The organism is Campylobacter concisus, from assembly GCF_002913765.1.
Classification (GTDB): Bacteria; Campylobacterota; Campylobacteria; order Campylobacterales; family Campylobacteraceae; genus Campylobacter_A; species Campylobacter_A concisus_BB.
The window spans coordinates 343,845-459,187 of the sequence record NZ_PPCH01000025.1 but is presented as its reverse complement, the minus strand read 5'-3'; the positions used below and the strand labels follow the sequence as shown (position 1 = coordinate 459,187).

The 115,343-nt window shown below is 39.8% G+C and carries 117 protein-coding genes and 2 pseudogenes (2 of these 119 cut by a window edge); 28 read left to right on the top strand and 91 right to left on the bottom strand.

The annotated features are described in order from the left end of the window. The 5 genes in view from CYO89_RS09130 to CYO89_RS09110 are tightly spaced (at most 49 nt apart) and all read left to right on the top strand, a layout consistent with a single transcriptional unit that may run on beyond the window. Positions 1–209, top strand: partial view of a serine hydroxymethyltransferase gene (locus CYO89_RS09130; RefSeq protein WP_103598037.1) — the 3' portion only. It extends 1,036 nt beyond the left edge of the window; only the last 209 of its 1,245 coding nucleotides appear in the window; the start codon falls outside the window, past its left edge; it ends in the stop codon at positions 207–209. After that, on the top strand, positions 209–751 hold the full coding sequence (locus tag CYO89_RS09125) for a DUF1882 domain-containing protein (RefSeq protein WP_002941307.1): 543 nt from the start codon (positions 209–211) through the stop codon (positions 749–751). The genes CYO89_RS09130 and CYO89_RS09125 overlap by 1 nt, the downstream gene beginning before the upstream one ends. A 9-nt stretch (positions 752–760) precedes the next feature. Beyond that, positions 761–1,654 carry an SPOR domain-containing protein gene (locus tag CYO89_RS09120; protein ID WP_103598036.1) on the top strand — a complete coding sequence of 298 codons (894 nt, stop codon included), beginning with the start codon at positions 761–763 and terminating at the stop codon, positions 1,652–1,654. After that, positions 1,651–2,439: a shikimate dehydrogenase gene (locus CYO89_RS09115; protein ID WP_103598035.1), complete on the top strand. Its 789-nt coding sequence runs from the start codon at positions 1,651–1,653 to the stop codon at positions 2,437–2,439. Before CYO89_RS09120 ends, CYO89_RS09115 begins: the two co-directional genes overlap by 4 nt. Positions 2,440–2,488: 49 nt before the next feature. After that, positions 2,489–3,067: a hypothetical protein gene (locus CYO89_RS09110; RefSeq protein WP_141090736.1), complete on the top strand. Its 579-nt coding sequence runs from the start codon at positions 2,489–2,491 to the stop codon at positions 3,065–3,067. A 58-nt stretch (positions 3,068–3,125) separates the two neighbouring features. Here CYO89_RS09110 and CYO89_RS09105 read toward each other — a convergent pair whose 3' ends face one another. The 7 genes from CYO89_RS09105 to gltX form a co-directional block, all read right to left on the bottom strand. Then, complete coding sequence (locus tag CYO89_RS09105; protein WP_103598033.1) at positions 3,126–4,961, bottom strand: aryl-sulfate sulfotransferase; 1,836 nt, start codon at positions 4,959–4,961, stop codon at positions 3,126–3,128. Between the two features lie 294 nt (positions 4,962–5,255). Then, a complete protein-coding gene (locus tag CYO89_RS09100) occupies positions 5,256–5,930 on the bottom strand; it encodes an MqnA/MqnD/SBP family protein (RefSeq protein WP_103598032.1) in 675 nt (224 codons plus the stop codon). Then, on the bottom strand, positions 5,927–6,199 hold the full coding sequence (locus CYO89_RS09095) for a barstar family protein (RefSeq protein WP_103598031.1): 273 nt from the start codon (positions 6,197–6,199) through the stop codon (positions 5,927–5,929). Before CYO89_RS09095 ends, CYO89_RS09100 begins: the two co-directional genes overlap by 4 nt. Beyond that, positions 6,196–6,702, bottom strand: a complete 507-nt coding sequence (locus CYO89_RS09090) for a ribonuclease domain-containing protein (protein WP_021084510.1) — start codon at positions 6,700–6,702, stop codon at positions 6,196–6,198. The genes CYO89_RS09095 and CYO89_RS09090 overlap by 4 nt, the downstream gene beginning before the upstream one ends. 9 nt (positions 6,703–6,711) lie before the next feature. Then, positions 6,712–7,338, bottom strand: coding sequence for a uracil phosphoribosyltransferase (gene upp / locus CYO89_RS09085; protein ID WP_103598030.1), 627 nt, complete (start codon positions 7,336–7,338; stop codon positions 6,712–6,714). Positions 7,339–7,428: 90 nt separating this feature from the next. Beyond that, a complete protein-coding gene (locus CYO89_RS09080) occupies positions 7,429–8,682 on the bottom strand; it encodes a malic enzyme-like NAD(P)-binding protein (RefSeq protein WP_004317644.1) in 1,254 nt (417 codons plus the stop codon). Beyond that, on the bottom strand, positions 8,679–10,058 hold the full coding sequence (gltX, locus tag CYO89_RS09075; RefSeq protein WP_103590408.1) for a glutamate--tRNA ligase: 1,380 nt from the start codon (positions 10,056–10,058) through the stop codon (positions 8,679–8,681). The genes CYO89_RS09080 and gltX overlap by 4 nt, the downstream gene beginning before the upstream one ends. Before the next feature lie 70 nt (positions 10,059–10,128). Between gltX and CYO89_RS09070 the strand changes: the two genes are divergently transcribed. Further along, positions 10,129–10,959, top strand: a complete 831-nt coding sequence (locus CYO89_RS09070) for a peptidylprolyl isomerase (protein WP_103598029.1) — start codon at positions 10,129–10,131, stop codon at positions 10,957–10,959. Between the two features lie 86 nt (positions 10,960–11,045). On the opposite strand, the gene CYO89_RS09065 is transcribed toward CYO89_RS09070, so the two are convergent. The 15 genes from CYO89_RS09065 to ileS form a co-directional block, all read right to left on the bottom strand. Further along, positions 11,046–11,507, bottom strand: coding sequence for a hypothetical protein (locus tag CYO89_RS09065; RefSeq protein ID WP_258032558.1), 462 nt, complete (start codon positions 11,505–11,507; stop codon positions 11,046–11,048). 117 nt (positions 11,508–11,624) lie between these two features. Next, on the bottom strand, positions 11,625–12,716 hold the full coding sequence (gene dapE, locus CYO89_RS09060; protein ID WP_103598028.1) for a succinyl-diaminopimelate desuccinylase: 1,092 nt from the start codon (positions 12,714–12,716) through the stop codon (positions 11,625–11,627). After that, entirely contained in the window at positions 12,716–14,626 is a 1,911-nt protein-coding gene (locus tag CYO89_RS09055) for an EAL domain-containing protein (protein WP_103598027.1), read from the bottom strand. Before CYO89_RS09055 ends, dapE begins: the two co-directional genes overlap by 1 nt. Before the next feature lie 96 nt (positions 14,627–14,722). Then, positions 14,723–16,927, bottom strand: a complete 2,205-nt coding sequence (locus CYO89_RS09050) for an endonuclease MutS2 (RefSeq protein ID WP_103598026.1) — start codon at positions 16,925–16,927, stop codon at positions 14,723–14,725. After that, entirely contained in the window at positions 16,924–17,268 is a 345-nt protein-coding gene (locus tag CYO89_RS09045) for a hypothetical protein (RefSeq protein WP_009294921.1), read from the bottom strand. The genes CYO89_RS09050 and CYO89_RS09045 overlap by 4 nt, the downstream gene beginning before the upstream one ends. Further along, positions 17,262–17,579 carry a hypothetical protein gene (locus CYO89_RS09040; protein ID WP_103598025.1) on the bottom strand — a complete coding sequence of 106 codons (318 nt, stop codon included), beginning with the start codon at positions 17,577–17,579 and terminating at the stop codon, positions 17,262–17,264. The genes CYO89_RS09045 and CYO89_RS09040 overlap by 7 nt, the downstream gene beginning before the upstream one ends. Further along, complete coding sequence (gene murC / locus CYO89_RS09035) at positions 17,579–18,886, bottom strand: UDP-N-acetylmuramate--L-alanine ligase (RefSeq protein WP_103598065.1); 1,308 nt, start codon at positions 18,884–18,886, stop codon at positions 17,579–17,581. The genes CYO89_RS09040 and murC overlap by 1 nt, the downstream gene beginning before the upstream one ends. An 86-nt stretch (positions 18,887–18,972) precedes the next feature. Beyond that, positions 18,973–19,326 (bottom strand): MmcQ/YjbR family DNA-binding protein, encoded by a 354-nt coding sequence (locus CYO89_RS09030; RefSeq protein ID WP_103598024.1) that lies wholly within the window; start codon positions 19,324–19,326, stop codon positions 18,973–18,975. Positions 19,327–19,329: 3 nt separating this feature from the next. Next, positions 19,330–19,890 (bottom strand): DNA-3-methyladenine glycosylase I, encoded by a 561-nt coding sequence (locus tag CYO89_RS09025; protein ID WP_103598023.1) that lies wholly within the window; start codon positions 19,888–19,890, stop codon positions 19,330–19,332. Next, entirely contained in the window at positions 19,887–20,681 is a 795-nt protein-coding gene (locus CYO89_RS09020) for a carbon-nitrogen hydrolase family protein (protein WP_103598064.1), read from the bottom strand. Before CYO89_RS09020 ends, CYO89_RS09025 begins: the two co-directional genes overlap by 4 nt. After that, complete coding sequence (gene xseB / locus CYO89_RS09015) at positions 20,674–20,865, bottom strand: exodeoxyribonuclease VII small subunit (RefSeq protein WP_004317712.1); 192 nt, start codon at positions 20,863–20,865, stop codon at positions 20,674–20,676. The genes CYO89_RS09020 and xseB overlap by 8 nt, the downstream gene beginning before the upstream one ends. 3 nt (positions 20,866–20,868) lie before the next feature. Then, positions 20,869–21,975: a homoserine O-acetyltransferase MetX gene (gene metX, locus CYO89_RS09010; RefSeq protein ID WP_103598022.1), complete on the bottom strand. Its 1,107-nt coding sequence runs from the start codon at positions 21,973–21,975 to the stop codon at positions 20,869–20,871. Beyond that, on the bottom strand, positions 21,975–23,423 hold the full coding sequence (guaB, locus tag CYO89_RS09005) for an IMP dehydrogenase (protein ID WP_087576644.1): 1,449 nt from the start codon (positions 23,421–23,423) through the stop codon (positions 21,975–21,977). Before guaB ends, metX begins: the two co-directional genes overlap by 1 nt. Before the next feature lie 4 nt (positions 23,424–23,427). Next, on the bottom strand, positions 23,428–24,786 hold the full coding sequence (gene gatA / locus CYO89_RS09000) for an Asp-tRNA(Asn)/Glu-tRNA(Gln) amidotransferase subunit GatA (protein WP_103598021.1): 1,359 nt from the start codon (positions 24,784–24,786) through the stop codon (positions 23,428–23,430). A gap of 99 nt (positions 24,787–24,885) precedes the next feature. Beyond that, positions 24,886–27,642: an isoleucine--tRNA ligase gene (ileS, locus tag CYO89_RS08995; RefSeq protein WP_103598020.1), complete on the bottom strand. Its 2,757-nt coding sequence runs from the start codon at positions 27,640–27,642 to the stop codon at positions 24,886–24,888. A gap of 95 nt (positions 27,643–27,737) precedes the next feature. Between ileS and CYO89_RS08990 the strand changes: the two genes are divergently transcribed. Continuing rightward, on the top strand, positions 27,738–28,835 hold the full coding sequence (locus tag CYO89_RS08990) for a CinA family protein (RefSeq protein ID WP_103598019.1): 1,098 nt from the start codon (positions 27,738–27,740) through the stop codon (positions 28,833–28,835). Between the two features lie 121 nt (positions 28,836–28,956). Further along, positions 28,957–30,207 (top strand): pectate lyase family protein, encoded by a 1,251-nt coding sequence (locus tag CYO89_RS08985; RefSeq protein WP_103598018.1) that lies wholly within the window; start codon positions 28,957–28,959, stop codon positions 30,205–30,207. 50 nt (positions 30,208–30,257) lie between these two features. Here CYO89_RS08985 and CYO89_RS08980 read toward each other — a convergent pair whose 3' ends face one another. The 23 genes from CYO89_RS08980 to CYO89_RS08870 all read right to left on the bottom strand — a co-directional run bounded on the left by CYO89_RS08980 (position 30,258) and on the right by CYO89_RS08870 (position 52,824). Then, positions 30,258–32,486 (bottom strand): hypothetical protein, encoded by a 2,229-nt coding sequence (locus CYO89_RS08980; RefSeq protein ID WP_103598017.1) that lies wholly within the window; start codon positions 32,484–32,486, stop codon positions 30,258–30,260. After that, positions 32,483–33,001, bottom strand: coding sequence for a LolA family protein (locus CYO89_RS08975; protein WP_103598016.1), 519 nt, complete (start codon positions 32,999–33,001; stop codon positions 32,483–32,485). The genes CYO89_RS08980 and CYO89_RS08975 overlap by 4 nt, the downstream gene beginning before the upstream one ends. Beyond that, positions 32,998–33,426 (bottom strand): acyl-CoA thioesterase, encoded by a 429-nt coding sequence (locus tag CYO89_RS08970; RefSeq protein ID WP_103598015.1) that lies wholly within the window; start codon positions 33,424–33,426, stop codon positions 32,998–33,000. The genes CYO89_RS08975 and CYO89_RS08970 overlap by 4 nt, the downstream gene beginning before the upstream one ends. Continuing rightward, entirely contained in the window at positions 33,423–35,033 is a 1,611-nt protein-coding gene (locus tag CYO89_RS08965) for a glycosyltransferase family 2 protein (protein ID WP_103598014.1), read from the bottom strand. Before CYO89_RS08965 ends, CYO89_RS08970 begins: the two co-directional genes overlap by 4 nt. Further along, positions 35,030–36,586, bottom strand: a complete 1,557-nt coding sequence (locus CYO89_RS08960) for an AMP-binding protein (protein ID WP_103598013.1) — start codon at positions 36,584–36,586, stop codon at positions 35,030–35,032. Before CYO89_RS08960 ends, CYO89_RS08965 begins: the two co-directional genes overlap by 4 nt. Continuing rightward, positions 36,576–37,121, bottom strand: coding sequence for a hypothetical protein (locus CYO89_RS08955; RefSeq protein ID WP_103598012.1), 546 nt, complete (start codon positions 37,119–37,121; stop codon positions 36,576–36,578). Before CYO89_RS08955 ends, CYO89_RS08960 begins: the two co-directional genes overlap by 11 nt. Continuing rightward, the gene (locus tag CYO89_RS08950; RefSeq protein WP_103573561.1) at positions 37,111–37,356 is read right to left on the bottom strand and encodes an acyl carrier protein; all 246 of its coding nucleotides are present in this window, start codon (positions 37,354–37,356) and stop codon (positions 37,111–37,113) included. Before CYO89_RS08950 ends, CYO89_RS08955 begins: the two co-directional genes overlap by 11 nt. A 2-nt stretch (positions 37,357–37,358) precedes the next feature. Beyond that, positions 37,359–37,616: a phosphopantetheine-binding protein gene (locus CYO89_RS08945; protein ID WP_012140381.1), complete on the bottom strand. Its 258-nt coding sequence runs from the start codon at positions 37,614–37,616 to the stop codon at positions 37,359–37,361. Next, entirely contained in the window at positions 37,600–38,400 is an 801-nt protein-coding gene (locus tag CYO89_RS08940) for a lysophospholipid acyltransferase family protein (protein WP_258032557.1), read from the bottom strand. The genes CYO89_RS08945 and CYO89_RS08940 overlap by 17 nt, the downstream gene beginning before the upstream one ends. Beyond that, complete coding sequence (locus tag CYO89_RS08935; RefSeq protein WP_103598010.1) at positions 38,336–39,004, bottom strand: beta-ketoacyl synthase chain length factor; 669 nt, start codon at positions 39,002–39,004, stop codon at positions 38,336–38,338. Before CYO89_RS08935 ends, CYO89_RS08940 begins: the two co-directional genes overlap by 65 nt. Beyond that, a complete protein-coding gene (locus tag CYO89_RS08930) occupies positions 39,004–39,420 on the bottom strand; it encodes a hypothetical protein (protein ID WP_012140384.1) in 417 nt (138 codons plus the stop codon). Before CYO89_RS08930 ends, CYO89_RS08935 begins: the two co-directional genes overlap by 1 nt. Positions 39,421–39,432: 12 nt before the next feature. After that, positions 39,433–40,686: a beta-ketoacyl-ACP synthase gene (locus CYO89_RS08925; protein ID WP_103598063.1), complete on the bottom strand. Its 1,254-nt coding sequence runs from the start codon at positions 40,684–40,686 to the stop codon at positions 39,433–39,435. Next, positions 40,686–41,405: a 3-oxoacyl-ACP reductase FabG gene (gene fabG, locus CYO89_RS08920; protein WP_103598009.1), complete on the bottom strand. Its 720-nt coding sequence runs from the start codon at positions 41,403–41,405 to the stop codon at positions 40,686–40,688. The genes CYO89_RS08925 and fabG overlap by 1 nt, the downstream gene beginning before the upstream one ends. After that, on the bottom strand, positions 41,398–41,841 hold the full coding sequence (locus CYO89_RS08915; protein WP_103598008.1) for a thioester dehydrase: 444 nt from the start codon (positions 41,839–41,841) through the stop codon (positions 41,398–41,400). The genes fabG and CYO89_RS08915 overlap by 8 nt, the downstream gene beginning before the upstream one ends. Further along, a complete protein-coding gene (locus CYO89_RS08910) occupies positions 41,838–43,004 on the bottom strand; it encodes a beta-ketoacyl synthase N-terminal-like domain-containing protein (RefSeq protein WP_103598007.1) in 1,167 nt (388 codons plus the stop codon). Before CYO89_RS08910 ends, CYO89_RS08915 begins: the two co-directional genes overlap by 4 nt. After that, positions 42,991–43,368, bottom strand: coding sequence for a hypothetical protein (locus CYO89_RS08905; protein WP_012140388.1), 378 nt, complete (start codon positions 43,366–43,368; stop codon positions 42,991–42,993). The genes CYO89_RS08910 and CYO89_RS08905 overlap by 14 nt, the downstream gene beginning before the upstream one ends. Before the next feature lie 25 nt (positions 43,369–43,393). Continuing rightward, positions 43,394–43,915, bottom strand: a complete 522-nt coding sequence (locus tag CYO89_RS08900; protein ID WP_012140389.1) for a 4'-phosphopantetheinyl transferase family protein — start codon at positions 43,913–43,915, stop codon at positions 43,394–43,396. After that, complete coding sequence (locus CYO89_RS08895; RefSeq protein WP_012140390.1) at positions 43,896–44,579, bottom strand: hypothetical protein; 684 nt, start codon at positions 44,577–44,579, stop codon at positions 43,896–43,898. The genes CYO89_RS08900 and CYO89_RS08895 overlap by 20 nt, the downstream gene beginning before the upstream one ends. Before the next feature lie 568 nt (positions 44,580–45,147). Then, the gene (locus CYO89_RS08890) at positions 45,148–46,002 is read right to left on the bottom strand and encodes a TPM domain-containing protein (protein ID WP_103598006.1); all 855 of its coding nucleotides are present in this window, start codon (positions 46,000–46,002) and stop codon (positions 45,148–45,150) included. Next, positions 46,002–46,595 carry a LemA family protein gene (locus CYO89_RS08885; RefSeq protein WP_012140394.1) on the bottom strand — a complete coding sequence of 198 codons (594 nt, stop codon included), beginning with the start codon at positions 46,593–46,595 and terminating at the stop codon, positions 46,002–46,004. The genes CYO89_RS08890 and CYO89_RS08885 overlap by 1 nt, the downstream gene beginning before the upstream one ends. A gap of 120 nt (positions 46,596–46,715) precedes the next feature. Then, positions 46,716–51,755: a retention module-containing protein gene (locus CYO89_RS08880; RefSeq protein WP_103598005.1), complete on the bottom strand. Its 5,040-nt coding sequence runs from the start codon at positions 51,753–51,755 to the stop codon at positions 46,716–46,718. Between the two features lie 292 nt (positions 51,756–52,047). After that, positions 52,048–52,455, bottom strand: a complete 408-nt coding sequence (locus tag CYO89_RS08875; protein ID WP_103598004.1) for a hypothetical protein — start codon at positions 52,453–52,455, stop codon at positions 52,048–52,050. Next, a complete protein-coding gene (locus CYO89_RS08870; RefSeq protein ID WP_258032556.1) occupies positions 52,456–52,824 on the bottom strand; it encodes an L-arabinose ABC transporter in 369 nt (122 codons plus the stop codon). 84 nt (positions 52,825–52,908) lie between these two features. Between CYO89_RS08870 and CYO89_RS08865 the strand changes: the two genes are divergently transcribed. After that, positions 52,909–53,430, top strand: a complete 522-nt coding sequence (locus CYO89_RS08865; RefSeq protein WP_103598003.1) for an ATP/GTP-binding protein — start codon at positions 52,909–52,911, stop codon at positions 53,428–53,430. A gap of 18 nt (positions 53,431–53,448) precedes the next feature. Here CYO89_RS08865 and CYO89_RS08860 read toward each other — a convergent pair whose 3' ends face one another. Further along, on the bottom strand, positions 53,449–54,189 hold the full coding sequence (locus tag CYO89_RS08860; RefSeq protein ID WP_002940838.1) for an EI24 domain-containing protein: 741 nt from the start codon (positions 54,187–54,189) through the stop codon (positions 53,449–53,451). Further along, a complete protein-coding gene (gene dut / locus CYO89_RS08855; RefSeq protein WP_103598002.1) occupies positions 54,186–54,881 on the bottom strand; it encodes a dUTPase in 696 nt (231 codons plus the stop codon). Before dut ends, CYO89_RS08860 begins: the two co-directional genes overlap by 4 nt. A 129-nt stretch (positions 54,882–55,010) precedes the next feature. Here dut and CYO89_RS08850 point away from each other — a divergent pair, with 129 nt between their 5' ends. Then, complete coding sequence (locus CYO89_RS08850; RefSeq protein ID WP_002940779.1) at positions 55,011–55,199, top strand: hypothetical protein; 189 nt, start codon at positions 55,011–55,013, stop codon at positions 55,197–55,199. Here CYO89_RS08850 and CYO89_RS08845 read toward each other — a convergent pair. Continuing rightward, the gene (locus CYO89_RS08845; protein WP_103598001.1) at positions 55,196–57,565 is read right to left on the bottom strand and encodes an EAL domain-containing protein; all 2,370 of its coding nucleotides are present in this window, start codon (positions 57,563–57,565) and stop codon (positions 55,196–55,198) included. The two genes, CYO89_RS08850 and CYO89_RS08845, sit on opposite strands and share 4 nt — an antisense overlap. Positions 57,566–57,629: 64 nt before the next feature. Between CYO89_RS08845 and CYO89_RS08840 the strand changes: the two genes are divergently transcribed. Beyond that, a complete protein-coding gene (locus CYO89_RS08840; RefSeq protein ID WP_103598000.1) occupies positions 57,630–58,169 on the top strand; it encodes a hypothetical protein in 540 nt (179 codons plus the stop codon). Between the two features lie 18 nt (positions 58,170–58,187). Here the strand turns inward: CYO89_RS08840 and CYO89_RS08835 are convergent, their stop codons facing one another. Beyond that, positions 58,188–60,548, bottom strand: a complete 2,361-nt coding sequence (locus CYO89_RS08835) for a putative bifunctional diguanylate cyclase/phosphodiesterase (RefSeq protein WP_103597999.1) — start codon at positions 60,546–60,548, stop codon at positions 58,188–58,190. Further along, positions 60,541–62,385, bottom strand: coding sequence for an invasion protein CiaB (gene ciaB / locus CYO89_RS08830; protein ID WP_103597998.1), 1,845 nt, complete (start codon positions 62,383–62,385; stop codon positions 60,541–60,543). Before ciaB ends, CYO89_RS08835 begins: the two co-directional genes overlap by 8 nt. 90 nt (positions 62,386–62,475) lie before the next feature. Here ciaB and CYO89_RS08825 point away from each other — a divergent pair, with 90 nt between their 5' ends. Continuing rightward, complete coding sequence (locus CYO89_RS08825; RefSeq protein ID WP_103597997.1) at positions 62,476–62,889, top strand: acyl-CoA thioesterase; 414 nt, start codon at positions 62,476–62,478, stop codon at positions 62,887–62,889. A gap of 149 nt (positions 62,890–63,038) precedes the next feature. After that, positions 63,039–63,677: a Crp/Fnr family transcriptional regulator gene (locus tag CYO89_RS08820; protein ID WP_103557879.1), complete on the top strand. Its 639-nt coding sequence runs from the start codon at positions 63,039–63,041 to the stop codon at positions 63,675–63,677. A gap of 7 nt (positions 63,678–63,684) precedes the next feature. On the opposite strand, the gene CYO89_RS08815 is transcribed toward CYO89_RS08820, so the two are convergent. The 3 genes from CYO89_RS08815 to CYO89_RS08805 are packed head-to-tail and all read right to left on the bottom strand — an operon-like array spanning position 63,685 to position 64,820. Further along, positions 63,685–64,152: a molybdate transport repressor gene (locus tag CYO89_RS08815; protein WP_103575827.1), complete on the bottom strand. Its 468-nt coding sequence runs from the start codon at positions 64,150–64,152 to the stop codon at positions 63,685–63,687. A gap of 10 nt (positions 64,153–64,162) precedes the next feature. Beyond that, a complete protein-coding gene (locus CYO89_RS08810; RefSeq protein WP_009295363.1) occupies positions 64,163–64,597 on the bottom strand; it encodes a molybdopterin synthase catalytic subunit in 435 nt (144 codons plus the stop codon). A gap of 1 nt (position 64,598) precedes the next feature. Then, positions 64,599–64,820, bottom strand: coding sequence for a MoaD/ThiS family protein (locus CYO89_RS08805; protein ID WP_103597996.1), 222 nt, complete (start codon positions 64,818–64,820; stop codon positions 64,599–64,601). Between the two features lie 84 nt (positions 64,821–64,904). Between CYO89_RS08805 and nspC the strand changes: the two genes are divergently transcribed. Then, complete coding sequence (gene nspC, locus CYO89_RS08800; protein ID WP_103597995.1) at positions 64,905–66,044, top strand: carboxynorspermidine decarboxylase; 1,140 nt, start codon at positions 64,905–64,907, stop codon at positions 66,042–66,044. A gap of 298 nt (positions 66,045–66,342) precedes the next feature. Here the strand turns inward: nspC and CYO89_RS08795 are convergent, their stop codons facing one another. Further along, a complete protein-coding gene (locus CYO89_RS08795) occupies positions 66,343–66,939 on the bottom strand; it encodes a DJ-1/PfpI family protein (RefSeq protein ID WP_103598061.1) in 597 nt (198 codons plus the stop codon). Between the two features lie 399 nt (positions 66,940–67,338). On the opposite strand from CYO89_RS08795, the gene CYO89_RS08790 reads away from it, so the two are divergent. From CYO89_RS08790 to CYO89_RS08745, 10 genes are all read left to right on the top strand, one after another. Continuing rightward, on the top strand, positions 67,339–68,286 hold the full coding sequence (locus CYO89_RS08790) for a formate dehydrogenase subunit gamma (RefSeq protein ID WP_021092159.1): 948 nt from the start codon (positions 67,339–67,341) through the stop codon (positions 68,284–68,286). A gap of 146 nt (positions 68,287–68,432) precedes the next feature. Then, positions 68,433–69,035, top strand: coding sequence for a sulfurtransferase-like selenium metabolism protein YedF (yedF, locus tag CYO89_RS08785; RefSeq protein WP_103597994.1), 603 nt, complete (start codon positions 68,433–68,435; stop codon positions 69,033–69,035). Continuing rightward, positions 69,032–70,054: a selenide, water dikinase SelD gene (gene selD, locus CYO89_RS08780; protein WP_181001912.1), complete on the top strand. Its 1,023-nt coding sequence runs from the start codon at positions 69,032–69,034 to the stop codon at positions 70,052–70,054. The genes yedF and selD overlap by 4 nt, the downstream gene beginning before the upstream one ends. Before the next feature lie 107 nt (positions 70,055–70,161). Then, a complete protein-coding gene (locus CYO89_RS08775; protein WP_103587337.1) occupies positions 70,162–70,791 on the top strand; it encodes an NAD(P)H-dependent oxidoreductase in 630 nt (209 codons plus the stop codon). A gap of 120 nt (positions 70,792–70,911) precedes the next feature. Continuing rightward, a complete protein-coding gene (locus tag CYO89_RS08770) occupies positions 70,912–74,964 on the top strand; it encodes a diguanylate cyclase domain-containing protein (RefSeq protein ID WP_258032555.1) in 4,053 nt (1,350 codons plus the stop codon). Then, on the top strand, positions 74,957–75,817 hold the full coding sequence (locus CYO89_RS08765) for an ATP phosphoribosyltransferase regulatory subunit (protein ID WP_103597992.1): 861 nt from the start codon (positions 74,957–74,959) through the stop codon (positions 75,815–75,817). Before CYO89_RS08770 ends, CYO89_RS08765 begins: the two co-directional genes overlap by 8 nt. A gap of 2 nt (positions 75,818–75,819) precedes the next feature. Continuing rightward, a complete protein-coding gene (locus CYO89_RS08760) occupies positions 75,820–77,070 on the top strand; it encodes an adenylosuccinate synthase (RefSeq protein ID WP_103597991.1) in 1,251 nt (416 codons plus the stop codon). Then, entirely contained in the window at positions 77,067–77,489 is a 423-nt protein-coding gene (locus tag CYO89_RS08755) for a flagellar export protein FliJ (RefSeq protein ID WP_021086090.1), read from the top strand. The genes CYO89_RS08760 and CYO89_RS08755 overlap by 4 nt, the downstream gene beginning before the upstream one ends. Next, on the top strand, positions 77,489–78,052 hold the full coding sequence (locus tag CYO89_RS08750) for a MotE family protein (protein WP_103597990.1): 564 nt from the start codon (positions 77,489–77,491) through the stop codon (positions 78,050–78,052). Before CYO89_RS08755 ends, CYO89_RS08750 begins: the two co-directional genes overlap by 1 nt. 5 nt (positions 78,053–78,057) lie before the next feature. Next, positions 78,058–78,735, top strand: a complete 678-nt coding sequence (locus CYO89_RS08745; RefSeq protein ID WP_343219173.1) for an NAD(P)/FAD-dependent oxidoreductase — start codon at positions 78,058–78,060, stop codon at positions 78,733–78,735. Between the two features lie 59 nt (positions 78,736–78,794). Here CYO89_RS08745 and CYO89_RS08740 read toward each other — a convergent pair whose 3' ends face one another. The 9 genes and pseudogenes from CYO89_RS08740 to proA all read right to left on the bottom strand — a co-directional run. Then, positions 78,795–78,992 (bottom strand): hypothetical protein, encoded by a 198-nt coding sequence (locus CYO89_RS08740; protein WP_181001911.1) that lies wholly within the window; start codon positions 78,990–78,992, stop codon positions 78,795–78,797. Beyond that, a pseudogene (locus CYO89_RS08735) lies at positions 78,989–79,276 on the bottom strand (hypothetical protein); the annotation flags it as partial. The gene CYO89_RS08740 and the pseudogene CYO89_RS08735, both read right to left, overlap by 4 nt. Before the next feature lie 306 nt (positions 79,277–79,582). Beyond that, positions 79,583–80,221 carry an HAD family hydrolase gene (locus tag CYO89_RS08730; protein ID WP_103597988.1) on the bottom strand — a complete coding sequence of 213 codons (639 nt, stop codon included), beginning with the start codon at positions 80,219–80,221 and terminating at the stop codon, positions 79,583–79,585. A 72-nt stretch (positions 80,222–80,293) separates the two neighbouring features. Further along, complete coding sequence (locus CYO89_RS08725) at positions 80,294–81,307, bottom strand: OmpA family protein (RefSeq protein WP_103597987.1); 1,014 nt, start codon at positions 81,305–81,307, stop codon at positions 80,294–80,296. A gap of 155 nt (positions 81,308–81,462) precedes the next feature. Further along, positions 81,463–81,852 carry a 30S ribosomal protein S9 gene (rpsI, locus tag CYO89_RS08720; protein WP_021084780.1) on the bottom strand — a complete coding sequence of 130 codons (390 nt, stop codon included), beginning with the start codon at positions 81,850–81,852 and terminating at the stop codon, positions 81,463–81,465. 2 nt (positions 81,853–81,854) lie between these two features. After that, complete coding sequence (gene rplM / locus CYO89_RS08715) at positions 81,855–82,283, bottom strand: 50S ribosomal protein L13 (protein WP_002939292.1); 429 nt, start codon at positions 82,281–82,283, stop codon at positions 81,855–81,857. 80 nt (positions 82,284–82,363) lie between these two features. Next, a complete protein-coding gene (locus tag CYO89_RS08710) occupies positions 82,364–85,183 on the bottom strand; it encodes a RecB-like helicase (RefSeq protein ID WP_103597986.1) in 2,820 nt (939 codons plus the stop codon). Then, positions 85,180–87,525 (bottom strand): PD-(D/E)XK nuclease family protein, encoded by a 2,346-nt coding sequence (locus tag CYO89_RS08705; RefSeq protein ID WP_103597985.1) that lies wholly within the window; start codon positions 87,523–87,525, stop codon positions 85,180–85,182. Before CYO89_RS08705 ends, CYO89_RS08710 begins: the two co-directional genes overlap by 4 nt. A 248-nt stretch (positions 87,526–87,773) precedes the next feature. Beyond that, positions 87,774–88,070 (bottom strand): annotated as a pseudogene (gene proA / locus CYO89_RS08695) (glutamate-5-semialdehyde dehydrogenase); the annotation flags it as partial. A 187-nt stretch (positions 88,071–88,257) separates the two neighbouring features. Between proA and nhaA the strand changes: the two are divergent. Next, on the top strand, positions 88,258–89,418 hold the full coding sequence (gene nhaA, locus CYO89_RS08690) for a Na+/H+ antiporter NhaA (RefSeq protein ID WP_103597984.1): 1,161 nt from the start codon (positions 88,258–88,260) through the stop codon (positions 89,416–89,418). Positions 89,419–89,421: 3 nt separating this feature from the next. Continuing rightward, entirely contained in the window at positions 89,422–89,652 is a 231-nt protein-coding gene (locus tag CYO89_RS08685; protein ID WP_181001910.1) for a hypothetical protein, read from the top strand. Between the two features lie 72 nt (positions 89,653–89,724). Here CYO89_RS08685 and CYO89_RS08680 read toward each other — a convergent pair whose 3' ends face one another. From CYO89_RS08680 to CYO89_RS08565, 24 genes are all read right to left on the bottom strand, one after another. After that, positions 89,725–90,195 carry a FixH family protein gene (locus CYO89_RS08680; protein WP_103597983.1) on the bottom strand — a complete coding sequence of 157 codons (471 nt, stop codon included), beginning with the start codon at positions 90,193–90,195 and terminating at the stop codon, positions 89,725–89,727. Then, positions 90,188–90,757, bottom strand: coding sequence for a hypothetical protein (locus CYO89_RS08675; RefSeq protein ID WP_103597982.1), 570 nt, complete (start codon positions 90,755–90,757; stop codon positions 90,188–90,190). Before CYO89_RS08675 ends, CYO89_RS08680 begins: the two co-directional genes overlap by 8 nt. Positions 90,758–90,863: 106 nt before the next feature. Beyond that, positions 90,864–91,076: a DUF4006 family protein gene (locus tag CYO89_RS08670; RefSeq protein ID WP_021084770.1), complete on the bottom strand. Its 213-nt coding sequence runs from the start codon at positions 91,074–91,076 to the stop codon at positions 90,864–90,866. Continuing rightward, positions 91,076–91,939 (bottom strand): cbb3-type cytochrome c oxidase N-terminal domain-containing protein, encoded by an 864-nt coding sequence (locus tag CYO89_RS08665; RefSeq protein WP_103597981.1) that lies wholly within the window; start codon positions 91,937–91,939, stop codon positions 91,076–91,078. Before CYO89_RS08665 ends, CYO89_RS08670 begins: the two co-directional genes overlap by 1 nt. Next, entirely contained in the window at positions 91,927–92,139 is a 213-nt protein-coding gene (locus CYO89_RS08660) for a cytochrome c oxidase, cbb3-type, CcoQ subunit (RefSeq protein WP_002939259.1), read from the bottom strand. The genes CYO89_RS08665 and CYO89_RS08660 overlap by 13 nt, the downstream gene beginning before the upstream one ends. A gap of 9 nt (positions 92,140–92,148) precedes the next feature. Then, complete coding sequence (gene ccoO, locus CYO89_RS08655; protein WP_103597980.1) at positions 92,149–92,814, bottom strand: cytochrome-c oxidase, cbb3-type subunit II; 666 nt, start codon at positions 92,812–92,814, stop codon at positions 92,149–92,151. Continuing rightward, complete coding sequence (ccoN, locus tag CYO89_RS08650) at positions 92,814–94,304, bottom strand: cytochrome-c oxidase, cbb3-type subunit I (protein WP_009294848.1); 1,491 nt, start codon at positions 94,302–94,304, stop codon at positions 92,814–92,816. The genes ccoO and ccoN overlap by 1 nt, the downstream gene beginning before the upstream one ends. Before the next feature lie 92 nt (positions 94,305–94,396). Continuing rightward, positions 94,397–95,080 (bottom strand): response regulator transcription factor, encoded by a 684-nt coding sequence (locus CYO89_RS08645; protein WP_012001191.1) that lies wholly within the window; start codon positions 95,078–95,080, stop codon positions 94,397–94,399. Next, a complete protein-coding gene (locus CYO89_RS08640) occupies positions 95,073–95,813 on the bottom strand; it encodes a sensor histidine kinase (RefSeq protein ID WP_103597979.1) in 741 nt (246 codons plus the stop codon). The genes CYO89_RS08645 and CYO89_RS08640 overlap by 8 nt, the downstream gene beginning before the upstream one ends. After that, a complete protein-coding gene (locus CYO89_RS08635; protein ID WP_103598059.1) occupies positions 95,806–96,450 on the bottom strand; it encodes a sulfite exporter TauE/SafE family protein in 645 nt (214 codons plus the stop codon). Before CYO89_RS08635 ends, CYO89_RS08640 begins: the two co-directional genes overlap by 8 nt. A gap of 22 nt (positions 96,451–96,472) precedes the next feature. Then, a complete protein-coding gene (gene carA / locus CYO89_RS08630) occupies positions 96,473–97,591 on the bottom strand; it encodes a glutamine-hydrolyzing carbamoyl-phosphate synthase small subunit (RefSeq protein ID WP_103570631.1) in 1,119 nt (372 codons plus the stop codon). Then, positions 97,591–98,142, bottom strand: coding sequence for a DUF507 family protein (locus CYO89_RS08625; RefSeq protein WP_012001188.1), 552 nt, complete (start codon positions 98,140–98,142; stop codon positions 97,591–97,593). Before CYO89_RS08625 ends, carA begins: the two co-directional genes overlap by 1 nt. 49 nt (positions 98,143–98,191) lie before the next feature. Continuing rightward, positions 98,192–98,632 carry an isoleucyl-tRNA synthetase gene (locus CYO89_RS08620; RefSeq protein ID WP_103597978.1) on the bottom strand — a complete coding sequence of 147 codons (441 nt, stop codon included), beginning with the start codon at positions 98,630–98,632 and terminating at the stop codon, positions 98,192–98,194. A 248-nt stretch (positions 98,633–98,880) separates the two neighbouring features. Beyond that, positions 98,881–99,741 carry a formate/nitrite transporter family protein gene (locus CYO89_RS08615; protein ID WP_103569455.1) on the bottom strand — a complete coding sequence of 287 codons (861 nt, stop codon included), beginning with the start codon at positions 99,739–99,741 and terminating at the stop codon, positions 98,881–98,883. Between the two features lie 184 nt (positions 99,742–99,925). After that, on the bottom strand, positions 99,926–100,372 hold the full coding sequence (locus CYO89_RS08610) for a hydrogenase 3 maturation endopeptidase HyCI (protein ID WP_021087517.1): 447 nt from the start codon (positions 100,370–100,372) through the stop codon (positions 99,926–99,928). Then, positions 100,372–100,716: a formate hydrogenlyase maturation HycH family protein gene (locus tag CYO89_RS08605; RefSeq protein ID WP_021084790.1), complete on the bottom strand. Its 345-nt coding sequence runs from the start codon at positions 100,714–100,716 to the stop codon at positions 100,372–100,374. Before CYO89_RS08605 ends, CYO89_RS08610 begins: the two co-directional genes overlap by 1 nt. Continuing rightward, positions 100,713–101,537 (bottom strand): NADH-quinone oxidoreductase subunit B family protein, encoded by an 825-nt coding sequence (locus CYO89_RS08600; RefSeq protein ID WP_103567767.1) that lies wholly within the window; start codon positions 101,535–101,537, stop codon positions 100,713–100,715. The genes CYO89_RS08605 and CYO89_RS08600 overlap by 4 nt, the downstream gene beginning before the upstream one ends. Continuing rightward, a complete protein-coding gene (locus CYO89_RS08595; RefSeq protein WP_002939210.1) occupies positions 101,534–102,073 on the bottom strand; it encodes a formate hydrogenlyase complex iron-sulfur subunit in 540 nt (179 codons plus the stop codon). Before CYO89_RS08595 ends, CYO89_RS08600 begins: the two co-directional genes overlap by 4 nt. After that, the gene (locus tag CYO89_RS08590; RefSeq protein ID WP_009294856.1) at positions 102,070–103,806 is read right to left on the bottom strand and encodes an NADH-quinone oxidoreductase subunit C; all 1,737 of its coding nucleotides are present in this window, start codon (positions 103,804–103,806) and stop codon (positions 102,070–102,072) included. The genes CYO89_RS08595 and CYO89_RS08590 overlap by 4 nt, the downstream gene beginning before the upstream one ends. Next, positions 103,803–105,284, bottom strand: a complete 1,482-nt coding sequence (locus CYO89_RS08585) for a hydrogenase 4 subunit F (protein WP_012001182.1) — start codon at positions 105,282–105,284, stop codon at positions 103,803–103,805. Before CYO89_RS08585 ends, CYO89_RS08590 begins: the two co-directional genes overlap by 4 nt. Positions 105,285–105,286: 2 nt before the next feature. Next, positions 105,287–105,931, bottom strand: a complete 645-nt coding sequence (gene hyfE / locus CYO89_RS08580) for a hydrogenase 4 membrane subunit (protein ID WP_012001181.1) — start codon at positions 105,929–105,931, stop codon at positions 105,287–105,289. Between the two features lies 1 nt (position 105,932). Further along, complete coding sequence (locus tag CYO89_RS08575; protein ID WP_002939300.1) at positions 105,933–106,853, bottom strand: respiratory chain complex I subunit 1 family protein; 921 nt, start codon at positions 106,851–106,853, stop codon at positions 105,933–105,935. A 9-nt stretch (positions 106,854–106,862) separates the two neighbouring features. Beyond that, positions 106,863–108,830 (bottom strand): proton-conducting transporter membrane subunit, encoded by a 1,968-nt coding sequence (locus CYO89_RS08570; protein ID WP_002939304.1) that lies wholly within the window; start codon positions 108,828–108,830, stop codon positions 106,863–106,865. Between the two features lies 1 nt (position 108,831). Then, the gene (locus tag CYO89_RS08565; protein WP_002939266.1) at positions 108,832–109,401 is read right to left on the bottom strand and encodes a 4Fe-4S dicluster domain-containing protein; all 570 of its coding nucleotides are present in this window, start codon (positions 109,399–109,401) and stop codon (positions 108,832–108,834) included. A gap of 417 nt (positions 109,402–109,818) precedes the next feature. Here CYO89_RS08565 and CYO89_RS08560 point away from each other — a divergent pair, with 417 nt between their 5' ends. Both CYO89_RS08560 and CYO89_RS08555 read left to right on the top strand, forming a co-directional pair. Continuing rightward, positions 109,819–110,904: an MBL fold metallo-hydrolase gene (locus CYO89_RS08560; RefSeq protein WP_103597977.1), complete on the top strand. Its 1,086-nt coding sequence runs from the start codon at positions 109,819–109,821 to the stop codon at positions 110,902–110,904. A gap of 44 nt (positions 110,905–110,948) precedes the next feature. Next, positions 110,949–111,236: a hypothetical protein gene (locus CYO89_RS08555; RefSeq protein ID WP_103597976.1), complete on the top strand. Its 288-nt coding sequence runs from the start codon at positions 110,949–110,951 to the stop codon at positions 111,234–111,236. Between the two features lie 773 nt (positions 111,237–112,009). On the opposite strand, the gene CYO89_RS08550 is transcribed toward CYO89_RS08555, so the two are convergent. The 4 genes from CYO89_RS08550 to CYO89_RS08535 form a co-directional block, all read right to left on the bottom strand. Further along, positions 112,010–113,050 (bottom strand): c-type cytochrome, encoded by a 1,041-nt coding sequence (locus CYO89_RS08550; RefSeq protein ID WP_103597975.1) that lies wholly within the window; start codon positions 113,048–113,050, stop codon positions 112,010–112,012. A 2-nt stretch (positions 113,051–113,052) separates the two neighbouring features. After that, positions 113,053–114,297, bottom strand: a complete 1,245-nt coding sequence (locus CYO89_RS08545) for a cytochrome b (RefSeq protein WP_103597974.1) — start codon at positions 114,295–114,297, stop codon at positions 113,053–113,055. 10 nt (positions 114,298–114,307) lie between these two features. Next, the gene (gene petA / locus CYO89_RS08540; RefSeq protein ID WP_103597973.1) at positions 114,308–114,811 is read right to left on the bottom strand and encodes a ubiquinol-cytochrome c reductase iron-sulfur subunit; all 504 of its coding nucleotides are present in this window, start codon (positions 114,809–114,811) and stop codon (positions 114,308–114,310) included. A 327-nt stretch (positions 114,812–115,138) separates the two neighbouring features. Beyond that, a protein-coding gene (locus tag CYO89_RS08535) for a hypothetical protein (protein WP_141090735.1) crosses the window boundary here: on the bottom strand, positions 115,139–115,343 show its final stretch. 398 nt of this gene lie beyond the right edge of the window; the window shows 205 of its 603 coding nt (coding positions 399–603); its start codon lies off the right edge, out of view; its stop codon occupies positions 115,139–115,141.

Genomic DNA, 115,343 nt, shown 5'->3' with positions numbered 1-115,343 from the left:
CAAGAAGTCCGTTTATCACAAGTGGCATACGTGTAGGTAGCCCAGCTCTAACAGCTCGTGGTATGAAAGAGGCTGAGTTTGAGCTAATAGCAAACAATATCGCTGACGTGCTAAGCGATATAAACAACGCATCTTTACAAGAGAAGATCAATGGCGAGCTAAAAGAGCTAGCTCATAAATTTATAATCTACGATAAAGCGACATTTTGATGCAAAGTATTGATACATCTCTTATAAAGATAATAACGACCCACTACTACATCAAACGTGACACGATCGTCAATAAGATAGAGTACAAGGGTAAAATTTTCTTTGATAAATTTGAAAAGATCAACGAACCACTAACTTATAGTGTCATGAAAGAGCATGAGGAGGGCAAAGCTATAATCGCCCACTCGCTAATCAATGCAAGTGACAAGGTTGAAAATATAGTTTTTGACTACAACGGCAGAACTCCAGATAGGTTTTGGCATAGAGCTCAACTTCTTTTAAGAGAAGAAGGCTTTATAAATTTCACAGCCTACGAGACCAAGACGCCAGGACATTTGCACCTTTATGTGCATAAAGGTCACACTACGCTAAATGAAGCTTGCACGCTTGCAAATATGCTAAGCGCAAAGCTCTCACAAAAGCTAGCCAAAGAGTGGAGAATGTTCCCAAATCAAGATATGCCAAAAGAATTTAACATCCTAACTTTGCCATATAACCTCTATCAAAAAGAGCGTGGGGCAAGTTGGTCAAAATATATGTAAGGAGAAATAATGGAAAACGAAGAGTTAAAAGATATACTTTTAGAAAAAGACGATGAGGCAAAGGGCGCAAAACTAAAGAAACTTCTTATGTTTATAGCAGCTCTTGTTATACTATTTTTAATCATCATCGTAGCCATGAAGCTTATAAACTCAAGCGACTCAACACAAGCACAAAATGAAGCCGACTCAAGACTAGTTCTGCCTCCAGTGCCAGCAGAGCAGCCAGTCGATACTCAGGTGCCTGCACAAGATACAAATTCAGATGTTAAAAAAGGCGATACACAACTTTTCGAGCAGGTGCCTATCGTGCCTGAAAACAAGCAACAAGATGATTTTGAAGATATGATCAAAAAGCTAAAAGATAAAGAAGGTGCAAAATCAGCTCCTAAAACTGAAGAGCCAAAAGAGGTAGTAAAAGCTGTAGAGTATCCAGCTGAAGCGCCTAAAAAAGCTGAGACAAAGGTAGAGGCTCCAGCTAAAAAAGCTGAAACAAAAAGCGAAGCTAAAGTAGAGAAAAAAACTGAAGCAAAGCCAGCCAAAACTGAGGCAAAAGCTGAGAAAAAAGCTGAAACTAAAGCTGAGAAAAAACCTGAAACAAAGGTAGAGAAAAAGACTGAAGCTCCTGCAAAAGCAGAAAAAGTAGAGAAAAAAGCCGAAACTCCAGCAAAAGCTGAGAGCGTCGCAAAAGGCTCTTATGTTCAAGTATTTGCAACTAGCAAATTTAACCCAAATGCCGACTATATGAAAAAAATAGCAGCCAAAGGCTATAGCTACAAAACTATAAAAGCTGGCGAGCTAACTAAAATTTTAGTTGGTCCATTTGATGAAAAAGGGCTACAAAAAGCTGTAAATGACATAAGAAAAGATGTCAATAAAGACGCTTTTGTCTTTAGAGCAAAATGAAAACCTTCGCAGTTTTTGGAGATCCGATAGCTCACTCGGTATCTCCAAGACTACACAACAAAGCCATTGCCGATCTAGCTCTTGATGCCCTATATACTAGGGTTTTGCTAAAAGATGGCAATGAGCTAATCAATAAATTTAGATCCCTAAAACTAAACGGCGCTAATGTCACACTCCCGCATAAAGAATTTGCTCTAAATTTAGCCGATGACGCCTCAGAGGCAGCACGTAAAATAGGATCTGCAAACACTTTAGTGCTAAAAAATGAGAAAATTTATGCCTACAACACTGACGCACCTGGCTTTTTAAAAGCGATATCAAATTTCAAAGAGGCAAAAAGCGCCATCATCCTTGGAGCCGGAGGCACTGCAAACGCCCTAGCCTACGCACTTAGATCGCAAAACATAGATGTTTGCATACTAAATAGAAGCAAGGCAAGACTTGATAAATTTAAAGATCACTATGAGTGCTTTAGCTGGGATGACTATAAAGAGCATAAATTTGATCTAGTGGCAAATTCAACCTCAGCAGGGCTAAAAGACGATCTTTTGCCAGCACCAAAAGAGATTTTAGATGGCATTTTAAAAAGTGCTAAATTTGCATTTGATGTTATTTACGGCAAGCAAACGCCATTTTTAAAAGAGGCTAAAAGCCAAAATTTAGCATGTAAAGACGGAGCTGATATGCTCTTGTATCAAGCGGTTTTAGCGTTAAATTTATTTTATAATGGCAGCCTTGATGAGAAAAAGATAGAAATTTCTATGCGAGAGGCTCTTAGTTTATAAGGCTTGCAAGACTACATCGTTTAAAATCAAAATGGATAAATCATCAAGCTTGATAAATAATACCCTAAAGCTTAGCGATATAAATTTTAACTCCTTTAGCCACTCTAAAAACTGGATCGGCTTTTTTGAGATAGAGGATGAAAACTGGGCTTCTGGCGTAGATACCGCACTAAAGCTATTTGATAAATATTTTAATAAATTTAAAAATGAAGCATTTGTCATAAGCGCCTTAAACTACGACGATACTAACTTGAGCGATGAAACACTTGAAATAAAAACTTTGCACGATAAATTTAAAAAGCTAGGCATCTTACAAGAGCCAAATGAGCACTTTGATCTTGATATAAATAGTGAAATTTTGCTGCCTGCCATCTGCCTTAGGATAGACACTTTAAAATTTGATGAGATCAAAGATCTAGCTAAATTACTTATGCTTTATACATACTCCTTAAACGAGTGGTGCTTTTTTATCTTTCCAAGCCTAAATTTAGCGCTTTATCCACATGATGAGAAGGGCTTTGGCTGCATCGGACTAAATGACGATATAAAAAATGGATTAAATTTTCTAGAGTTTTGCAAAAGAGAGAAAAATGCAAAGGTTGTTTTAAAAGAGCAAAATAGCAAATAAATTTTACGATCACACAAAACTAAAAGCCCTCCCTTGCCGAAGCAAAGGAGGATAAAATTTACTTTTCAAAAGCTTTTTGCAAGCTAAATGGAAACGCTTGATAGCCCATAGCATTTGTCATCTTTATCTCTATACTTGGCTCTTTTGCACCCCACTCAAACTCATCGATGTGCGGGCTAGGAAGTCCTACTGGGCGACCTTTTGCGATGTCAAACTGCATGCCAGCAACAGCTGAATAGACCATCACGCTATCAAGGTCATCTTGATACTGCGCAAGGCTTGTAACCGAGCTATACCACTCTTTACCGCGCTCTTTGCCATACTCCCAAATCTGCTCAACGGTCTTTTTGTTCTCATCGATCTTATAAACGACCGCACGAGAGTACTTCATACCAGCGATGGCTGGTTGCTCCATGCCCCTTGTGTCGCCATTGTCAAAGACACTTAGATAAATTTCACCTTTTTTAGACTTGCTATCTATCCTAAATGCCGTATGTTGCGTCCATTGCCAGTCAAAGCCACCTTTGTCGCTCTCGTATCCTGGGCATTTTGAGTACTCATCTTCGCAGACTATTTTGTTGCCTTTGCTATCGACTGGCTGAAGAAGCTTATCTTTAAATTTATCGCTCCAGCCCTTGTGAGCGCCCATGATCCATTTTACTTGTTTATCGCGGCCGATCTTTATAACTGCGTCTTGGTGGCGGCTTGAGATGATGATACTATCATCGCTTGGGTCGTAATCCACGCTATTTACGTGTGCCCAGTTGCGTCCTGGACCTGCTCCTACGATATCGCCCCATTTATCGTGTGTATCCATAGACTGAAGCTCATCAGAGCTTGCTGTATGGCCTGCTTTTTTAGCGTCTATGTTTAAGCAAACTGCGCCTTGATCAAGTGTTTTTAGCACGATATCGCGGTAAGGATCGAGAATTTCATATAGTCTAAAGTCATCAACTACGTTGCCGTCGCGGTCAAGCTCAACGATGACGTCACGCACTGTTCTTACGTTTTTGCCATCAGCCCTTTTGTAGTCGGCATTTGCCACACGCAAGAAGTAGTGTCCGTTTTGTGCTACGTCCATTGAGTGAGAGAAGTCGTTGTAGCTAGCTGGTAGCTCGCGGTTGAAAATTTCTCTACCCATGATGTCGTATTTTGCGTATCTTTGGCCATATCCCCAAGTCATCGCGCCGTCGTCATTTTGCTTAAAGCCCATCATAACGCCAGCGTGAAATGGCTGTTTTAGGTCGTAAATTTTACTTGGCTCAAGATACCATCTAACCTCGCCTTTTGTATCAAGGATGAAGTTATTTGGGCTGTAGTTCCACTCGATCGCACCGCCAGCTGGGTTGTTCCAAACGACTTTTGTGCCCTTGCCTGTTTTATTTACAAAGTTATTTACATAGTAGAGGCGGTTTGCAAATTTAGCACTCGCTGGCTTAGTAACCTCAATCTTATCAAATAACGCGCCCTTTTGATTTGGCGTGCCAGCGCTCTCTAGGTAGATAGCTGGAGCGTAAATTTTATAGCTCTCTTTTATATGCTCAGTCTTGCCCTTGTAGCTCTTGTCGTACTCGACTTCAACGGTGTTTTGATAGTCAGGATACATGCCAAAAACTGGGATGCCACCATGTGTGCGAAGATGCTTGTCAGCCACTTTGTAGCTTATCACCTGACCGCCTTGCTTTGGAACGATGGTTACTTTTGCATTGCTTAGTGTGTAGCCGCCATTTTTGATGACTGCTGTAAGTGGGGCAGTATCGTATGGATTTACCACTACTTCGCCGATCTGCCCAGTGATAGCGTAGTCAAGTTTAGCTCCGCTTGGACCGCCTATCGCAAAAGCGCTCGAGCAAAGCACAGAGGCTAGTGCAACACAACTCAAAGTCTTTTTCATAACATCTCCTTTAGATAAATTTTATAAACTCTACTCATAAAGCTTATAAAATTTAGTAAAAAGCCTTGGCAAAACCAAGGCTTCAATCAGTAAAAGGAATAACAAAAATGATTTGCTTTGTGTGTAATTGTAGTAAATCTTTATAACATAAATTTCACGCTAAGATTAATAATAGCTTAAAATTTAAAAATATATTTAAAATTTATTAAATAGTGTATCGAGCCTCGTTATCTTCGCCATTTATAAGGTCAAATATAATAAAAATAATGCTAGCAAATTTACCTAGTCTTATTACTACTTTACCTCTCTTAAAAACCTATGTTCTTTAAAAAATTTTCGGAGTGATTTTTGCTCTTTTGGACCTATTTTGTAGCTTATAAATTTAAGATACCACTTGATATCTTCCTCGCTTATGTCGCGGCTTTTAGCATACTGAGCCAAGATATAATTTGGAATTTTTACATTTTTTTGCAAAAATTTTGCGACCAGTTTTTTGTAAAACGAGCCATTTTTTACGTAAGAAAATCTACCAAAAACAAAGGGTAAATTTGTCTTTTCGTGCCAAATTTGACCAAGGTCGTAAAAGCACTCTTTGCCATCGCTTAAATATGCCTTTAGTGCCCTGTCGCCTATGATCACCTCGCCGTTTAGTCGAAGCACCTTGGCTAGGGCGTTTGAGCTAGCTGAGGCAGGATCTGGCTTTGGGGCTGAGTTTTTGCGCACAAGCACGCTTTTTACATCTTTTTTGGCGACTATTCCAAAATTTAGCTTCTTTAAATTTGCCTTTTTACTAGCTATGCTTGAGATCACCGCAGCGTCGATCTTTCTAGCGTTTAGGGCTCTATTTAGCTTGCTTGGCACGCCCTTTTTAAACTCTATCGCCTTTTTTATCTGAGTTTTGAGTGGAGCTGCCTTTAAAAATACGTGAAATGGGAGTAAATTTAGATAATCAATCTTTCCAAATATCATTTTTCATCTTTTACAAGCTCAAATTTAACCATCTCATTTTCGTTGCTAACGTCGCGAAATAGCTGAGCTAGGCTCTCTTTCGTGCCCTCATCTAAAGCATTTTCATTTTTTAGCTTTATAAGCGTTGGCTCATTTATCTCACAAAGGCAGTCAAAGAGCGCGTCTAAATTTTTGCCGTAGTACTCTGGCAGGTCAAATTTCTTAGCAAAATACTCATGCATCTTCTCTTTTTTAAGCATCTTTTTGGCATCTAAGATCACGCTTTTCATTGCATCCTCTTCTCATAAAGCAGGTAAAAATGCTCGTAGTGATCGGGCGTGTAGTAGATAAGCCCGTCGTTTGAGTATAAAATTCTCTCAGCGCCGCGCCTGCCACCATTATAATTCACATCGCACTCAAACCACTTTCTACCATCAGCTTCAGGCAGTCTCTTTTCTCGGTTTGAAAATCTATCCCCACCGATGCTTTTGCCGCCGCTTATCTGCCATAAATTTCCGCTTTTTGCATCCCAGCCAAGAGCCATTGCCTCTTTTTTAGTTATGAAATTCTTTGGCAGCTTGTTAAATTTATAGATATAAAGCGCGACCTCATCTTTTGAGGTATATGAGCCATTTTCTGCGAGGCTTTGGCTCTTTTGCCCCTCTTTATTGAGCTGCTCAAGTAAAATTTGAGCGTTTTTGTTTGCCTCGCCGCCCTCTTTTGAAAAAAAGAAAGTACCGATGATGATAGCAATGACAAAGGCAACTAGAGCTGGCAAAAGTCTTTTGTTCAAATTTAGCCCTTAAAGAGTGTTAAAAACTCTATCGCCAGCGTCACCAAGACCTGGTACGATGTAGTTTTTCTCATTTAGTTTCTCATCGATTGAAGCCGTATAGACCTCGACGTCTGGGTAAATTTCGCTAAATCTCTTTAGCCCCTCAGGTGCGGCGATGATAGAGATAAATTTGATCTCTTTAACGCCCTTTTCACGCAAAAACTTAACCGCGTCTATCGCCGTGCCACCAGTCGCAAACATAGGGTCGATGATGATAGCCATGCGCTCTTTTGCGTCTTTTGGAAGCTTTGCGTAGAAAAACTCAGCCTGCGCTGTCTCTTCGTTTCGCTGAAAGCCCAAAAAGCCAACGCTCGCATCTGGTATGATGGTAAAGATGCTATCAAGCATGCCAAGAGCAGCCCTTAAGATAGGGCATATCATCACCTTTGTAGTTAGCCTTTTTGCGTCTGCCACCGCAACTGGTGTTTGGACTTTGACATCTTTTACCTTTAAATTTCTAGTCGCCTCAAAGATCATAAGGTAGCTTATCTCATCAACTAGCATGCGAAACTGAAAAGGCTGGGTGTTTTTATCACGTAAAATGGTTAATTTATGCTCGATCAATGGGTGTGAGATGAGCTTCACGTTTTGCATTTTTTGTCCTTAAATTTACTGTTTTTACAAGGTTTGTCTTTTACAAAATGCCAAGAGGAGAATTTAGCCCAAAATTTGGGCTAAATTTGATTAAAAACCTTTTGCAAGTTTGGCTTTGTAAGCCTCAACATCAAAATCTTTTACTCTCGCTACGCCATCTTCAACTGCGGCTTTTGCAACTGCTGGAGCGACCGCTGTTAGTACGCGCTTGTCAAATGGTTTTGGGATGATGTACTCTTTGCCAAATTTTAGCTCACTAACGCCACTTGCTTTTAAAACTTCAGCTGGCACTGGCTCTTTTGCAAGCTGCGCAAGAGCTTTAGCTGCAGCCATTTTCATATTTTCAGTGATCTTTTTAGCCCTAACGTCAAGCGCGCCTCTAAAGATAAATGGAAAGCCCAAAACGTTATTTACTTGGTTAGGATAGTCGCTTCTGCCTGTGCCCATCATAACGTCATCTCTTACAGCTACGACGTCCTCTGGGAAGATTTCAGGCACTGGGTTTGCCAAAGCAAAGATGATAGGCTCTTTGTTCATTGAAGCAACCATCTCTTTTGTCACAACGCCAGGCTTAGAAAGACCTAAAAACATATCAGCGCCCTTCATCGCATCAGCCAAAGTCCTATCCTCAGTCTCAAGCGCAAATTCAACCTTTTCTGGAGTTAGGTCTGTTCTTTTTGAGTGGATGACGCCTTTACTATCTATCATCACGATGTGTTTTGCGCCAAGTGCTTTATACATCTTTGCGCAAGCGATGCCAGCTGCACCTGCGCCGCTAACTACGATCTTTATCTTAGATATATCTTTGCCAGAAATTTCCATCGCATTTATAATGCCAGCGCTTGTTATCATCGCTGTGCCGTGCTGATCGTCGTGCATTACAGGGATATCGACTGCTTCTTGAAGCTTTCTTTCTATCTCAAAGCACTTTGGAGCGCGGATATCTTCTAAATTTATACCGCCAAATGTAGGAGCAAGAGCCTTGCAAATCTCAACGATCTTATCAGGATCATGCTCGTCTAGCTCGATGTCAAAGGCATCAACGTTTGCAAATTTCTTAAATAGCACCGCCTTGCCCTCCATAACTGGCTTGCCAGCGATAGCGCCGATGTCACCAAGTCCAAGAACAGCCGTGCCATCAGTAATGACAGCCACCAAATTTGCTTTGTTTGTATATTTATAAGCTAGTTCAGTGTCTGCATTTATCTCACGGCATGGCTCAGCAACGCCTGGTGTATAGGCCATTGAAAGGTCTCTTGAAGTCTCGCAAGGTGTCTTTACCCTGATCTCGATCTTACCGCCGATGTGGTAGTTTAGTGCCTCTTCTTTAGTTACATGTGTCATTTCTCTTCCTTTAATAAATTTTGTATTCTGTTTTTGATCTCGTTGCTACCTACTACTTCAAGCACCTCAAATATGCTTGGGCTCACGCTTGAGCCAGTTAGCGCTATCCTTAGGGCCTGAGCTAGGTCTTTTAGTTTTAAGCCATTTTGCTCTAAAAATTTATTAGTTAGCTCCTCATAGCCCTTTGCGTCAAGGTCACGGTCTAAAATTTGAGCAAATTTCGCCAAAATTTCTTTGCTATTTTCATTTATAAATTTAGCCCAAGCTTTCTCGTCGTAGCTTTTTGGAGCGTTGATGATAGCATTTGCGCTATTTGCCATTTCAATTAGTGTCTTTGATCTCTCACGGAGTGAATTTAGCAGTAGCTCACCCTTTGCCAAAGCCCTAAAATCAACGCCAAACTCGAGCATATCGTGCGCTAGCCTCTCGTAAGGCAAAGTTTTTATGTAGTGAGAATTTAGCCAGTCAAGCTTTTGAGCGTTATAGGTGCTTGAGCTTTTGTTGATATCGTTTGGATTAAAGTATTTGAGCATATCCTCGATAGTAAAAATCTCATCATCGCCGTGGCTCCAGCCAAGACGAACGAGAAAATTTAAGAGCGCTTCAGGCAAGTAGCCCATCTTTTTGTACTCCATAACGTCAGTGGCACCATGCCTTTTGCTAAGCTTTTTGCCGTCCTCGCCGTTTATCATAGCGACGTGATAAAATTTTGGCACCTTAAAGCCAAGCGCCTCGTAAAGAACGATCTGTTTTGGGGTATTTGAGAGGTGATCATCGCCGCGAATAACGTCTGTGACGCCCATTAGCGCATCGTCTATCACAACTGTGAAGTTATATGTTGGCGTGCCGTCGCTTCTAGCGATGATGAAGTCGTCTAAGATATCTTCAACCTTAAATTTAACCTCGCCCTTTATGCCATCATGTATGACGATCTCGCCGCTAAGTGGGGCTTTTATACGGATGACTGGCTCGATACCAGCTGGAGGCGTGCCAGTAAAATCTCTATATCTATTATCATATTTTGGGCGCTCTTTTCTTGCCTCTTGACTAGCTCTAAGCTCCTCAAGCTCCTCTTTGCTCATGTAACATTTGTAGGCTTTGCCCTCATCAAGCAGCTTTTTAACGTACTCTTTGTAAAGATCAAATCTCTTTGACTGATAGGTCACTTCGCCGTCGTGATCTAGCTTGCACCAAGCAAATGCCTCTTTTATCGCTTGCGTGGCTTCTTCTGAGTTTCGTTTTAAGTCAGTATCTTCGATGCGGAGCAGAAATTTTCCATTGTTAGCTCTTGCGTATAAATAATTATAAAGAGCTGTCCTAAGTCCGCCTATATGTAGGTATCCAGTAGGCGACGGAGCAAATCTAGTAACTATCATTTTGTGCCTTATTTTTATGTTATAATTGCCCAAAATTATATTTACTAAATACTTAAATAAAGGTTTCATTATGAAAAAATTGCTCTTTTTGGCTGCTGGCGTGTTAAGTGCCTTAAATTTATATTCAGCTCAGATGATAAACGGCATCGCAGCTATCGTGGAGAACGAGCCTATCACGCTTTACGAGGTTTATAGCTTGAAGGAACAGCTAAAGACAACAGAGCAGGACGCTTTAAATTTGCTTATCAGAGATAGGCTTGAAGATGCGCAGATAAAAAACTTAAATTTAAGCGTGACACCTTTTGAGCTAAACGACAGGATCGAGGCGATCGCAAAGCAAAATGGCATGACAAATTCGCAGTTTAGAAACTCTATCCAAGCTCAAGGCATGGACTTTTTGGACTTTAAAAACAACTTAGAGCACAAGATGCTTCAAGAAAAACTTTATAAAAGCATAGCTGCTGAGGCTGGCAAAAACATAAACGAGCAAAAAGCAAAGGCATATTTTGACGCTAATCCTGATAAATTTAAGGTCTTTAGCACCGCTAGAGTCGTAGTTTATAGAGCAAAAGACCCTGATCTGCTTGAAGCTCAAAAGACAAGTCTAAAGCTACTAGACGGCGTGCAAACACAAGAGGTAAGCTTGGACTATCAAAGCATAGACCCAAGACTTGCTGCGATCATCTCAAGCACAAATAACGGCGACTACACACAGCCTTTGCAAGGACCTGACAGTTTTGATATGTTTTTAGTAAAAGAGAAGATCGGCTCATACACACCAAGCTTTGCTGATGTAAAAGATAACGTTATAAACGAGCTTTATCAAGGTGAGCAAGAAAAATTAATGAGTGATTACTTCGAAAAACTCCGCGCAAAAGCAAAAATTCAAATTCTAAGATAACTTCAAATTTAGCCACTTTGGTGGCTAAATTTCTCCAAAATTTAACTTCAAAATTTATAAGCAAAAACCTGCAAAAGCAGCCAAATTCAGTTAAACTTTTTAGTGAAAAATTCAACGTAAATAGCGTAGATATAAGGGTTACTACAGCATAAGGAGCAAAAGGTGTGATGCCAGCACCTGAGCTTGCAAGCACGAAGTTGTGACTTATAGCAGCTCCAGCTCCCATGCCTAAAACAAAAGAGCTGAGCCTCAAAGCCAAATTTGTATTGATCTAGCACTAAATTTGTGATGCTTGCAAAAAGAACGATAGAGACTATGCCATAAAACATCGAGAAGTCACGTTCAAAAATTTTACTGATAGCTCCCACTGAGCAAAATTTACTTCTTTGCATAAATGCGCCGATGATGATGGCACAAATAAGCGAGATAAATAAATTTGCATGCTGTGAGCCTGGGCCTTTTTCTGAGCTAAATAATGCGCCATTTTCGCCAAGTTTTAGACCAAAGATAAGTGCTATCAAAAATAAAATAGCAATGATAGTTGGCAAAAGTCCTATCGCCTTTGCAAGTGGTTTCACTCTCAGGTAAAATGTAGCTGTTTTTTAAATTTATCTTATAAAAGCTAGAAGTGTCGGTTAAATTTAACTATTTGACGACAAATGAGATTAGTGAAAATTTTCTATGAGGTCTTTAAAAACTTCATAAAGTTTATTTACTTCATCAACGCTAACTCTTTCGTTTTTGGCGTGTATGCGGTCGTTTATGACGCCAAATTCTATTGCATCTACGCCAAATTCAGCAAAGTGCCTTGCATCGCTCGTGCCACCCTTTGTATTTAAAAGTGGCGCAGCACCGGTGATCTTTGTGACAGATGCCATTAAATTTCTTACGATCTTGCTATCTTTGTTCGTTAAAAATCTCTTCGAGCTTTGCTTTATACTAAGCTCGTAGCTAAGCCCATCTAAAACGCTTCTAAGATAGCTCTCAACGTCATTTACATCGATTAAATTTGAGTTTCTAACGTTAAACATTATGCTAAGCTCGCTTGGCGTGACGTTGCAAACCTGCATGCCGCCACGAATGTCCGTCACCACGATCTTACTTGGGCTAAAAAACTCGCTCCCCCCGTCCATATCATGGTCAGCTATCTTACTTAAAAGTGGAGCTATCAAATTTACTGGATTTATGCATTTTTCTGGGTATGCCACGTGTCCTTGAACGCCCTTTATCACGATCTTGCCATTTATCGAGCCACGTCTGCCGACTTTTATGCTATCGCCAAATTTCTTATCACAAGTTGGCTCAGCCACGACGCAAAATTTGGGCAGATCACCTATCTCACGCAGATATTCGAGCGCTAAAGGCGTGCCGTAAGTGCCATCGCCCTCTTCGTCACTTGTTAAGATGAGGCTTAACTTGCCATCAAATTTAGCCTCTTTGCACGCACAAACAAAGGCAGCCACGCCACTTTTCATATCCTGCGCACCCCTTGCGTAGATGTAGCCATCTTTTTCTAGCGGGCTAAATGGCTCGCTCTCCCAGCCATCTCCTGGTGGCACGACATCGACGTGTCCTGCAAAGGCTAGATGCTCGCCGTCTCCATAAATTTTAGAAAGTATGAGATTTTTTGTGCCGTTTTTTTCTATAAATTTGGCCTCAAAATCAGGCAAAAATTTAGCGATAAACTCCAAGCTGCCTGCATCATCTGGCGTGATAGAGCGAAAGCTTAAAAGCTCTTTTAAAAAGCCAACTACCACTAAAACGCCTTTTTAGAAGGAAGTCCCAAGTAAAATCCCTGGAATTCGTCGATGCCTATCTCCTTACAGACGTTAAAGATTTCTTTAGAATGAACATACTCTGCGATCGTTTTTATGCCAAGATCCTTTGCAAATGCCACGATCGCGCTTGCGATGGCGTATGAGTCTTTATTGATATCGATATCTTTGATGATAGAGCCATCGATCTTCACGTAGTCTGGCTTGATCTTTATGATGTAAGAGAAATTTGAGTAACCAGAACCAAAGTCGTCGATCGCTATCATAGCGCCCATGCTCTTTGCACGCTCAACAAAGACTGAGACGCGCTCAGCGCTTTTTAGCTCCTCGTCTTCAACTATCTCAAAAACTATCCTGCCAGCTACATTGTGCTTGTTTAGTAAATTTAAAACCAGCGCAGAGACGTCGCCATCTATCATATCTCGGCTGCTTAAATTTATAGAAAGAACCAAATTTGGATCTTCAGTGAGGTGCTCAAAGCACTTTTTGATGAGCTGTTTTTCAAGGTCTGCGTAACGCTTGATACGCTTTGAGATATCCAAAAATACGCTTGGCGAGATGACGTCGTCGCGGTCTAAAATTCTTATTAAGCATTCATATTTTATAGGGATCTTTTTCTCGTCAAATATCGGCTGAAAATACGGCACAATGTTGTCGTTTATCGTAGCGTTTTGGATAAGCTTTGAGCGCTCGATCTGATTTGCGTATTCATCTTTTTGGCTTAGCCCTTTAAAGTAGCAAACATAGTCTTTATCAAGCGTCTTAGCTGATTTTAACGCGATGGTTGCCTTTCTTAAAGTCTGATCGCTATCAAGCGCAAAGCCTATGGTGTTGTGAATTTCTATATCATCGACCTCTACGCCATTTTCATCTTTTATGCTAAGCATCCTGCCTTTAAAGATATCTAGTAAATTTTCAGCTAGCTCCTCGTATCTGTCGATAAAGTCGTTATTATCTTCGACCAAAGCAAACCTATCCGCCTCGATACAATAAGCCTTCATATTCTCATTTTTGGCAAATTCTTTGATGAGATTTGCCATCTGTTTTAAGATCTGATCGCAAACGTATTTGCCGTAGTAGTCGTTCATCTTGCCAAAATCATCGATATCCATAAGTATCACTTTTGGATATTTATACTCGCTCACATCTTTTATGAGCGCTGCCTTGTTAAAAAGCCCAGTCATCGGATCGATATATAGCTTCTCTTGTAGCTGGGCGATCTTAGTAGTGCTCTCTTCTTTTACTTTTAGATAGTCAAATTTGATGTTTAGATACTTAAATACAAACCAAAGACAGACCGCAAGCCCTAAAAATAGACCAATCGAGCTTAAGATCAAAGTGACAGTCATATTTTTTATCAGCCACTGAAAATAAAATGGGTCGCTAGTGCCAGTTATCCTTTGATCGATATGCGCTTTAAAGCCTAAAATATAGTCATTTACGGCAACAAACATACATACTTTGGCGCTATTTTCTGGCAAAATTTCAGCCTTGAAATAATCCTTTTGAAAATCATGCGAATAGATGTCGCCACAGCTCTTGTCTTCGTAGTCTTTATTTACGAGGCTTTTGTTTGAAGAGGCCTCTATCTTAAAGCCGTTTTTGCCATTTTCTTTTAGCAAAAAGACTTCGCCAAAAGCGTTATCGGTTATATAATTTTGAAAATCTATAATATTAAATTTACTTATATTTTTAAGATAATTTACATATTGAGATGTTAGATACTCGGTCTTTTTTTTGAGGCCAAAGTTGTTTGTAGAGAGTGCGTTGTTGTATTTATACGAATAGACGATTAAATTTTCAGTTAAGAAAAATGCAAAAAGCAAAACCACGACCAAAGTGACGGTTTTAACCATACTAAAGTGCTTTTTTTGCGATTCGTCGCCTGGCATAAAGTTTAAACTTCCTTTCTTAAATTTAAATTTTTCTACTGGATTATATCCAAGCTAAATAAAAAATTTCTTTCATTTTTTAATTAAAAATTTAGCTCAAAGCTTAACGATCTTTGCACCGTATCCGCCTTGATTTGCCGGTGCATCGTGAAATTCTTTCACACTTGGATGCTCTTTTAAGAAATTTTTAACAGCAAAGGCAAGCTTACCAGTGCCGATACCGTGAAATACGCTAACCTCATCAAATCCCATAACAAGACTATCTGAGATAAATTTATCAAGCTTTGCTATCGCCTCGTCAGCTCTCATGCCGTGCAGATCAAGCGAGAGCGAGGCCGTTTTTGGCTTATCTACGCTTAAACTTACGCCGCCTTTTTTAGGCAAGACCACTTCGTTGCCATTTTTTCTTAAAAGCTCGAGTGGCACACGTAAATTTATGCCATTTGACTCGATCATCGCGTCATTTTTAGAGATGCTTAAAACCGTGCCTTTTATATTTTCATACTTCACTCTATCGCCTACTTTTAGGCTCTCGCGCTCAGTTTTTTTAGGCTTAACGATGGCAGCTTTTTTCTCATTTGCCACGTTTAGCGCTCTTTGCTTGTCTTTTATCTCTTTGAAATTTATAACAGCTTTTGCCGCATTTATCGCTTCATAATATTCTTTTTCTAGGCGCGAAATAGTCGCATTTAGCTTGATCTCATTTTTCTCTTTTAGCTCTTTTTGCTCCTCAAGCAAGCGCTCCAGCCGCTCCTCTTTTGCCGTGACCTCTTTTATCCCCTCATCAAGCTTGGTTTGTAAATTTAGTGTCTTTGTGATGATCTCGTTTAAATTCTCTTTATCTTCGCCGTAAATTTTCTTTGCCTGAGCCACTAAATTTTGAGATATGCCGTATCTTGCCGCAGTTTCAAAGGCGTAAGACTTGCCGATCGTGCCCTTTAAAAACTCAAATTTAGGCCTTTGAGCCGCCTCGTCGTAAAGTGCCGCCACTAGCTCAACCTCCGGATTTTTAGCTAGCAACATCGCAAGGCGCTTGTGGTGGGTCGTGATGATCATTTTGATATCTTGAGTGATGAGGCGCTCTATCATGACGCCATACAAGCTCGCAGCCTCCTCAAAGTCGGTGCCAAGCTCGATCTCGTCGATACCGATGATGATCGATTTTTTAGTAAAAAGCCTTGCAAAATGCACCATCCTACCAGCAAAGGTCGAGATGTCGTTTTTTACACTTTGCGGATCTTCTATGATCGCGTCAAATTCTTTAAAAGAGCCGATGCTTGAGTGGTTTGCGTCGATACGCATAGGTAGCAGGTACTTTGCAAGCAGCGTGGCTGAGATGATCGATTTTAAAAGCATCGACTTACCGCCAGCATTTACGCCGGTTATTAAAAGCACCTTTTTACTAAAATCCACACTCACACTTTTTGGATTTTTTAGCGCTGGATGGGCAAATTTCTCAAGCTTGATAACGTGCGAGCTATTTGGCAAAACAAACTCATAGTCACGTGATCTAGCCAAATTTACACGAGCCTGATATGCATCAAACTGATCAAAAGCGTTATTTATAAATTTCAAAAAGAGCAGGCTCTTGCTCATCTGCAGGCTAAATTTCTTGCAGTGCTCAAAAATGATCTCCTCTTTTCTATCAAGTAGCTCGCTTTGCTCCTTTTTTAGGCGCTCGGTGCTTGCAGGTGCGACGTAAAAGTAGCCGCCTGAGCTTCTAGCGATCACGGTGCCTTTTAGGGCGTGATTAAAGCCGCCACGCACCAAAAGTGCCTCTTGCGAGTTGATGTAGTGCGTCTGGGTATCGACTAGATAGGGCGTGATGTGCTTTGAGTAGATGAGCTTTTTAAGCTCGGCATCGATCTGGCGCTTTTTCTCGCTAAATGCCTGCTTTATCGCAGCAAATCTCTCATCCACGCTGTCGCTAAACTCGCCGTTTTCATCAAAGCTGTTTGCCATCTGGCTCATCGCTTCGGGGATTTCAACCTTTGCGATCCACTCGCCAAGCCTGCCTTCAAATTTTTGCTTTTTTAGATATGAAAAATACTTAATAATCTTTGCAAACTCGTAAATTTCGCTGATGTGAAGCACTGCTTGCTTGCTAAGCCTCATAAGCGCATCATCAAGCTCTTTTATCTCGTCAGGTGCCTTAAAATCATACTTTGAAAGCTCGCTAATGTTTTCAAAGTGGATCTTGCTGTCGCCTTGTAAAAATAGCGGTTTTTGCCTTGCTAAAAAGGAGTTAAATTTATCCAGATACTCGCCCAGATCGAGCTTTAAAAATATCTCTTCAGTCATTGCTCACAACTTTTTATAGGCACGATGACGCCTGAGAGATCGCTAAATTCTCGTTTTGGCAAAAATGACGCCGTGCCAAATTCGTAGTTAAATTTCTCAGCGCTAACGTTGTATTCGCCACATTTTAGTGTTTTGCCCTGCTTAAAATCGCTAACTAGCTTTGAGATAGCGTCCTCGTTTTTGGATAAATTCTCTTCGTAAAAATAGACACAAACAAGGATCGCCACAAGTACCGCGCTAACGAGCGCTTTAACGCCTTTGCTGATCTTTTCATCTTTTATCGCCCAGATCGCTCCAAAAAGCAGCATCACTCCGGCAATTATTATCAAATTTCTTACCATTTCACGCCTTTATACTTTGCGATGAGCTCTTTGTAAAGCTCGGCATGAGGCTTGATCTTTTCTAAAATTTCAGCCCTAACCTCGCTGATATCTTGCTTTTCAACCAGCAAGCAAACAGCTAGATATGGGGCATTTGGCAGCATATCTTTTATCTGGGCACTATTTAGTTTTTGCGACCTTGCAAGGGCTATCAAGATATCTTTTTTGCCTAAATTTATAAGGCTTGAAATTTCTTCTTCACTAAGCTCTTTTTCTTTTATCTCTTTTAAAATTTCATTTTCATCTTGAGGCTTAAAGTTGCTTAGATCCATTAGTAGCCGCCTCTTAATTGCACGCTGATATCGCCCGCTCCAAAGCCAACTACTATGCCGTCACTTAGGCGATTTTTCACGCCAAATTCATCTATAAATTCAATTCCTTCTTCAACCCTCTCGACCTTGTCGGTAAAGATCGGGTTATACTCGCTAAATTCGCTCTTCATATCAACTTCGATCGGATTTTCTCCAGCCGCATAAACTGGCAAGATGACAAGCTCATCAACGCCCTTAAAGCACTCTTTAAAGCCAGGTAAATTTGTGCTAAGTCTTGTGTAGCGGTGTGGCTGAAATATCGCTGTGACGCTCTTTATACCTAAAATTTTGGCGTATTCAAAGACTGATTTTAGTGTCGCTTTTATCTCAGTTGGGTGGTGCGCATAGTCGTCTATTAGGACGAAATTTTTGTTTGCACTAAGTATGTCAAAACGCTTTTTGATGCCTTTAAAATTTAATAAATTTTCTCTGATATCTTTAAGCGGCGTCTCGTGCATCGCAGCAAGGATAGCCAAAGATGCGTCTATGGCGATGTGCTCGCCCATGCCAAAGGCTTCAAATTTGCCTAAATTTTTAAGATTAAAGCTGGTGTATGGCTGATAGTCTCTTACAACCATCGTTAGCTCGGTGATATCGGTGCTTGGGTAAAGCCTGATCGCATCAAGCTTAAGCGTGCTTAAAAACTCGTCCTCAGCGTTTATCACCCTAACTTTCGCGCGCTCCAAAAAGCCCTTGTAGGCTGCGTAAAATTTAGCTAGATCGTAGTCGTAGTGCTCCATGTGTTCTGGCTCTGCGTTTGTGACGATGGCTAGATATGGGTTTGAGTTTAGAAAGCTAGAATCGCTCTCATCGGCCTCAAATACGACGTTGTCGCTTTTGGCGTAGCGCATATTTGAGCCAAACTGCTTTGAGATGGCGCCGATGATGACTGAGCCCTCGATTAGGCTTGCTAGCATCGCTGAAGTAGTACTCTTGCCGTGCGCGCCAGCTACTGCGAAAACGCATTTATCTTCAAGTACATAAGGCAAAATTTCTTTTCTTGAAAAGCACTTTATACCCTTTCGTCTAGCCTCGACTAGCTCGATGTTGTCCTCTTTTATCGCAGCTGAATAGACCACAAAGTCTTGGTCTTTTATCGCCTCTTTGCAGTGTGGCGTGATGACCTCGATGCCTTCATCTTTTAGCTCTAGCGTCGTCTTGCTCTCTTTGATGTCGCTGCCACTTATCTTGTGACCTTTTTCGTGTAAAAATCTAGCGATGGCTGAGATGCCGATACCGCCAATGCCTATGAAATGGACTTTTTTGATCTCGTTGTTTAGCTCTTGCAAATTTTATCCTTAAGTTTTTCGTGATTTTAACAAAAACTACTAAATTTAAGGCTGAAAAATGGCTTTTATTTGCTTAAGGCAAAGCTTTCATCTATCAGGTCAAAAACAGTTTTTTGTGAGATTTTGGAGTTTAAATTTACGCTTATCCAGTGCTTTTTATTCATGTGATATGCTTTAAAAATTTGCCTCTCATCAACTAGCACCATGGCTAGATCTGGGCTACATTTTAGGTTTAAAACCTCGATCATTTCGTCACTTTCAAGACCAAGTTTACTAGCACTTATCTGCATAAGTAGCGCAAACCACTTCTTGTTTTTCTTATGACGAAAGACACTAAATTCTGGATATTTTGGGAAAATTTGCTCGCCCAAAATGTCAAATTTCTCTTTTATATATTTTTCAACGTCACTTCGTTTCAAATTTCACTCCGAAATTCCTTTACAAAAGCACTCATTTTCGTGATCATCGATGACGCCAACGCCTTGTAAAAACGAGTAGATGATCACAGCACCTACAAATTTAAAGCCACGCTTTTTCATATCTTTTGAGATGCACTTTGAGAGCTCACTGCTTGCTGGCATGTCCTTAGCACTTTTTATGTTATTTATCACGCGCTTACCATTTGTAAATTTATAGATGTAGTTATAAAACGAGCCAAACTCGGCACAAAGCTCTAAAAAAGCCTTGGCATTTTTTGGCAGAGAGTAAATTTTAAGGCGGTTTTTGATCGCTCTATCATCGCTTAAAAGGCTTTGAAGCTTTGCCTCGTCATAGCTAGCGATCTTTTTTGCATCAAAGCTGTCTAAAATTTGAGCAAGCCCAGCTCTTTTTCGTAGCACATAGTCCCAGCTAAGGCCTGCTTGAAAGCCCTCTAAAATGAGCATTTCAAAAAAAATCTTATCATCTTTTACCGCTCTGCCCCACTCAAAGTCGTGATAGCTCTTGCTAAATTCGCTCTTTTCAGCCCAAGCGCAGCGCTTCATCTTTTAAATTTAGCCTCTATCTGCATAAAGCCCCAGGTGCTTCTAGCCTCGCTAAGTTCCTTTTTGCTAAGCTCATCGATCATCATCTCTTCATTTTTGCCAAGCCTGTTTTTCACCTCGCCAAATGGACTAATAAGCATCGAGTCGCCGTAAAAACTCCACTGCTCGTCCTCGCTCTTGTGGCTTCCCACGCGATTTACACGAAGCACATAGAGGTTGTTTGTAAAGGCTCTAACCTTTAAAAGCTCCTCCCAGCGCGCCTGAGAGAAAAATGTGCAAGCCGTTGGCACAAGCACGATATCGACCTTTTTAGCGCTCATATAGGCCCAGCACACGTCAAAATGCGCCTCGTAACCAAACATGACGCCAACCTTAAATTTATCGTAGGTAAAGATGGGTAAATTTAACTCCTCGCTTGCGTTACTAAAAAACTTCGCCTCGTTCCAGTGCGCATAGGGCATGAGAATTTGCTGGTCGTATAGCTTTACTTGAGTTTGGCTAAATTTAGCTAGGCTTTTAAAAATTTCTTTGCCTTTTAAATTTATGATAGGTGCGATGATGTTTAGATCATACTTTTTTGCCATCGCAAAGAGTGCCTCTTTTTTGCGCTCGCTCTGCTCTTTTATGAGGCTTTTTGGCATGCTGGCAAGCTCTTTAAAAAAGCTATTTAGCACGTATTCACCAAGGACAACCAGCCTTGCGTTTTCGTCGGCGCAAATTTTAAGGTAATAATCAAGCCTCGCCTCGCTTAAGGGCTGCGTTGGTAGCTGAAGGGCACAAATTTTACTCATCATCCACCTGCTTTATGCTAAGTTTTGCGTTTTCTAAAATTTCTCTTGCCTCGTTTAAGAGCTTTTTGCCCTGCTCGTGTAGCTTTATGCTGTTTTCTAAGCTCACATCATCTTTATTTAGATCGTTTAAAATTTTATCTGCAAGGGCTAATTTCTCTTCAAAACTTTGCTCTTTTTGCTCCATTTTCTATCCTTTTAATATATTTTTTATATATCCATCAAATTTTTCTATCTCGACCAAAAAGGCGTCGTGGCCGTAGTTGCTATCTATCTCTACAAAATTTGTCTTTGCCTCCCGCCCCATCTCGCAAAGTGCGTCATAAATTTCTCTCATGCAACTTGGCGGAAAGAGTAGATCGCCTTTAAAAGCGACTAGATGCAAATTTGCTTTTATCGGCGCAAGGGCGTCTTTTAGGCTATCGTAGTGCCTTGTGCAGTCAAAGATATTCATCATCTTTACAATGTATAGGTAGCTTAGTGGGTCAAACCTCTTTGGGAAGTTATAGCCGTTATACTCCATGTAGCGATCGACCTGAAAATGTCCAAAAAGATCGTAAAGGCCGTCGGTTTCGACGTAGCTCCGTCCAAATTTCTTATCCATGCTATCAGGGCTTAAAAAGCTGATATGCCCTGCCATCCTGCCGTAAGCCATACCTTTTAGCCCATTTTTTCTTATAAATTCCGCGTCGTATTCGCCGTTTTTGAAATTTTCATCGTTTAAAATGGCTTCGATGGCGATTTTATTAAACGCTATCGCCCAAGGCTTAGTCTGATAGGTGCTTGCAAGCATTATGATATCTTGCGCAAATTCTGGAAACTCGATAGCGTAGCAAAGGGCTTGCATACCGCCAAGACTGCCGCCTATCACGGCTCTTGCCCTTGTGATGCCAAGCTCGCTAAATAGCCTCATCTGCGCCTTTACCACGTCACTTATGGCAAGGACTGGGAAATTTAGCCTATACTCTTTGCCGCTACTTCTATCAACACTTAGCGGCGAGGTCGAGCCAAAACACGAGCCTAGGATATTTACGCAAATAACGTAAAATTTATCGGTATCGACCGCCTTTTTGCTGCCTATTAGCCCGTCCCACCAGCCAGCTTTCTCATCGCCTGCGTATGTGCCAGCTGCGTGGTGTGAGCCAGTTAGGGCGTGACAGATCACGATAACGTTGCTTTTATCAGCATTTAGCGTGCCGTAAGTCTCATAAATAAGCTTGAAATTTGATATCATACGGCCACTCTCAAGATAGAGTGGCTCGTTAAATTTAATAGTTCTAGTTTGCAGGTCTAACACTAATTAACTTTGTAGTTTGGTGCCTCGTGAGTGATAACTACGTCGTGGACGTGACTCTCTTTTAGTCCAGCGCTTGTTATCTCGACAAATTCAGCTCTTTCTTGAAGAGTTGGGATATCTTTTGCGCCGACATAGCCCATAGCGCTTCTTAGGCCGCCTATTAGCTGATGGATCACATCTTTTATGCTGCCAGCAAATGGCACACGGCCCTCGATGCCTTCAGGCACTAGCTTGTCTTGAGCGGTACCCTCTTGGAAGTAACGGTCAGAGCTGCCCTTTGTCATAGCGCCGATCGATCCCATTCCACGATAGACTTTGTACTGGCGACCTTGGAATGTTATAAGCTCGCCTGGGCTTTCCTCGCAACCTGCAAGCAAGCTTCCCGCCATAACGCAAGCTGCACCTGCCGCAAGAGCTTTTGCCACGTCGCCTGAGTATTTTAAACCGCCATCTGCGATAACTGGGATGCCATATTTCGCTGCTTCGCTTGCGCAGTCGTCAATCGCTGAAATTTGAGGCACGCCAACGCCAGCAACGATCCTTGTGGTACAAATAGAACCTGGTCCGATGCCCACTTTTATGCCGTCTGCGCCTGCTTCTGCTAGGTCTTTTACGGCTGCTGGGTTTGCGATATTGCCAGCTACAACATCGACATTAAAATTTGCTTTTACCTCTTTTAAAGTGTCGATGATGCCCTTTGAGTGGCCGTGAGCTGAGTCGATGACGATGACATCTACGCCAGCATCAACTAGCGCTTTGGCGCGCTCTATCTGACCAACGCCAATAGCCGCAGCCACGCGAAGTCTGCCGTAGCTATCTTTGTTTGCGTTTGGATACTCTTTGCGTTTTTTTAGATCTTTTATGGTGATAAGTCCGTCAAGTCTGCCGTCTTTATCGACGATAGGTAGCTTCTCAACCCTGTTTTGAGAGAAAATTTTCTCCGCATCATCAAGCGTGCAGCCCTTTGGTGCAGTGATAAGTGGCGCTTTTGTCATGCGGTCTTTTACCAAAGTGCTCATATTTGTCTCAAATCTCAAATCGCGGTTTGTTAAAATTCCTATTAGTTTGCGATCTTTGTCGATGACTGGAACGCCTGAAATATGAAGATCTGACATAAGGCTTAGAGCTTCAGCCACGGTTGCTTCTGGATTTATAAAGATAGGATCGATGATGACGCCACTTTCGCTTTTTTTAACGCGTTTGACCTCTTTTGCTTGGCTTTCGACGTCCATATTTTTGTGGATGACGCCGATACCGCCGAGCCTTGCCATCATGATAGCAGTTCTATGCTCAGTCACCGTATCCATCGCAGCGGAGACGATCGGGATATTTAGCGTGACGTTTTTGCTGATCCTGGTTTTTACATCAACTTGCTTTGGCAAAATTTCAGAGTATTGCGGCACAAGAAGCACATCCTCAAATGTTAAAGCTCTCTTTACTATCTTCATATTTTTATCCTTTTATTAAATTTTCTAGGCTCTTAGCACCATTTATCAAGGTCTGTTCGTCCCACGCTTTTGCGATGAGCTGGGCGCTCACGTTTAAATTTTGATCATCTTTGCCAACTGGCACAGAGATGGCTGGCAGGCCTGCTAAATTTACGCTGATCGTGTAAATGTCGCTTAGATAGGCTTGAAGCGGATCACTGTGTGCTCCAAATTTATAAGCTGTGCTTGGAGCAACTGGCATGAAGATGAGATCATTTTCTTCTAAAATTTTCTCGTACTGAGCTTTTATATGCGCTCTTGCTTTTTGCGCTTTGATGTAGTAAGCATCGTAGTATCCGCTACTTAGTACAAATGTACCAAGCAAAATTCTTCTTTTTACCTCTTCACCAAAGCCCTCAGATCGCGAATTTACATATAGCTCTTTTAAATTTTTAGCATCTGCGCGTCTGCCATATCTTACGCCATCGTAGCGGCTTAAATTTGCGCTTGCCTCTGCGGTTGCGATGATGTAGTAAGCTGCGACGTCATATTTTGAGTCTTCAAAATTTGTGTAAGTTACGTTGTGTCCGTGTGATTTTAGCTTTTCGATAGCTAAATTTAAAGCAGCTTTTGTCTGCTCGCTTGCGTTTTCTACGTAGTTTTTGATGACACAAATTTTTAGCTTTTTGTTGCCATCTATCTTGTCGCTCACGCTCACAAATGGCACATCTGCGCTCGTGCTATCTTTTGGGTCATGTCCAGCGATCGCGTCATATAAAATGGCTGCGTCTTCTACGTTTTGCGCGATCGGCCCTATCTGATCAAGGCTGCTTGAGTATGCACCAAGGCCATATCTACTCACTCTGCCATAAGTTGGCTTAAGTCCTACGCATCCGCAAAATGCCGCTGGTTGGCGGATCGAGCCACCAGTGTCGCTACCAAGTGCGGCTACTGCAAGGCCAGCTGCAACTGCTGCTGCCGAGCCACCACTACTACCACCTGGGACGTGAGCGTGATTTAGTGGGTTTAGTGTTTTGCCGTAAAATGAGCTCTCAGTCGTGCTTCCCATCGCAAATTCGTCCATATTTGTGCGGCCAAATGGAGCTAAATTTTTACTAAGTAGCTTCTCGATAACGGTTGCGTTATATGGTGCTACGTAGCCTTGTAAAATTTTAGAAGCGCACGTGACGCTCCAGCCTTTTACTTGGATGTTATCTTTTATAGCGATAGGCACGCCCTCGCCTAGTTTTGCGATCTCTAAATTTGCTAGCTGCTCGACATAAGCGCCAAGCTCTTTTTCTTTTATGATCTTTGCCTCAAGCTCGGCTCTTAAATTTTTTATCTCTTCAGCTGAAAATTTCAAAGCTTCTTTTAAAGTTACCACTATTTTTATCCTTTAAATTTATTAACCAAAAATATGCCAAACAAGCTAACAACGACCACCGCAGCGATCGTTGCAACTATGATAGTTGCGCTTACTGGCTCACTTAGCACTTATGACCTCTTCACATCTTGGGCATAGCGCATCTTCTTTACTAGCGTTAAATTTCCAGCATCTTGGGCATTTGTGAAGGTTGCTTGCTATGATCTTAAATTTATCGCCCTCCAGCTCAAACTCAGCTAATGGCTCGCTATCATCGTAAGCTCTAACTGAGCTTACCATGTAAAGATCAGCCACTTCGCGCTCGTCGTAGCCTGTGATGTTGTGGTTTGTGGTCTCTAGGCTTAGCTCTAGGGTTGATTTTATCTTTTTGTCCTTCTTAAGAACATCCACGATCTCGTTAAATTTCTCCCTGCTGGCAAAAAGCAGCTCATCTTCAAAACTAAGGTCAAATTTGATCGGCTCATAGACTAGATCAAACGCGTCTTTTGCCTCGCCCTTGATGATCTTTGGAGCGTAGTCCATCACCTCATCAACGGTGTAAGTAAGCGTTGGGGCGATGAGTGGCAAAAGTGCCTTTGTGATGATAGCCATCGCGCTTTGAGCTGATCTTCTTCTTGGTGCGTCTTTTGCATCGCAGTAAAGTCTATCTTTGCAAACGTCAAGATATACGCCGCTCAGATCGGCTGATAAGAAATTTAAAAGGATATTAAAGCCCTTTGAAAAGTCGTAGTTTCTAAAGCAAGCGCTCGCCTCGTCAAAGACCTTTTTAGCACGTGCTAAGATCCATTTATCAAGGATATTAAACTCTGTATTTAGGCTCTCAAGATCATTTACGTTTGCTAGTAAAAAGCGGATAGTGTTGCGTATTTTGCGGTATTGCTCGCTTATTTGCTTTAATATATCTTCGCTTATTTTTAGGTCACTTGAATAATCACTCATGCCAACCCAAAGGCGTAAAATTTCCACGCCGTGAGTCTTAGCCACGTCTTGTGGAGCGATGACGTTGCCCTTACTCTTGCTCATCTTCTCGCCCTTGGCATCGACTGTAAAGCCGTGAGTTAGGATGCTCTCGTAAGGTGCGTGAGAATTTATAGCTGTGCTTACTAAAAGCGAGCTTTGAAACCAGCCGCGGTGCTGATCTGAGCCCTCAAGATACATGCTTGCAGGGTATTTGCCAGCGTCGTAGTTGTCGCTTTGCAAGACCGCGTGCCACGTCGAGCCGCTATCAAACCAAACGTCAAGAATGTCCATCACTTTTTCTAAATTTTCAGCCTTGTATTTTGAGCCCTTTGGTAAAAGCTCGTCTATGCTTAGCGCCCACCACGCGTCAGCGCCTTTTTCTTTAAAGATAGCCACGATGTGGTCTAAAATTTCACTATCAAATATAACTTCTTTTGTCGCTTTATCTCTGAAAAACGCGATAGGCACGCCCCAGTCACGCTGACGAGAGATACACCAGTCTGGGCGATTTTCTATCATAGAGCCTATTCTTTTTATGCCTACACTTGGGTAGAATTTAACCTTTTCAAGCTCTTTTAGCGCTGTTTGTCTAAGCGTTTTTCCGCCTAGTTTAGCCTCGTCCATAGCTATAAACCACTGCTTTGTGGCTCTATAAATGACAGGCTTGTGCGTTCTCCAGCAAAATGGATAAGAGTGTCTAAATTTAGAGACGCTAAGTAAATTTTTGCCAAGTAGCTCTAAAATTTTCTCATTTGCTTTAAAGATGTGCATGCCGACAAACTCATCTACCACATCACTTCTAAATAGTCCGTGATGTTTTATGCTCTCATCGTAGCAGCCTCCATCATCAACTGGCATCAAAATTTCGCTAAAGCCATATTTCAAACATACGTAGTAGTCGTCCTCACCGTGTCCTGGAGCTGTATGAACAAGTCCAGTACCCCCGTCCATCATGACGTGATCGCCTAGTAAAAATTTAGACTTTCTGCCGTTTAGTGGATTTATCGCGTGGGCGTTTTCAAGTAGGCTTGATTTAAACTCTTTTTTGATCTCGCCCTTGCTTAGGCCACTTTGCACAACGCTTTCAAGTAGTGGCTTTGCAAATATCAAATTTTCAGCCGTTAGCACATAAATTTCATCTGGCTTTAAGCTTATGGCTTGATTTGCTGGAAGTGTCCAAGGCGTGGTCGTCCAGATGACAGCGCTTGCCTCTTTTACGCCAAGCTTTTCTAGCGCGTCGCCATCAAGCTCAAATGCTACGTAAATAGAGTAGTCCTCTTTCTCCTCGTACTCGACCTCAGCTTCAGCTAGCGCCGATCTAGCCGCCCAGCTCCAGTAAACTGGCTTGCTTCTTTCAACCAAAAGGCCTTTTTTAGCGATCTCGCAAAGCGCTTTGTAGATGTCAGCCTCAAACTCAAATTTCATCGTCATGTATGGATTTTCAAAGTCGCCGATGATGCCAAGGCTTTTAAATTCATTTCGCTGAATGTCTATAAATTCTCTCGCATGCTGCCTGCAAAGCTCTCTGATCTCGACCTTGCTAAGCTCTTTTTTCTTATCGCCAAGCTTTACTTCGACTTGCTGCTCGATAGGCAAGCCGTGGCAGTCCCAGCCTGGCACGTAGCGGACGTTTTCGCCGTAAAAATAGTGCGTTTTTGTGATGATATCTTTTAAAATTTTATTTAACGCGTGGCCGATGTGAAGGTGGCCATTTGCATACGGAGGGCCGTCGTGGATGTTGAAGTTTTTAGCCGCATTTTGGCGGTTTTTTTTCATTTTTTCGTAAACCTTGCGCTCTTCGTACCATGATTTTAGTCTTTGTGGTTCATTTTGTGGGAGATTTCCGCGCATCGGGAAATTTGTCTCTGGGAGTAAAAGTGTCTCTTTGTAGTCCATTTTTTACCTTGATTTTAAAATTTGCTAATTTTACACCTGTGCTGGTTAAATCACACTGAAAAATAGTATAATGAGGCAAAAAAAGGAGCTTAAAAATGAGACAAAGTATCTTGATAATAGGCGAAGATCTTGAGATAAATAGAGAATTTCTAAACTACATTTTTCAAAGTTACGAGGATCATTTTGGCGAGCTTGGAGTGGTCAGTTTTGCTCCAAAAAATAGCAAAGAGCTACCTTTTATCATCGAAAATTTATCAAAAGATTACGACTTTGTAAGCATTTTTGGCTCAGATGAAAATTTTGCCATCGCTGCAAAGATAGTAGCAACGCTAACTGGGGGCTCGCTTGAGCTAAAAGATAGCACGACGCTTGCGCTTAAAGATAGCTTAGACTACTCTAAAAATAGCTTTTTAGCCAGCCTAAATAACGCCCAGATAAATCTCATAAAAGCTAATCCAAATGAAGAGCTAGGCGAGTTTCTCACCGAATATGAGCCTGATTTTAGCTACTTTCATCTAATAGACATCGACGCAGATAGCGCGAAGATCCTTATGCTGCCACTTGCTAAAACTTATGAGGTCGATATCACTCTTGCGCAGATCCTGCCAAATTTGATACTAGTAAGGGCAAAAAGCAATAAATTTGGCCAGATCGAGAGCTTTTTACAAGGGGTAAAAACGCTATTTTCACAAAAATTTATCCCGCAAAAAGATGTGATCAAATTTATAGCAAAAAAGCTCATGCAAAAGGGGCTTAAAATTTCATTTGCCGAGTCTTGCACGGCTGGGCTTGCCGCGGCTAAATTTGCAAGATATGGCGGCATCTCAGCTAGCTTTGATGGCTCGTTAGTAACTTATGCAAACCACATAAAGCACGAGTGGCTGGGCGTTGAGGATGAAATTTTAGATACTTACGGAGCCGTGAGCGAGCCTTGCGTAAAAGCGATGGTAAAAGGCATGCTAAGCACGACAAATGCGGACTTTGCGCTTGCTATTAGCGGTATAGCTGGACCAGGTGGGGGCACAGCTAGCAAGCCAGTTGGCACGGTATATGTCGCAGCTGGTGATAGAAACGGCAACATCGAGGTTGAGAGACTGCTTTTAAAAGGGGATCGCAACTACGTTAGAGAGCAAAGCGTGCTAAGCGCCTATTTGTGCCTACTTCGCCTAAAAAGCGAGATATTTTTCGCATAAATTTGACTTTACTAAAAATTTATAAAAGACTTACGCTAAATTTAATAACCTAAAATAAAATCCAGCGGTGATCTTTATAGCAAAAGATCAAGAATAAAAAGCCAAATTTAGGAGGCTAAAAATGTTTAAAAAGATATTGTTGCTCGCCATTAGTGCGTTATTTGCATTTGGTGCCAAGACACAAGCGGGCGAGATAAAAGCAAGTGACTCGCCTTTTGGTTACGCTAGCATTGGCGCGGAGCAAAATTTTGGCGGATACGCCGGCAAAGAGAGTAAAGAAGTCACCGTAAAAGATAGACAAGAACTCGTAAAATACGCCCAAATGGGCGGCTACGTCATCTACGTGGATGGGCTAATAGACCTTAGCGAAGGCAAGATCCCGCAAAATGGCAATAGCGATGGGCTAGATAAATTTATAAGCGAGATTAGCGGTGGTGAGTTTAGCTCTTATACCAAATTTATGCAGGCTTACGGCGCCTCATGCCGCGCAAATTTAGATGGTTCGCAAGATCCAAAGCTAGCAGAGCTTCGCAAAAATTTAGCCAACGAATACAAAAAGCTCATCGTAGTGCCGGTAGCTAGCAACACCACGATAATCGGCCTAGGCGAAAACTCAGGCATAAAAGGTGGCTCACTTTTGCTAAAAAATGTCCAAAATATCGCGATCCGAAACATGAATATCCTAGATGCTTTTGATCCATTTCCAGATATACAAAAAAATGACGGCTTTAATGCGCAATATGACGGCGTTAGCATAGAGTCAAGTAAAAACATCTGGATAGATCACTGCCATTTTAAGGATACTGTTGAGCTTAGCCATGTGCATTTAGCAGGCGGAGAGCTTACTAAATGGCAAACTTATGATGGACTATGCGACATCAAGGGGGATAGTGCGGCTATCACGATCTCGCATAACATCTTTGAAAACCACGACAAAACGATACTAATAGGCTCAAGAGACTCAGACGGCAGCAGCGAAACAAGGACGATAACGGTCGCTCATAACATTTTTGACAACTGCGCGCAACGCCTACCTATGGCACGCAATGCAAAGGTGCACGTCTATAACAACTTTTATGACTCAAAAGATGGCTTTTATGACCAAAAATACGCCATTGGAGTGCGCTTTGGCTCGCTAATATACGCTCAAAACAACTACTTTACAAATGGCGTCAAGATAAGCTACAAATGTAACAAAGGCACCATTTTTGAAAGCGGCAACATAGACTTTTCTAAAAAAGGCAGCGTTTGCGAAAAGCTAGACAAACCACCATTTGAGCCTCCATATAAATTTGAGCTCCTCGAAGCTTCAAACGTCCAAAACGAGGTAAATCAAAACGCAGGCACAGGCAAACTAGCCGTCATAAAATAATATCACCAAAGCCCCGAGCTAGCCAAAACGCTTGGGGCGTGAAAACAAAGCTAAATTTTTATATTTTTACAAGCCAAAACGCTAGCGCATAGCCCATATATCAGCACGCAAAGGCTAACACTTAGCCCAAAGACGCTAAGAGCGGCGGTCTGGCTAAACGAGAGCGTAAAAAACGAGATAAAACTCGTGATAAATGCGCAAAATATCCCATAAATTCGCTCTTTTTCGCTAAGGCTCTCATTTAGCGCAAATATCATGTAGTCAATCCCCACAGCGCTTGCAAGGATGAGCCCAAATACGCCAAAAATGCTTAAATTTACGCCAAAAACGGCAAAGATAAAGAGTGTAAGAAGCACGCCAAAGATGATGACGCCCATCACAAGTGCCGAGATAAGCGCACTAAAATAAAACCAAAGCAGTAAAAACGCGACCACGAGCGCTGCTATTTTTAGCTTTAGCGCAAGCTCTTTTGCCTGAGTTAGGCTCTCATTTAGCGAGCTAGCAAAATTTAGGCTAAAAGCATTATAGCGCTCTAGCACCTCATCACTTTGCGCCCCTTTTACAAAGCCACTCGCGTAAGCCACACTTGCATTTTCATCAAGCATAAATTTCTTAAAATCCTTCATAGATTTTAGAGCCAAAATTTCACTCACGCTAAGCTCTTTTTCGTCCAAAATCTTTAAAATTTCACTTCGTACTTCATCTTTGCTAAAGCCAAATTTCTCATAAATCGCGTAAATTTGCTCATCATCAAGCGCCTTTTTAAAGGCCTCTTTTAGCTCAGCCTGCTCGCTTTTACTTAAAAATATATCACTTAGCGAGCTCTCATCTTTTATCAAATTTCTCTTTTTTAGCTCATCTAAAAGGCTCTTTTCACCTCCCAAAATGTCGCCTCTTGATCTTGTCACTATCATCGTGTTTTGGTTGTTGCCAGTTAGACTTAAGATATAAGAAGAGTCCGCTAGCAGGCTCTTTGGCATATTTGAGTAGTCTTTTACGTTTTCGCTTTTTGATAAATTTTTAAGATCAAAACCAAGAAAAATAGCTAACAAAATAAGTGAGATAGCTAGAAATTTAACCCCCAAATGCCTTGAAACTGCGCCTGAGAGATCACAAAATTTAGTTAAAAACGTGTCAAAAGCCTTTGATCTATAAAATTTCACCCCTTCAAAGACCAAAGGCATAAAAAAGTAGCTAGCTAAAAACGCACCAACTAGCGCAAATGCCGAAAACAGCGCCATTTCTTTAAGCAGCCTAAGATCAGAAAAAGTAAAAGCCAGATAGCCACTAAGCGTGATAAGTAGGCCTAGCAAGAAAATTTTTAGCATATTTTTTATGCTGCTGGCCCTGATCGCTTCGCCCTCGTTTTTGCTAAGCCAGTGCAAGACGTAGTCAAACATAAGGCCAATGAGGCTAGTGCTTATTAAAATAGTAAGGATGTTTAGCTCATTTAGGCAGAGCAAAGTACCTGCAAATGCCACGCTAAAGCCAAATACAGCGATAAATATCACATAAAAAATTCGCAAATTTCTAAAAGCAAGCATCAAAAATATAGCGGTCAAACTAAGCGAAACCACACTCATATAAAGGCTCTCGCTCTCGTTTTTTTGCTTTGAAAATGCCTGATAAAGCGCACTTGAATGCACAAAAAGCTCGTTTTGCCCAACTTTTAGCGCATTTAGCTCGTTATAAAATTTTATTAGCCCCTCGCTCGAAGCTCCCTTTTTTAGCTCGCCTTTTAGCAAGAAAAAGCTCTTCTTACCGTCCTTTACCTCAAGCATGAGATCTGTTAAATTTAAGCTTACGTTGCCATTTTTTGCGCTAAAACCGCTACTTAGCGAGAAAAAATCATCATTTACATTTAAAAGCCTAAAGCTAAAGCTGTTAAAAATTTCCTCTGCGCGTTTTTTGAAAAAGGCGTTTTTATCGCTTTTTAAAAGATCTAAATCACCCCTACTTAAAAGTGCGATCTTTGAGCGGTTGATGTCACTTTTTATATCATTTAAATTTACATCGATGTTCGCCTCAAAGCTCTTAAAAAGCAAGCTTTTAAGCGCCAAGCTTTGCACGTTTTTGGCTAGCTCTTTGGAATTTACAAGTACCAAAAAATTTGACGCCATCTCATCTTGCACCTCTTTTAGCACCTTTGCCTCTTTGGCGTCTTTGAAATTTATCAGTGAAAAGATATCGGTTTGGACGTTTTTTAGGCTCGCAAGCGAATATCCAAGCGAGGCTAAAAAAACAAAGATAAAAGCCAAGATCGTGGCTAATTTTTTCATTTTATACTAAACTCATTTAGCGTTTTATCGCCGCTTACCTCGTCAAGCTCGATCTTTTTTACCGCTTTATCGCCACTTATCTTTATGGATTTAAAAATTTGTTTAAAGAGTAAATTTTTAGGGATTAGCTCTATGCTCCACTCTTTTAGACTGCCGCCTGTTTTTATGTCAAATTCTTTCACAAGCTCGTTTTCATCGAGGCTAATAATGGCTAGAAAGAGCTTTTCATCAAAATTTGCACTCGTCTTTTCAAGCTTGCCATTTTCGTTTTTGAAAATGCCATCTTTGTTTATAAAAACCTTCGAGACGACTGGCTCTAGCGTGTCCCAGTAAAGGCCACCCTTTTCGAGCCTAAACTCGCCCGTGCTTTTTATGCTTTTGTTAAAGCCAGCCAGACTCTTTGTCTGCGTGAAATTTCCACTTACTTTATCTGTTTTTACTATATTTTTAAGCTCACCCAGCTCATAGCCAAAGCAAGATATAAAAATGGCTAAAAAAAGAGCTATTTTTCTCATCTTTTCTCCTTTTCATTATAGGCTTTAAGCGCCTTTTTTAGGCCTTCTGGCATCTCAAAGCAAGTTTGCAAGCTCTTCATCTCTATGACAGCTTGGGCTGTATTTGCCTCGCTTAGTTTTTCGCCCTTTTCATTTTCTATAAGGTAGTGAAATTTCAAAAACGTTTCGCACTCGCTAAGCGTCGTTGTGACCTTTATCACGTCGTTAAAAAAGGCTGGGCGCACGTACTTTACGTCAAGCTTTACGATAGGAAAGGCGTAACCATCTTTTTTCATAGCGATGTAGTTGTATCCTAGCTTGTCAAGCAGCTCGCAACGCGCCATTTCTAGGTACTTGACGTAGTTGCCATGCCACATCACCTCCATGCTATCAACGTCAAAAAACGCCACTTTAAATGTGCTAACGTGTGAAATTTTCACTCTCATCTCCAAAAATCAAAAAAGTTAAACCACTGCGACGGGTTCTTGCACGCTCTTGCTTCAAGCTGCCTTACATAGCTTTGCACGTATGGCAGGATGCTTGCCTTGCGGTCTCTGCTAAGCTTTATCTCATCAGCGATATCGCTTAGCTCGATATCAAATTTATCACCCTTTTTTATGCACCAAAGCGCGCTCATCTTTACTCCCAAAATGCCAGCTAGCAAGTATGGGCCGTAGTTAAATTTAGCCTCCTTGCCAAGAAAGCTAAGCCTTATAAATTTATCTCCATTAAGCGGCGTCCTATCGCCCATTATGCCGATATTTACGCCATCTTCAACCGCCTCTTTTAGCTGCATCATCGCAGCCGCATCAAGCTTTTCAACGCTTATTAGTTTGATCTGCCCCTTGCTGATCTGCTCTAAAATTTTATAAAAATTCTCGCTACCCTTGCTATAAACCAAGATGATCATGCGAAAATTTGGCGATCTAAGCGAGAGTGCCTTGCAAATTTCTACATTTCCAAGATGGCTTGTAAGCACGATCCTGCCAAGCTTTGAAGCTTCAAACTCATCTTTGATGCTATTAAATTTACTAAGCTCTAGCTCGCTTTCAAGCACGCCATTTTGCCAGATGCGAAATTTATCACATATTGCTATGCCAAAGTCATAAAAGTTGCTAAAAACGCCAGTTGCCGGCTTTTTACCGCTAAATTTTTCTACGTTTAAAAGAAATTCTCTTATATTTTCTCTCTCAACTTTTGAAAAGAGATAGTAAAAGCAAACGACGATGATAACGATAGGTTTTATTAGAAATATAGGCAAATTTCTAGTTAAAAATAGACTAACTCTAAGAAAAAATTCGTTTGATCTCTCACCCTTTTGCCACCATGCGTATTTTTGCCCTTTAAAGGCTTTGCCAAGCAAAAATGGCACTAAAGTAAAAAAATATCTTGCGTGCATTAGGCTTATTAGCGCGTTATCTTTTAGCATTTTAAAGTGCGAAACGCCGCCAACTTCGTAGCTCACTTTTAGCGCTACCCACTTGATCTCTACGCCAGATCTTATGGCATTTACCAAGATCTCCATGTCAAATTCCATCCTATTTGAGCTACTTTGGAGGGTCGCACTCTCAAGCTCTTTTAGCGGATAAATTCTAAAGCCACACATCGCGTCTTTGATGTCAAAATTTAAAGTGTTGATCTTGACCCAAAAATTTGTGATCTTTCTGCCATAAAACCTCGACTTTGGCGCGTCTTCGCCGTAAATTGGATCAGCCATTATTAGATCATTTGGATATCTTTTACTAAGCTCTAAAAACTCCGCTACCAAGCTTATGTCGTGCTGAAAGTCAGCGTCGATCTGAAATGCATGCGTGTAGCCGTTTTGCAAAGCGTATCTAAAGCCATCTTTTAGCGCAGCCCCCTTGCCGCCATTTTGCGCTCTAGTTAAAATTTCTACACCAAATTCGCTCAAATTTAGCAAAGCTTTTTTTGAAGCTTCATCTGAGCCATCATCGACTATCAAAATGGGCAGATCATATCTTGCAAGCGCCTCACAAAGGGCTTTGATCTTTTCTGGATGGTTGTAAAATGGTATGAGAAAGAGCGTCTTCATAAGCCCAGCTTTATCCTGCCACCAGCACTTTTGGTGCCATTACAAAATATCTCAAAATAGACCTTCTCATCTTTTTGCGAAATTTCTATGCAAAGCTCGTCATTTGGCCTTACAAATTTTAAAAATTTCAAATTCTCCACCACACATTGATCGCCTATTTCTGCGCCAATCTCTCTTGCAAATTTAAACACAAAATCAAGCTGCACAAAGCCAGGCAAAAGCGGTAAATTTGGAAAATGCTCCATAAAAATGCCAAGTGCTGGGCTAAGCTTTGTCTTAAATTTATAAACGCCATCTTCGCTACTTTTCTCCCAAGAAAGCTCCTCGTTTTTTTCTAAAAGAGCTTTAAAATTTGCCTTTAAAAACTTGCCCTGAGCATTTTTGCAAAGCGAACTAACGATCTTAAAATATCTAACACTATTTTTAAACTCAGGCCTTAAAAGCTCATTTAGCCTTGTGACAACGCCCTTTTTGCCGCTATCTCTAAAGAGCTTCACACCCTCTTGGCTAAGCTCCAAAAGCGCAGCTAGACGCTTAAATTTTGGATGCGTGTCGCAGTAGCAGTCTTTTAAAAGGCCGCTTTCAAACATCTTATTTTCGATACTTATTAGATTGACTCTTTTGTCATTTAGCTTAACGATCCTATCGATCCTGCCTTTTAGCGTGAGCCTGCTGCCATCTATCTGCGCCCAGTCGCTAGTTTGAAAAAACTCGCACCAAGGCGAGCTCACATTTAACGCCTCGTCCTCGCTAAGACCAGCCTTTACCTTGCTAAAAAGCAAGAGCTCATCGCCTAAATTTCTAGCAACTATGCCAGTTTCAGTGCTACCATAAATTTCAATTATCCTAGCGCTACTTAAGCTTTCTATCTTTGCTCTTAGCTCGCTCTTTAGTGCAGATCCCGCGCAGATGATGTTTTTTAGCCCTGAAATTTCAGCTGCTCTTGGGCTAGAAACTAGCGTTTGAAGCAGGACTGGGCTTGTTACGAAGGTTAAATTTGTAAGGTCTAGTTCAAAGATCGCCTCTGGGTAGTTTAGCTCCTTGCTAACGACCCTTGCGCCAGAGATGAGCGGCAAAAAGATCTTAAATGTAAGGCCAAACATGTGCTGGTGCGAAACGCTAGCAAAAAATTTATCCCCCTCATTAAATCCAAGCTCATCTTTTAAAAATAGTCCCTCATCTATCATAGCGCCAAGGCTTTTTTGGATATTTTTACTAGCTCCACTTGAGCCTGAGGTCTGGAGAAAAAATGTAGAATTTTGATCAAATTTTAGCTCCATGCTCTTGCTAAAGTCTAAAAAATCACCAAAATTTTCATCATTAATGACAAATTTATCCCCACTATATATCGGCTTTGCAAGCAAGATAGGTTTTACGCCAAGCGCAAGCGCTCCAAAAAAAGCTGCACAAAAGTCAAAGCTCTGGCTTAAATAAATTTCTATCTCGCTTAAATTTTTCTCTTTTAAATTTGCCCCAAAAGTAGCTGCATACTCGTAAAGGTCCTTGCTAATGTCCACAAATTTAAATGCCTTTAGGCTCTTTTTAAAATCCATTTTCCCTCTTTAAAATAAAAATTTTACGATATAAAATTTCGCCAAAAAACAAAACTCCCATCAAGATATAAGATACAAATGAGCAGTAAATGCTCCAGTAAATTTTATCCTCAAACTGCGCCAAAACAAAGGCAAAAGCTGCGTTAAAAACGAAAAACCAGCACCAAATTTTAGTTAGTCCTCTTGTGTAGCTAACGACCTTTTCATCTATGTTTTTCTCTTTTAGCCTAGCAAGCCTAGTTATCACCGCCTCGCCCTTTAAGCTGTAAAAAAATACCGCCAAAAAGCCAAGACTTACGATACTTGGATATAAAAGCGCTAAATTTACACTTCTAAAAATAGCGCAGATGGCAAAAAATAGCCCAGCTGCTAAGCAAACCTGCCTTGTTTTACCGCTTTCAAAATAAGCCCTAGCCAGCCAAAGAGCGCATAGCACGCAAAAGATAAGAGTTGCACCCTTTTGCCAAAAAAATAGCACCAAAGGATAGGCGATGCTTGCTAAAACTAGCGCTACTTTTACTATCTTATGCTTCAAATTTCTTTGCTACGGCTTTTACGATATCATCAAGCGTTTTTACGTTTTTAAAGTCCTCTGGCATCAGTCTATAACCAGTTTGGCGCTTGATGTAATCAATCATATCAATAGCATCTATACTATCTATCTGCAAGTCCTCATATATCCTAGTTTCAGGCTTTATCTTGCCCTCGTCTATCTCAAAAAGCTCTATCAAAGCCTTCTTTAAAATTTCAAAAATTTCTACTTCGCTCATCGTTATTTCCTATTTTCATAAATGTATTTTGCAAGAGAAGATACACTAAAGAATATCTCTTTTAAATTTGCTGTCTTTGAGTCAAGCACGAGGCCATATTTTTTCTGCACAGCAAGCCCAAGCTCTAGTGCATCGACGCTGTCAAGGCCTAGCCCCTCGCTAAAAAGTGGTGCGTTCTCGTCGATATCGCTTGGCTTCATATCCTCTAAATTTAAGCTTGTAATGATCAGCTCTTTTATCTCATTAACTAGTTCTTTCACTAAATTCCTCCTTATAAATTTTACTTATCTCTTCGTGTAGCGCCCTAGCCCTTACGGGACTTGGCCTATCTTTTAAAAACTCACTAACTTCAAATTTCTTTAGCTCCTTAAAGACGTACTTTATCTTTTCATCTGGCGTTTTGTACCATGGCTCATTTTTTCTAAGGCTTCTTGGAGCCATATTTATACCCACACAAACCACGTTAGACGCGCCTTTTATGCCCATGTATGCGGCTGCTTTATGAAAGATAATCTCCTCTTTCGTGCGCGTGCCCTCTGGGAAAATGAGCAAATTTTCGCCGCTTTTTAAAACATCTACGCTTTTTTGTAAAAATTCCTCGTTATTTGTGTTTGGTATGTAGTTGCACGCCCTAATAGCCGCAAATAAAAATATATTTTTGCCAAGCTCGCCCTTTACGACGCAGTTTATCCTTTTAAATTTTGAGACCAAAAAGACCACATCAAGCAGCGAAGGGTGGTTTGCGATGACTAAATTTGAACCGCCATTTAGCTTTGTAAGCTCAAATTTATAGTCCAGATACCAACAAATTTTAGTAACTTTTATAAAAAATCCCCAAGAAACTCTAACAAGATCGCGGCATAAATTTTGCACAAATTTAAATTTATTTAGCCCCAAAAGCACGACTGGCACTAGCAAAAGGTCGCCACTTATGCAAATGAGCGCAAAAAAGAAAAATAAAAATCCAGCTCTTAAAATTTTAAGGCTCATAGCTAAAATTCCAAGACGCGAAATGACTGCTACTTTGCCACGTTTTTGCCTCATTTGGGTCAAAATTTACGATGAAGCTTTGCAGTAAATTTTCTGAAATTTCTTCTTCTTTTTCCACTCTTTTTAGAGTTAAAACTCTCTTATCTTTTGCCTTTGAGACGACAAGCGCTAGCATAAATGATGGCTTTTTCTCATCAAAATAGCTCTGCGATATCGACTCATGATAGGCAAGGATGAGCACCTTTTCATATCCGTCATTTAGCCTTAAAAACGCAGCTTGCAGCGCGTCTTCTACTGGGCTAAAAGATGAGATGGCTAGAATTTCATTGTGATTTTTAGCTTCGATGCTAAGAAGCGACGAGATAGCGTTATGCACAGAGAGCGAAAACGACGTTGGCGATACTGGCTCAGCCTTTGCAAGCGCAGTTTCTAGCTCAAAACAGCGATTTATCTCGCCCTCATAAGAGCTAAAAATGACTGGCATATCAATGCTCTCAAAACTACTAAGCAGGCTAAAAGCGCACTTTGCGGCACTACTTAGCCTTCTTCTTTGCATGGGCGGGATCTTTGCTAGATCAAATTCTTTTTTATATCTAGCCAGATCCTCGCTGATCTCGCCATAAGCTATAGCGTCATAAAAATCAACTTGAAATTTCATTATTTCGCGATGTCGCCTCTTAGTGTGACGCCAGACATCAAAGAACCGCTGCCGCACTGAAACTGAGTTTTAGAGTTAAATGGCTGTTTTTTGTAATATCCAGTCAAATTTACAACCTTCGTGCCGCCCTCTTTCACCGCTCTTTCTTGAAATGACTTTAGAGCAGAGAGAAGTGCGATCTGGCAAGCCTCTTCGTCGCTTTTGTTAAAGCCATTTGTCTTTTTGTTTGACGTTAGATCTCTTACGATCACCTTGCCAGTGTATCCTGTGCCAAAGCTGATGCTAACGTTTGGTAGCAAAAATTCTTTAGCCTTTGGGCCATTTAAGAAGTCAAGTGAGTGGTACTTCACGTCATCTCTAGCGCTAAGGCTTGAGGCAAATGCCAAAACGGCAACTAATGAAACTAATCTTTTCATTTTCTATCCTTTTTAAAATTTGTTATCTACTCTTTTAAATATCAAAGATGTATTTACACCGCCAAATGCAAAGTTGTTACTCATCACAAAGTCCGTCTTTATTGGCGTTGGCTCCTTTAAGTAGTTTAGCTTTGCACACTCAGGATCAGTTACGTTTAAATTTATAGTTGGGAAAAATAGCTCTTCTCTCATCATCATTATGCTAGCTATCGCCTCTAGCCCGCCACAAGCGCCAAGCGTGTGACCTAGATAGCTTTTAAGCGAGCTAATGGCGATGTCCTCTCCAAAAAGCTCGTTTGTAGCGATACTTTCAGCTATATCGCCATGTTTTGTCGCGGTGGCGTGGGCATTTACGTAGCCTATGCTTTTTGGCTCTAGTTTTGCCGCGCGGAGTGCTAGGCTCATCGCCGCTTTCATCGTAGTACTTTGTGGTCTAGTGATGTGCGTGCCGTCACACGTAGAGCCAAAGCCAACGACCTCAGCGTAAATTTTAGCCCCCCTTTTTAAGGCGCTCTCTTCGCTTTCAAGCACTAAAAATCCAGCTCCCTCGCCAAGCACCAAGCCATCTCTATCTTTTTCAAATGGCGTTGGTGTCAAATTTGGCGCGTGGTTTTTGACACTAGTCGCGTAGAGCTTGTCAAAGACGTATGCCTCGCTCACGCAAAGCTCCTCAGCCCCGCCAGCTAGCATCATATCTATACTGCCATTTTTTATGCTCTCATAAGCGTAGCCAATGGCGTGTGAGCCGCTCGTACATGCCGAAGATGTAGGGATGATGCGCCCTTTTAGCGAGTAAAATAGCGCGATATTTGCCGCTGTGGTGTGAGGCATCATTTTTATGTAGGTATTTGCGTTAAAGCCGCTATCCATGTCCAAAACTAGCTTTGCCATGTCAAGGATAGAGTCGGTGCTACCAGTGCTTGAGCCACTTGCCACGCCCATTCTACCGTCTTGCACGCTTGGGTCTAAATTTGTAGCCTGCAAGCCTTCGCCATTTAGCAAGCCAGCGTCTTTTAAAGCAAGTCCAGCTGCGTGTACGCTATAACATGAGACCTTACCAAGGCTTCTTAGCTGTTTTCTGTCCCACTCCTGTGGGTGTTTGTAGTCTATGATGGGTGCTGCTAGGCGTGTGTTTAGCTCCTTATAGCCCTCCCACTCGCTCATATATCTCACGGCGTTTTTGCCCTCAAGAAATTTAGCCCTCATCTCCTCCCAGCTGTTGCCAAAAGCACTGACTGCACCGATACCTGTGACAAATACACGCATTAGCAAAGTCCTCCATTTACGCCGATAACCTGCCTTGTGATGTAGCTAGCCTCGCCACTTAGTAGAAATTTAACAAGTCCTGCCACCTCATCTGCCTCGCCAGCTCTTTTTGCAGGTATGGCCTTTAGCACTTCGTCTAAGAAGTCGCTATTTAAAATTTCTTCGCTCATATCTGTCTTTATAAGCCCAGGCGCTACGCAGTTTACTGTTATGCCCCTGCTGGCAAGCTCGACTGCAAGGGCTTTGCTAGCTCCTATGATGCCAGCTTTGCTAGCTGAGTAATTCACCTGACCTCTGTTACCAATAACCCCTGAAACAGAGCTTAGCGTAACTATCCTAGCTGGCTTTCTAGCCCTTATCATGGGCATTAGTGCTGGCCTTAGGACGTTGTAAAAGCCATTTAAATTTACATCTATCACGTCAAACCACTCTTCGTCGCTTAGCCCCACAAAGGTATTATCCCTTGTTATGCCAGCGTTTAAAATAACGCCGTAATAGACGCCATTTGCCTCCATGTCGGCCTCTATAGCTTCTTTAGCCGCAGCAGTGTCAGCCACGTCAAATGTCATAAATTTAGCCCCAAGCTCACTAGCCATCTTTAAAAGCTCATCGCTCTTACTTCTTGCATGAAGCACCACTTCGTATTCATTAGTAAGGCGCTTAGCAATGCTAGCTCCTATGCCTCTACTTGATCCAGTTATCAATACTCTCTTACTCACTAAGTGCCTTTTTTACAAATTCTTCATCAGGACTCATCACGTTTAAAACCGCCCTTGCGCCAAGCTCGCCATTTACAAAAAGCTCGCTGTCATAAACGCCAAATCCACTCTCATCTTGGATCGAGCACTTTGAAATGATCACTATCTCATCGCCCACTTTAAAATATGGTCTAAAAATTTCAAATTTTCTACTGCCAAGCAAAAAGCCAAATATCGCCTTTTCGCCCCTTAGCTCACGCATCTTTGAGTCGTAAATCCCAAGACTTTGAGCCATCATCTCTATCGCCTTTTGCGTGTGAAATCTCCCCTCTTCTAAAAAGGGGTTTTGCTCATTTATCACGCTTCTTACTTTTATGCTCTCACAAGGGATAAATTCTAAAATTTCATCGATCAGGGTTATGGCGCTGCTATGCGGCAAATAATCACTTATCATCATCTCACTCTTTTAAATATTATCGCGGCATTATCTCCGCCAAAGGCAAAAGATAGCGACATCGCTGTTTTTACGTCAAATTTCGTGCCACTTTTTACTAAATTTATAGCCTCCAAGCTCTCATCATACTCGCCGTCATAGACGTGTGGCGGCAAGGTGCTATTTTCCTCCATGCAAAGCATGGCGCAAATGGCGCTTTCTATTGCTCCAGCAGCGCCAAGCGTGTGACCGATCTGTGGCTTTATCGTGCTAGCAAAAGTGGCGCCAAGCGTTAAATTTACAGCTTTTGCCTCCATTTTGTCATTCGCCTGCGTGCCGGTGCCATGCAAATTTACATAGTCCACGCCGCACATGCCAGCTCTTTTTAGCGCGCCCTCTATGCAATTTACCGCCATTTTGGCACTAAAATCAGGCTGCGTCATGTGAAAAGCATCGCAGTTTGAGGCTGAGCTAGCGACTGCGACGTTTGAAATTTCATCGCGGCTTAGCAAAAATAGCCCAGCTCCCTCGCCGATATTTATCCCCTCTCTGTTTTTAGAAAATGCCTGACTTGGGGCGCTACTTAGGATGCTAAGCGAGTTAAAGCCATTTATCGTAAGCGTATTTAGGCTATCGACGCCGCCACAAATAACCGCGTCACAAAGCTCGCTTTCAATTAGCCTTTTTGCTTCTATGACCGCCTTGACGCCTGAAGTACACGCAGTCGATACGCAGTAGCTTGGGCCGCTAAGCTCGTAAAAGTCGCTAACAAACTCGGCCACATTTGCAAGGCAGTTTCTGTTTATGCCAAACCTGCTTTTATCAAAAAATCCAGTCGCGATATAGCCTTTAAATGGTTCGAAATTCTCCTCGACGCCGCTTGTTGTAGTGCCAAGAACTACTCCCACTCGGCTTTTGCCATATTTTTTGATCGCTCTTTTTATCTCCTCATCAATCTCAAGCATCGTGTTTAAAAGCAAGGCGTTGGTGCGAGTTTTGAAGTGCTCTTTAGTTTTGCTTGAAAAGCTAGGCAAAGTGCTGTTAAATTTACCCACCAAAAACTCATTTTGTGGGTGAAATTCGCAGCTTTTACTTAAAAATCTCTTGCCGCTTAAAAGCGAGCTTAAATTTTCATCACTACTGCTACCTGCGGCGCTGATAATGGCTGGTTTGCTAACGTATATCAACGCTTTTTACCTCATAAATTTGATCATCTATCATAAATTTTTGCTCATTTTTTTCATCTTTTATCATCTCAAGCACCTTGATAAAAAGCTCATTGTAGGCGCTATTTGGCGGTAGGAAGCCCAAATTTGCAAACGTGCCGTCCTTTAAAACTCGCCTAGCTTCTGGCGCTCCAAGTGCATTTACTAGGCTAAATTTATACTCATTTTCGATATTTTGCACATAGAGCATTAGCGGCCCTTTTGACGAACTGACCTTAAATGCCTTTAAGCTAAAATCCGCCAGCTTTGGCGTATCAAATTTCTTCGCACATCCAAGAGCTAGAAGCGTTACCGCAAGGATCATAGCTATCTTTTTTACAAGCACTTTTTACCTTTTTAGTGTTCTAAAATCATAAAAATTTAACAATTATATCTTTGCTATGCTTAAATGCAAGGCAAATGATAAATAGATTATTAATAATGATATACCTTCTTTGCATCTGGTCAAATCCAACGCCAGCAAGGTCACTAAAGGCTAAATTTTTGGCTTTTATCACAGCCTCTTTTGCGGTGTAAATTTCATAAAATTTTTGCATTTTGTCTTTGGCGTTTGCGTAAATTTCGCTCTCTTTTTTGTTAAAGCAAAATTTCGCGACACCGTCAAAATTTCTCTGCTTTAGCTCCTCCACATCAACGCCAATTTTTTCTTTTGAGATAGCCAAAACAGCGATATTTTCTTTGTGAGAGAGGCAAATTTTACCCCGTTTTTTTGCTTTAAATTTTAAATAGCGAGAAAGTTTAAATGAGTTTGAATTTACTAAATTTGGATATTTTTTTTGTTTTCTACGCTCTTTTCTAGAAAGCATTTTGGGGCTAAATTTCTCAGCATCAAAGCCGATAAAAAGATAAATTTCACCCCTTTTTATAGGCATTTTCAACTCTTTTTTTATACTCTTTTGCACTTTTAAGCGCCTTACTAAACTCGCCACTAACCACCCTTAAAGCGTCATTTTGAAGCTCTCTCTCATCTTTAAACGATCTAATCCTTGGCGTAAAAGCGACCTCATCCTCTCTAAAATCTGCCTCTTTTAGATCAAAGTTTAAATTTTGAACTTTTGCATTTAAAATGTGAAGGGCACATTTTCTTGGTCCAAAGATGAAATTTCGCTCTTTTAAAGGCTTTAAACTTCTTACCAAGATGCCACCATAAAGCGCTGGCTCACTCTTAAAAGAGATGTCAAAACCAAAGTTGTGAAAGTAAATTTCGCCCGCCTCGCACGATCTTTTGTAGGTGTTTGCATCAAAGCAAGTGTAAATTTCAAGCTCGCCAAATTTATACTCCACGCCGCTTACAACGAAGATCTTGCTTTGCATCAGCTCACGCAAAAAGTCCTGAAATTTCGCGTCAAGATACGCCTTAAAACCTGCTATTTTAAGAAGCTCATCTCTTTGGCTCTTGTCTAAACTTTTAAAGCTATCTCGCCTAAGTGCTTGAAATTTTTCTTTATCAAAAGAACATTGCTTTAAAAACTCGCTAAGCATCGCCACTAGATCAAATTTAGCAAAATGGCTTTTAAGTAGCTCGCCTGATAGCATTTTTGCTCCTAATTTTTTGGCATATTTTAAGAAATTTAGCTTTTATATGCAAATATTGGGTCTAAAATCCATAAAATGATCTCTTAACCTACAAAGAAAAATACCAAATTTTAAAATTTCATGAACGAGTAATTTCGGCTCTAAAATTTGAGCTAAGCAGCAAGCGAAGCCAAATTTTAGTAGTCAATTCTTGTGAGTGAGTGGAATTTTAAAATTTGCGAAATAGCAAATTTCTCTTTTAAAAATACAGACCTTAAATTTAAAAACTCTTTTATCCAAAAGGGAGACAAGGGGACTTGAATTACGAAGCCGTCCCCTTATCCCCCTTTTTAAATCCCCTAAACCCCTCGCACGTTAGAGGTGCATGTCTCAGTGCTGGCGCACTGCATGCGTTTTATTATCAGGCAAGTTTTCTCAAATTTTTAAAATTTCATGAGCGAGTAATTTCGGCTCTAAAATTTGAGCTAAGCGATAAGCGAAGCCAAATTTTAGTAGTCAATTCTTGCGAGTGAGTGAGGTTTTAAAATTTGCAAAGGGTAGTGAAATTTACTTCTAAAGCAGGTAAATTTTACCAGCTGCCGCTAGCTCCGCCTCCGCCAAAACCTCCACCGCCGCCACTAAAGCCACCTCCTCTGTTACTTGAGCGACCGCCACCATTTGAGTCTGAACCACCTCGTCTAAAGCCCATTGGCAAAGAGCCGCCTTGGCTATTTCTCTTAAAAACGTCTTTTAAAATAAAGAAAAATACCGCAAATATAAAGGCAAAAGCACCAAAGATGATAAGGTAGTTTTGCACGCCAAATCCTTGCTCAAGTGCGGTTGATACAAGTCCAGCAAAGCACGTGCTAAAGCCAGTTCGCATAAAAAATTTGCCAAAGATCACAGAGGCAAAACAAGAGAGCATGCCAGCAAAAAAGGCAAACACCCCAAAAGGCAAGTCGCTAAGGCTAGTTTTGCTACTAAATTCCTCGCCGCTAGCCACTTTTATGATCGCTAAAACGCCATCTTTCACGCCTTCGCTCATATTGCCATTTTTAAACTCAGGTATCATCACGCTATTTATGATCTGGCTTGCCACGGCGTCAGTTAGCACCCCTTCAAGTCCGTATCCAACCTCGATGCGGACCTTTTTCTCATTTGGAGCGACCACCAAAAGCACGCCGTTGTTATCTTCTTTTTGACCTAGTTTGTAGCCTCTAGCGATCTCAAGAGACAGCTCTTCAATGCTCCTGCTTTCAAGCGAATTTAAAGTCACTATGGCGATTTGCGTGGTGCTGTTTTGCTCGAAATTTTGTACTAAATTTAAAAGCTCATCTCTTTCGTTTTGTGAAAAGATATGAGCCTCATCGTTGATCTGCTCATTGAAATTTAGAGCAAAACAAAAGCAAAATGCAAAGAGCAAAAGAGCAAGAGCTTTTTTCATCACTTCTCAAACGAAACTTTTGGGTTTTTCATATCTTCGCTGCTAACCTCGATGCCTTGCTTTGGCTTCATCTCTGGGTAGAAAATGCCTACTATAAATTTACCTGGAAAGCTTCTAAGAGCTACGTTGTACTCTTTTACAGCCTCTATGTAGTCGCGTCTTGCTACGCTTATGCGGTTTTCTGTGCCTTCAAGCTGGCTTTGGAGTGAGAGGAAATTTTGATTTGCTTTTAGCTCTGGGTAGCTCTCGCTAACTGCCATTAGCCTGCCAAGTGCGGAGCCTAGCTGACCTTGAGCTGCCATAAATTCTTTAACCTTTGCCTCGTCGCTAAGGCTGCTTGCGTCGATGCTTATTTGCATGCTCTTGCTTCTTGCGTTTGCCACGTCTTCAAAGACCTTTTGCTCGTGAGCTGCGTAGCCTTTTACGGTTTCAACTAAATTTGGCACGAGATCGGCTCTTCTTTTGTATTGATTTAGCACCTGCGACCACTTCTCGTTGGTGTTTTCATCAAGCACGACAAATGAATTTGCGTATTTGAAAGCGCCAAAAACAAGTGCGGCGATGACCACAACTATGGCTATTAAATTTTTCATATTTTCTCCTTTAAAAGGGGTGATAGGGGTGATATTAGTAAAATAAGGCTTAAAAAATGATGTAAATTTGAAGTTAGGTAAGTGAAGTGAGTGCTTAAAAGAGCACTCACTTTTTGGGGATTATAGGTCAGTTTGGATCTTATCTTCAATGATAATATGTACTGTATGACCATTTCCAGTTTGATCATTTACAGTATCGTTGCTTGTATAGCCTTTTGAGCCAAAGTCAGCATGCACTGATGGGTCTTCATGCCACTTACCTTTTATATCTACCTTGCTAGTGCTATCGCCTCTTATCTTAAGGATAGTATTGATGTTATCAGTCATAGCAAAGATATCTTTTGCGTCAAATTTGATCTCAGAGTTGCCTTTTAGCTCGATCCTCTCGATGCTCTCAACTTTTGTGTTAAGGTCAGTAATGCCGCTAAGATCTACGTGAGAAGTATCTCTAAAGACGATCGTATCAGATGTGCCCTCTCCACCTTTCATCACTTTGCTTGGATCATAATCCATTCTAAAGTCTTCAAGCTCTATGCGAAGCGTATCGCTGTGAGTTTTATTTACAAGACCACCTGGAGTTTTAAGCGTAGCATCTACTTTTAGATCATAGGCTGATCTTGCATTGATGTCTAGTAGCTGATCAAATACACCTTTACTCATATCATCTGCTGTTAGTACATGATTTACTGTCTTTGTTTGAGCGTGATTGTCTGGATCAGTATATTTGATCTCAACTGTATCGCCCGCTCTTGCATCATCGCTAACATAAATTTTAACTGGCGTTGTATCTTGAGTTTTATTATTACCGCCAAAATTTTCGTTGCCATATAGATGTCCATCTCTATTGCCATCTTCGCTAAACTGCATACCTCTTATAGCATCCATCTCAACTTTTGCATGATCTTCTGCGCTTACAGTAGTTGTTCCGTCAGATAGAGTTACTTTTGCTTTTGTCTCTTGTCCTACTGCGATAGCTGCATCAAGCTCAAGTGGTTTGCCATTTTCAAGAGTGAAAGGGTGTGCGAGATCTTGTTGATCTTGCAATTTGATATTGCCAAGTGGATCTTTGCTAAGAACTTTAAATTCTTTAGTCACAGGCGTTGTGCTACCAGCATTTGTGATCTCAACTTTTATGCTATCGCCAGCTATTACGCTACCAGGGAGAGATACGCTTACTTTTGAAGTATTGCTACTTGTCTCATCTCTTGTGATAGTGCCATTGTCGTTTGCATCAGCAGCTATGCTTACACTTAGACCTTTGCTGCTTAGCTGTGCTAGTTTTGCCTCTGCGTCAGCATGTGCTGTTTGATCATCTTGAGTAGTTATAGTCGCATCTACCTTTGTCTTCTCACCTGGCTTCATAGGGACATTATCTACTTGTATGGTGTTAGTTTTTGTGATATCTTGTGGTGTTCCACCATTTATTATATCAGTAGCAGTGATTTTACCATCTGCTGTTTTAGTTATTTTAAATTCTCTACTTCCTGGGGTGCCAGTATTTGGATCAACATAATCAACTTTTACGTGATCGCCTGTTACAACATTGTAAGGTACTTTTACGCTTACTGTTGTAGTTTTTAGGTGGTTATCTGATATAGCCTCATCTCTGCTTAGCTCATTGTTTCTATTAGCATTATCTTCGTTGAAAATTACGCTTAGCTCGTTATTGTTTATAGGCTGTAGTATCGCCTCTGCTGATTTAGGTGTGATATTAGGTATCTCTACTTCAACCTTAGCAGGATTTGTAACGCTTACAGCGATATGAGGTATCTTTAGTAGGTTGCCTGGTGCTAAAGACACATTGTTTCCAGCTGCATCTTTTATCGTTAGTACGTGGCTATTGTTGCTAGTTACTTCATATGTAGTTGGCACACCATTTACTTTTACAGTAAATGTATCACCTGCATGTAGGTTACCACTTGGTAGAGATACGGTTGCAGATGTCTCTTTAACCTTACCATCTGAGTTTGCCTCATCTCTGCTTAGTTTGCCATTTCTATCTTTGTCCTCATCGATAAGTACATAGAAATTTGTACCACCATTACCATCAGCATCAAGTAAGATATCGCTACCAGCTTTTACCTTATCAACACCTGTTGCATCGCTAACTGTTGCACTTACCTTGCTTGTTTTATCTTCTTGTAACGGTACTGTATACTCAACAGCTTTATTGCCAACTACATTTAGACCATCTACTGTGATGTTACCCTGAGCGTCTTTGTGGATAGTGTGACTTGTAGTAGTTGGTGTGCCATTTTCTATGCTTGTAGTTATCTTTAACACGTCACCATCTACAACATTGCTTGGTAGTTTTATGGTAGCTGTGGTTTTATCTAAAACACCATCCGAATTTGCTTCTGCTCTATTTAAAATTCCGTTAAAGTCTGCATCCTCTTTAAATATAACAGTCATATCATCGTGAAGCTTTTCAAGGGTAGCGTGGTTTGTTACTATAGTTTTAGCATGATCTTTAGCATCTGTAAATGTTGCCTGAGCTTCAGTGTTTTTACCTTCACCTATTACTATGCCTGGTACTGTGATTTTATTATCGCTATCAGCTGTTAATGTTTGACCATCAGCTGCTTTTAGAGTGATAGTATTGTCGCTATTTCTTGTGATAGCAAATTCTTTTTGTAAAGTTGTGTTGCCATCAGCTTTAACCTCAAGTATCATCTTGTCGCCAGTTATCACATTATTTGGCACTTTTACTTTTAGATCAGTCTTATGAAGATCACTATCTTTCATGCTCTCATCTCTTGTGATAGATGTATTAGCATCAATATCTTCACCAAAGAAAATTCCAGAGTCATCAAGCTCTGTTACGCTTACACTATTTGTTCCAGTAGCACTTTGAACATCATCTTTATCGATGATAGTAGCTGAAATTTTAGTCTCAGCTCCTGTTAATGTACCAACATGAGAAATTTTAAAGCCGTTGTCGCTTACTACTACATCATTGCCATGCTCATCTGTTATCTTAACGCCTGAAGCATCTTTATGAACATTAAATTTAAGCGTTCTATCTTTAGTTGTGCCGTCAAGTTGTGGCTCAGTGATCTTAACTTCGATCCTATCGCCATCTACTGCATTTTTAGGGATCTTGATAGTTGCAGTTGTGTTAAATTCATCATGGTCGCTAGCTGAATCTTTTCTGCTCATAGTTTTTGAGTTATGCGCCTCATCAAAGATCACCTCAGGTGCTTTTACATGCTCTAAACTAGCTGAAACTTCTGGCTCATTTATATCTGTATGTCTGCCTGGTGTCATGTTTGTGATGCTAGCTTTGATAGTGGTATCTTTTCCATTTCTTAGATCAAAGCCTGGTACTTCAAATGAGTATTGATTAAAGCTCTCTTTTGTCAATGGGAAATTTTGTCCGCCATTGCCAATCTCTGTTATACCAGTTACCTCACCTTTATCATTCATATTTATAGTGAAATTTCTTGTATAAACGCCATTTGTAGGCTCGTTTATAGTAAGTGTAACTATGTCACCATTATCTATTTTATTTGGAAGTCTTATAAGAGCTGTTGTTTCATTTACTTCATGCTCGTCCATACTCTCTTGTCTTGAAATTTCATGAAGAGTGTCTTGCTCTATAAATTTTATCTCCATGTTTCTACCGATAGGTATTACATTATCTTTGTTAGACTCTGCACTCTTTGGTGTGCCATCTGCAGCTACGACATGAGCACTTGCATAGTTCCATTCGTCAGGGAAGACTGGTAAAGATGTATTTACCTTATGGTTATCAACGTCTGCTTGTGTAAGAGGCACTATTTTTGTTGTATCATGTTTTGTTAGTGGATCAGTGTAAGTTATGACAACTTTATCGCCTGCTACAACATCTTTTGGAAGTGTAACTTCGACAGTTGTGCTTCTAAAGTTTCCATCTTTGCTATTTTCCCAGTCATCTATGCCGCCATCATTGTCATGATCTTCAGTAAATGTTAAAGTTGGTCTTACATCTGGAGTAACATCATCAGTTGCTACATCGCTCTTCCAAGCGCTAGAGTTTGTGCTATCAGTAACATAAGCATCTACTTTTGAAACTTTACCCTCAGCAACTGGCATATTGTCTATCTTGTAGCCATTATTGATTATATTTTGATCGATAGTAACTTCTTTATCTTCAGTCGTGCCATCTGGTTTTGTTAGTATGATGTGAAGCTTATCTCCAGGGATAACATCACTTACTTTTATAAGTACTGGTGACTCATTTTGATTGCTGTCATTGTTGTTTTCTGTGTAAGTTAAAAATTTATCGTTATTTCTATCTTCTGTAAATTCAACGCTTACGCTTGATTTTGTAGGAGTTACGTGATCTTCACTGCTGCCGCCAGTGTTACCTTGGAAATTTGTAACGCTTGCTTCTACTTTTGAGTTTTTACCTGGCTCTACAGGTGCATCTATTGGATAGCCATTAGTTATGATAGATGGAGTGATGGTTATGTTTGTTGTTGTTTCATTACCATTTGGATCAGTTACAGTGACTTTTAGTATATCACCAGCTCTTACTGTGCCGTCATTTGGTACAGTGATAAGAACTTTAGATGTATTTATATCTGTATCATTTCCGTGCTCTACTCTGCTTAAAGTGTGGTTTCCATTTATATCATTTATAAATTTAACAGTTGGTGCACCTGGGATTATATTAGCGTTTGCGCCATTATCACCATTATCACCATCGTTGCCATCATTGTAGCCGCCTATTGGGCTATCGTATGAAGCAAAAGCTCTGTTTGTATCAGTTAAATTTCTATAAGTTTCATTGATGTTAGAGTAGTGACCGCCCTCAGCAAATCTAGCTTCGCCAAGGCTAACGCCATCTCCACCAGCAGCAGCATTACCACCAGCAGCAGTCTCTTCAAGTTTTGTTAGATCGCCACCATTTAAAATAGCATTTTGCAAAGCGCTTATATCAGCTAAGCCCTCAGCACCTATCGTATTTGGATTTAAAGAAAGCGTGTCACTACCTAGTACAGTTAGCTCTTTGCCGTTATTTGCAACAATAGTTACTTTGTCGGCTGCATCGCTAGTTTTGACACTCTCACCCATATAAACGATGTCGCCAACTTTTAGCTCTCTCTCGTTTCCGTTTTGATCAACTGCGACCGCCTTGCCACTTAGCGATTTTACTACACCCGCTTCTTTAGCCATAAAACTCTCCTTAATAATTTTTCGGCGATTATATAATAAGAGTGAGGCTGGGGATATTAAGTAAAATTTGGGTAAATTTAAGTTTATTTTTAGTTATTTAATACTCTTTTATCACACTTTAATATTTTTAAAATTCCCCCTAAAAAAGGCATTTTGTGTAACTTTTGTGTAAAAAATTTTAAAAAAAATTTTTATATGGTACATGTACCTTTCGTTTCATAAAAGCGTTATTCTGAACGCCTTAAGAAAGAGCATCTTTTAAGCTAACACGAAAATATTATGCGATTTTTAGCTACTTTTGCCAAAAAATTTTCTTGCCAAAACCTAGAGTGTTACTCGTAAATTTAACCTTTTCAAGGCTTATAGACCAAATTTTTGGATCCATCGCTTTTGCGTAAAAAAATCTTTTAAAGTAAATTTCTCGCTCACTTGTGCTAGCCTCTCTCATCACCCCTTGAAACTGCGCGCCCTCTATCTTGCCAACGATCTTTGTATCAAGAGCGACTGTGCCAGCAACGAGCTTTGAGTTTTTTAAAAATTTAACATGAGAGCTCTCATCACAGCTAGCTAGCAAAATACAAAAATTTACCTCATCAAAGGCGTAAAATGCGCTAAAAGCGTAAGGCTGCCCATCATCATCAACGACACAGACACTTGTAAGGTGCATCTTTTTTAGAAATTTAACTATCCTCTCATCCATCTAAATTCCCCTAAAAATGTCAAGAATAGCTTGAAATTTAAAGATAACAACAAGTAAGATAACGACCCAGATCAAAAAGATGATGAGCTCAGTGAGATTAAATTTATCCTTTGCCACTTTTTTAAAAACTATCATCGTTAAAAATGCTCCCAAAAAGCCGCCAATTAGCGAAAAATAGTGGATCGCGTTTACTTTTACAAAGCTTGGCAAAAGCCCTTTGAAAAATAGTGAAAACATTAAAATGGCAAGCAAATTTGCAAGTATAAAGTAGTAGCCAACGACTGGCAAAACAGGCCAAAGCTTAGCAAAAACAAAGCTTAAAACAGTGATAAGCATCAGCAAAAAAACCCTAGTCCCAAAACAACACATCGCCCGTCCTTTTTTGACGCATTTTACAAAATTTTGCTTTATGAAATTAAAATTTTGCCGATTTAGCCTCAAAAGGATTTAAAAATGCAAACAAATTTTTACTCTCAAGGAAGCTACAACAACATGAGCTTTTCGATGAAAACTAGCTCAGGCGATGAGATAAGCTTTTCTATGTATGACAACAAAAGTTTGGAGTTTTCTAGCCAGAAAAATGGAACTTCAAGCCAAAAAAGCCTAACTTTAACGCACGAATACGGCTATGAGTTTTTATATAAAGGAAACGGCATAGACGAGCAGGATATGAAAGAGATCGAAGAGGCGATGAAGCAAATTCGCCCACAAGTCGATGAGTTTATGAAAAATGTCAAAGAGGGCGACAAGATCGCAGGTAGCAGCCAAAGCATCAGTGAGCTTTCAAATAAGATCAAGCAGATGCTGCCTGACGCAAAAGATCTGGATCATAAAAATTTCATAAATGATAATATGCTAAAGATGTTTGACGAACTTTTAGCTAAAAATGATGCAAATAAAAATCTACTAAGTGCGACAAAAAGGCTATTTGATACCTTGCTTGATGAGAGCAACAAACTATCTTACTACGCGTAAATTTAGGGCCTTTTGGCTCTAAATTTTAACTAGTGCCTCCCTTTGATAAAAGAGGTGCGACAAGACTATCACGAAATAAAGCTGAAAAAATAATCCCACAAGCGGCACAAGCGAGATGAGATAAAACAAAAGTGTAAAAGCAATAAATTTAACCCCACCGCCTTCAAGCAACGCTAGCTCAAATTTATCGCTATCGAGTGTGTTTGAGCCAACGTCTATTAGTAAAAGTTTGTAGTAGATGTAAAAAAACGGCACGTTTATGATGAAAAAATTTACAAATGGCACAAACAAAAGTGGCAGGCAAACGAGCAAGATCCCAAGAAATTTCACGATCTCAACCATCATCACCTTTAGCACTCTAGCCGTGCTAGCCTCGCTTTTAAGCACGTAGTTGTAGTGCCTTTTGTTTATCTCTTTAGCCACGACTGGTGTTAAAAAGCCAGCTACGATTAGGGCGATCACGATGCTAATGATGATCGTTAAAAAGGTGCTTAGAACGTAAAAAAGTATGCTAACTATCCACTTTGTAGCGCTAAAGCTTAAAATTTTAATAGCTATAAAAGAGAGCGTCGAGTTTGACTCTAAAAAGGCGAAATTTTCGTTTTTAGCGCCATCGCTTAAAAAGTCAAATATCTCGCCACCTCCCCAGATGCTTAGCCAAGCTAGGCAAAGTATGCTAAGACAAAGCGGCAAGATCGATAGCGTTATAAATTTGGCTGTGAAAAAGTCTTTAAAGCCAAGGCGAAGAAGATTTATCATTTTACCTTTTTGTACTCACGCTCAAGTGCGGCGTAAATTTCGTCTATCTTACTAACGCCATTTGATAAAATTTCGCTCATCACTTCGTTATCTTCACGTCCGTTCCAAATTTTCTTATAGCTTCCCTCTTTGTAGCCATTATTTTGGCGGAAGCGGTTTAGCACGTTTTTAGCGATATAGCACTCATAAAGCGAGTATAAATTTACGCCACATTTTAAAGACATTGAGAAATAAATTTTAAAGATATCAAAGATGTCATAGTCAAAGCCGCTGCACTCATGTATAAGCATCTCAACATCGTTCATGATCTCGTAAATGCTCTCATCTTCGACCTTTAATGGCTCTTTGCAATAGTCACTAAAGCCGCTTGACTGGCAGATATCCTCAGCCAAAGTCTCAACATCGCCAAGCTGTTTTGCCTTGTAAATTTGTAGCGCTAGGCTCATTATAAAGTGCCAGATATCGACAACCTCGATGCGTAAATTTTGCTCATCAGTCTTGGCATCTATGCTCTTCCAGTGCTTCCAAGCAAAGCTGTCAATGAGCTCAGCGCACTCCATATATATGCAGCGCCTCCAGCTTATGAGTTTATTTTTATTTGTATAGCCATTTTCCCAACCAAGCCCGTTTGTCTCGTCATTTAGGCTTTGTTGCATCTTTAACATCTCTAAAACAATAGTTCTTTCATCCATTTTTAAACCTTTTAAATTTTAAATGATTATAACAAAAAACAATTAATGCTTAAGCGACAAGCTTGACCCAAATCATCTTAATACAAGCTTACAAGATGTAAAATCACCCAAAATTTCAAAGGAGAAAAGATGAGAGAGAAAGATCTAGTAGTTTGCAACGTTTGCGGACTAAAAAGCAGCGATGATAAAAATGCAGTTTTCATCCACGCTCACAAAAACGGCGAAGAGGTCGATATCTGCACAAGCTGTATCCCAAGCGTGATACATGGCTCAGGCATGGTCGTAAAATCAAACGAAGAGATAAAGGCTGAAATTTAAATATCAGCCACCATGTGAGAATTCTGCCTTAAAGAATTCTCAAACTCCTCCGCACTCATCGGACGAGATAAGAAATATCCTTGCATTTCATTACAATTAAGCTCTTTTAAAAGCTCTTTTATCTCGTGGCTTTCAACGCCTTTTGCTGTCACTTTTAGCTTCATTGATTTTGCTATATTTATGATAGCAGCGACTACTTGCATATCTTTTTTGTTGATCACTGACTGAGCAACAAAGTCATTTGCTATCTTTATGCGGTCGATCTTATACTTTCTGATATAGACAAATGACGTATATCCAGATCCAAAGTCATCTATACAAACATCTATGCTATTTTTCTCCAAAAGTGAGAAAATTTTATCAAGCGTCTCTTGGTCGTTTTTCCAGATATCTTCGCTAAATTCAAGCTCAAACTGCTTTGGATTTAGGTGGTGCGAGTTTAAAGTTAGCATAAATTCATTTACAAATTTTTCAGATGTGCTTTGAATTTGCGCTACGTTTATGCTTATTTTTGGTACTTTTAGCTTTTTGTTTTGCCATCTTACGGCTTGTTCTACTGTTTTTGAGACAGAAAGCGTGCAGATGTCGTTTAAGATGTCGCTATTTAAGCTAGCTATATCCATAAACTCGCCAGCTTCTTTTTGTCCATACTCTTTTGACTGCCATCTAAGTAGCGCTTCTACGCAGATGATCTTTAAATTTTTAATGTCATAAATCGGCTGAAAATATACCTCAAAATCCTCTTGTAAATTTGCTTTTTTAAGAGCTATCTCTATGTTTGAACTTTGTTGTATTTCGCTATCTATCTCATTATTATAAACCATTGGGTTTTTGGCTGGATTTTGCTTAGCATAGTACATCGCCATATCAGCTTTTTTGATGATATTTCTAGGATCGCTGATGTTATCTCTTGTGACAACGTGGATACCAACGACACTCTTGATCGCAAAGTGATACTTATCTATTTGCAAAGGTTTTTCTATCGTATCTCTTAGCTCCATACCAAGCTTCATGCGTTTAGTGTGGCTATTTTCTTCCATTTTTGAAAGCACAATGAACTCATCAGCGCCGATCCTTGCGGTGACCTCTTGTCTGTTGCACGCTTCACGTATGCGCTTTGCTATCGCTTTTAAAATTTTATCGCCAACCTCGTGTCCATAAGATGTATTTATATTTTTAAAGCGACTTATATTTATATAATAAACTGCGATCTCTTGCTTCTCGCCCAAAACGCTACACATACCTTTAAGTTCATTTAACAATGAGTCTCTGTTGCCAAGAGAGGTTAGATAGTCTTTTTCAGATACACCCTCTAAGCTTAAATTTATCATCTCAAGTTCGTTTGTCTTTAGGTGCTTCTCTTTGTTTTTAGCATCATGTAAATTTTGCTCTGCGTTATATATCTCTTCGCTTTGATCAAGCACCTTCATAAAATAGCTAATGACAGCTCCAGCTACAATAACAAAAATTATAAGTAGATCGACATAAGATGAGAGGTTGGCTTTTATAAGTATTAGTGCAGCTGAGATGATAGGCACGAGCTTAGATGTTGTTTTTATGCCAACATCTGCTGCGCTTATACGCTTGTTGTCGCCCCTTAGATAAAAAGCTCCAAGCATCAAGAGGAAAAATGGCACAAGATAGATAGAGTGCAGAGTAAAATCATGCCCTTTGTTTATAAGCTCATTATAAAAAACATATAAATTTAATAGCGTAAAAATCGCACTTGCTATTATCAAAAAAAAGCCGCTATGTCTAATGTAAAGATGGTTGCTATTAAAAATTTCACTAAGAGCGATGAATAAAATAGACAAATTTACAAAAATAGCAATGCTAGCAGCAAGCTCGCTAGGGCTTTTAGGATGGATCAATATATTAAAATCGCCCATATCGCCAACAATGCAATAAGCAAGCGTGAAAACTAGCAAAAGCACATTAAAGCTATCGGCTAGGACTAGGATCTTTTTATCACTGGCTATAAATTTGACCACAAAAAATATACCAACAGCGGCCAATAGTAAAAACATAGGGAGTAGATCAAAAAAATCAAGATAAGAAATTTGCTCTTTGCTTCTTAAAAGAAAGTCTTCATTAACGCTTCTAATGACATCAATAATCGTCCAAAGAAAGACCCCAAAGCATGCAGCAAGCCAGTGCATAGCTTTAAGCTTTGATCTATTCATAGAGATGTAGATACCAAGAACTACAAGACCAAAGCCCAAAAATATCAACAAATTTTCAAAAATTTTATAGTTTAAGATGCCGGCAAACTGAGAAAATATAAAAAGAGCTATAACGGCATAGAAAATTTGTTTTTGTCTTACGATAAGTGACGAATTTGACGTAAAAAAAATGTTTCTCTCCATTGTTTATTCTGTTTCAAACCCTATTTTTAGTTATAATTTTGCAAATTTTTCTTTAAGGTTTATTATGAAATGTAATATCGTCTTATCTGGAGAAAATTTAATAGACTACCAAGCATTTAATCTATTTTTCTCAAAAAAAGCTAGAAAACAGTATTTTATAAATGTTTTTATGATTTTTACGGAGGCTATTATAGCTGGATTTGTCGCTGATATGCTTTTAAAAACCAAAATTTTTACTATTATCGGCGTCATTTTTGCTATTTTTTGGATCATTTTTTATCCAATTTTTTTAAAAAATAGACGAAAATCGGTGCTAAAAAGCTTAGAAATTTCAGACTTTAAAAAAGAGATGATATTTGAAGTAGATGAGAAAAATTTGGCATTTTACGAAAATGAGCCAAAAGAAAATGAAATTTTTGACATAAAAGATGTAAGTGAAATTTACGAGCTTAAAAATATCTTTGTCATCTTTATAAATGAAAAAATCCACCTTGTCTTGCCAAAAAATAAAGAGACCTCAGAGCTAGTAAAAACACTTATAAAAGAGAGCAAAAAAGAGCTACTGCTTTTTGAAAATTTAGACTACAAAAGCGTTATTGGCTAAGCTTGTAAATTTACAAGCTTAGATGTGATCAAGCGTGATTCTTATGAGCTCTTCAAAGTCTTTAGCGCTCATCGGCTTACCCCAGAAATAACCTTGTATCTCATCGCAGCCTAGCTCTCTTAAAATTTCAAGCTGAGTTTCATCTTCAACACCCTCAGCGATCGTTTTTAGCCCGATATTTTTAGCAAATGTTATAACGCTCTTTACGACGTCTCTATCTATCTCGTTTGTAGCGATGTTATCAACTAACTCTTTTGCGATCTTTAGCCTATCTAGTGGATACTTTTTGACGTAGTTCATCGACGAAAAGCCAGTGCCAAAGTCATCGATAGAGATGCTCATGCCATTATCTGAAAATTTCTTTAAGACTGTTTGCATGATCTCTTCGGCATTGACGAGACTTGCCTCTGTAAGCTCGATATCAACGCACTTTGGATCCATGCCAAATTCTTCAACATAGCCAAAGATGTCCGATGCAAAATTTATATTATCAACCTGTTTTGGCGAGATATTGATGCCAACTTTTAGGCTGATGCCATACTTTTTATTCCAGTAGCTCATCTGCCTTATGGCCTCTTTTGCCACCCATATTCCTATTGTATTTATAATTGAGCTTTGCTCAGCTACTGGGATAAATTTAGCCGGACTTACAAAGCCTTTTACCGGAGAGTTCCATCTAATTAATGCCTCAGCGCCTATTATCTTTTTACCATTTAGCAGATACTGCGGCTGAAAATTTAGGCTAAATTCCTCATCAAAATTCATAGAATTTAGCAAAATTTCTATGTAGTTTTTCTCCTGAATAATCTCTTTTATATCATCATAAAAGACATATTTTGTATTAACATCTCTTTTGGCTGCATCAAGTGCAGCTCCAGCTTGCATGATGAGATCATCAGCTAAAATTTCACTTGTTTGAGTTGAGCTAACGCCAACCTTTGCTCCAAGAGCTATCTTATAGTCGCCAACTGAGATTTGCTCGGCTATGATGTTTAGCAGATAGTATAAAAATTCTCTATAATGCCCCTCATTTTTTTGTTTTAAAACTATCATAAAGTCATCACCGCCAAACCTTGAGATGATAGCACCTTCTGGCAAGATCGCTTTGATATTTTTAGAAAGTTTTAAAAGCACCTCATCGCCTACGTAGTGGCCGTATGAGTCATTTATAGCTTTAAAGTGGTTGATGTCGATACTATAAATGTCTATCTTCTCGCCAAGCGCTTTAGTCTTTATCATCTCTGAAAGTTTGCTTAAAAATGACTGCCTATTTAAAAGTCCAGTGAGTGAGTCAAATTCACTAAGCTGCCTTAAGCGCTCGTTTTTCTCTTCAAGCTCTCTTAGACTATCTTTGATCTCTTCATCTAGTTTAGCGATGATATGCCTTTCAGATCTAGCTAGATCCCTCATAGCAACTGTACTTGAGATACTATAAATTAGCGCTGCATAGGCTAGCAAAACCATAAGTAGAAAAACTATCCAAACTGAGTAAATTTTATCTGTATTAGCAGCTCCTAAAAAAAGTAGGGATACGATAAGCAGGGTGATAAATTTATATATAAGCGCCCTTGTATAGTCTTTTCTGTAGCTTCTTATCTTGATATTTGCCTCGTTTTCCTTTAGATGTAAGCAAGCTACAAATATAATAAAAAATGCAACTTTAAAGAAAAACTCGTAATGAACATTTGTACCGCCATGCGTCAAATAGGCCTTTGATGAGTAGTATGCGTCGCAAATGCAAATGATAAGCAAGGCTGATAGATATAAAAGTAGGCTAACTCTTTTATAGCTAAAAGCTGGTTTTTTTGATACAAAATTTAGTGAAAATGCGACAACAAAGACAAAGCAAAAGATAAAAATATCCATTATGATGTATGAAAGACTAGTCACGAATTCTTTATTAAGCGCTACTGCTAGACTTCTATCAAAAATTACAAACCAAAAAAAACTAACCGTTATAAGCATCAAAGCAAGCGCATCTACCACGACTTGCTGCCATATCACTCTTTTTAAAATTCTTGCAAAAAAAGCAATGGCAGATACAAGAAACATAAAAAATGGGATCAAATATAAAATTTGCATAAGATCCGTGCGGGAGATGTTTCCTGGCATAAGAAGCGATCTATCATAAAGCAATAAAAGGATATCAGCCAGCGCCCAGCTCGCGATAGCTAAAAATATATAGGTCCAGTATGAGTTTAAATTTCTACTACTTTTTAAGAAAAAGAACAAAAACAAGGCGATCACTACATCAGTGCCTACTGATATAGCTGTCAGATAAAACTGATCACCCAGATAAATAGCAAAAAAATAAGCAATAATCAGGGCAAATATAAATAAAAATGAGCCGTTGTGAAAATTTGTTATCCTATCAAGCACGGCTACTCTCCGCTTCTTGGGCTAGTTTTTGCCATCTTTGCCACTCGCCGCTATCATCGACGTCGTTGCCTATAGCCTCGTACCTAGCGTAAAAATGCTCGACAAATTTCTTGCACTCTTCATCTTTTGGCAGATAGCTTTGCTCATCTTTTTGGCAAAATTTCTCCAAAAACGTGCTCGCATCATCTTTTTTAGCGTATGTTTGCGCTAGGTCAAAGTAGTTTTGCAAGCAAATTTCTTTAAATTTAGCATAAGCTTGCTCGCTCATATCCACGCTTAGTTTGCCGTCAAATTTAAGCACTCCAGCCCTAAAAAGCAGGCTAAGATGTATGAGCCCCTCGCAGTAATAAGCCCTAACTTCATCGACCTTTCGCCACGCTATAAGCCCAACCGCACGGGCTATTAGCTCGTGAAAGACGGCCATTTTATACTCCGCCTCTTCGTGCAAGAAGAAATTTACTAGCCCGCCAGTTGTTGCCTTGTACTCTTCTATAAATTTAAAGACGCCACTTTTATTCATGCTCATCTCAGTATCAAGTCCGATAAATAAAATGTGCCCAAACTCATGGCCGATCGTTGAAATTTCATATACTTTTTTCCAAATTTTTGGCTTTAAAAATAAAATCTCTCTACCAAAATCCAAAAATTCCTTGCTAAAAATTTCAGCCCCAAGCTTCATAAAAGGCTTTGCCTTTGCGCCCTCATAGACGTGATTTACAAAGGCAAAAATTTTCTTGCCGCATTTTGCGCTCACACTCTCATCATTTGGCACGACTTGAGCGCTAAAAAGCCCATTTAGCTCTGCCCCATAGTAGATCATCGGCACGCTTATATAAAGCTGTGTTCTAGCAATATTTTCACTAACTGCCTTGTTTGTCACGGCGTTATCAAATTTGATTTTTTCGCAGACGCTTTTGTAAGTTTTTGTCACTTTTTCTTTAAATTTAAGCTCATCAATGCCCTCGCTATCCACCAGCCTGATGTCCCACTCAAGCGCGACTGCGTGCGTGTAGGCATCCTCGTAGTACTCTAGCGGATGACCTGGCTGAAGTGCTCCTTTTACATCCATCCACGCTATCTCAGCCTCTTGCCAAGCATTTATTACTTTTGCGTTGTCCTCTTCGCAAAAGGCGTTTTGTAGCTTTTCAAGGTATTTTACGTAGGATTTTTGCTCGTCATTTTGAGCAAAATTTCTTAAAATTTCAAGGTTTTTTATAAATACTTTTTTAAGCTCTCTAACCTCATCTTTAAAAGCAAGCGCGTAAGGCAAAAAGCTAAATTTCTCGCCCTCTTTGCAAACTGCACCATACGTTCTATCGGCTCTTACGCCATTACTATCACACTGAAATAAGCCGTTTTTAGTGATAAACTCATTTGCCTGGCTTAAATCTTTAAATTTAGCTTCAAACTCTTTATTTGTGGTGTCTATTATCTTATCTTGCCATGAAATTTGCCACGCATTTAGACTAAGCCCAAGCTCGTGCATAGCCTCTACAAAAGCTTGATAAAAAGGCTCTAAAATTTGCTCATCACGTGCCTTTTTTATAAGCTGGGCGTGCAGATTTTCATATAAATTTCTAACGTAGTCATAGATCAAATTTAACACGCGTTTTTGCTCGTCCTCGCCTAAATTTAGCTTTTTTAGCTCATTTTGAAGTGGGTCTACTTTTAGGTCTATGATCCTTCTTGCAAGGGCTAGTTTTTGGCTCGGCGTGCCATCAAGGGCACAAATCCTCAGAGCATCAGCTATGATCTTGTCATCTAAATTTTTATAAATAGCATTTAGCTTGGATTTTTGCGCTTTTGTAAGTTCGTTTAGTCTTTTAAAATCATTCATCTTTTCATCCCTTAAAGTTGCAGGATTTTAGCATAAAGCCATTAAAATTTGCTACAATTTACCAAAAATTTAAGATCTAAAAGGCAAAAAATGGACATTTTAAAGGACTTTGGCGAGCCACGCATCAAGCAAGTGATGCTACCAAAAGATACAAACTCAGCTGGCAATATCTTTGGCGGCTGGATAATGAGTCAGATAGACCTTGCAGGTGCTCAGGCTGCTAGAGAAATTTCGCCTGAGCGAGTTGTGACGATTTCGATGAAAGAGATCATCTTCAAACAACCAGTCTTTGTTGGCGACGTGCTAAGCTGCTATGCAAAGATCATCGCAGTTGGTAAAACATCGATAACAACGCAGATAGAAGTGACTGCACTTAGACTAAATGATGGCGGTTTTAGAGAAACTATACACGTCACAAGCGCCACCGCGACCTATGTTAGTGTGACAAAAGACGGGCACAAAAAACAGATAGATGAGAAGATAAAAGAGCTTCACGGCTTTTAAAATTTGGTTGCAACTTATGCAGCCAAACCCTTAAATTTATCACTATTTTTAAAAGAATTTGAAAAAAAGTAACACCAAAAAAGAGAAATTTCAACTTATTTAAATGCTTTATAAAGTAAAATCTGCCCTTACACTTTTTTGGGAGAAAGATGAAAAAATCACGCTTAGGGCTTTTACAAACACATATTTTAGATATCTTGACACAAGATGAGCTGGAGAAATTTGAGTTTAAAGAGCTGCCAAAAACAAGCACGATCTACACCGAAGATATCGAGATAATTATCCTAAAAAACGGCTCAGCAAAGCTCTCATTTTTTGAAGATGGCGAGGAATTTATCCTTTATCATTTAGAAAAAAATAACATCGCCATACTTGATGACAACTGTGCATTTGAAGTGCTTGAAGATGCCCAAATTTACGTCATTAGACTAGATAATATCGGCGAAATTTTACATAATCAAAAAGCTGCAAGCGAGATCCTAACAACCACACTAAACACCATCATCGTGCAGCGCCAGATCACAAAGTCGATACTTTTTGAGGACGCAAAGGGCAGGATCGCAAATTTCTTAATCGAGCTTGCAAATGAGCAAGATCTAAAACAAAATGGCTACCGATACGTGTTTTTGCCGTTTTCTCTAAAAGTGCTCTCAAGCTTTGTTGGTCTCAAGCGCCAAAGCGCCTCAACAGCCTTTAATGAGCTTATCAAAGACGACATCATCAGGAAGATCACACCGCACGAATTTCTCATCATCGACCACGAAAAACTTGAAAGCTATACGAATTAAGAAGCTTTTACGCCCTATCTTTAAATTTAGCGAGCCTATCTCGAAGCTCTTTTGAAAGTGTAAATTGTGAGAGTTCGTATCTGTCAAAAATAACGATCATATCATCGCCAAGTGCCTGAACTAGTCCAAAGCAAGCATCTCTATCGAGGCGATTTTTTCTAAATTTAACACTTAGCGCATCGACCTTTTTCTTATCGCCAAAGCTTTTAATAGCGATCTCATCGATATCTTTGAAGAAAAATTTAATATTTTTTGAGCCTTTTGTGATGACAAATCCATCATCATCTATCTCAAAAAAGTTGTTTTGCAAAATTTTTCTCACGCAAAAAAAGGTTGAAATGGCGCCAACGATGACACCAAAAAGAGAGGGCGTGCCAAGATCAAGATAAAAGTAGCTAGCGACGCTAAAGACAAAGAGCCCAAGCCCAAAGGCTAGCGCCCAAAAAACATCTTTTTTACTCTCTTTGGTTATCATTTTTGCCCTCTTATGCCAAAAGTCCGGCGCCATTTATCGCTTGGCTGCGCTCTTTGGCGTAAATTCTCTCACCATTTATCACGTCATATTTCCAGATCGGTGCATTTGCCTTAAAGTCCTCGACAAACTCGTTTATAAGCCTTAATGCGACCTTTCTTTGAGGACTAACAACACCTGCTACATAAGAGCTCGTATGCACTGGCACATCGCCTTTTGAGTGAGCAAAGAGCACATAGGCATTTTCTTTTTTGGCTCTCTCCTGCCAAGCATCTAGCCATTTTTTAAGGATCGGCTCGTAGATGTCAAAGCTAAGCGCCGAAATACCGCCCTCTTCTCTTACTATGCCTACAAAAGTGATGAGCGCACCGCAGTTTTTATCTTTAAATTTATCATACCACTCGTTTGTGATGCTTTGAACGTCCAAGCTACCATTATAAATTTGCATCTTAGCCTCCACAAACTGGCGGTAAGATAGAAATTTTATCGCCTGATTTAAGAGCGAAATTTATATCGCTTACGATCTCGTCATTTACAGCCACAGCGCAGATATTTAGCCACTTTTTAAGCTCCTCTTTCTCACTTATTGCCGCTTTTACCTCGCCTAAATTTTTTGCTTCTACTTTTATACTCTCAAGCCCGATAGGCCCAAGAAATTCGATCTCTATCACATTTTATCCTTTGAAATTTTTACTGATTTTACTTAAAAATAAATTTAGATATACTTATTTGAAAATTTGCAAAAGAGAAAGAAAATGAATGAAATTTTAAAAAGCATAAAAACCCCAGCCTACGTCTGCGAAGAGGCAAAAGTACGTAAAAATTTAGAGCTTTTAAAGTATGTAAAAGAGCAAAGCGGAGCTAAAATTTTAGTGGCTCTTAAGGGTTTTGCATTTAGCGGAGTGATGGACTTGGTGGGCTCATACCTTGACGGAGCGACTTGCAGTGGGCTTCATGAGGCAAAATTTGCAAACGAATACGTAAAAGGCGAGATCCACACGTATAGCCCAGCCTTTAAAGATGAGGACTTTGATGAAATTTTAAAAATTTCAAAGCACATCACCTTTAACTCTTTTGCTCAGTGGCAAAAATTTAAAGGCATTGCCCTTCAAAACGGCATCATCTGCGGCCTGCGGGTCAATCCAGAGGTCTCACTAGCGCCAACTGATAGCTACAACCCATGCGGTAAATTTAGCAGGCTTGGCATCACAAGGGCAAATTTTAAGCCAGAGCTTCTTGATGGCATCACGGGGCTTCATTTTCACGCGCTTTGCGAGGAGAGTGCGAGCAGCTTGCAAGTCGTACTGGAGGCGTTTGAGGAGAAATTTGGCGAGTTTATACCAAAGATGAAGTGGATAAATATGGGCGGCGGCCACCACATCACGAGGGCTGATTACGACGTGGAGCTGCTTATAAAGATAATTAAGCGTTTTCGCGAGAAATACGGCGTGGAGGTCTATCTGGAGCCTGGCGAGGCGGTGGGCTGGCAGACTGGCTTTTTGATAAGCAGCGTGCTTGACATCGTGCACAACGAGAAAGATATCGCCATACTTGACACCTCAGCCGAGGCGCACATGCCAGATACCGTGCTCATGCCTTACCGCCCAGCCGTTAGAGGTGAGAGCAAAAATGGCAAATTTGCTTATAGATTTGGCGGCAATACCTGCCTAGCTGGCGATATCGTGGGACTTGAAGCGGGAGATGCGGAGTATAAATTTGATAGCGAGCTACAAATTAATGATCGCGTCATATTTGAAGATCAAATTCACTACACCATCGTGAAAAACACGACATTTAACGGCATAAAACTGCCTGATCTGCTGCTTTTAAAAGAAAATGGCGAGATAAAGATGGTTAGAGAGCTAGACTACGAAGAGTATAGGCGCAGAAACTAGGCTGAGTTTTTGAAGGTAAATTTGGCTTTTTTAAATTTAGGTCAAATTTATCTGGATTACAAATTTCGCCAAAATGGCTTTGAGCTGCCTAAATTTAAAAATTTATCTTGAAGCTATTTTTGACAAAGCTATTTTCGTTTTCAAAATTTAAAGCCAGACTGTAAACTCCAAAATGATTTAAATTTATTATCTACAAATTTTATCTTGACACTTTTTGTTAAAGCTATCTTGGCTTGCTATCCTTTTTAAAATTTAGTAGATTTCTGACTTTATCAAAAGGTCGCAAGCTATTTTAAATTTAATACCCATAAATTTTGGCAAATTTATCTATCTTTGAGCTTTTTTGCCAGTTATATTCGGTCTCGTTTGCGATCTTTTGGGCTAGCTCCTTGCCAAAATGATCACTGATAAATCCAAGCGCCATATCCATGCCAGCAGCGACGCCTGAAGCTGTGTAAAACTTACCTGCTCTCACCCACCTGGCGCGCTCTTGCCATTTTACAGCCTTGCCGCAACTTTTTACCCACTCAAGCGATCTTTTACTTGACGTCGCTTTTAGCCCATCAAGCAGCCCAGTTTTTGCTAGTAGGGCTGAGCCTGTGCAGACGCTTAGACAAAATTTAGACGCCAAAACGCACTCTTTTAGTCTAGAGATAAACTCTTTATCACCTACCAGCGCCCTTGTGCCCTGACCTCCAGGGAGTAGCAAAACGCTCTCTTTTGGCATCTTGCTAAGTTTTTTTGTTTTTATAAGAAAACCTTGCTTGCTTCTTTTTGCTCCGCCTTCAAATGAAACAAAATTTAAATTTAGCTCAGGCACTCTGGCTAAAAATTCGACCGGCCCCATGAGATCGAGCGTCTCATAATCATCAAAGATAAGAGCGTAAATGTTCATTGTTTCGCCTTTTAATAGAGATCTAAAATGCTTTTGATATTTTAATTCAATTTTTAGAAAATATAAATTTAATAAGGTATTTTGAGCTAAAAAGCTAAATTTATAAAGCATTAGCTTTTTGATAAAAATATTCAAATTTATCTAGCACCATTTCTAAACTTTGAATTTAACCACGTTTTTAGGTAAAAAATTGAGATTTTTACTGCTCAAAATTTATATCAGCGTTTATCAAAATTAACAAAACTTAAATATTTTTTATAAAAATTTTAGTAATCTTTTTTGCTAAGGTTTGCTTGTGATTAGCTCTGATATAATAGCCACAAAACGGCATAGCTGTGTGATTTTAGCATATTTAACCAAAGCTTAAATCATTTAAGCTTTAGCAAATAAAGGAATAAAATGACGAGAATTCTTACTCTACTTTTTACATTGTCCGTTGCGGCAATGGCCATTGAAGGACCAACTGGTGTCAATCAATTTGACAGCACCATTTGGGCAGCACAGAGGATAGAAAATATCAAGCCTTATGAGCATGGCTGGGGCCCGATATTTACTTTTATACAAGGCAACGACTACTTCGCGATAGCTGCACTTTCTATCATTTTAGCTGTTATCGGCGCGTTCGTGCTACACTTCTTGATCATCGGACCAAAACACTTTAGTCACGATGGCAAAAAAGTATTTGCGTTTTCACTGATCGAACGTATAGCTCACGGCTTAGCTGCGATCTCTTGGATCATCTTAGTGCCAACTGGCATCATCATCATGTGGGGTGCAGAGCTTGGCGGTGGCACATTTGTGCGTTTCTGTAGATACTTGCACGATATAGCGACTATTATATTTGCTATTTCTGTGCTTCCTATGTTATTTGCTTGGACTATCAGAATGCTTCCAGCTGTTTATGACATCAGATGGATGATGATAGTTGGTGGTTATCTATCAAAGAAGAAAAAACCAGTCCCTGCTGGTAAATTTAACGCTGGTCAAAAGGCATGGTACTGGATCGCTATCCCTGGTGGTATCGTGATGATCATCACTGGTGCGATTATGTATTTCATGGATATTAAAGAGCCAGCAGTTGCTAGTTGGTTTGGTATCTCTCAAATCGATCTTTTAAGATATAGCGTAGTTATCCACAACTGCCTTGGCATCGTCTGTGCGGTATTTTTCCTAGTTCATATTTATATGGCTGCGATCGCTATACATGGCGCTATCTGGTCAATGGTCACTGGATACAAAGAAGAAGAAGAGGTTTATGTACTTCACCACTACTGGTATCAAGAGCTTGTTAAGGAAAACAAGATCCCAGTATCTGACTACGAGAAATCTTACACAAATTTAAAATAATCAACCTTGACCTTGCGACTTACGCAGGGTCAAACTCTCTTTTATAGCAAATTTCACAGCACAAATCCTTTTAAAAAATTAATATTTTTTAGCTATAATCCAAAATCAGTTTCAAGGTTTGAAATACTAATCACAAAGGAAAAACAATGACAAGAACAATTGATTGCAGAAATTTAGAGTGCCCAAAACCAGTCATCATGACTAAAAACGCACTTGAGGGCCTAAATGAGGGAGAGAGCTTAGAGATCATCGTAAATGCCCTAGCTCCAAAAGAGAATATCTCGAGATTTTTGAAAAATCAAAATATAGAATTTAGCCTAGAAAGCAATGGCAATGAGACTAAAATTTTAGCCATCAAGGGCAAAAGCGCACTTGAGCTTACAAATTTTGATGAATTTGTCTGCGACATAACACCAAAAAATGAAAAAGTGCTCTATCTAAACGAAGAACACGCAGGTAGCGGCGAAGTTGGCATAAATTTGCTATCAAAATTCCTAGGCGCACTTCTTCAAGTAGAGAAAAAACCAAAGATAATCATCTGCGTAAATAACGCCGTTAAGATGACGACAAACCGCTCACATCCAAGCTTTAAGCCGCTTAAAGATCTTGAAGCTGCTGGCGTTCAAATTTTAAGCTGCGGAAGCTGCTTGGAGGCTTATAAACTAGTAAGCGATCTTGCAGTTGGCGAAATTTCAAACGCTTATGAGATCATTGACATACTCTCAACTCACGAGCAAATCAAACTATGATCTATAACGACAAAAAGCTTACGCAGTTCGTTAAAGCCGCTGGTTGAGCTGCTAAGCTTGACCCGTCGGGTCTTCACAAAACGATTAGTAGTTTAAATTTATCTCATCCAAACCTGCTCTCAAGCATCGGCTCAAACGAGGACGCGAGCGTTTTTAAGCTCTCAGACGATCTAGCACTCGTTCAGACGCTTGACTTTATCACGCCAGTAGTCAATGACCCATTTATATATGGTCAGATCGCTGCTGCAAATAGCCTAAGTGACGTCTTTGCAATGGGTGGCGAGGTGATAAACGCCCTAAATATCGTGGGCTTTGATAGTTGCAACCTTGCACCTGAAATTTTAGGCGAAATTTTGCAAGGTGGAGCCGATAAAGTAAGAGAGTGTGGCGGCGTCATCGTTGGCGGACATACGATAGAGACGCAGCAGATGTATTATGGACTAAGTGCGACTGGCAAGGTGAGCCCACAAAATTTCTGGGCAAACAACACTGCAGAAGTTGGTAACATTTTGATCCTCACAAAGCCTCTTGGCAGCGGTATCCTAAGCACAGCGATCAAGGCTGATCTGTTAAGTTTGGAGCAAATAAATGAGGTCGCAGGCATCATGGCTCAGCTAAATTTCTACGCTCTAAAAGCACTAAGTGGCATCAAAGTTTATGCGGCTACCGATGTGACTGGATTTGGATTTTTAGGGCATTTAAGCGAGATGTTAAACGACAAGATCAGCTTTAATGTCTTTGAAAAAGATGTGCCAGTGATCGCAAGTGCGAAAGAATTTGCCGACATGGGCATCATCCCAGAGGGAAGCTACAAAAACCGCGAATTTGCAAAGCATTTTGTGAGCAAAGAGGCTGATATCATGCTTTTTGACGCGCAAACTTCTGGCGGACTTTTGCTAGCTGTTAGCGAGAACGATGCAAATTTAGCTCTAAAGCGCCTAAAAGAGGCTGGCTATGAGCGCTCAGCCATCATCGCAGAGGCGATACAAAAAGGCGAGTTTGATATATTTTTAAACTAACTCTAGGCTAAATTTAGCCTATTTTAAGGCCAGCTAAAGTCTGGCTAAATTTCTTTTAATTTACCTAGTCGCTTTATAATGTCAAGAAATTTAACAAAGGAGATATGATGAACTATCTTGAAATTTTAAAATTTCGTCACGCTTGCAAAATTTTTGACGAGAGCAAAAAGATCAGCGCTGGCGAATTTGACTTTATCCTAGAGGCTGGCAGACTAAGCCCAAGCTCGACTGGCCTTGAGCAGTGGGACTTTTTAGTCGTGCAAAACAAAGAGCTTAGAGAGAAGATAAAAGCTGTTTCGTGGAACCAAGTGCAAATCACCTCTTGCTCGCATTTAGTTGTCATCTTAGCAAAGATCAAAGAGGTAAAAGTTGGTAGTAGCTATATCGATAAAATGATCGCTAGAAGGGCTGATAAAGACCCCGAAGCTATCGCTGCAAGGCAGAAATTTTATCACGACTTTTTGCTATCAAATTTCAAAAATGACGATGAGCTAACATTTCAGTGGTCACACGAGCAGTGCATGATAGCTGCAACAAATATGATGAACGCAGCCGCTAGTCTTGGGATTGACAGCTGCCCGATAGAAGGCTTTGACAGACACGCTTTAAATGAAATTTTAGGTCTTGATGAGAGCGAAAAAAGAGTGGCTATTTTAGTGCCATTTGGCTACCGCCTAAACCCACAACCTGAAAAACTACGCAGACAAAGAGCCGAAGTAGTTACTTGGATCTACTAAGTCACGGGGCAAAACGCCCTGTGATCTCTTTAAATTTAAACAAAAAGGCATTTTATAAGCTAAAAAAAGTAAATTTGCGTTAAAATCATGGCTAGTTTTAAAAAGCGAGGCTTAAATTTAATGCAAAAAAATAGCGCTAAACCAGTTTTGCAGATTTTTAAGAGGTTCTATGTAAAGATAGCACTACTTCTTTTTGCCTTCATCTTTCTTGCACTTTTTGTCATATTTGCTGGCATAAACGATATAAAATATGAAATTTCAACGCTAAATTTAATCACTAGAAACAATATCGTGAGTACATTTGTAGAGGTAAAAGACAATATCACCACAAAGGCAAGACTCATAGCAAACGGCGTAGAGCCATTTTATGAAGATACTGTTGTAAGTAAATTCTACGCCGCTTTTTACGTGATAGCAAAAGATAACTCCTTGCTTTATGAGCGTAAATTTGAGGGCGCTTTTGAGTTACACAACTACGATATCTCGTGGTTTTCAGATATAAAAGCAGGCGAGTTTAGGCTCTCTGATAGATTTTATAAAAATAGACGCTTTAAAGATATCTACATAGCTTACGGGCTAAAAAATGGCAATAAAATTCTCGTTCAGCTAAATCAAAATCTTTTAAAAAACAAGGTCGATACAGGCTACAATAAAAACCTTGCCGCATACGTCTTTTTGGTCGATAAAGATGGCAACCTCTCAAGAGATGAGTTTTATAGAAAATTTATAAAAGAGGACTTTAACAAATACATCTCACAAGGTGGCGAGTTTAAAGCTGACAAGATCATTTTTAAACTAAAGGATATGAATTTTTACAAGATCAGCTACCTAGAAGAGCAAAAGCTATTTGTCATAACAGGCTCTAGCAGGCAAGCACAGATCTTTATCCAGCTAGTTCTAGTCGTGCTTTCGTTTTTCTGTTTTGTCGCATTTAGCATACTTTGGCTACGTGATAACTCATATATAAAAGATAAAATTCTCTCTCCATTTACTAGAATCACTCTTTTTGCGGCAGATAAAAGTAAGCCAACTGATGAAGAATTTGACATAAAAGAATTTACCTCGCTAAACAACAGCATCAAAAAACTCTACGAAGATAGAGATAAAGCTTACGAGACGGCACAAAGCTACGAGAGTAGATTTGGCTATGTATTTGAAAAGAGCTTTTTAAAGATCGTGGTCTATGACGCTTATACTGGCGTCATCACGGACATTAGCAACGCTCTTTTAGAAAATCTAGGCTACAAAAAAGATGACGTAGCAGATCTAAATATCAAAGAGCTACTTGAAGATGAGTCTAAAAATTTAGCAGAAGATAGAGAAAACGCTATAAATAATGATCTATCTTATGAAGCTAAGCTAAGGCGTAAAAATGGCGAAATAATCGACGTTTTAGCGACCCAAAGTAGCTTTGAGCTAGAAAACACAAGGCTAAATTTCATACTCATAAAAGATATCACTCAAGAAAAGATGACGCAAAGAAATGACGATATCATCAAAAGCTACGTCTTTTTATCGCCAAATGTCATCGCCATCGCTTCGGCACAAGAGCCATTTTTGATCATCCAAAGCACAAACAATGTCGAGAGAATTTTTAATGTCCAAAGCCAAGGTCTCATAAATTTAGAAGATATCATCGCAAGCGAGGACTTTGATAGCTTTAAAGCTGCCGTGCTAGCAAGTAAAAAGGCCTTTTTACAAGCAAGCTTTAAAAATGAAGAGCTAAATTTCATAGCAAATATGACAAACGCTTACGGCAAGAAAATTCCATTTAAGATAAAGGCTAAATTTATCGATGCAGACGAGCAAAAGGTCATCTACTCATTTACCGATCTTAGCGATATGCTAAAGCTTCAAGAGAGATTTGAAAAGCAAAGCAAGGAGAGCAAGGCTCTGCTTTGGGCGAGTGAGGCAAATGTCTTTACTTGGAATAAAAGAAGCGACATGCTTAACATCTCAGATGAGCTAAGTAAAATTCTTGGCACGCAAAGCACTCTAAATTTCGAGCAAGCAAAGTCGGTCTTTGTCGATGAGTTTGATAGTTTTTATAGCTTTTTTGAGAGCTTAAGAGATGCTCAAACATACATCAAAGATATCAAGCTTTACAGCATAGATAAAGAAATTTTACACTTTAGACTAAGGGCAAAAGCGCTTGAATACGACGAATTTGGCGAAGTAAGCTTGATAAAAGGCACGTTAAGAGACCTTAGCCTAGAAGATAGCTTCTTTGTCTGCCAAGACCTGCTTGCAAAAATTTTCTCATTTAGCAAAGAAGAGGTCGTCTTGCTTGATGAGGAGATGAGGATCATTGATGCAAATGACGCATTTTTTGAAAGTTCGGGCGCAAAAGATAGCGTATATCTAAAAGATATCACCTTTATAAAGCAAGGCTTAAGCGATATAAAACACCAGATCATAGAGACCATAAACCAAGGTGGCTCGTGGAGTGGCAAGGTTTGGAGCGAAAATAATAAAAACAAAAGCAAGCTTGAAGTCATAGAAATTTTACCGCTTATCGATGCGAGCGAGAAAAAAACCGGCTACATCATGCTAGCAATGCTTGCAAATAACGAAGCGCAAAATGAGAAATATCTAGAATTTATCGCATATCACGATCCGCTCACAAAGCTACCAAATAGATTTTTACTCTACAACAAGCTAAATTCTCTCATACAAAAAAATGAACAAAAAATAGCCGTCATCTACCTTGATATGGATGATTTTAAGAGCATAAATGACAACTTTGGTCACCAAATAGGCGATAAATTTTTAGTAGCTATCTCTGAAAAGATAGGCGCTATGTTTAATGGCAAAAATATCTTTGCAAGGATAGGCGGAGATGAGTTTGTAGGCGTCATAAACTACGAAAATTTAGGCGAAGTCTATGAGATAGCGCAAAATATGCTAAGGCTAGCTTCAGATGAAGTAAAGATAGACGAGCTAAAACTAAAAGCAAGCGCTAGCGTAGGCATAGCCTTGGCTGATAGTGAGCTTGGGGCTGATGATGTGCTACAAAGAGCCGACTGGGCGATGTATCAAGCTAAGATAAGTGGCAAAAACAGAAGCTATACATTTGATGCGAAAAAAGATGTCTATTTTAAGAGCCAATACGAAGATGGCTCAAAAATTTTAAAAGCGCTTGACGCTGGCGAGATGTTTTTAGAATTTCAACCAGAGATCAGCTTTAGCACGGGCGAGACTTTAAGTTTTGAAGCGCTTATTAGATGGAGAAAAGATGGCGAGATCATCTATCCAAGCGACTTTTTACCACTTATAAAGACAAGTAGTGCATCGAGCAATATCGCTTTATTTACGATAAAAGAGGCGCTTGTAGCAAGAAAGATGTGGCTAGAAAATGGCATAAGCGCAAAGGTTCGCGTAAATTTAAGCGTTAAAAAGCTCTTTACAGAGGAATTTTGGCATAAATTTAAAGCGATATTTGATGAGGATAAAAGCCTTGATCCAACTGGGCTTATCATCGATGTTATCGACGCTGCAACAGCTACAAATTTAGAAATTTTAGAAATTTATGTTAGAAAATATAAAGAGCTTGGCATACACTTCTCGCTTGATGACTTTGCCTCATACTCAAGCTCGATAGAAGCTCTTGGCATGCTAAAGACAAACCGCTTTAATATAGATAATAAATTCTGCAAACATATCTTTAACTCAAAAGAGGCGCTTGAGAGCATAAATATGATAAGGTTTGTGGCTGATAAATTTGGACTAAATGCGACTATAAAAAATATAGATGACAAAAGAACGCTTGAGTTTTTACTTGGTCTTGGCTTTGATAAATTTCAAGGTAACATTTTCTCATTGGCACTTTTGGCAAAAGATGCTGCTTTGTTTAAATTTGAAAGACCATATCTACACATAAAAGACTATAAAAATAGCGAAAATTTCGAGCTTTTTAAAGGCTTAGTCGTGCTAAAAGAGCTTGCAAATGAAGTGATAGCAAATTTAAATCAAGATGACAAACTAGCACAAAGCCTAAAGCAAAAAATAGAAGATGAGATAAAAAATATAGGTAAATTTAATCAAGAAATTTCTATAAATTTAAGCAAACTAGCAAGCAGTAGTGACAGCGGCGAACTCTATAATCTAGCCGTGTCCATCATCAAAGAGTGCGATATAAATTTAGGTTTTAGTAAGGAGATAAGAGTTGAGTGATGTAAATGTTTATGAGCACGAGATCCCAAACGGAAGCAAACTTTACTTTGCAAAAAGCGCAAAACTAAAGAGAAAAATCGAGCAAAAAGCGAGTGAAATTTTAGAAGATGAAGGTTTTAGCGAGATCGTAACGCCGTTTTTTTCGTATCATCAACATCTAAGCGTAGATGCGACAAACCTTCTGCGCTTTAGCGACAGTCTAAACCACGAGATAAGCCTAAGGGCTGATAGCACTGTTGATACCGTTAGGATCGTGCTTAGAAGGCTTAAAGCAAACGAGCCAAGGAGGTGGTTTTACATCCAGCCAGTCTTTCGCTACCCAAGCCAAGAAATTTATCAAATAGGCGCTGAGCTTATCGGTGAAAACGACATTTTAAAGAGCATAAACATAGTAGCAAAGCTCTTTAGCGAGCTTGAGATCGGTGCTTGTTTGCAGCTTAGCAATATGCAAATCCCAAGGATCATCTGCGAAATTTTAAACTTAGAGATAGAAATTTTTGAAAATTCATGGCTAGAAAAGATCTTAGCCCAAAACGTGCCGTGGCTTAGCAAACTAGCCCTTTTAAAGGACACTAGCGAGCTTGATGAGATAGTAAATTTAGTCCCTGATAAGCTAAAAGAGGCGCTAAGAAATTTACAAAGTGTAGCCAAATCACTAGAATATAAAAATTTAAGAATAGTTCCGCTATATTACTCAAAAATGAGATATTATGATAGTTTATTTTTTAGATTTTTAAAAGACAACGCCATCTTAGCAAGTGGTGGAAACTATGAAATAGACGATATTTCAAGCAGCGGGTTCGCTGTTTATACTGATGCATTGATAGAAGAAAAAATTAATTTAAGGAAGTAAGAATGAGAAAGGCTGATTTAGTAGTTGGTGTTCAATGGGGTGATGAGGGCAAAGGCAAGATAGTTGATATGCTAGGACTAAACTATGACATGATTTGTCGCTCTCAAGGTGGTCACAATGCTGGTCATACGATCTGGGTCGATGGCGTAAGATACGCGCTTCACCTTGTCCCAAGCGGAATTTTGCACAAAAATATCATAAATATCATCGGCAACGGCGTCGTTGTCTCTCCAGAGGTGCTCATCACTGAGATGGCGCAGTTTGACAACTTAGGGGGCAGACTTTATATAAGCGACAAAGCACACTTAAATTTAAGCTACCACAGCCAAGTCGATCAAGCAAAAGAGCGCTTAAAAGGCGAAAAAGCGATCGGAACGACTGGCAAAGGCATCGGACCAACATACGCAGACAAGATAAGCAGAAGCGGCCACAGAGTTGGTGAGCTACTTGAGCCAGAGCGCTTGTGCGATGCTTTGATGCATGATTTTGAAACAAATAAACCCGTATTTGACGCTCTTGGCGTAAAGATACCTGAAGAAAATGAGCTACTTGAAGAGCTAAAAAGATATAAAGAGGTGCTTGCTCCATTTATCGCAAACACTACAAATTTAGTTTGGAAAGCGCTTGATGAAGATAAAAAAGTCCTACTTGAAGGCGCTCAGGGCACACTTTTAGACATCGATCACGGCACATATCCTTATGTAACTAGCTCAAATACCATAAGCGCTGGCGCTTGCACAGGCCTTGGACTAAATCCAAAAGAGATAGGCAAAGTAATAGGCGTCATCAAAGCATATACAACTCGCGTAGGACACGGACCTTTCCCAACTGAAGACAAAGGCACAAATGGCGATAAGATGTGCGAGATCGGTAAAGAATTTGGCACAACAACAGGCCGCCGCAGACGTTGTGGTTGGTTTGACGCAGTAAGCGTAAAATACGCTTCAAGGCTTGATGGTGTCGATACTTACGCGCTTATGAAGCTTGACGTACTTGATGGCTTTGAGGTGGTAAAAATTTGTAAAGCATATCAATATAACGGCGAGACGATCGACTACGTGCCAACAGATCTTGAAAATACAACGCCTATCTACGAAGAGCTTGCGGGCTGGGACAGCGTAAAGGGCATCAGCAGATATGAAGACCTGCCAGCAAACGCAAGAGCGTATATCGAGCGTATCGAGGAGCTAACTGGCGTGAAGGTCGGCTATATCTCAACAAGCCCTGAAAGAAGCGATACGATCATTAGATGAAAAGTAAATTTACCTCCGTCGTCCGCGTCAAAAAGCAGGAGATGGATAAGGTAGAGGCTAAGCTCGTCGTTGCTAGGCTAAATGTAAGAAATGCTGAAGAAAAAATAGCACTCTTAAGAGCCAAACTTAACGAGTTTAGCTTGCCAAAAAGTGGCAACATAGGCGAGCTAAGAGAGAATTTAGAGCTCATAAATATAGCAAGAGCCGAGCTAAGTGCCTGCAAAGAGAGCTTAGAGATAGCAAAAAAAGAGGTCTTGCACTACGAGCACAAATATAAAAATGCAAATTTAGAGTATGAAAAGATGAAATATCTAGAAAAAGAAGAATTTAAAAAAGAGATAAAACGCATACAAAAGGCTGAAGCGCTTGCTCTTGATGAGTTTGCGGTTATGAAATTTGCAGCCAAAAGCGAGGCGTGATGAGAGCTATTTTACTCTTTTTTATGGTTATAAATTTTGCATTTTGCTTTGAAGTGCCGGTTGATTGCACTCAAATTTTTGAAGCTAGAAAAGAGGAAATTTCAAAGGAGCTTGAGGTCATCGACGAGCAGCGCCAAGCTCTAGAGGTCTTTCGAGCAAGCTCGGCTGCGGCTTATGAAGAGAATAACAAAAAGCTCGCCAAGAAAGAGGCTGATCTGAATGCGACGATGAAAGTGATCGAGCAAAAACGCAAAGAGATCGACGAAGTTGTCGCTAAAAATGAGAAAATTTTAAAAGAGCTTCGCACGATGACGACTGATAAGGTCAATGAATCCTACGCCAAAATGAAAGATGGCGCAGCAGCCGAAGTGCTCTCGCAAATGCCAAGGTCAAACGCAGCCACCATACTTTACGCCCTTGATGCAAAAAAGATCTCAACCATCATGGCTAAAATGGATCCAAAGGTCGCCTCTGAAGTGACTGCGCTACTTCAAAAAGGGCCTCCATTTATCGATGAAAAGGGAGATATGCCAGCTCCAGCTGGAAGCATAAATATGCAGTAAATTTAATTTACTGCCAATCTAAAAAACTAAATTTAACTGATAAATTTAACCTATTTGCTCACCCGTCTCTTATTTTTACTCCTGTTCTTGTTGGCTTTAGCGTGCAAAAAGATGAGTTTTGGTTTAAAGAGCTTAGTGGCATTAGTTTAAGTGCGGACGTAGTGATAAATACCAAAAACGAGAGCCATAAATTTAGCGGTGATCTGCTTTTTACACATAGGGGCATAAGTGGTCCAGCGATACTAAACGCTTCACTTTTTTGGCAAAAGGGTCGAATTTGCATAAATTTTTTGCCTAAATTTAGTGAGAAAAATTTAGTAAATGGCAAAAAGCATCTTAGCTCGGTTTTGCCTTTGCCAAAGAGATTTGTTCTGGAGTTTTTAAGAAATTTTGGCTTAAAAGATAGGGCATTTTATGAATTTAGTGATGATGAAAAAAGTATCATAAAAAGACTTTTTGCTTACGAATTTGCCCCAGCTGGGACATTTGGCTTTGAAAGGGCTGAAGTTACAAAAGGTGGCGTAAAAACTAATTTTTTAGATGAAAATTTAGAGTGTAAAAGCGTAAAAGGGCTTTACTTTATAGGTGAAGTTTTAGATATCACTGGCATGCTTGGTGGATATAACTTGCATCTAGCCTTTGCAAGTGCTTTAAAGGTAGCTGGCGCTTTAAAAAATAACTAATCAAATAGAAGTGAAATTTAGCTAGTGGCAGCTAAAACTGCCACTAAATTTAATATTTCTCACTCAAGCTCACAAAGTCTCCAAAGCCCAGCTCTGATCTTATAAAATTCTTTATTAGTCTGCACTATCCGTCTTATACTAGCAAATGGAGTTTTGCTGCCCCAAGTGCTAACATCAGTTTCATGGTAAAGATCAAAAAGCGTTGCCATGCCACCAAGGCTAGCTAACGCTTCTATTACACACTCTTTTTGACTCATCTCTCGCTTAGATACTCTTGCAAGCTTTTTACTTCAAGTGCTTTGCCAGTTTGAACTGTGCTTAGCGACTTAGCAGCTGCGAGTGCTGCGCGGATCGTTGTAAAATATGGAATTTTAAATCTAAGCACATTTTGGCGGATCTTTTTGCCATCATCCACGCTTGATTTAGTATCGCTTGTGTTTATAACAAGTGCTATGTCGCCGTTTTTAAGTCTATCTTCGACGTTTGGTCTGCCCTCGCTTATCTTATAGACAAACTCAGCCTCCACGCCAGCTTCGCTTAAGTGTGATATCTAAGAATTTCTGCTCTTTTTCGAAGCACAAAAAATCCCTATCTAGCAAATTCACATATGGGTATATTTATTTGCATATTTTGTTAGCAAAATTATCTAAAAAAGCAAATCAAATGCAGAATTTACTAAAAGCAAGAATTATCTAGATTAATCAAATAGTAGCAGGTATTTTTGATATGAAATTATAAAATTCTTTTTGGTCCATCAAAGCATTTTGTAATAAGTTAAAACAAAAATTTATGAATAAATTTACGTTTAAATAGTATTAGACTCAAGAGCCTTAATAAATTTTAACTATCATGCTTCTTTGATAAAACCGACAGCCTCAAGTGGATTTGCAAATATATGTTCACTAAGCTGCCTCAAATCAAACTCTTTACCATATCCACATGTAAGGCCAACGCCCGTTATAAGAGCAGCTTTAGCAGCCTTTAGATCCATGATGGTATCGCCAACCATAAACGCATTATCTTTTTCTTTGTCTAGTCTCTTCAAAGCTAAATTTATAGGTTCTGGATCTGGTTTTGGATTTATAACATCATCTCGTCCGACAACCGTTTTTATAAATTTCATAACACCTAAATGTTCAAGTAAAATTATAGAAAATTTTGATGTCTTTGTCGTAACAACACCAACATCAGCAAACGTGCTAGCTTCTTTTAAAGCATCCAAAGCATACGGTAAAAGCACAGTCTCGTCTAAATAGATCTTCTCGTAGCAAGCTTTATACTCTTTTACATATTCGTCAATCAAATTTTTCTTGGCACCGAGTTTTTCAAACATTATTTCAAGCGGATATCCTACTAGCGATTTTAGTGCATCATGATCAGGCTCTTTCTTGTCGTGAGCTAAAAACGCCGCATCAAAACCTTTTAAAATAGCAGAAGTAGAGTCTATAAGTGTGCCATCTAAGTCAAAAAGTATAGTTTTTTTCATGATAATCTCCGCAGAAATAAAAAAGGGCTCAGCCGAAGCCAAGCCCTAAAGAAGTAATTTTAAATAATAAAATTATTTATGGAAAGTAGCTTCAACACGTCTGTTTTGAGCGCGACCTTCTTTAGTTTTGTTTGTAGCGATTGGTTTAAGTTCGCCGTAACCAACTGTAGAAATTTTAGCTTTATCTACACCGTAACCAGCAAGAACCTCAGCCACTGCTTTTGCTCTTTTTTCAGATAGTTTTTGGTTGTAAGCTTCTGCACCTACGCTATCAGTGTGACCAGCAAGTACAACTTTATAATCTTGGTGTTCGCCCATAAAGTCAGCTACTTTTTTGATCTCAGCTGCATATTTTGGTCCAACTTTGTAGCTATCAAATGCGAAGTTAACATCTAGGTCTCTAAGAACGATAACTTTCTCGCATCCTCTTTCGTCAACAACTACACCAGCTGGAGTGTTAGGGCATTGATCGATATCATTTGGCACACCGTCATTGTCATCATCAAGAACTGGAGCTGGAGCTGCTGCTGGAGCTGCTGGAGCTGCTGCTACAACTGGAGCTGCTTTTGAATCAAGACCAATGCCAAAGCCTAGTGAATAGAATAGGTTGTGATCAGCATGCTCAAATTTGATAGCATCTCTTGCCTCTGCTTTAAGAGCAAATCTATCAGTTACTTGGTATCTTAAACCAAGACCATATTGACCAAAGCCACCATCTTCGTTTTTAACAAAAATAGCTGGAACATCTTCATAACCAGCACCGATTAAACCGTATAGGCTAACTGGTCCAAAATCAACGATATTTTTTACAAGGTTAGCGTGGTATCTAAGAGCTCTACCCTCTCTTACAACGTTACCTGTTCTCTCTTTTAGTTTTTGAGAGTAATCAACACCAAGTTCAACTTGATCAAAGAAGAAATCTTCAAGGTTTCTAGCCGCTCTAATACCAACAAAATTGTGGTCTTTTACACGTAGATTTCCTTCTGGATGAACACCACCGATAGTTGGAGTGATCTCATAGTTGTATGCTGCGTTAGACGCAAAAACCGCTGTTGCGGCAACCATAGCTAAAGCAATCTTTTTCATAATAGAATTCCTTTCAAATAGGGATTTTTAATGTTGACTATAATTTTACCTAAATAAAAATAAATCAACTTTAAATTATAACCAAATTCTTAATGTAAATCTGACAATTTACATAACCTAAATTTTGCAAATGCAAAAGCACTTGCAAAAAACCATTAACGTTTAGAGAATTGTGGGCTTCTTCTAGCCTTTCTTCTACCAAATTTCTTACGTTCAACAACACGAGAATCTCTAGTTAGTAAGCCTTTTGGTTTAAGCGCTGCTCTAAAATCAGCATCCATATCAGCTAAAGCACGTGATATGCCGTGTCTTAAAGCCTCAGCTTGTGCTGAATAACCGCCACCTAAAGTTGTAGCTACTACGTCTATTAAACTCTCTTGTTTTGTTACTAAAAGTGGTTGAATGACTTTAAGCTTGATAGCCTCGTGACCGCCAAGCCAAGTATTAAGATCCATACCATTTACTACGATTTTACCGCTTCCAGCTTTTATCCAAACCTTTGCTACGGCAGTTTTTCTTTTACCAGTTGCATAAACTTTTGCCATAATTATTTTCCTTCTTTTTTAGCTATTTGTGCCGTATGAGGATGCTCACTGCCAGCATAAACTTTTAGTTTTTTTATCATCTCTCTTCCAAGTTTTGTCTTTGGAAGCATGCCACGAACAGCTAATTTAAATAGTTTTTCTGGCTTATTTGCTATCAAATCGCCAAATTTCTCGCTCTTTACGCTGCCAAAATATCCTGAGTGTCTGTGATAAAGTTTATCTTCAGCTTTGTTATTACCAGTAAATTCTACTTTTGAAGCATTTATGATGATAACATAGTCGCCACAATCTACGTTTGGCGTGAAGCATGGTTTGTTTTTGCCACGAAGTATAGTTGCTACCTCAGTTAGCAATCTACCAAAGCGCTTACCAGCTGCATCAACTACGATCCAGTCTCGCTTAACTTCGTTTGGCTTTGTTATTTTTGTCATTTTCTTACCTTTGCCAAGTTAATTTTTGAGTTGTGATTGTATTTAAACAATGCTTTGACAAAGCTTAAATTAAGTAGCATTTAAACTTCAATATATGAAATTTTGCCCTCAAGTGCATAGAAAATGACGGCGATTATACTATGTTTTTCATAAAATTTAGCGAGCGCATCTTTATACTCTTTTACCTGCTTTTTGTTCTCTTCTATATTTTTATCTGTCGTTTTATAATCAATCACGCAAATTTCACGCTCATTAAAGCAAAAAAGATCCATCTGTTTTAGCTCATTTTTCACTTTAAATGGCTGCTCTTTATAAATTTCTTTGCCCTTTATGCACTCTATAAATTTTGGCTCACTTATAAGCATTTTCGCCCTTTTATAGGCATCTTCAAGGACTTCAAGTGGCAAAAATTTATGAAATTTATTTAGCATCAAATTTTTAGCTTTTTCTAGTGAAATTTCATCAAATTTCTCGCTCATCTCAAGCAGATAGTGAAACGCCAGACCAAAATATATCGCACTTAAATTTTTACCACTCGTCTTTTGCTCTTTTACCTCAACCTCTTGCCTCTCTATCTTTAAAATTTCAGGCATTTTTTCATCTTTTTTTAGCTCTTTTTGCTCAGTTTTACTAGGCAAAATTTTGCCAAAGCTAAACTCTTTTAGATCAAGATAGTCGTTTGCTTCGCTCTTGTCGCTTCTTGTGTAAAATGAAAAAAAGCTTGGACTATTTCCGCTTGGGACGGCTTGTTTGATGATGATGAGCGACTTTGTTGCCCTTGTGAAAGCGACGTAAATTTTATTGATATTTTCTTGCTTTTCAAGCTCTTTCATCTGCTCTAAAACGCTTGCGTAGTCGCTATCAAAATTTTCTCTGCCTGAAATTTTACTCTTTACGATCCACTCGCCCTTTTCGCTGTATTCGGTGATGAAATTTGAGTCATCACCCCTGCCCTTGCCCATCATGTCGCAAACTATGACGTGAGCAAACTCAAGCCCCTTTGACTTATGCACGGTCATCACTCTCACGCCGTCGCTACTTTTTGGGCTGATTTTAGAGCTAAAGTTTTCAAGGTTAAATATAAAATCACTTAAATTTTTATACCCCGAGCTTAGCTCAAATAGCCTTAAAATATCGACATCTGCCATGCTTATGCCTAAATTTTTAGCTAGGTAAAATAGGCTATTTGTCGCGCTCACTTCTGGCTTTATGTTTAGTTTTTTGACATTTGCATTTACTAGCGCTTTTACATTTTTTTCATAAATTTTTTCTTTAAATAGGCAAAATTTCGCATACTCGATGATCGCAGCAACAAGCGGCGTCCTTTTTAGCTCCAAAGTGCCTTCATTGACGCTTTTTATCCCTGCGCTACTAAGCACTTCTGAGATGAGGCCAATGTCGCTATTTTTCCAGCAAAGTACGGTTATATCGCTTGCATTTACGCCAGCTTTTAAAAGCTCACTTGCTTGCGAAACGACCGCACCTGCGATATCTTCATCACTTAGCACACGCAAGTAGCCGTAGTCATCTTTTTCTACTTCAAAGTACGCACACTCGCCACTTACCTCGTAGCTTAGCGTCTCATCTTTTTTAGCTGGCTCTTGTGGCTCAAAACTAAGCCCATATCTATGATAAATTTCTTCAAAAACGGCGTTGTTAAATTTCACCAAAGCCTTTAAACTGCGGTAGTTGCTTGGCAAATTTTCTATATCTATCTGACTAAAATCATCTCCAAGCTTGTCAAAAAGCTCCTTTTTGCCACCTCTAAATTTATAGATGCTCTGCTTCGTATCGCCGACGTAAAAGAAGCTTCCAAGCCCGTTTTGTCCGTATCCAGAGACGATTTCAGCGATGAGCGGCAAGATGATCTCGTACTGGATCACGTTTGTATCTTGAAACTCATCAACCAAGAGGTGATTTATCCTGCCATCAAGCCTAAAATAAAGCGCCTCTTTGTCTAAGCTTTGCACCAAAAGCTTAAAAACCAGCTTGTTTATATCAGCAAAACTTAGCGCATTTAACTCTTTGTTTAGCTCCAAATTTGAAGCCTTATAAAGCTTTAATAGCTTACTAAAGCCACTTAGCCTATACTTTTCGACCTCTAAAATGTAGTTTTTTGCTGCATCTTTTAGCTCAAAAAAGAGCCTATCAAGCTCTGGGGTGTAAATTTTGTTAAAAGTGCGGTAGTCTAGGCTTTCTCTAGCAAAAACCTTACTCTTAAATAGCTCAAATAAATTTTGCTCACTAAATGTCTTTTTGGCCACATCACTAGCGCCATTTTGCAAGGCTATATACTCATTTATCGCCCTTTGCGCCGCCCTTACTTTGCTATCATCTGGATAGCTTGCGCCACTATCTTTTAGCTCGCCACCAAAGCTTTCATAAAATTTCGCCAAAGTCTGCGAAAAGCTAGCCTCTTTTTGGCTTGAAATGATCATCATAAGTGCTAGCTCACTAAGAAGCTTTTTATCCTTGCTCGCCTCTTTTACAAATTTTTTCCACGCCAGATCTTGCAGGCTATCTTGCACGCTGTAATCAGGGCTAATGCCTAAATTTTGGCTAAATTTCTTCAAAATCCCAGAGAAAAACGCATCAAATGTATAAATTTTTAGCTCGCTTTGCAAAAAGACGCCAAGCCTCTCATCTCGCCTTTTTATCGCCTCATCTTGGTTTATACCAAGCTCCGCGCACACCGCTTCAAGCTCGCCTTTTTTGTTTTGCAAGTCCAAAAAAGTGGCGATTATGCGCTCTTTCATCTCGTTTGCTGCTTTTTTTGTAAAAGTTAGAGCGACGATCTCGTTTATATTTTCGCCTCGAAGCACCAAAGCGATGTAGCGAACGCTTAGTGCAAAGGTCTTACCGCTTCCAGCACTTGCTTTTAGGGCTAAAAAATTTTTCATAACTCTCTCCTACAAAGTGTGACGTATTCGCAAAATGCGCAAGCACCGCTCTTTCTCTCAAAATTTATCTTAGTTTTGTTTATGCCTTTTAGCTTTTCTATCTCGCCAGTTAGATCCTCTACGTTTTTTTTAGAGCTAACTAAGCTAGGCTCGTTTTTTAGGGCATAGTAGGCACTTCGCACCTCGCCGCCGTAAAGCGCTTCGTAAAAGGCAAGCTGGAGCGAATTTACATTTGCTTCGCCCGTTTTATAATCAAGTATAAGCACGTCGCCGTTTGCGTTCGCATCGATCCTATCGATAAATCCCTTTATCTGCACGCCGCAAAACTCGCTTTGCACCTCTTTTTCGCACTCAAGCACCCTAAAGCCAGCTCTTAAGCGCTCGTTTTCATAAATTTCATACTCTTTAAATTTATGCGTCCAAATTTCAAACTCAAGTGGCGTAAGATTTTGCTTTGCTAGCATCTCTTTAAAAACGGCTAGATCAAAGGTGTTATTTTGCTTATAAAACTCACTCGTATAGTATTCAAAAAGTGCGCTATGAACGCTATTTCCTTGCTTTGTACCAAGCTCTTTTGCTACACCTTTTGGCGCATCTATGTGAGCTATTTTTGTGTAGTAGTATTTTCTTGGGCAGGTTAGAAATAAATTTAGTGTCGAAAACGAAAGTGGGTTTGCGAAGAAATCATGTTCTAAAATAACCTCATCATCACTTAAATTTAAGCTCGCCTCTCCCTTTAAAAATAGCTTCAAATAGGCCTCATCGCTAAATTTCTCATCTTTTATCGTTTTGAAATTTTTTAAAAATCTTGAAGGTATGCTCTCTTCATTTACGCAGCAACTTATCGCCACTTTTTTGGCGTTATTTATGAGGCTTTCGTAGTAAAATCTCTGCAAATTCTCGCGCTCAATATAGCTTATAAGCCCCGCTTTTTGCCTCACTTTTGAGTTTAAAAACATCTCGTTTGCGCTTCTTGCTGGGATGAAGTTGTCGTTAAAATCAACTATGATAACGCCATCAAATTTCATCCCGCGGCTCTCTAGCATGCCCATGACGCTGATCTTTCCGCCGCCCACATCATCGATGCTTAGGCGCGAGATATTTAGCAAGAAAATTTCACTTAGCTGCTTTAGGCTAAAGCTAAAATACCTGCATAAATTCTCCATCCTAAAAAGCTCAAGTGCGAGCTTCTCTTCGCATCTTGGCTCATTTTCAAGCACCAAAAGCTCGTCTATTAGCTCTTTAAATTTGCCAAATTCACACAGCTCAAAATAGCTAGCCCTAAATTTCTCAAAAAGCTGCTCGCTCACGCCAAATTCGCTTAAAATAAAGCCAAGCTCCTCGTAGCTCTCACACTTACTTTGATCAAAAACTGGGCTTGCCTCTTCGTTGATCGCTCTTGTGATGTAGTAAAGCGCCTCATAAAATTTTGTATTTTTAAAGCTCTCGCCCATGGCGTAGTTAAAAATTTTAGCACTATCATGAAGCCTTAAAATCTCACTAAAGCCCTCATCTGGCAAGATCACTGCGATATTTTCAGGCTTTATGCCCTCACGCACAAACTCGCTCGCCTTTGCCATAGCATAGGCGCACTGCAAGCTTCTTGTGGCGAAATTTCTCACTAAAACTGGCTCAAATTTTGTGATATTTTCTAAGCAAGTTAGCTCATTTGTGTTTAAATTTAGCTCATATTTTTTATAGTTTTCAAGCTCGCTAATGGCTGAAATTTGCCTTATCTTTTCTATTAGTTTTTTATTAAAAACGCTAGTTTGAAAGATAATTTTTAGCGTTGTTAGTTTTGAGATTTTTTCTAAAATTTCCCACTCAAACTCGCTTAAAATGCCATCAATGTGCAGTGAAATTTCACTAAAACTTCTTATGTAAGCTTCATTTATCGAGTAAATTTTTGGCAGGGTTATATCATCATAAAGATCCTCTTTATCAAGCAGGCTCTCATACTCTTTTAAAACCGCTTCAAGTATGCTTAGATGCTCCTCAAAATCAGCGTAAATGTCGTTAAATTTGATCTCTTTAATGCTCTTTTTGCTGATAGCTAGCTCTTTAAAAAACGAAAAAAGATAGTCGTTGTTTTTCAAAAACTCAAAAAACTCAGTTGGGATTTTAAGCACCAAGTTTGCCTCTTTGACGCTGGCACAGGCTCTGTTCATAAGCACCAAAGCGTAGGTACTATCACACTCAAAGCGGCCATTTACAAAAACAGCCTTTTTATAAAACTCTGCGATGCTTAGACTTTTTGGGATTAGCTCGTCATTAAAACCAGCGTTAAATTCCCTGATCTTACGTGAGTTTGTAAAGACGAAAAGTTGATTTAGATTGCGCATTTTACTCTCTTAAATTTTTAAAAAATGATAGCCAAAAGCTAATAAAAGAGCGCTTTTTCTCACTTAAGCTAAGCTTTGAAAATTTTTCTAAATTCTTTAAAAATTTAAGCCTTAAAGTGCTGGGGGATACAATTTCAAAAAGGAGCAAAAATTCATAAAGAGTTAAACAGATCTGGCTTTTACTACGGCTTTCCCGTCCTACTTGCCACCACAAAAGATCAAAAAGGGCGAGATGATACCGAGCACCCCCAGCCGCCTAAATTTTCGCCTACGACCTCGGCAAAGCCCGCCACCTCGCGCACGCCCTTCGCCATAGCCTCGATGCGGGCATCCGTTAGTCGCAAACGATCAAGCAACGCCAAGCTAAGGCCCGATTTCTCGCCGTTTGCAAGGTCTTTGGCGTTTGCCGCTTTTATAGCCTCTTTTTGCGCTAGCAGCTCGTCCGCCACGGCGTTTAAAATTTCAAATTTAGCCCTGCTATCAAGTCTCAAAAGCTCGCCGCAAACAGCCTTTGCACGCTTACATATATCTAAAATTTCATTCATTTTCGCTCCTTAATCTATAAAAACCGTGCGCAAGCGTCCCGCTCCCGCAAGCGCGGCATGGCAAATTTTAGCGACGCGTCTACTAAATTTACCTTTAAATTTGACTTGACTATAGCCAAATTCGCCCGAATTTTATGCGAGCGTAAAAATACGCTATAATAGCCAAAATTTATAAAAAGGAAGCAAAATGAGCGGAATAAAAGAGTTTTTAAAACACGAAGCCAGCGGCGGGATTTTGCTGATGATCGCTACGGTCGCGGCGCTACTGTGTCAAAACACGTTTTTGAGCGATTTTTACAACGAATTTTTAAAGACCAAATTTACCGTAAGCTTCGGCGAATACGGACTAAGCAAACCCCTGATCTTGTGGGTGAACGACGGATTGATGGCGGTATTTTTCTTTCTCATCGGACTCGAGCTAAAGCGCGAGGTTTTGGAGGGCGAGCTAAAAAATCCGTCGCAAATCGCGCTGCCTGCCATCGGCGCGGCAGGCGGCCTGATAGTGCCCGCGGTTATCTTCTATTTTTTTACCAAGCACGACTCCTTCGCGCTTGGCGGCTGGGCGATACCGACGGCGACGGATATCGCGTTTGCTCTGGGGATTTTGAGCCTACTCGGGCCTCGCGTACCGACTAGTTTAAAAATTTTCCTCATGACGCTAGCGATCGTCGACGACCTTTGCGCGATCGTGATTATCGCGCTATTTTACACGAGCGAGCTTAACGCCCAAATGCTTGCGGTCGCAAGCGTTTGTCTAGCCGCGCTTTTTGCGCTAAACAGACTCGGCGTAAAGAGCAAGGCGGCATATCTGATCGTAGGCGCGGTGATGTGGGTAGCAGTGCTAAAATCAGGCGTTCACGCCACGCTTGCGGGCGTCGTGGCGGCCTTTTTCATACCGCTTAGCTTTAAAGACGAGCCGGGCAAATCTATGCTAAAAAGCATCGAGCACGACCTGCACGGCTGGGTGGCGTTTGGCGTGCTGCCGATATTTGCCTTCGCAAACGCAGGCATCTCACTGCGAGGCGTCGGACTGGACGAGATTTTGTCTCCAGTCGCGCTAGGCACGGCGCTGGGGCTTTTCGTCGGCAAGCAAGTCGGGGTATTTTCTTTTAGCTTTTTGGCGATCAAATTTAAGCTAGCCAAGCTGCCAGAAGGGTCAAATTTCATCCAACTTTACGGCATTGCGGTACTTTGCGGCGTAGGATTTACGATGAGCCTTTTCATTAACGGCTTAGCCTACAACGACACGGACGCCTTTGCCTACACCGACAAGCTTGCTATCTTGCTAGGTTCGGTAGTTTCAGGCGCCGCAGGGTTTATATTGCTAAAATTTAGCACCAAAAACTAAAGCGTGCGCATAAAAGAGTGCAAGATACAGATAGAAACGATCGTCGAAAAGTGCGAGATAAAGGAGTGGTTTTGCATAGTCACTTGCAAGATAGTTGGCATCTTTGTTGATGAAAATTTGTTAAAAGATGAAAAGCTAGATACTAAAAAATACTCGCCGCTTATATATAAATTTAAAGAGTACGTCAAGACTAGCAAGCGTTTGGGCTTAAATTTTGGCTTTAAAGAGCTCTGATCTAACATTTAGCGAATTTGCAGGTAAATTTATTTGATTTTGGCTAAAAGAGACTTTAGGTGCAAATTTAACTTACTTTGTAGCGTTAAAATCAAATTTATAATATCTCGTATCTTGCTTGTCGCTTAGCCTTAAAAGTAGCTGCCACCTGCCCTCTTTTAGGCCAACACTCTCGCTTACAAGCTCGTTTTCTTGCCATGAAGCGTTTAATGTTTTGTTGTCTTTGTTTGTTTGTGGACGGGTAAGTAAAATTTCATATCTAAGGCTTGAAATTTCGCCATTTTTTGGTGTTAGGAGAAATTTAAACTTACCCTGCAAACCTTTAAATTCTGGCTCAAATTTAAGGCCAAATTTCTCATCAAACCTAGCCTCGCTCTCTTTTATAAATGTGATGTTTTCATCGACGCTTTGATGACTTTGCATATAAGCGCTATCCATCTCGACTGGGTTGTTGATCGCAACAACGATGGTTGCGGCGCAAGCCAAGATGATAGCAACTATACTAAGCACGATACCGTAAGGCCAAAAGCTCTTTTTAGCCATTTTTTACCTTTTTATAAAAGATGATGAGCACGAAAAATGCGATCAAGCCGTAGATAAAGATTCGCAAGAAATTTAAGGTCGTCTTGTTTGAGCTGCCGATGCCACTTTCTAGCTTTAAATTTAAGCTCTCAGCGATCTGCTCGGCGATATCAGCGTAGCCGTTTAAGATAGCGGCGTTATAGACGTCTTTGCCGTTTTTTGAGACCAAAATGGGGATAATGGTGCCTGATTCTGGATTTACACTTAGAATTTGCTCCTTGTTAAAGAGCTTTGAAGTGTTTGTATCGCTAAAAATTTCAACCTTTTGTTTATCTTTTATGAGCACTAAAAATACAAAAGGTGAGCTTAAATTTTGCTCTTTAAAAAGCGCGTCTAGCTCGCCATCTTTATATACGCCAACTACTAAATTTATGCCGCTTTTTTGATAAAGCTCACTGCCGATCTCATTTAGTTTTTGGCTCACTTTTTGGCTTAAAATTCCATCATCATTGATAACAAAATTTGCACCCCAAGCCAAATTTTGCCACAGCAAAATGATAAAAATGAGTGCAAATTTCTTCAAATTTAACCTACAAATAGGTGATTTGGCGTAAGTACTGACCAGGCACAAATGGCGCCTGCGACGACTATTAGCAGGATAATGGCTTTTTCTATTATGCCTAGCATCGCTACTCCTTTACAATGACGTGTTTAGCGTTATCTACGCTCTTCATCTCGATGCTAGCTGCATCTTTTAGTGAGTAAGGTTTGGTTGCGACCTCTTTTTGCAAGCCGATGCCAACGTATGTAAGCACCGCTAGGATAGAGAGCAAAAGCACCACCGCTATTAAAAAACCGCTAATGCCGTTTAAGGCAAAGATGTTTCTATTTTTATTTTCCATTATTCGCCCTTTGATAGCGATATGACGTACTCGCCAACTGCTTTTTGCTGGATATCATTTAGCCTGCCATCATTAAATTTAGGCATAGTGCCGATCGCTCCTTTTTTGCCACGATTTAGCACATCAGCCACAAAGCTAGCCGAGCCATATTTGCTAAGATCAACTGACATACCATCCATGCCCTTGCCATCTTCGCCGTGGCATGAGGCACAAGCAGCATAAAGCTCTTTGCCAGTGGCTACTAAATTTTCATTTTTAGTGCTTTTTATAGCGCTTATCTCTTTAGCTACGTAAGCTGCGATCGCCTTTGCGCCATCAGCATCGGCTAAGCCTGCTGGCATCTCGCCCATTGGATAATCAAGCCCTTTTGAGCCATTTAGTATAGTCTCGACTATGCCTTTTTCGCTGCCCCAAATTTGTAAATTTGCAGCCTTGCCGCCTATGCCATCGCCTGTGATGCCGTGACATGCTGAGCACTGCACGAGATAGATACTTTCGCCCATAGCGTGAAGCGTCTCTTTGCTTGGGTTTGCATACTCTTTTTCAAATTTGGCGTTTGCTTCTTTGACCTCTTTGTTGTATTCGCCGATTTGTGAGTAAGAATTTAGTGGGTAGCCCAGCAAATAGTACCAGATCGCCCAAACTAGCGCTAGTAAAAAGACGACCGCCCAGCCAAGTGGGACAGGGTTTTTGTATTCTCCTATGCCGTCCCAGTTGTGCTCGCTAAGCTCAACACTCTCATCTTTTTTAACCTTCATCTGCCCCACGTACCTGCCAGCTACAACGATGGTAAGCACGATGATTAGAGCCGCTCCTATAAGAGCTAGTAAATTTACATTATCTTCTAAATTTAGCCATTGCATACGCTCTCCTTTGTAGCCTTACGCTCTAAAATTTCGCCACCGATCTCATCGTTAAGCGCTAGTTTTGAGTACTTCTCGTAGTTTCTTCTGCCAGTTTTTTCGCTCTTATAAAGATGAAAAAAATAAGCATACAAAGTGATCGCCAAAAATGCTGTCAAGAAAAAATAGCCATAAGCCTGAAACTCTCTAATGTTCTCCATCTTACGCTCCTACTTTAGGCTATTTAGATAAGCAATCAGTGCTACGATCTGGCGAATTTCACCTTTTTCAAATGCACTTTTTACCTGCTCATCTTTCATATTTTCAACGATAGCTGCAGCCTCAGCCTTGACGTTAGCATTTGTCTGCTCTAGCGTGCCAAGAGCTGGCATATCTTTTTCGTCATAAGGCGTGTTAAAGACCTTTTTAACCGTTAGCGCTTCAGCGTAAGCAGTCTCTATGTCAGCATTTTTCTTAAATAAAAATGGATATGCTGGCATGATCGAGCCTGGCACTACTGAGGCTGGATTTAGCATGTGATTTTCATGCCAGTCAGTCGTTCTATAGTTGCCCACACGCATAAGATCTGGACCTGTTCTTTTTGAGCCCCAAAGGTGCGGACGATCATAGGCAAATTCGCCACTTAGCGAGTACATGCCGTATCTATCAGTCTCAGCTTTAAACGGACGGATCATTTGAGAGTGGCAGGTGTTGCAGCCATTTTGCATATAGATATTTTTGCCAGCTAGCTCTAAAACGGTGTAAGGCTTTGTGCCCTCAAGCGGCCTAGCTCTGTTTGCAAAGTCTGGCAAAATTTCAACTATGCCAGCGTAAGCGATGACTATAAAGACGCAAACTGCAAAAAAGAATGGATTTTTTTCTAGCCAAGTAAACATCACATCACCTCCGCGCTAGCTTTTGCCCCGCCGCCCATTGGCGAAGCGCTTTTTGGCTCTGCTAAGATAGCTTTAGCAGAAGTTGATTTGTAGATGTTATAAGCAAACATCAAGAAGCCAACTAGATAAAGAAGTCCGCCAATAGCCCTTATATAGTAGTATGGGATAAGCACAACTACTGTATCTATAAACGAGTAGAGTAAATTTCCGTAGCTATCAGTCGCTCTCCACATCATACCTTGTGTGATACCAGCGATCCACATAGACGCGAAGTATAAGACGATACCTGTTGTTTGTATCCAAAACTGAGCTTCCATTAGCGACTTTGAGTAAATTTCACGCTTAAACACGCGCGGTGTCATGTGATAAAGTGCCGCCATGATCATAAAGCCAACCCAGCCAAGAGCGCCGTCATGAACATGTCCTGGCACCCAGTCAGTAAAGTGCGCTAGAGCATTTACAGACTTGATAGAAAGTATCGGGCCTTCAAGTGTCGAGAACATATAAAATGTCGAAGCTAGAACCATAAATTTAATAAGCGGACTCTCTCTAAGCTGCGCCCACTCGCCCTTCATCGTAAGAAGGATGTTTATCGCTGAACCCCACGAAGGCAGGATCAAAACGATAGAAAAGACTGAGCCCATAGTCTGCATCCAATCAGGCGTAGCAGAGTAAATGAGGTGGTGTCCGCCAGCCCAAAGGTAGATGAACATCAGACCCCAAAATGAAAATAGCGATAGTTTATATGAAAATATCGGCTGACCGCTCTCTTTTGGCAAGAAATAATAAATTTGAGCGATGATCGCCACTGTAAAGACGAATGCAACCGCGTTGTGGCCGTACCACCACTGAACCAAAGCGTCGTTTGAGCCAGCGTACATAGATACAGAGTGTAGCCATGAGCCATATCCGCTAACAAGTCTTGTTGGAACTTCCATATTGTTAAATAGATATAGCATCGCAACGCCAAGAAATGTAGCGATGTAGTACCAAACTGAAATGTAAAGTGTCTTTTCGCGGCGGATACCAATGAGGCCAAATATACTAACCCCCCAAAGCACCCAAACAACAACCACTGCGATATCTAGTGGCCACTCAAGCTCGGCGTACTCTTTAGCTGTGCTCTCGCCCATAAAAAGTGTAACAACAGCCAAAATCATAACAAGCATATATAGCCAAAAGTGAAGCTTGCCGATAAACATCAAAAATGGCGACTCGCTCATCGAGACCTTCAAAACACGCTGTCCGATGTAGTACCATGTGGCAAAGATGCCTGAGAGCATGAAGCCAAAAATGATGCCATTAGTATGAAGAGGACGCAACCTCCCAAACGCCGAATATTCGCCGGCTATGTAGTTAAGCTCTGGACAGGCCATTTGAAAAGCTATAACTACGCCAACAACCATGCCTATGATACCAAAGAGTATCGTGGCAAACATAAATAGCTTTGCTACACTATAATCATAGTGTAGTAGCTGAGATGGTCGCATAAAATATCCTCCTAGTTAAATTTATATTAATGATTCGTTATTTTAAAGTATAAGAACTATAAAAAAACTTAATTAATATAAATTCTCATTAACTAAGAAAGTCTTCTGTCTATTTTGTAACCAAGTCCTGGGACATTTTTTATAAAGTTGTTGCCAACTTTGTCTCTAACACGCTTAACAAAGGTTCTAATAGCTGCTTCAGTAACGCTCTCGCCAACCCAAACGACGCTTTTGATCTCATCATGAAGCACAAGCGTACCAAGTCTTTTTATCAAAAGTGAGATAAATGCGAGCTCTTTTTTAGTAAGTGAAATTTCAACGCCATCTCTGATAAGTACGCGCTTAATTTTGTTAAAGCTATATCCGTTTGCAACTTGTATGATGTTTGCAGTTTCTATCTTGCTTTTTGCGACATTTTCTATCGTTTTTAAAAGATCGTCTGCCATGATAGGTTTTATGAGATACTTATCAACGCCAACATCGATAGCCTTTAATAAAGTCTCTTTTTCGCTATGCGCACTTAGGACGATGACAGGTGTGTCTTTAGAAATTTCTTTGATATATCTTGTCATATCAAGTCCATCACTAATTGGCATAAATACATCTGTAATTACCATATTTGGGTTGTATTTTTTAAATTTTTTCAAACCTTCATCACCATTTTGAGCAGTAAAAACTTTTTCAAAATTGTCACTTAGCACATCGTGCATGATCTTTTTGCTGTCGCTATCGTCTTCGACAAGCAAAACCGTTAGGTTCTTTAAAATTTTATTCATCTATCTCTCCTTTGTGTGGTAACTTTATTAAAAAACAGGCCCCATTGTCGCTGTTGCCCGCTGTTATTTCTGCGTTAAATTGATCGATTATTTGCTTTGACATATAAAGTCCTAAACCAGTGCCTTTAGCATTTTCTTTGGTGGTAAAATATGGCTTAAATATCTCATCTATCACATTTTTATCTATGCCACCGCCATTATCTTCTATGCTTAGGTAAGCAAATTTTTCGTCATTATCAATCTTTATTTTTATATTTTTATCTTCTATCTTTTTTAAATTTAGTGCGTCTTTTGCGTTGTTTAGTAAATTTATAATGACTTGCATGAGTCTGTTTTTGTGACCATAAATTTTAGAGTCCCTTAGCACTTCAAGCTCTATACGAATGCCATCTTTTTTCATCACGCCTTTTACGATCTGTATCGATGCTCTAGCTGCATCTGCTAGGCCAAATTCTTGCGAAAGTGTGTTTGGGTTTAAAAACGAGCTAAACTCATCAGTAGTTTCTGACATATACTTTATGATCTGCATAGCCCTCTCATAAGAGCCAATAAATTCGCCATCTTCGCTGCCTGCAAGCTTTTTCATCTTATATAAAACTAAGCTTAACTCATTTAGCGGCTGCTTCCACTGGTGAGTTATATTTGCCATCATCTCGCCCATCATCACAAGTTTAGCAATCCTCATACCCTCGCTACTTGATAGAAAATTTTCATCTAAATTTAAACTAGGCATTTGCTCTATATCCTAAAAATGATAGATAAAGTCCGTTTAAGATCATTATGCAAGCTGAGAGCTTAAACATGATCTCTTTAAATTTCTCTCTTAGTAAGCCAAAAACAAAGCTAGCTAGCAACATCGCTGGTAAGGTGCAAAGCCCAAAGATAAGCATTATCAGGGATGCGTCAGCCACATTTGCGCTTAAAACTCCAAGTGCTAAGAAATAATAGACCACGCCGCAAGGCAAAAGCCCATTTAAAAAGCCAAGTAGCAAGAAATTTGCCAAATTTCTCTTTTGCATGCTTGTTTTTGCCATTTTTACTATAAATTTAAGTGCTTTTTCGCTCTCAATAAATTTTAAAAGCTCACCCCTAAAAAGCAGTGCGATACCAATAAATGCGATCACTAAGCCAACTATGAAAAATATCACGCCTCTTGCTTGCACACCAAAACTAATGGCTGCTCCAAAAGCGCCAAACAAGGCTCCCAAAGCCACATAAGCAAAAATTCTAGCTAGGTTATAAAGCGCGCTTAGCATTAAAATTTCACTCTTGCTTTTGCCTTTAAAAAATAGAGCTTGCAAGCTCAAAAACCCGCTACACATACCCACACAATGACTAAAGCTGCTCAAAAGCGCAACTGAGATAATCATGTAAAGGCTTATGTTTTGCATATTATAAAATTTCTAAAAACTGCTTAAATATATATTTGCTCTCGTTAGGGCCGCTGCTTGCTTCTGGGTGATGTTGCACCGAGAAGATCGGATAGTCCTTGTATCTTACGCCCTCGATCGTGTTGTCAAACAAATTTCTATGTGTCACAACCGCTACTTCAGCGATGCTCTCTGGCACGTTGTAGTTGTGATTTTGCGTTGTTATCTCGATCGCTTTTGTCTCTAAATTTAAGACTGGATGGTTTGCTCCATGCTGACCAAATTTAAGTTTATATGTCTCGTATCCAAAGGCATTTGAAAGCAGCTGATGTCCAAGACAGATGCCAAATATCGGGATTTTTGCCTCTATCATTTTTTTGATTTCAGCGATTTCAGCCTTTAAATTCTTTGGCTCGCCTGGACCATTTGATAAAAATACCCCGTTTATCTCGCCATTTTTAAATTTATCTATCAAAACTTCAGCCTTAGTATCGTGTGGCACGACGATGACCTCAAGACCAGTTTCACATAGCTCATTTAGGATATTTCTCTTTACGCCAAAGTCAAAAACAGCTATCTTTTTGCCGATACTTTTTAGCGGCTTATATGATTTTAAATTTCTATCCCAAGCGCCTTTTTTGTGCTCGTACTCGTCCATTGCGCTAACTGTTTTTACGTAGTTTATATTTTCTATGCGTCCGCTGCTTTCAAGCCTGCGTTTTAGCTCGTCTTTGTCGCTTATCTGCGTTGAGATGTAGGCCATCAAAGCGCCTTCATCACGTAGCATCTTTGTTAAATATCTAGTATCAACGTCATAAACGCCAAATTTGCCCTGCTCTTCGAAAAATTTGCCCAAAGATTTTTGCGAGCGGTAGTTTGAAGGAATTTCATTGTAGTTTCTCATTATGACGCCACTTGCATGAATTCTAAGGCTCTCCATATCATCTTCGTTTATGCCAACGATGCCGATCTCTGGCATAGTAAAGACGATAAACTGACCAGCATAGCTTGGATCGCTCATGATCTCTTCATAGCCAGTCATAGAGGTATTAAAAACGAGCTCGCCTGCACACTCGCCGTGAGCACCAAAGGCTTTTGCCTCTAAAAAAACGCCGTTTTCAATGTAAATATAAGCTTTCATTAAAGCATTCCTCTTTTTTTAAGCTCATCTTGATACAAACGCTCAAAAATCAGGTCGTATTCGTCAGTTCCTGGGATCAGTTTGCGTTTGTAGTTTTGCATCATCTCATAGACGCTATCTTCTATCTTCTCATAGCTCTTTAGATACTCATCTATCGAGCCATATATCACGTTTTTTACGCGGTTTTCAGATACGCTATAATCAACTAACCCGCTCTTCCAAATAGTCTCAAGTATCTTGTGAGCGACATTGCTAAATCTATCTTCATGAGTTAAAATGACGTCAAATTCGCCAGCAAGTTTCTTTTTAACGAGCCAAAACATATTTTTGCGGTCGATTTGCATCGTTTGCATCTCGTCCTCGTTTTTCTCTAAAAGCTCATTTACTCGCTCGTCTAGCGCTCTTTCTTTTTGAACGTCAGTAGTTAAAATTTCACTTGCTTTTGCTACGATTGGCTCAATACCTTTGTTTAACTTTACAAAACCACAGTTTAAAAGATCTATTGCTATTTTATGTGAGACATAAGGTACGTGTGGAAGTTTTATACGCATTTTAAACCTTTAAATTTTTATGCCATTGTAACTAAATAAAGGTAAAACTTTACTTTGAAATTTTAACGACTTTATCATTGTCACTTCTTAGAAAATAAATTTCTCTTCGTCCGTCATAAAGGACTTTGCCGCTTGTTTTCTGCTCGTTTTGTAAATTTGAAGATAGATCCATCTCAAGTGGCTTACTCATAAAATAAGCCTCGCCCAAGCTTCGTCCAAAATCAGGATACCAACTAAGTGCACAAAGCAGGAGCAGGAGCAGATAAAAGGCTCTAAAAATTTTCCTAAATGGCGCGTAAAAGAAACAATATCCAAATATAAAAAACACAGGTAAAAGCCACAAAAAAGGCACATTATCTACAAAAATCACATTGAAATACTCATTTATGCCATAAAATGAAAAGTAGTTGTTGTAAATTCCAACAAATAGCGTAAAAATAGGAGCAAGAACAAATATAATGCCAGTAAAAAATGCATTGAAAAATTTCATAGACTCTCCTTTTTTCGTGGGATTATATTAAATTTTAGCTTTATTATTGCTCTAAATTTATTAGCCAAGATGTTTTAAACTCCAAAATGTCACAAATTTTCAAATAAGGGGGAGTTAAAACGATAAATTTAAAATGAGTGTGACATTTTTTAGATGAAAAATAAGAGATTTTTTTGAAACTTTTAAGGTAAAAAAGAGAAATTTGTAATTTAGCCTTTGCCATAAAAGCAAAGACTAAAAGGGAGTTTTTAAGCTTTTTTCTTCATATCAAATTTATTAGCCATGAAGCCAACAAGACCAACAAAGAAAAGACCACCGCAGATGTTACCAAGTGTAACTGGAAGCAAGTTTTTGCTTAAGAAATTTGTCCAGTTGATGACATCTAGTTTATCAGCTGTAGTGTGAAGTAAAGCTGCTGCTGCGTTGATATCGCCACCACTTGCTGCTATATAGTGAGCTTTAGAGATGATAGCTTCAGTGATGATGAACATATTTGCAACGCAGTGCTCCATTGAGCAAGCAACGAATGCACCGATCATCCACATAATGGCAAAGAATTTACCAGATAGGTTGCTCTCGCTTGTCGCAGTCCAGATAGACATACAAACAAAGACGTTACAAAAGATACCACGAAGAAATAGCTCATGAAATGGTGCTGTGATCTTGCCAATAGCTGCTGGCACGAAGTGTTGCAAGATGTAGCCGTCATACTTTAGTGGCAAACCAGAGTAGTAGTACATATAAGCGATCAATGCACCGCCAACGAAGTTAAATATCCAAACAATTACCCAGTAGCTTATGGTTTTGCCAAGTGGCAATTTGCCCTCATACGCACTAACACCGCTTAAAACAGAGCTAGTAAATAGGTGACCGCCATAAAATACAACCATCATGAGGCCGCAGCTAAATGTGATACCACCGATGAAGTTTGAAAGACCGATAGACTGTTTTTCAGCCATACCAACTGTTGAGTGAGCCCAGAAGATATCACCCATCGCAATAGCAGCACCAGCCATGATAGCAAGAAATATAATGCTTACAAGTGGCGTATGGGCTTTATGCTCCATTGAATTTGAGACCGCTTGAGCGGTTTCTGCCGGATTTAACATCACGTCTCCTTTTTATTTAACCTTCTTTGATCTATAAGAAATAAAAGCAAAGAAGCAGTGCCAAAGATAGAGATTTTAGCGTCAAAATTTAATGTTTAAAAATTAGTTTTACACTAAATTTCAAATCCAAAATGATCAAATTTATCTTTAGCAAACCCCAGATTAAATTTAGCTCTTACTAAATTTAACCAACTAAATTTTTATCAATCTCTACAATTCTTAAAAAAGCTTTTCTGGCACTTTTTTTAGCCTGCTCGCTTAGGCCCTCTTCAAAATCAAGGACATTTTCAAGCAAGACACTAATGCCAAGAAAAAGCGTCTTTGGGCAAATTTTACGCAAATAACTTAAAAGCACCGGCGTTGGTAGGTTGTGGGTTGAGTAGATGTAGTCTCTATCGTCACTTAGGTCAAAAAACTCTATCTTATCCTCATCAAAGCCGCTCATCGCATCGACTACTATCAAAATGTCAGGCGCAAATTCTCTAATAGCTGAAAATTCGTTCTCAGGCACATCTTGCCCAAAAAAGACCTTCCACTCTTTTAGCTCAGTTTCTACGATGCGGCCGACTTCATTGCCAACATCATCGTCGCCACGCATAGGATTACCGATGCAAAGGATGGCCTTTTTCATCAAAAGTCCTTCCTAAGCACGATATATCCCTCTTTTAAATTTGCCAAAATTTCTTTAAGCTTACACTCACAAAGCTGTGGCAAGAGTCTAGCGATATGCTCAGCAAAAATTTCAACTTCAAAATACTTGCTTAAATTTCCGATCTTAAATTTCACATATTCGCCTGAGTTTTTGATCATCTCGTCAAATTCCTCATCGCTTAGCTCTAAGATCTTCTCACTAAAATCAATCGTACCAACGCCGTGCCCCACGCAAGTGGAGAAAACTTTTATCTCCTTTAGCTCGCGTGGAAGCTTTTCGTTGTCGTCCATATGCCTTTTTGTAAGCTTATAAACTTGTATCATCTTTTACTCCAAACCTCACTATCAACATCAATCGCAAAATTTTTACCAGCTTTTGCATATTTTAGATAGACATCGTTGTGTAAAAGTGCCATGCACTCAGCATATCTAGGATCATCTTCTTTTTTGATAGCTGCTATGACCGCTTCACGTGCAAGCTCTGGGTTGTGGATATCGCTTGAGGCTTTGATAGCGTCCATATATTTTTCAAATAGTGTTCTACCAAAGATATAACTCATCAGCCTTTTACTTTCAGCATGCAAGTCACGTTCAAACAAGATATCGCCCATTACTGACTTTTTAACTGGAGGAGGTGTGGTGCTATCATTTTCATAGCTTTTTTTGTGTAGCTTTTGATCAATGATGCCAAGAGCCATACCTAGACCATAAATAACACTTGCTGGGTGTGGAGGGCAGCCTGGGATATAGACATCAACTGGTATGATCTTATCTATACCACCCCAAACGCTGTAAGCGTCATGAAAAATTCCACCAGTACTTCCACAAGCACCAAAAGCAACTACGATCTTAGGATCTGGAGCTGCTTCATAAGCACGAAGAAGTGGGTAGTACATCTGTCTTGTGACTGGTCCTGAGCAAAGCAAGATATCAGCGTGTCTTGGGTTTGCTACAAGCTTAAATCCAAAGCGCTCTGGGTCCCACATCGGAGTGATAGCAGCGAAAATTTCGATCTCACAACCGTTGCAGCTTCCGCAGTCGATCCTATAAACGCTAAAGCTTCTTTTGATATTTTTTAAATGCTCTAGCTTTGCAGTTAGGTCATTTGCTGTTTTTATGTCCTCTGGGACTTGATATAGACTCATTTTATAGCCTCCTCAACGCCTTTTGTTAGCCTCTCAGCAGATTGATTTTTCTTGCACTCTGGGCAGATAAAAAGGTACTCTTTTGCCTCTTCAAGTCTACCTGGGAGTAAATTTGCTGTGCCAAGCTTTTCAAGGGTGAAATTTATAAGCCTTTTTGGCGTAAATGGTTTGCCGCAGCATTTGCAAGTTTGCATCTCAAGCTCGCCTCTTTGGATAAGAGCACTCTTGTCAAATTTAACCGCAAGCTCAAAGCTATCGCTAAGTCTTACGGCTCCAGTTGGGCAAACCTCATCGCAGCGACCGCAGAATATGCAGCGACCACAGTCAAACTGCCAAACAAGCCTTGTTTGCTCATCGTTCATCTTAAGCTCTATTGCGTTACTAGGACAAGCGATACCGCAAGCTGCACAACCTATACAAAGATCGTATGTATAGTCTGGCTGACCGCGGAAATTCTCAGGCACAATATATGGCTCAAATGGATAGGCGTATGTCGCCTTTCCATATTTTTCTGTGATGTCAAATAACTTCATCATCTTAAATCCTTCTTACTAACCCCGCCATCTTGACAGAATTTTTTAAGGTCTTTTTCTGTTAAAATTTTACTTTTTTTAGTCCTTACATCAACCAAAGTAACACGCTCGGTGCATGAGTAGCAAGGGTCAAGTGAGCAAACGATAAGTGCAGCGTCACTTATGTTGTTTCCTCTAAATTGATACCTTAGGCTTGGCCAGTTGTTATATGTCGCAGCCCTACATCTCCAGCGATATACTTTTTGAGCACTACCTTGCATGATCCAGTGAACGTTCTCACCACGTGGTGCTTCATCGTGACCAAGTGCGAAATTCTCAGGCTTGATCATAGTCACAGGATCGATCATGATAGGTGTTTGAGGCATCATCTCAAAGCATTGGCGAATGATGTGGATAGAGCTTTTTAGCTCTTTATATCTAACCATCTCACGAGCAAAAACGTCGCAACCATGCTCAACTGCTACTTCAAATTCTATCTGTTTGAAGAAGTCGTATGGGTGATCGTAGCGGTTATCACGTTTAAAGCCAGAACCTCTCATGTTTGGACCAACTGGGCTAAAGTCACGTGCTATTTGGCGGTCCAAGATACCTACACCTTTCCAGCGTCCGATTTGGCGTTTATCTTCCAAAACTGCATCCCAAATTTCTGAAATTTGAATGTCAAGTTTGTTGATGATCTCTAAGCCTTTTTTGATCTCATGGTTTGTCATATCACGTCTTAAGCCACCCATAACAACGTTGCCGTATGTTTTACGTCCGCCAGTTACAAGTTGAGCTAGCTCCATAGAGTACTCACGAACCCTAAAGATATGCATGAAAGCATTGTAGTTACCAGTAACCTCACAAGCTAGACCGATATTTAAAAGGTGGCTGTGAAGACGCTCGATCTCAAGACAGATGACGCGTATAGCTTGAGCTCTTAGTGGGATTTCAAGCTTGATAGCTTTTTCTGCTGCTTCGATACAAGCTATAGCATGAGCATAACCGCAAATTCCGCAAACACGCTCTGCAAGATAGCCCATTTGATCATAGTTCATTCTGTTTTCAGCTAGCTTCTCCATACCGCGGTGTTGATAGAACAAGCGGTAGTCAGCGTCAATAATCTCATCACCGTCGCAGAAAAGTCTAAAGTGACCTGGCTCATCAGATGTAACGTGTAGTGGTCCAAGTGGCACATCGACTACTGCATCGCCTGTTGGAAATAAAAACTCCGCATCAGGCTCATCTCTGTGATCAACTGGATCAGGGCGGTAGCGGTAGTCCATAGCATCTTTTCTAAGTGGGTGAAGTCCGTCTGGCCAGTCATCACTTAAAACTAGACGTCTTTTATCAGGTAGTCCCTCGGCTACTAGGCCAAACATATCATAAGCTTCTCTTTCATACCAGACACAAGCTGGTACAAGTGGAGTAACTGATGGAAATGTCGGATCGCTTCCTGGGATAAGTGTTTTAACTGTGATAAAGCACTTATCCTCAGCTGCAAAGTCGTCGGCCTCAGTCATCTTGCTACCTTCCATTGAGATAGCATAGTAAAGCGCATAGCAGCCATTTATCTGGCGCTCGTCGTTTGGTATCATAGTGCTTATAAAGCCACCGATATCATAATAAAGTGTCTTAACAGCTAGTGGAAGATCATTTCTATCAACCAAAACTGTGATCTGATCGTCTGCTTGACGAGTTACTTCTAAAATTTTTACCTTTGTTTTTAGAATTTCAACAAATTTATCGCCTCTCATTTTAAAGCTCCCATCATTATATTAACACCGTTATTTACTAGCGTATAAAAGCTATCTACGTGCCATACGCCAAAGATTATGATAAGGGCACAGAGTGCTATAAGAGGTAAATTTTCAAACAAACTCATCTCTTTATTATGAACAACCACACCTTTTGGCTCGCCAAAGCTTGCCATATTAAAGTGCGCAAAGTCAGCTATGAAAATAACTGCAAGTGCAATAGCAAATAGCGCAACTGCGATATATTGACCACTTGTGATAGCTCCAACGAAGACGTTATATTCGCTAACAAATATAGCAAATGCTGGAACACCAACTAGTGAGCATACAGCTGCACCAAACATAATAGTTGTAATAGGTGCGATCTTAACCATGCCGCCCATCTTACTCATATCTTTGTGGCCGTAAATTCTTGCTATGTTACCTGTTGAGCAGAAAGCCAAAGCTTTTGTGAAGCTGTGAGCTAAGCAGTGGAATATCGCTGCAAATAGACCAAATTTACCGCCAACACCAAGTGCAAATGCGATAACACCCATGTGAACGATTGAGTGGTATGCAAACATTCTTTTTACGTTGTGTTGTCTTATTAGGAAAAATCCTGCTACAAAAAGTGTGATAGTTCCTGAAACGATCATCACGCCTTCAACAAAGCTAAATCCAACTGCTTGAGCTGTGATAGCGTAGTATCTTAAAAGTGCAAGCATCGCACATTTTAAAAGTACGCCTGATAGCAATGCTGAGATAGGTGCTGGACCTTCAGCGTGAACGTCTGGCAACCAAGTGTGAGTTGGAGCAAGACCAGCTTTTGTACCAAAACCAATTAGCGCAAACACAAAGATAAGTTTTGCTGCATCTGGGTTTAAATTTTTAGCGTTAGCCATTATGCTTGAAAACTGCATAGAAGCCTCTCCGTCTCCTAGTGTGCTATATGTAGCTGAGTATAGAAGAACGGTTGCATAAAGAGCAAATGCTAGACCGATTGAGCAAAGAACGATGTATTTGTAACCACTCTCTGTTGATTTTTGATCTTTGTGTATAGCAACCAAAAATACAGAAGCTAGTGTAGTAGCCTCGATAGCTGCCCACATAAACGCAACGTTGTTGCAAATAACGCTTAAAGTCATTGTAAAGATAAATACATGGCTTAGTGCGTAGTATTTTTTAAGATCGCTTAAGTGGATGTGTCCATCTTCAAGTTCCCATCTCATGTAATGGATAGAGTAGAAATTTACTATAAATCCAGTTACAGCGATAAGCACCAAGAAAACACAGCCTAAGCTATCTAAGAATAAAAATTTATCAAAACTATAAAAAGTTCCGCCACTTAAAACTTTAAGAACATTGTTAAGTAAAGCCACTGATGTCGCAGCAGAAAACAAGACATGAAGTCCGCTAAGTACTGCATAGTTTTTAGGACTTAAAAACAAGATCAAAGCACCAAGGAGCGGTAAGATAAGTATTAAAGCTAAACTATCCATCTCTAACCCCTTAAATTTGAAGCTTTAGAAGTATCTAAGCTATCATAAGCTTTATAAAATCTAATCGCTAGAACGCTCATGATAATAACAGCAAATATCGCATCTGTTAAAATTCCAAGCTCAACTAGCTCATGTGAGTTGTAAGCCATTAGAGCAAGGCTTAGGTGGATACCGTTTTCAAACAAGCAGTAAGCTAGAATTTGTTTTATAAATGAGTTTCTTAGCATAAAGCCAAAAATTCCCATCATAAAGACTGTTCCAGCAGCGATTAGCATGATCTCTTCTTTGATAAGAGAGAATTTTAAAAATATAGGGTGGATACTCATTGAAAGAGCTAGAGAAAATCCCATAGCAATAACAGGACTTACAAAAAATCCACCAACTGGCTCATCTTCGCTAACTACGCCAAGTTTTTTGATAAGCCAGAACAAAATTCCTGGCACGAAAAGAACTTTGGTAAAAAACGCAACGATCGCCCAAGTTTTTAGCTGCTCAGCGTTAAATTTCTCAGATAGCAAGAAAAATATACTAACTAAAAGTAGTGTCTCTATCGCATAAGCGATGATTGAGAGTTTCAAGCTTCTAAGACCAAAAACCGCAAGCGAAGTTACGATCATGCAAATGGCTAATATATCTAGTGTTTGCATCTCACGCTCCTACTACATAAAGTGTTAGTGCAACAAACGAAATAGCAAGTGCACCAAGAGCATTTTTGCGTAAAGATGAAGTCATTTTAAAGCGTGGTCCAAAGTTGTCTATAAATACAGCTGCGACGTAAAATACTCCAGTTTTTATCACAAAAACGATAATAGCTAAGAAAGGATTGCTAAAATTCCATGGCTCAAATATGCTTAGGAAAAGTCCGATCATAGCAAACTGTTTTAATATAAGTGATGCTTGAACTAAGCCAAGGTCGCTACCAGCATACTCACCAAGAACACCCTCTTGAAGCTCTTGTTCTGCTTCAGCTAAGTCAAATGGCTTTCTACCAGTCTCAACATACATACACCACAAAAATGCGATAGAAGCAACGGCAAAACTTGGAATTTGATATCCGATAACGCCAGTTCTTACCATTTCTTGGATCTCAACTAAATTTGATGTTTTAGCTGCAAGCATAACTACGATCAAGCACATAATCATAACTGGCTCAACATAAACACCAAGCATTTGCTCCCTGCCGCCACCTGTTGCTGCAAATGGGTTGCCGCTATCCATTGAAGCTGCACCAAATACAAATCTAAGTAGCGCACCAAGATAGAGGATAACAAATATATCTGAATATGCTCCAAATACAGTGTCTTTGCTATAAGTGATAGGTATAGCAGCTAGCACTGCAGCTGAAGTTGCAAAAAGGAAAAATGGAGCCCATCTAAATACCCAGTGAGAGCACTCAGGGACGGTTCTTCCTCTTCTAAAAAGCTTTATAATGTCGCGATATGTTTGAAAGAAATCGCTACCTTGTTTTGATTGAAGTTTAGCTCTAAGTTTTCTTGCCATACCATCAAACAAAGGAGCTACCAAAACGATAACGACTACTTGAAATATCATTAAAAGTATAGTTTGCATTTTCGTCTCCTAAACTAAAAAGTAGCCCACAGCAAGTATGACACAAAGATATAGCAAGATATAAAGTGCATATACATTTGTATAACCACTTTGAACGATACCTAACTTATCAGCAAATTTCACACACCATTTAATGACTGGCTCATAAAACATTCCCCACCAAATATCTTTTGGATGGTTGTGATACTCAACCGCGTCAAAATAATTTCTAGTAACTACTTTTTTATCAGCTCTAAATAGCCATTGCATAATCTTTCTAAGGTCGCCAGTGAATGGACCACCTGTCATTTGCATACGTGAGCTATATTTAAAGCCACAAGCCCAAGGATCAGTTTCGCGCGGTTTATCTCTGTTTGCTTTCATAACAGCAAGGATGATAAATGGCAAAATCATAGTCGCACATAGGACTAAAGCGATAAGTGGAGTTGAGATCATGCTGCCCATAGGTGAAGTTACATTTATAGCACCAAGGCTAGCTTTATAGTCGCTTATAGCGATAGAATTTACAGCTTGCATGATGTAATCAACTATGTAGTTTGCGCCAAGACCAAAGCCAACGCAGCCTATCATTAGGATGATCATACCAAGAACCATACCTATCGGACTCTCTTTAGCATTTTCCCAAATTTTTTGATCTCTTGGAGTACCTGCAAAGATAACAGCGTAAAGTTTAAGGTGCATACCAACCAAAACGCCTGTTAGCGCAAGAGCTACAACGCCAAGTGTAAATGCATATCTAACTAATGTTCCTTCTCCCATAGCACCTTGAAGCATACCTTGATATGTAAACCACTCTGAAACAAAGCCATTTACTGGAGGTAAAGCTGCGATACCCATGATACCTATAAACATACCAAGGCTTGTCCATGGCATTTTTTTAGCAAGACCACCAAGGATGTCCATATTTTGTGTATGAGTAGCGTGGATAACTGAACCAGCGCAAAGGAAAAGCAGACCTTTAAATATAGCGTGGTTAACTACGTGGTAGCAACCTGCTAGAAAACCTACTGCTGCAAGTGTTAAATTTCCAGCTGCAACGCCGTAGATACCAGTACCAAGACCTAGTAAGATGATGCCTATGTTCTCAACTGAGTGATAAGCAAGCAAGGCTTTGAAGTCGTGTTGGCAAAGAGCGTATAAAACACCAAATAGTGAGCTAGCTGCACCAAGAGCGAGTATTGTAAGACCAAAGTATGTGCTAAGTGGTAGGTAAAGTGTAAATTTAACTAGTGTAAATAGAGCAACTTTAATCATAACGCCTGACATAAGGGCTGAAACGTTTGATGGTGCTGCCGGGTGAGCTTGTGGAAGCCAAACGTGGAATGGCCACATACCAGCCTTACTACCAAAGCCGACCAAGAATAGTACAAATACAGCAGCAGAAGCGCCAAATGGCATCTTAACACCCATAAATGCGCTAAATTCAAAGCTTCCTGCATAGTAAGCTGTGATAAGCAAGCCACAGGTTATACAAAATGCACCGATTTGTGCGATACCAAGATATACCATAACCGCTTTAAGTGTATTTTTACCGTCATTGACGATGATAAGAAATGATGATACAAGAGTCATAAGCTCCCATAAAACAACAAAGCAAAATACATTGTCAGCACTGATTACTAGAAGCATTGAAAGGATAAATGTGTTAAACAAACATGCAAACACACCAACATTTGCTTTTTTTATGTACTCTTCTGCATAGCTCATACCATAAACACTACTTGCAAATCCGATGAAAACAACGACAAAGCTGAAGAAATTTCCAAGTGGATTTAGTGCAAATTTTGGCGAATACAAAAAGCCATCCATAAGAGCAAAGCTATCACTTACTCCCATATTTGCAACGAAGTGACACATCGCATAAAAGCAGCTTATAGCACTTAGTCCAAAACCAACTTTAACAGCGGCTTTTGGAGCGCAGTAGAGCAAGATGCTAACGACGGCACTTACAAGAAATAGCATATAAACCGTAGTCATCTTATGCTCCTTGTCCGTTTAAAATTTTAGTAGCAAATTTATTCGCTGCTTCGTAGTCTATCCTCTTGCCAAGCTTATGTTTACCCTCTTCTGGATCAACCATTATAAGAGCGCTTGTTGGGCATACATCAACGCAAGCTGGTCCATTTTCACGGCCAAAGCACATATCACATTTTACTGCGATGTTTTTTGCGCCTGATTGAGACTCTACTTCAAGATAGTATTTTGGCTCGACAGCGTAATTTACTGAAGGCATAAGCTCTGCACTTGAGCTTATCGCACCATAAGGGCAAGCGATCGTGCACATCTTGCAACCTATACAAATTTCCTCGTGAAGCTCGATGCAATTATCGTTAAATCGCAACGCTCCAGTTGGGCATACATTTGCGCAAGGGCCATCGTCGCATTGCCTGCACTGAGTCGGCATAACACCGCTAGCTTCTCTTAAGACGCTTAGCCTTGCACGTGATAGTTTGCCGCGTTCATAAGCACTTTTAAAACATGCAGCCATACAGGTCGCACATCCTATGCAGCGTTTAGAATCGGCAATCACAAATTTATGTTTTTTCATAAATTCCTCCTAAAAAACAAGGCAAGACCGCCCTGCTCACTAATAGAGTGATTGTTAATCACATGAATAGAGATAGTTAAATTTTTATTTAACATCTCAAACGCTCCTTCCTGAAATTTTTGAAACAATTCTATAACTTCTGGCGATTAAATTCCGTCAGCTATCTGACAAATTTTGTATTTTTGAAATTAAATTTTTATTTTATATTAGTTTAAGATATGCTATTAAACGGCGTTGTTTTCGTGTGATTAATCAAAAAAGATTAATATTTCATAACAGATAATTACTAAAAAGAGTAAAATTATCTTAATTAAGTTTAAACTTAAAAATTAATTCTTTAAGTTTGGATTTATTAAATAAAACTGAAATTTAAAAACCTAAAATATAATTCAACCTTTAAATTTAAAAAGGTTATTGATGGAAATTTTTATAGTTATAGTTTTATTTATTGCTTCAGTTTTTGTTTTTATAAAATTTGCCCCAGTTTTTGGCGGCACGCCAGATGTTAAGAGTCAAAAGCTCATGGAAGCATCGCCAAATTTTAACGGCAAAGTTTTTATAAATTTAGAGCCGACAATCGATCTAGTAAAGAAAAGTCCGCAAGCATCTATGCTAAATTTCACCCTCCAAGCGCTCTTTCCACCAAAGGGCAAGCTGCCAAAGTGTCCTTTGCCAAATTTAAAATTTGACGCAAACGCCCTCAAAAATGGCGAGTTTATCTGGCTTGGGCACGTTAGCCTAATCTGCAAGCTTGATGGCAAAACCATCATCACAGACCCAGTTTTGCACCGAGCATTCCCTCTGCCAGTTGGCGGCAAGCCCTTTGCCTACGAGCACGCCATCACCGCTAGCGACTACCCAGAGGTGATCGACATCGCCCTCATCTCGCACGATCACTACGACCATCTTGACTATAAAACAATCCTTGAGCTAAAGGATAGGATAGCCAAATTTCTAGTACCGCTTGGCGTCAAGGCTCACCTCGTAAAATGGGGCGTAAACGCAGATAAAATTTACGAGTTTGACTGGTTTAATGAGCAAAAGATAGGAAATTTAAACTTTACTTTTTGTCCCTCAAGGCACTTTAGCGGGCGCACATTTAAAAGAAATACCACGCTTTGGGGCGGCTGGGCGGTAGAGGAGGCTGACTTTAGCTTTTATTTTAGCGGTGATGGCGGATATGGTAAGTATTTTAAGATGATAAATGAGAAATTTGGTGGCTTTGATCTAGTTTTCATAGAAAATGGCGCTTACAGCGATGGCTGGCCTTACTTGCACATGAAGCCAGAGGAGTCAGCGCAAGCGCTAAAAGATCTTGGTGCAAGGCTTGGCGTGCCGGTGCATTGGGGCAAATTTGATCTTTCTTATCACGCTTGGGATGAGCCGATCAAGCGCTTTGAAAAGGCGGCTACAAAACTTGAGCTAAACTACGCAACACCGATGATCGGAGAGGTTTTCACCGTTCAAAATCCACCTAGAAAAAAATGGTGGGATGAAATTTAGGAATAAAATTTGCTCTAAATTTTAAAATCCAAAAGGAAGTGCAGATGAAAATTTCTGAAAATTTATCAAATTTAAAAAACGCTATCAACAAGGCAGCGAAAAACGACCTTGATGCAAGCGCTACTGGAAGCTTTTTGCAAAATTTAGAAAAAGCGAACAAAGAGACAGAAAAGATCTATGAGAAGCTTGAAAAAGAGCTAAAGAGCGATGCGCAGATGTTTAAACAGTTTGACTTCATGCAGATGATGACAAAGCTTCAATACGGCAACCTAAAATCAAGCGAGCGTGAAGAGCTGATAAACAAAATGAGCAAGATCGCCAAAGAAATTTAGCCGTTTAGTGTGGCTTTACGGCGAGTTAAATTTAGCTGTTTTGCGTAAATTTATGTGGTTTTTGCTGAGTAAATTTGCTAGAAAATACAAATTTACTCGCTTAGTGGCTGTTAATATCCTCACATTTGCCACATCTTTTGCCAAATACCTGTTGCACACTAGGTATGCAAGACAGCATCGGTATATCACATGCGCAAAATTCAAGCAAATTTCTGAAATGCTTTTAACCTCTAAATTTAAGCTAGTTGATCAATAAAGGCAAATTTTAAAATTTCATGAGTAAGTAATTTCGGCTCTGATTTTAGTGGCAAGCTTTGCGAGACCTAAAATCTGTAGTCAATTCTTGCGAGTGAGTGAAAGTTTTAAAATTTGCAAAGACAGCTTTATTAAATTTGTCAGTTTTTTTATTAAGAAGGGAGACAAGGGGACCTGAATTACGAAGCCGTCCCCTTATCTCCCTTTAGATCCCTCAATCCCCTCGCACGTTAGAGGGGCATGCTTTAGTGCTACGCACTGCATGCGATTGTATATCGGTAAGCCTCAGTAAATTTTAAATTTCATGAGCGAGTAATTTCGGCTCTGATTTTATGGAAGTATCATACAAAAATCAGTAGTCAATTCTTGCGAGTGAGTGAAAGTTTTAAAATTTGCAATAGTGTCAAATAAATTTAAAAAAGCTTGATTAAATTTATAAAAGAATAAATTTAAAGAATACCTATTTATATATGTAAATTTATTAGAGAGAATTTAAGAGCCAAAAAGGCTCTTAAATTTTAGTGGAGTTCGCTCCAGACTTTGCGTTTCCAAAGCCAAGCAAAAATTCCTAAGATGAAGAAGTAGATCATGACATAAAGTCCTGTGCTCTCGCGCTCAGCTTTTTTGCTGTCGCCTACTTTTTCTATGTAAGATACTATGTCGTCTTCAGCAGCTTTGTTTAAGCCAACTCTAGGCATCGCAGTGCCTGGAAGCATCTTTTGAGTATCGTTTATAAATTTATGCAAGTAGTCAGCACCTTTTGAGCGGATCATCATAGATAGATCAGGTGGGTTTGAGCCCATATATGCTGCAAGGCTTACTTTGTTGCTGAAAGCATACTTTTTATCATACTTCATATCGTGGCATCTTTGACATGCATCAGCAAATACTTTCTCGTCAGTGATCTTGCTCTTTGCATCCGCGTCAGCTGATACCTTTTTAAGGTAAGCAACTATGTCAGCGATCTCAGCATTTATATCGCCGCCAGCACCCATAAATGCTGTCATCGGATAAGGATGCTCGTCATTAAATTTATGAGATAGTTTTACAGCCATAGTTGGATTTTTGATGAGTGCAGCTAAAAATCTCTCGTCATAAATTTTACCAGCTGTGCTAAGATCTGGTGGCACTACGCCAAAGCTTTGGCTAGCTGTCTCAGCGTCCATACTAGCTGGCATGCCGGCTGCTTCGATGCCGTGGCATCCTGTGCATCCAGCTGCGCCAAATGTCTCAGCGCCTTTTGCAGCGTCACCTTTTGCAAGGTCGATCGAGTTTATATCAGCCCAAAAAGCTGTGTAGTCATCAAGAATTTTTTGTGCTGTCTCAACGTCTTTTGTAGCCGCTTCTATACTAGCTTTATTACCACTAGCTTTTGCAGCCTCAAGCGCTTCTTTTTTCTGCTCTAAAAAGTGCTTTGCGTAGTCAGTATCTTCTTTTGAGAAGTTGTACTCAGCATTTGCAGTGTGCGGATGAAGCTTTGTGTGAGCGTAAGGCTCGATACCCCAGTATAAAATACCTGAAAGAATAACAACGATGGCAAAAATTTTAAGCTCTTTCATGATTAGCCCCTTTTTCTTTCAAGTATTGTGATAACTGGAAGTGCGATTATAAATAGCACTAAAAATAGCAGTGACGCGTAAAATCCTATCCAGTCGTTGATGCCGCCTGTTGGGAGCTTGCCATATATAGATAATACGATAAGGTCAGCAACTAGCACCCAAAACCATACGAAAAATAGTGGTCTTTTGTGTGCTGGTGCCACAAGGTCGCTTCTATCAAAAAGAGGTATAAGCATAAAGGCAACACCTGCGAATGCAAATGCGATAAGACCGATATTATAAGCTGAAATTCCAGCTATATCAAAGAAGAAGCCACGTAAAATTTCATATTGCCACAAGAAGTACCACTCTGGGTAGATGTGTGGTGGAGTTTTTAGCGGATTTGCTGGCTCAAAGTTGATAGGATCCATCGCAAAGTTGAAGTGATAGCAAACAAGATATATGACAAAGATCATGAAAAATGATACATACATAAAGTCTTTTGCCAAAAATCCTGGCCAAAATGGTATAACTTTAGCTTTTGCTCTGTCGCCGTGCAAATAAACCTCAGCCTCTACGTCAAAGTCGATATCTTCGCTTGTTAGGTTATTTACATGAGGAACCCTTAATGAGTAGAAGTGGATAACCAAAACAACGATAGTTACAAGTGGTAGCAAGCATACGTGAAGCATGAAAAATCTAGTAAGCGTTGAGTCGCCAACTGCGTAATCGCCCCTGATCCACTCAACCAAAGCATCACCGATAACTGGCACACCACCAAAAAGCTGAGTGATAACGGTAGCCGCCCAGTAGCTCATCTGACCCCATGGGAGCATATAGCCACTAAATGCCTCTGCTGAAAAGCAGATAAATAGCACCATACCGCTTACCCAAATGACCTCTCTGCCTCTTTTGTATGAGCCGTAGTAAAGTCCAGTAAGCAAGTGGATATACATGATAAGAAATATCGTAGAAGCTGAAACTGCGTGGATATGACGCCAAAGCCAGCCATACTCGACCTCTTGCATGATAGTGTAATTTACGCTATCAAAGGCTAAATGTATGTCTGGTTTGTAATACATCATAAGCAAATAGCCAGTGATGATCAAAAGTAAGAAAAGTGTCGTTAGGATAACGCCCATCGCCCAAAGGAAATTTATATTTTTTGGTATCCAGTATTCGCTAACTAAAACCTTCATAAGCTTTGTAAAAGCTAGGCGTTGGTCAAGCCAGTCAATAACGCCAGTTGATTTGTGAGATAAAGACATCGCTAACCTCCTAAGCTTTAGCTACTAATTTTTCATATTCTGGGCTTGTTTCGCCTAGAACTAGCTTGGTACCATCGATCTTAAATGGTGGGATATCAAGCGGTCTTGGTGGAGGTCCGTATGTTTGCACGCCATCAACGTTAAATTCGCCGCCATGACAGGCACAGACAAACATTTGCTTGCTCGCTTTATACTCAGGGATACATCCTAGGTGCGTGCAAAGTCCGATAAGAACTACATACCTCGCATCTCCAACGACAACATCTCTCTTGTCGTTTTTAGCCATATCTGGACTTTTTTTGAGGATGAAAATAGGCTTTTTACGCCACTCAACCTGTCTCATCTCGCCATCTTTGATCGGGCTTAGATCGACAGTTGTAAAACCAGCGGCTTTTACGCTAGGGAGCGGATCCCAGGTCTTTTTCATGGCAACTAGTGACATCACACCACCAACAGCTGCCACGGCACCAAACGCAAGGCCGATAAAGCTTCGTCTTTCTTGCTTTACTGACATTAATTTCCTTTCTATAAATAAAATTTAAACGATTATACTCTCAAAAAATTAAAAAACTATAATCTCACAATATAGTTTGTAAAAATAATATTTAATTAAGTATGATTGTAATTTTCCAAAAATACTCGTATGCTATAAAAAGCGTAAAGTTTTATGTTCTCACGAGAAGTCTCTTACTTTCTATAAGTTTTTACATATGTCATCTTATATTTCATTGTTTTATTGTAAATTAATATAAAACATTTTAAAAACATATTTTTGTATTTGCCATAGTCAAAACCAATTTTATTGATATCAATAAAAATCATATTAATAATAAATAAAAACTCATTTTTTATAGTTTTTAAAAGTATTTTTTATTATTGGGTTATTAAAAATAGCTATCCTCTTTAGAGTATTTGTATTTTTTCCATATTTTTCTTTCTCAATATTATTTAGTTGTATAAAATTTTTTATAATAATTTTTTGAAAAAGGTTTATGAGAATATTTTTTTTGAAAAATATTCTCATAAGAGAAAAAGAAACAATAAGA

What these genes read in the sequence shown, in the direction of transcription:
- CYO89_RS08570 (WP_002939304.1), bottom strand. Translation starts at nt 108,830, where the DNA reads ATGACTACGGTTTATATGCTATTTCTTGTAAGTGCCGTCGTTAGCATC.
- CYO89_RS08760 (WP_103597991.1), top strand. Translation starts at nt 75,820, where the DNA reads ATGAGAAAGGCTGATTTAGTAGTTGGTGTTCAATGGGGTGATGAGGGC.
- CYO89_RS09125 (WP_002941307.1), top strand. Translation starts at nt 209, where the DNA reads ATGCAAAGTATTGATACATCTCTTATAAAGATAATAACGACCCACTAC.
- CYO89_RS08840 (WP_103598000.1), top strand. Translation starts at nt 57,630, where the DNA reads ATGAAATGTAATATCGTCTTATCTGGAGAAAATTTAATAGACTACCAA.
- CYO89_RS08550 (WP_103597975.1), bottom strand. Translation starts at nt 113,050, where the DNA reads ATGAAAGAGCTTAAAATTTTTGCCATCGTTGTTATTCTTTCAGGTATT.
- CYO89_RS08930 (WP_012140384.1), bottom strand. Translation starts at nt 39,420, where the DNA reads ATGAAAAGATTAGTTTCATTAGTTGCCGTTTTGGCATTTGCCTCAAGC.
- CYO89_RS08810 (WP_009295363.1), bottom strand. Translation starts at nt 64,597, where the DNA reads ATGCAAATTTATAATGGTAGCTTGGACGTTCAAAGCATCACAAACGAG.
- CYO89_RS08560 (WP_103597977.1), top strand. Translation starts at nt 109,819, where the DNA reads ATGGAAATTTTTATAGTTATAGTTTTATTTATTGCTTCAGTTTTTGTT.
- CYO89_RS08860 (WP_002940838.1), bottom strand. Translation starts at nt 54,189, where the DNA reads ATGATAAATCTTCTTCGCCTTGGCTTTAAAGACTTTTTCACAGCCAAA.
- CYO89_RS08880 (WP_103598005.1), bottom strand. Translation starts at nt 51,755, where the DNA reads ATGGCTAAAGAAGCGGGTGTAGTAAAATCGCTAAGTGGCAAGGCGGTC.
- rpsI (WP_021084780.1), bottom strand. Translation starts at nt 81,852, where the DNA reads ATGGCAAAAGTTTATGCAACTGGTAAAAGAAAAACTGCCGTAGCAAAG.
- CYO89_RS09050 (WP_103598026.1), bottom strand. Translation starts at nt 16,927, where the DNA reads ATGACTGAAGAGATATTTTTAAAGCTCGATCTGGGCGAGTATCTGGAT.
- hyfE (WP_012001181.1), bottom strand. Translation starts at nt 105,931, where the DNA reads ATGCAAACACTAGATATATTAGCCATTTGCATGATCGTAACTTCGCTT.
- CYO89_RS08865 (WP_103598003.1), top strand. Translation starts at nt 52,909, where the DNA reads ATGCAAACAAATTTTTACTCTCAAGGAAGCTACAACAACATGAGCTTT.
- CYO89_RS09100 (WP_103598032.1), bottom strand. Translation starts at nt 5,930, where the DNA reads ATGATATTTGGAAAGATTGATTATCTAAATTTACTCCCATTTCACGTA.
- rplM (WP_002939292.1), bottom strand. Translation starts at nt 82,283, where the DNA reads ATGACAAAAATAACAAAGCCAAACGAAGTTAAGCGAGACTGGATCGTA.
- ccoO (WP_103597980.1), bottom strand. Translation starts at nt 92,814, where the DNA reads ATGTTTACTTGGCTAGAAAAAAATCCATTCTTTTTTGCAGTTTGCGTC.
- CYO89_RS08615 (WP_103569455.1), bottom strand. Translation starts at nt 99,741, where the DNA reads ATGTTAAATCCGGCAGAAACCGCTCAAGCGGTCTCAAATTCAATGGAG.
- CYO89_RS08775 (WP_103587337.1), top strand. Translation starts at nt 70,162, where the DNA reads ATGAACTATCTTGAAATTTTAAAATTTCGTCACGCTTGCAAAATTTTT.
- CYO89_RS08970 (WP_103598015.1), bottom strand. Translation starts at nt 33,426, where the DNA reads ATGAGAGTGAAAATTTCACACGTTAGCACATTTAAAGTGGCGTTTTTT.
- CYO89_RS09120 (WP_103598036.1), top strand. Translation starts at nt 761, where the DNA reads ATGGAAAACGAAGAGTTAAAAGATATACTTTTAGAAAAAGACGATGAG.
- CYO89_RS08980 (WP_103598017.1), bottom strand. Translation starts at nt 32,486, where the DNA reads ATGAAAAAATTAGCCACGATCTTGGCTTTTATCTTTGTTTTTTTAGCC.
- CYO89_RS08565 (WP_002939266.1), bottom strand. Translation starts at nt 109,401, where the DNA reads ATGAAAAAACATAAATTTGTGATTGCCGATTCTAAACGCTGCATAGGA.
- CYO89_RS08585 (WP_012001182.1), bottom strand. Translation starts at nt 105,284, where the DNA reads ATGGATAGTTTAGCTTTAATACTTATCTTACCGCTCCTTGGTGCTTTG.
- nhaA (WP_103597984.1), top strand. Translation starts at nt 88,258, where the DNA reads ATGAGCGGAATAAAAGAGTTTTTAAAACACGAAGCCAGCGGCGGGATT.
- CYO89_RS08885 (WP_012140394.1), bottom strand. Translation starts at nt 46,595, where the DNA reads ATGAAAAATTTAATAGCCATAGTTGTGGTCATCGCCGCACTTGTTTTT.
- CYO89_RS08590 (WP_009294856.1), bottom strand. Translation starts at nt 103,806, where the DNA reads ATGAGAGGCGATAAATTTGTTGAAATTCTAAAAACAAAGGTAAAAATT.
- CYO89_RS09115 (WP_103598035.1), top strand. Translation starts at nt 1,651, where the DNA reads ATGAAAACCTTCGCAGTTTTTGGAGATCCGATAGCTCACTCGGTATCT.
- CYO89_RS08640 (WP_103597979.1), bottom strand. Translation starts at nt 95,813, where the DNA reads ATGCCTAGTTTAAATTTAGATGAAAATTTTCTATCAAGTAGCGAGGGT.
- CYO89_RS08960 (WP_103598013.1), bottom strand. Translation starts at nt 36,586, where the DNA reads ATGGATTTTAAAAAGAGCCTAAAGGCATTTAAATTTGTGGACATTAGC.
- CYO89_RS08645 (WP_012001191.1), bottom strand. Translation starts at nt 95,080, where the DNA reads ATGAATAAAATTTTAAAGAACCTAACGGTTTTGCTTGTCGAAGACGAT.
- CYO89_RS08670 (WP_021084770.1), bottom strand. Translation starts at nt 91,076, where the DNA reads ATGGAAAATAAAAATAGAAACATCTTTGCCTTAAACGGCATTAGCGGT.
- CYO89_RS09045 (WP_009294921.1), bottom strand. Translation starts at nt 17,268, where the DNA reads ATGGTAAGAAATTTGATAATAATTGCCGGAGTGATGCTGCTTTTTGGA.
- ciaB (WP_103597998.1), bottom strand. Translation starts at nt 62,385, where the DNA reads ATGAATGATTTTAAAAGACTAAACGAACTTACAAAAGCGCAAAAATCC.
- CYO89_RS08795 (WP_103598061.1), bottom strand. Translation starts at nt 66,939, where the DNA reads ATGAACATTTACGCTCTTATCTTTGATGATTATGAGACGCTCGATCTC.
- CYO89_RS09080 (WP_004317644.1), bottom strand. Translation starts at nt 8,682, where the DNA reads ATGACACATGTAACTAAAGAAGAGGCACTAAACTACCACATCGGCGGT.
- CYO89_RS08600 (WP_103567767.1), bottom strand. Translation starts at nt 101,537, where the DNA reads ATGAGTCTATATCAAGTCCCAGAGGACATAAAAACAGCAAATGACCTA.
- CYO89_RS08915 (WP_103598008.1), bottom strand. Translation starts at nt 41,841, where the DNA reads ATGATGATAAGTGATTATTTGCCGCATAGCAGCGCCATAACCCTGATC.
- xseB (WP_004317712.1), bottom strand. Translation starts at nt 20,865, where the DNA reads ATGGAGCAAAAAGAGCAAAGTTTTGAAGAGAAATTAGCCCTTGCAGAT.
- CYO89_RS08825 (WP_103597997.1), top strand. Translation starts at nt 62,476, where the DNA reads ATGGACATTTTAAAGGACTTTGGCGAGCCACGCATCAAGCAAGTGATG.
- upp (WP_103598030.1), bottom strand. Translation starts at nt 7,338, where the DNA reads ATGCAAAACGTGAAGCTCATCTCACACCCATTGATCGAGCATAAATTA.
- CYO89_RS09095 (WP_103598031.1), bottom strand. Translation starts at nt 6,199, where the DNA reads ATGAAAAGCGTGATCTTAGATGCCAAAAAGATGCTTAAAAAAGAGAAG.
- CYO89_RS08990 (WP_103598019.1), top strand. Translation starts at nt 27,738, where the DNA reads ATGAGACAAAGTATCTTGATAATAGGCGAAGATCTTGAGATAAATAGA.
- CYO89_RS08975 (WP_103598016.1), bottom strand. Translation starts at nt 33,001, where the DNA reads ATGAGAAAAATAGCTCTTTTTTTAGCCATTTTTATATCTTGCTTTGGC.
- ccoN (WP_009294848.1), bottom strand. Translation starts at nt 94,304, where the DNA reads ATGCGACCATCTCAGCTACTACACTATGATTATAGTGTAGCAAAGCTA.
- CYO89_RS08595 (WP_002939210.1), bottom strand. Translation starts at nt 102,073, where the DNA reads ATGATGAAGTTATTTGACATCACAGAAAAATATGGAAAGGCGACATAC.
- CYO89_RS08850 (WP_002940779.1), top strand. Translation starts at nt 55,011, where the DNA reads ATGAGAGAGAAAGATCTAGTAGTTTGCAACGTTTGCGGACTAAAAAGC.
- CYO89_RS08925 (WP_103598063.1), bottom strand. Translation starts at nt 40,686, where the DNA reads ATGCGTGTATTTGTCACAGGTATCGGTGCAGTCAGTGCTTTTGGCAAC.
- CYO89_RS08750 (WP_103597990.1), top strand. Translation starts at nt 77,489, where the DNA reads ATGAGAGCTATTTTACTCTTTTTTATGGTTATAAATTTTGCATTTTGC.
- ileS (WP_103598020.1), bottom strand. Translation starts at nt 27,642, where the DNA reads ATGGACTACAAAGAGACACTTTTACTCCCAGAGACAAATTTCCCGATG.
- CYO89_RS08870 (WP_258032556.1), bottom strand. Translation starts at nt 52,824, where the DNA reads ATGTGTTGTTTTGGGACTAGGGTTTTTTTGCTGATGCTTATCACTGTT.
- CYO89_RS08665 (WP_103597981.1), bottom strand. Translation starts at nt 91,939, where the DNA reads ATGCAATGGCTAAATTTAGAAGATAATGTAAATTTACTAGCTCTTATA.
- CYO89_RS09105 (WP_103598033.1), bottom strand. Translation starts at nt 4,961, where the DNA reads ATGAAAAAGACTTTGAGTTGTGTTGCACTAGCCTCTGTGCTTTGCTCG.
- yedF (WP_103597994.1), top strand. Translation starts at nt 68,433, where the DNA reads ATGACAAGAACAATTGATTGCAGAAATTTAGAGTGCCCAAAACCAGTC.
- CYO89_RS08900 (WP_012140389.1), bottom strand. Translation starts at nt 43,915, where the DNA reads ATGCCTATAAAAAGGGGTGAAATTTATCTTTTTATCGGCTTTGATGCT.
- dut (WP_103598002.1), bottom strand. Translation starts at nt 54,881, where the DNA reads ATGGATGAAAGAACTATTGTTTTAGAGATGTTAAAGATGCAACAAAGC.
- CYO89_RS08790 (WP_021092159.1), top strand. Translation starts at nt 67,339, where the DNA reads ATGACGAGAATTCTTACTCTACTTTTTACATTGTCCGTTGCGGCAATG.
- gltX (WP_103590408.1), bottom strand. Translation starts at nt 10,058, where the DNA reads ATGATAGTTACTAGATTTGCTCCGTCGCCTACTGGATACCTACATATA.
- CYO89_RS08875 (WP_103598004.1), bottom strand. Translation starts at nt 52,455, where the DNA reads ATGGATGAGAGGATAGTTAAATTTCTAAAAAAGATGCACCTTACAAGT.
- CYO89_RS08710 (WP_103597986.1), bottom strand. Translation starts at nt 85,183, where the DNA reads ATGAAAAATTTTTTAGCCCTAAAAGCAAGTGCTGGAAGCGGTAAGACC.
- CYO89_RS08730 (WP_103597988.1), bottom strand. Translation starts at nt 80,221, where the DNA reads ATGAAAAAAACTATACTTTTTGACTTAGATGGCACACTTATAGACTCT.
- CYO89_RS09055 (WP_103598027.1), bottom strand. Translation starts at nt 14,626, where the DNA reads ATGCCAGGCGACGAATCGCAAAAAAAGCACTTTAGTATGGTTAAAACC.
- CYO89_RS08575 (WP_002939300.1), bottom strand. Translation starts at nt 106,853, where the DNA reads ATGCAAACTATACTTTTAATGATATTTCAAGTAGTCGTTATCGTTTTG.
- CYO89_RS08985 (WP_103598018.1), top strand. Translation starts at nt 28,957, where the DNA reads ATGTTTAAAAAGATATTGTTGCTCGCCATTAGTGCGTTATTTGCATTT.
- CYO89_RS08725 (WP_103597987.1), bottom strand. Translation starts at nt 81,307, where the DNA reads ATGAAAAAGATTGCTTTAGCTATGGTTGCCGCAACAGCGGTTTTTGCG.
- CYO89_RS08815 (WP_103575827.1), bottom strand. Translation starts at nt 64,152, where the DNA reads ATGATAACCAAAGAGAGTAAAAAAGATGTTTTTTGGGCGCTAGCCTTT.
- CYO89_RS08895 (WP_012140390.1), bottom strand. Translation starts at nt 44,579, where the DNA reads ATGCTATCAGGCGAGCTACTTAAAAGCCATTTTGCTAAATTTGATCTA.
- CYO89_RS08625 (WP_012001188.1), bottom strand. Translation starts at nt 98,142, where the DNA reads ATGCGTATAAAACTTCCACACGTACCTTATGTCTCACATAAAATAGCA.
- CYO89_RS08755 (WP_021086090.1), top strand. Translation starts at nt 77,067, where the DNA reads ATGAAAAGTAAATTTACCTCCGTCGTCCGCGTCAAAAAGCAGGAGATG.
- CYO89_RS08965 (WP_103598014.1), bottom strand. Translation starts at nt 35,033, where the DNA reads ATGAAGACGCTCTTTCTCATACCATTTTACAACCATCCAGAAAAGATC.
- CYO89_RS08770 (WP_258032555.1), top strand. Translation starts at nt 70,912, where the DNA reads ATGCAAAAAAATAGCGCTAAACCAGTTTTGCAGATTTTTAAGAGGTTC.
- CYO89_RS08545 (WP_103597974.1), bottom strand. Translation starts at nt 114,297, where the DNA reads ATGTCTTTATCTCACAAATCAACTGGCGTTATTGACTGGCTTGACCAA.
- nspC (WP_103597995.1), top strand. Translation starts at nt 64,905, where the DNA reads ATGAATGAAATTTTAAAAAGCATAAAAACCCCAGCCTACGTCTGCGAA.
- CYO89_RS08680 (WP_103597983.1), bottom strand. Translation starts at nt 90,195, where the DNA reads ATGGCTAAAAAGAGCTTTTGGCCTTACGGTATCGTGCTTAGTATAGTT.
- CYO89_RS08940 (WP_258032557.1), bottom strand. Translation starts at nt 38,400, where the DNA reads ATGAGGCAAAAACGTGGCAAAGTAGCAGTCATTTCGCGTCTTGGAATT.
- CYO89_RS08890 (WP_103598006.1), bottom strand. Translation starts at nt 46,002, where the DNA reads ATGAAAAAAGCTCTTGCTCTTTTGCTCTTTGCATTTTGCTTTTGTTTT.
- CYO89_RS08950 (WP_103573561.1), bottom strand. Translation starts at nt 37,356, where the DNA reads ATGAGCGAAGTAGAAATTTTTGAAATTTTAAAGAAGGCTTTGATAGAG.
- guaB (WP_087576644.1), bottom strand. Translation starts at nt 23,423, where the DNA reads ATGAAGATAGTAAAGAGAGCTTTAACATTTGAGGATGTGCTTCTTGTG.
- CYO89_RS08660 (WP_002939259.1), bottom strand. Translation starts at nt 92,139, where the DNA reads ATGGAGAACATTAGAGAGTTTCAGGCTTATGGCTATTTTTTCTTGACA.
- CYO89_RS09025 (WP_103598023.1), bottom strand. Translation starts at nt 19,890, where the DNA reads ATGAAGCGCTGCGCTTGGGCTGAAAAGAGCGAATTTAGCAAGAGCTAT.
- petA (WP_103597973.1), bottom strand. Translation starts at nt 114,811, where the DNA reads ATGTCAGTAAAGCAAGAAAGACGAAGCTTTATCGGCCTTGCGTTTGGT.
- CYO89_RS08605 (WP_021084790.1), bottom strand. Translation starts at nt 100,716, where the DNA reads ATGATACAAGTTTATAAGCTTACAAAAAGGCATATGGACGACAACGAA.
- CYO89_RS08555 (WP_103597976.1), top strand. Translation starts at nt 110,949, where the DNA reads ATGAAAATTTCTGAAAATTTATCAAATTTAAAAAACGCTATCAACAAG.
- CYO89_RS08620 (WP_103597978.1), bottom strand. Translation starts at nt 98,632, where the DNA reads ATGAAATTTTTCAATGCATTTTTTACTGGCATTATATTTGTTCTTGCT.
- CYO89_RS08635 (WP_103598059.1), bottom strand. Translation starts at nt 96,450, where the DNA reads ATGATTATCTCAGTTGCGCTTTTGAGCAGCTTTAGTCATTGTGTGGGT.
- CYO89_RS09020 (WP_103598064.1), bottom strand. Translation starts at nt 20,681, where the DNA reads ATGAGTAAAATTTGTGCCCTTCAGCTACCAACGCAGCCCTTAAGCGAG.
- CYO89_RS08935 (WP_103598010.1), bottom strand. Translation starts at nt 39,004, where the DNA reads ATGAAATTTCAAGTTGATTTTTATGACGCTATAGCTTATGGCGAGATC.
- CYO89_RS08610 (WP_021087517.1), bottom strand. Translation starts at nt 100,372, where the DNA reads ATGAAAAAGGCCATCCTTTGCATCGGTAATCCTATGCGTGGCGACGAT.
- CYO89_RS08705 (WP_103597985.1), bottom strand. Translation starts at nt 87,525, where the DNA reads ATGCGCAATCTAAATCAACTTTTCGTCTTTACAAACTCACGTAAGATC.
- carA (WP_103570631.1), bottom strand. Translation starts at nt 97,591, where the DNA reads ATGAAAGCTTATATTTACATTGAAAACGGCGTTTTTTTAGAGGCAAAA.
- CYO89_RS08820 (WP_103557879.1), top strand. Translation starts at nt 63,039, where the DNA reads ATGAAAAAATCACGCTTAGGGCTTTTACAAACACATATTTTAGATATC.
- CYO89_RS09070 (WP_103598029.1), top strand. Translation starts at nt 10,129, where the DNA reads ATGAAAAAATTGCTCTTTTTGGCTGCTGGCGTGTTAAGTGCCTTAAAT.
- CYO89_RS09040 (WP_103598025.1), bottom strand. Translation starts at nt 17,579, where the DNA reads ATGGATCTAAGCAACTTTAAGCCTCAAGATGAAAATGAAATTTTAAAA.
- CYO89_RS08845 (WP_103598001.1), bottom strand. Translation starts at nt 57,565, where the DNA reads ATGGAGAGAAACATTTTTTTTACGTCAAATTCGTCACTTATCGTAAGA.
- CYO89_RS08740 (WP_181001911.1), bottom strand. Translation starts at nt 78,992, where the DNA reads ATGAGTCAAAAAGAGTGTGTAATAGAAGCGTTAGCTAGCCTTGGTGGC.